Genomic DNA, 81284 nt, shown 5'->3' on the forward strand with positions numbered 1-81284 from the left:
ATCATGACGACACCCACCTACTATTTATTAAATCAATTATAAATTAAAAAAGAGAAAGATAGGAATAAAAACCTAAGTTTCTCTTTTATGAGGACTTTTTCAGTGGCCTCACTTCGCTCCTGTGGGGTCTCACTTTTGGTCACGTATCCCACGGGAGTCTCCGCGTATTCAGTCTGCTAGTAGTGTTGACCAATTACAAGTTTTATTTTAAAAATGAGAAAGCTATTTCTACATTTTTTAAAAACTTGTCCGTTTTTCAATTTTTTTATAGTAAAAATTAGTGTTAAAATAGATAATGGTATTCGAGTACATAAGTATTCATCACAAAGGAGGAAGTCACAGTGCCAAAAGTACGTACGAAGGATCTACTTGAAAAGTTTGAAATGGAATTAGTGAGTGGTGAAGAAGGGATTAACCGCCCGATCACGACAAGTGATATTTCCAGACCAGGAATCGAAATGGCAGGTTACTTTACATATTATCCAGCTGACCGCATTCAGCTATTAGGGAAAACAGAACTCACATTTATCGAAAAGCTACAGCCGGATGAAATCAAATCACGATTGGAGCAATTGTGTACAGATATTACTCCTTGTATTATCGTGTCTCGTGACATGGAGGTTCCACAGGACTTAATTGATGCTTGTGAGCGTGAATCTGTTCCTTTATTACGTTCAAATGAAAAAACAACGCGTTTATCAAGTCGAATTACAAACTTTCTTGAAAGCAAGTTAGCTCCATCTACGGCGATTCACGGGGTACTTGTTGATATATATGGAGTGGGTGTATTAATTACTGGTAAGAGTGGTGTTGGTAAAAGTGAAACCGCATTAGAGCTTGTCAAAAGAGGGCACCGTCTAGTAGCTGATGATTGTGTTGAGATTAGACAGGAAGACAAGGATACCTTAATTGGGAACTCACCTGAGTTGATTGAACATTTATTAGAGATTCGTGGGCTAGGAATTATCAATGTCATGACTCTTTTTGGAGCAGGGGCAGTAAGAAGCTTTAAGCGAATTACGCTAGTTATGAATCTTGAACTATGGGATCAAAACAAACAATACGATCGTCTAGGTCTTGAGGAAGAAAAAATGAGAATCATCGACACAGATGTGACTAAATTAACAGTTCCAGTACGACCAGGTCGTAACTTAGCGGTTATTATTGAAGTGGCTGCGATGAACTTCCGATTAAAGCGTATGGGTGTTAATGCAGCGGAACAATTCTCTGCACGCTTAACTGGCGTGATTGAAGACCATGAGCATGAAGATTGATTGATTTATCCATTTCATAAATAATGGAATTAGAATAGGGGGAAGGTGACGTATGGAAAGTGGAATTCAACCGTTAAATCCGGTGTTTTTAGAGCTAGGTCCAATAGCGATACATTGGTATGGCCTAATTATTGGTGTTGGGGCCATGTTGGGACTTTATATTGCCGTAAGAGAATCGGTACGACGTGGTTTACATAAAGATACATTTGTGGATTTAGTCTTATTTGCAATACCAATTGCTATCATATCTGCACGTGCATACTATGTGATTTTTAAATGGGATTATTACTCACAACATCCTGGCCAAATTATTCAAATTTGGGAGGGTGGCTTAGCGATTCATGGGGGATTAATTGGAGCCATACTTACAGCTGTTGTCTTTGCAAAAAAGAAGGGCTTAAGCTTTTGGAAATTGGCTGATATTGCTGCACCAAGTATTATTCTTGGACAAGCAATCGGTCGCTGGGGTAATTTCATGAACCAGGAAGCTCATGGAGGAGAAGTGACTAGAGCATTTCTTGAAAATCTATTCTTACCTGAATGGATTATTAACCAAATGTATATTAATGGTGTGTATTATCACCCAACATTCTTATATGAATCGATTTGGAACTTTGTTGGGTTTGTCATTCTAATGCTATTACGAAAAGTGAATTTAAGACGTGGCGAGCTGTTTTTAAGCTATGTGATTTGGTATTCTATCGGACGCTATTTTGTCGAAGGACTTCGTACAGATAGCTTAATGCTAACAGAGATGCTAAGAATTGCTCAGGTGATTTCAATTGTGCTTGTTGTTTTTGCAGTAGCAATGATTGTTTATCGAAGAGTTACAGGTCAGGCTAAAGAGAGATATTTAGAAAGTTAGTTAGGAGAGAGAGTAGTGCTTGAAACCAGCAAGAGAGGTTTAATCAATGGATTAAACACAACATGGACTTTGGGGAAGGTTATTTTTCCGATTACGTTAATCGTCACTCTATTGAAGTATACGCCGATTTTGGATTGGGTGATTCGTGCAATTGCTCCTATTATGGGATTGCTAGGGCTATCTGGAGAAGCAGCAATCCCGTTAGTCATTGGGAACTTTTTGAATTTATATGCAGGAATTGGGGCGATTCTCACTCTAGATTTAACAGTGAAAGAAGTCTTTATTCTAGCAACAATGCTATCGTTCTCACATAATCTACTTATTGAATCCTCAGTAGCTGCAAAGGTTGGACTTAAGGTGTGGGTGATTCTCTCAGTTAGAATTGGACTAGCGTTGATTTCTGCGATAATCATTAATTTAGTGTGGAATGGTGGTGGGGAGCTAGCCAAATATGGTCTCCTTCAAGCATCAGAGGAGAAGGCGGTTGGTTGGTTTGCTATTTTACTAGAGGGGGTTGAGAAGGCCTCATTTGGTATTCTTCAATTAGCGCTGATTATTATCCCATTAATGATTGCGATTCAGTTCTTAAAGGAACTAGGATGGTTAGCCTCTTTTTCAAAGTGGATGGCACCATTCACGAGAGTTCTTGGGATGAAAGAGAATACATCAACTACATTGGCAGCGGGATTATTAATTGGTTTAGCCTATGGAGCAGGTGTCATGATACAAGCGGTAAAAGAGGACGGAGTGTCCAAAAAGGACTTAACACTCGCATTCATCTTTCTCGTCTCTTGTCACGCGGTGATTGAGGACACGCTCATCTTCATCCCATTAGGAATACCAGTTTTACCATTATTACTGATCCGAGTCGTCACAGCAGTGCTCTTAACCATTGTGGTCGCTTATATTTGGAAACGTACGGAGCAGAACATACGGGAGGAAGCTTCTTATGAAAATTAATACATTACTTTTTGATTTAGATGGAACATTAATCGATACAAATGAACTCATTATTTCTTCATTTCTACATACGCTAGAGCAATATTATCCAAGTCAGTATCGGAGAGAGGATGTTCTTGCGTTTATCGGACCTTCTTTGCATGATACATTCGTACAGATGGACGAAACTCGTGTCGGGGAAATGATTGAAACTTATCGTGAATACAATCATGCTAATCATGATGTTCTAGTGAAAGAATACGATGGTGTATATGACACGATTAAACAGCTTCATGAAAAAGGGTATAAGCTCGGAATTGTGACAACGAAGGTAAGAAGTACGGTTAATATGGGACTTAAGCTTACAGGCTTAGATCAATTCTTCGATGTCATTGTTACGTTAGACGATGTGAAAAATGCGAAGCCAGACCCTGAACCAGTTCAGCTTGCTCTCTCACAGTTAGATTCTAAAGCTAGTGAAGCAATCATGGTAGGTGATAATTATCATGATGTTTTAGCGGGAAAAAATGCTGGAACGTTAACAGCAGGAGTTGCTTGGACGATTAAAGGGAAAGAGTATTTAGCATCGTTCGAGCCAGATCATATGCTAGAACATATGAGTGATCTCTTCACAATTATTGGGGCTGAGTAAGCGTTGAGAAAGACGACGAGGTACCCTGTTGAAGGTGCAAATTCACTTTGGCATGTCTATAAAACAGTTCCATTTTGGAAGGTTGTCAAAAATTTCATCGTGATTCAATTGGCGAGATATACGCCAATGCTTGCGGTGAAAAATTGGTTATACCGAACGTTTTTGCGAATGAAGGTTGGAGATCAAACCTCATTTGGTCTTATGGTGATGGTAGATATTATGTTTCCTGAGAAAATTAGTGTGGGTCGCAATAGTGTAATTGGTTACAATACGACGATCCTTGCTCATGAATATTTAATTAAAGAATATCGACTTGGGGATGTCGTGATTGGTGATGAAGTGATGATCGGAGCCAACACAACCATTTTACCAGGGGTAACCATCGGTGACCATGCTGTTGTTTCAGCTGGCACCTTAGTAAATAAGGATGTTCCAGCAGGAGCTTTTGTTGGTGGAAATCCAATGAGAGTGATCTATACAAAAGAGGAATTTGAAAAAAGAATGATGGAAGAAGAAAGTCATAATTAGTGATTACCTAATTATGGCTTTTTTGTGTCATTGGATTCAAAGGGATGTGAGAAAATTAACGAATTTTGTCGAAACTATGTAAACTTTTTACTACTTAAAACCGATACTACTCTTATAAAGAGAAGAGGAGAAAAACAGATGGCAAAAGAAAAGTCAAAAAGAAGTTTTAAATTGCGTTTTATCAATCAATCAGTACAACAACAGATCCTTCTTCCGTTTCTGATTATTATAGTTATCGCTGGTGCGATTATATCGATTGTAAGCTATCAATTTAGTCAAAAAATGGTCACAGATGAGCTAGTTAGTAATACGGAAGCTCAAATGGTCAGTGTGAATGATGCGTTCAATATGTTTTTAAGAAATACAGAAAATATTGTTGCTCGTTTCTCAACTAAACCGGAGGTACTTAATCCTCTTGAAGAAAAGGATGACGCGATTCAATCGTTTTTAGAAATAAAAGCTTCGAATAGTGAAATCCTAGATATTTATATTGGTTTAGAAGATAATGGTGGAATGATTATGGATCCATCAGAAGTAGTTCCGGAGGACTATGATGCAAGAACAAGACCATGGTATCAAGAAGCCATCGAGAAAAAAGGTCAAATAATTTGGACAGACCCTTATGTGGATGCAAGCTCGGATGAATTAACAGTTAGTGCGGCAAAAGCTATTGAGAGCAATGGCAAATTGGTTGGTGTACTTTCTGTTGATATTTTACTTGATACGCTTGTTGAATTAGTAGAAAATATTCAAATTGCAGATACAGGTTATGCAGCATTACTAGATGAGAATGGAAGCTATATTGTTCATCCAAATCGTGAACATATTGGTGAAAATATTTCAGATCAACCTTATTATGAAAAAATAAAAGAAGGCTCTATTCAAGGAATTGCTCATTATGAAGAAGATGGTGATTCTCGCGCGATGGGATATGCGAGAAATGAAATAACGAATTGGGTAGTTATTGGAACAGTTTCAAAAGCCGAATTTGAAAGCAAAGCAAGAGGTATTATCTTACCAATTGCTGTGTCACTTCTATTTGTTATCGCTTTTGCAGTAGTATCTTCATATTTTATTGCTAGAAGAATCGTGAATCCAATCCGTACACTTCAACAAGCGATGAAGGCAGTTGAGGATGGTGATCTTTCTGTTAACGTTAATATCGCTCGTAAAGATGAAATTGGACAACTTTCATCAGGATTTACAGCGATGCTTTCACAAATGAGAGGGATGTTAGAGAAGGTTGCGAAGGTGTCTAATCAGGTGACTGATGCTTCTCAAACGCTTGTTGCTAGTGCTGAAGAAAATACAGCAGCTTCTAATGAGGTAGCTACAACGATGGAGCAAATTGCTTCTGGAGCAAGCAGGCAATCAGATTTATCAGAAGAGAGTAATCAAGTAGTCCAATCTCTATCACAGAATATCCAGCAGGTGGAAGAGCAGGTTCTGCAAATATTAGAGGAATCAACAACAATGTATACAACCTCTGAGAGTGGTATGGAGAAGGTTCAACTACTTCAAGGTCAATTTGATCGTACGAACAAAATGATTGATGAAATGGTTGGAGCAATTAATAGTCTTGATCAACGTTCAAATAATATCAATGAGATTGTTAGCACGATCACAGCAATCGCTAGTCAAACGAATTTGCTAGCACTTAATGCAGCGATCGAAGCAGCAAGAGCAGGTGAGCACGGTAGAGGATTTGCCGTTGTTGCTGATGAGGTTCGAAAATTAGCAGAGCAGTCTGAAAGTGCCCTACAGCAAATTGCAGAAATCGTGAAGCAAATGCAAGGTGAAACGAAGGAAACCGTAAGATTGATTCATGAAACAAGTGAAGTCATGGTTGATCAAGGGGTGGCAGTAAATGATACGAAACAGGCCTTTGATTTAATTAAAGGTAGAGTGGAAGCGAATAGCGCGATGATTATGCAAATTTCTCAATCCATTAACCAAATGGTTGAACAAAGAAGAATGATTGTGGAGCATGCAAATGATATTTCTGGTATCAGTCAGGACACTGCAGCTGGTACCCAACAAGTATCTGCTTCAATTGAAGAAACAACAGCATCAATGGAACAGCTTAATCAACTAGCCTTTGAATTAGAAGGCTATTCTAGAGAATTACTAGATGAATTAAAGAAATTCACGCTAGAACAGAAATAGTTTAAAGAGGGAAACCGCAATCTAAAAGCTGATTGCGGTTTTTTTATCCATTTTTAAATAAATCGAAAAATGACAATAGTTAGTTTATAATGAATGAAGGTTAAGTTAATATGCAATTTTCTAAAAACGAAGGTTGACGGATACTGGATAGAGTTGTAAACTAACTAATAACTTCAACTTATTAGCGAACTAAAGTGTCGGCGGTGCCAGTCACTACTCAAATTTTGTCGAACTAACAACAGATGGTGGTGTGATACATGTTATTTATGTTTGAAAAACCATTAGGTATGCGTGATACCTTACCTTCATTATATGAGAAGAAGCAAAGCGTTCGCTCTGCAATGGCAAATGAAATTAATAGCTGGGGTTTTCAATTTATAGAAACCCCTACGTTAGAATATTACGAGACAATCGGTGAAGCATCGGCGATACTCGATCAGCAATTATTTAAATTATTGGACCAACAAGGTCATTCCTTAGTATTACGTCCAGACATGACGGCACCGATTGCAAGGGTTGCTGCTTCAAGGCTATATCAGGATGGCTATCCATTAAGATTAGCGTATTCAGCCAATGTGTTCCGTGCGCAGCAACGTGAGGGAGGACGCCCAGCGGAGTTTGAGCAAATTGGTGTCGAATGCATTGGTGATCAAACGATTAGCTGTGATGCTGAAGCGATTTCTCTAATGGTGTCTTCACTAAAAAAAGCGGGATTGACTCAATTTACAGTAGCGATAGGTCATATTGGCTATGTGAATGCCCTTTTCTTAGAAATACTAGGAAATGAAGATCGAGCAAATGTGTTAAGACGATTTTTATATGAGAAAAACTATGTAGGATATAGAGAGCATGTGAAGAATTTATCGTTATCATCAATTGATAAACAAAGGCTGTTAAACTTGCTGAAGCTAAGAGGGAATGAAACGAAAATTGCTGATGCGAAGGATAATATTGAGAGTGCAAATGGACGAGAAACGGTAGAGGAGCTTGACCAGCTATGGACACAGCTTGAAGCACATGGAGTGACAGATCATATCAAAATTGATTTCAATCTAGTCAGTCATATGAGTTATTATACAGGTATTTTATTTGAGGTATATGCTGAAAATGTCGGGTTCTTGATTGGAAATGGGGGACGTTATGATCAGCTTTTTGAGAAATTTGGACGTCAAGCTCCAGCTACTGGATTTGGAATCCATATCGATCGGTTAATTGAAGCACTTGATTATACAGATGAGCCAGTGGAAATTCATTGTGTAATTTTTAGCTCTGAGCAACGCAAAGCCGCAATCGATTTTGCGACAGCCGAGCGTGGACAAGGAAAAAGAGTCATTTTACAGGATATTAGTGGCATTAATGATGTTGATGCATGTGCAAATGCATTTTCTGAAGTGACTTACTTCATCGGCAAAGGGAAAAGGGGGGCAGAGTGATGCGCGATGTATTAACGATAGCAATGCCGAAGGGACGAATCTTTGATGAAGCAGCTGACCTATTACGAAAAGCAGGTTATCAACTTCCCCCAGAATTTGATGATTCACGTAAACTAATTATTGATGTTCCTGAAGAGTCTTTTCGATTTATCCTAGCCAAACCAATGGATGTAGCAACCTATGTTGAACATGGTGTGGCTGATATCGGGATTGCGGGAAAAGATGTCATGCTAGAAGAAGAACGAGATGTATATGAAGTGCTAGACCTCAAAATTAGCGCTTGTCATCTCGCTGTTGCCGGGTTGCCAGGAACCAAAATGAGCGATGTGGCACCAAAGGTAGCAACAAAATATCCAAACGTTGCCTCAAGCTATTTCCGTGAACAGGGGCAGCAGGTGGAAATTATTAAGTTAAATGGTTCAATCGAATTAGCCCCAATGATTGGTTTGGCTGATCGAATTGTTGATATTGTGTCGACTGGTAGAACGCTAGAGGAAAATGGTCTCGTTCAGCTTGAACATATCGTCGATATCACATCAAGGCTAATCGTCAATCCTGTTAGCTATCGTCTAAAGGATCAAAAAATCGATGACTTAGTCGAGCGGCTTTCAACTGTAATTTAAGGCTATATTAGATTCTAGCAGTCTGAATACACGGAGACTCCCGCGGGATGCGTGGCCAAAGTGAGACCCCACAGGAGCACAAGCGACGAGGAGGCTCACCAGACACCCCGCAGGACGCGGAGTGTATTCAGACTGCGGCATTTAAAGCAACACTTTATATAAAAGAGAACTAACTTTTGCAAAACAACCTTATTTAAAATACAGAGCAGCGGGCTAATTATAGAGATTTATATATCACTTCAAGAGGTGAAAAAAGTGAAAATTGAACGGGTTACAAATGCAGTCTCACTTAAACGAACAATCGACCAAGGGACTGAGGAACAACGCAAAGCAGTGCTTGCCATTATCAATGATGTAGTTAAAGAAGGCGACCAAGCACTGATGAGATATACAGAAACATTTGATGGCGTCCTCTTAAAACACTTAAAAGTTACAAAAGAAGAAATAGACGCTGCTTATACGGAGCTAGAGGCAGAAATGGTAGCGATTATCAAAGAAGCTGCAGCTAATATCGAAGATTACCATAGTCGCCAAGTAAGACAATCATGGATCACGATGCAGGAAAACGGAACAATGCTTGGTCAGAAAATCACCCCACTTGATGCAGTTGGTGTCTATGTGCCAGGAGGTAAGGCAGCTTATCCTTCATCTGTCTTAATGAATGTGATTCCTGCGAAGGTAGCAGGTGTAAAACGAATAGTCATGGTTACTCCGCCAAATAAGGATGGGAGTCTCCCAGCTGGTGTTCTCGTGGCTGCCAATGAATTAGGAGTTAACGAGATTTATAAAGTGGGAGGAGCACAAGCGATTGCAGCTCTTGCTTATGGTACAGATACCGTCAAAGCTGTTGATAAAATCGTTGGTCCAGGTAATATTTACGTGGCACTTGCTAAACGAGAGGTGTTCGGCAGTGTTGATATCGATATGATTGCAGGTCCAAGTGAAATTGTGGTGTTGGCAGATGAATCAGGAAGAGCGAATGAAATTGCCGCAGATTTATTGTCTCAAGCAGAGCATGATGAAAGGGCATCGAGCATTCTTGTAACGGATTCGATGCCACTTGCTGAAGCGGTTGCGATTGAAGTTGATCGTCAACTAGCTGAGCTTCCTCGGAAGGAAATTGCCGAGGCTTCTATCAGAGATTTCGGAGCAATATATGTCACTAATACTATCGAAGAAGCGATTGAAGTTGTTAATGATTTAGCGCCTGAGCATTTAGAAATTATTACTGTGGACCCGATGGCTGTCATGAGTAAAATCCGTCACGCAGGTGCGATTTTCTTAGGACGTTACAGTTCAGAACCAATTGGTGATTATTTTGCCGGTCCGAATCACGTCCTTCCAACAAACGGTACCGCACGTTTTTCAAGTCCATTAAGTGTTGATGATTTTGTGAAAAAATCAAGTATCATTTCATACAGTGAACAGGCGGTTAAAGAAAACGGGGCGAAAATTGCTGCCTTTGCGAGATTAGAAGGCCTAGAAGCACACGCAAGAGCCGTTGAAGAACGATTGGAAAAATAATCCGCAGCCTGAATACACTCCGCGTCCAGCGGGTGTCCGGTGAGCCTCCTCGTCGCGTTGCTCCTGCGGGGTCTCACTATGGGCCACTGATCCCGCAGGAGTCTCTGTGTATTCAGACTGCTAGGATATAAACTATTCACATAGGCAACATTCATAAAAAGTAATCGGAAGTTTTCCATACTATGTTTCAAAAGGGAATATTCATACAACGGAGGTAAGGTTATGTCAAGACAATCGGTAGTTGAGCGAAAGACGAATGAAACAGATATCAAATTAAGCTTTGAGGTAGATGGTGAAGGTCAAGCCACTCTTGATACAGGGGTACCGTTCCTGACTCATATGCTTGATTTATTTACAAAGCATGGTCAATTTAATTTAACAGTTAATGCGAACGGAGATACGGAAATCGACGATCATCATACAACCGAGGATATTGGGATATGCCTAGGCCAAGCATTAAGAGAAGCTTTAGGTGACAAAAAAGGAATCAAGCGCTATGGAAATGCATTTGTCCCAATGGATGAAGCATTAGCACAAGTCGTCATTGATCTAAGTAATCGACCTCATTTTGAATTAAAAGGAGAGTTTCCAAGCTCAAGAGTTGGAACTTTTGATACAGAATTAGTGCATGAATTTCTCTGGAAGCTTGCCCTTGAAGCACGAATGAATCTTCATGTCATCGTTCATTATGGAACAAATACACATCATATGATCGAGGCAGTTTTCAAAGCATTAGGACGAGCACTTGATGAAGCAACCATTGTTGACCCACGAGTGAAGGGAGTCCCTTCCACGAAAGGAATGTTATAGATGATTGGAATCATAGATTATGGAATGGGGAATTTACATAGCGTGAGTAAAGCACTGGAACGTATGAACTATGACTATGTGATTTCAGATTCACCAGAAGTGTTGGATCAAGCAAAAGGACTGATTTTACCAGGTGTGGGTTCATTTAAGGACGCGATGTCGATTTTAAATGAAACAGGATTGACTACCTATATTAAGGAAAGTGTTGCCTCTGGCCGACCATTGCTAGGGATTTGTCTTGGGATGCAATTATTGTTTGAACATAGTGAAGAGAACGGTCTGACTGAAGGACTAGGCTTCCTTAAAGGAGAAGTGATCCGTTTTCCTGGTAAAACAACAACTGGGGAAGCCTACAAAGTCCCTCATATGGGCTGGAACAATCTCAATATTCAAATGAAATCACCACTTTTGGCAACATTAGACGAAGGCCATGTCTACTTTGTCCATTCCTATTATGTGAATACAAATGATCCTAAAGTGGTCTTAGCGAGTAGCACATACGATGTGGAAGTGCCGGCAGTTGTTGGAAACGGACATGTATTTGGAACCCAATTTCACCCTGAAAAAAGCAGTGATGTTGGTTTAACCATTTTAAAAAATTATGCTGCTATTGTGGAAGGAAGGTAACGACAATGAGTTTTATCATATATCCAGCGATTGATATGCGTGGTGGGAAATGTGTTCGCTTAATTCAAGGCGATTATAATCAAGAAACGATCTATGGAGATTCTCCTTTTGAGATGGCAAAGCGCTTTGCTGATGAAGGGGCGGAATGGATTCATATGGTAGACCTTGACGGAGCAAAAGCAGGGAGGCCTGTGAATGATAAATATGTTATTCAAGTCGCAAAAGAGCTAGAGGCAAAGGTGCAAATTGGTGGAGGAATCCGTACCGAGGAAGACATTGCTTACTACATCAACAATGGTGTCTCACGCGTGATTCTGGGCAGTGCTGCGATATCCAATCCGCAGTTTGTCAAAGAAATGCTTAAAAAATACGGATCAAAAATTGCAATTGGCATTGACGCAAAGGACGGCTATGTGGCAACAGAGGGCTGGTTGAATACCTCATCTATTAAAGCGACGGACCTTGGGAGAGAACTTGCGAACGCAGGCGCAGAGGTGTTTATTTTCACAGATATTGCAACAGATGGAATGCTCTCTGGACCGAATGTTGAAGCTGTTGTTGAAATGGCTAAAGCAACTGGAAAAGAAGTGATTGCTTCTGGTGGAGTAAGCTCAATCAAGGATTTGCAAAGCCTTAGTGAATACACAAAAAATGGTGTAGGTGGGGCGATTGTTGGAAAAGCACTTTATACGAACCAATTTACCGTGGCTGAGGCAATAAATGAGGTGAGGATGAAATGATTACAAAGCGTATTATCCCATGCCTTGATGTAAAAGATGGCCGAGTGGTAAAAGGGATTCAGTTTGTTGGACTTCGTGATGCTGGTGACCCGGTTGACTTGGCCAAATTTTACGATGAAGAAGGGGCAGATGAGCTTGTGTTTCTAGACATTTCTGCTTCCCACGAAGGACGTAAAACGATGGTTGAGGTCGTGGAGCAGGTTGCTTCACAGTTAGCGATCCCATTTACAGTTGGTGGGGGGATTAACTCCCTTGAAGATATGAAGAAAATTCTACGAGCAGGTGCTGATAAAGTGTCACTCAACACAGCAGCTTTAGGAAACCCAGCCTTGATTACGGAAGGTTCGAATTTCTTTGGCGCACAATGCATCGTTGTTGCAATTGATGCTAAATATGATGCTGAATTAGGTTCATGGCGCGTCTATACTCATGGTGGAAGAAATGCAACGGACTGGGAGGTTGTTGCCTGGGCAAAGGAAGCAGTAAAACGTGGTGCAGGTGAAATTCTGCTAACGAGTATGGATCGTGATGGTGAAAAGGATGGATTTAATCTGCATTTAACAAGTGCGGTTAGTGCTGCTGTATCAGTGCCAGTCATTGCTTCAGGTGGTGCTGGTCATGCAGAGCATTTCTTAGAGGCATTTGAGTCAGGATTAGCGGATGCAGCACTTGCGGCAAGTATCTTCCATTATAAAGAAACATCAGTCAAAGAAGTGAAATCATTTTTAAAAGAGAAAGGGGTTAATATTCGATGAGTATCCCTGCAGAACTTAAGTTTGATGAAAAAGGACTAATTCCTGCCATCGTTCAGGATGTAACGAGTAAAGAAATCCTTACATTAGCTTATATGAATGAAGAATCACTAACAAAGTCAATCGAAACAAAGCAAACCTGGTTCTATAGCCGCTCAAGACAGGAGCTATGGCATAAGGGGGCGACTTCAGGGAACACACAAACAATTGTTGATATCCGCTTTGATTGTGATCAGGATGCATTACTTGTTTTAGTGAAGCCAGAAGGACCTGCATGTCATAAAGGAAACTATAGTTGTTTCCCAGACAGTCTAGTGTCTGAGGTGAAAGTTGAGCCACAAAGTGATCGTTTTGCGATCATTAATGAGCTTGAACAAATTATTGCTCAAAGAGAGACAGAACGTCCTGAAGGATCATACACTACCTATTTATTTGAAAAAGGCGTCGATAAGATCCTTAAGAAGGTTGGGGAAGAAGCAGCTGAAGTAATCATTGCTGCCAAAAATAGAGAACCTGAGGAATTGAAATGGGAAACAGCTGACTTACTTTTCCATCTCCTCGTTTTATTAAGAGAACAGAAGCTTCCATTAGATGAGGTTCTGAGTGCCCTAAAAAAAAGAAGATAAAAGAGTGAAAGCCAGCTCCGCTTAGTTGATTGAGATTAACCGGGGGTGGCTTTTTTTGATTCTTCCTTTTTTAGGGCGGTGGCTCTACTTTCTTCTTATACAATGTGTTATACTTTCTTCGGTAAAGATATTTAATTTGGAGGTTTCGATGGGAGATAATACAATGAACGACCGACAACATCAAATTGCAAAAATCATTCCGTTTGTTCAGACGGGAGAGTATTACTTCAAAAAGGGATTAAAAGCCTATCGGAAACGTGATATATATAAAGCAAAAAAACATTTACAACGAGCGATTCAACTACAACCAGAGGATTCTATGTTTCTTTGCCAATTAGCGGTCGTCTTAACTGAGCTTGGGGAATATACTCAGTCCAATCGAATTCTCTTATCTATTATTGAAGAAGTAGATGCAGAAATGACAGAGTGTTTTTATTTTATGGCAAATAATTATGCTCATCTTGGTTTGTTTCAAGAAGCATACAAATATGCCAATCTTTATGTAGAAGTTGAGCCTGATGGCGAATTTATAGATGATACAGAGGACTTATTAGATTTATTAAGCATTGAATCAGAGATTGAAGAAGAACCATTTGAACTACAGGATGAACTCATCGTCAAGCAGGAAAAAGCAAGAGAATATCTGGAAAATGGTGAGTTAGAAAAGGCAACTCAGTTGCTTCAGGAAATCATCAGTTTATATCCGGATTTCTGGTCTGCCTACAATAATCTCGCACTTGCTTACTTTTACACAGGGGAAGTAGAGAAGGCGGCAAGTACTTTAGAAGAAGTGCTTGAGAAAAACCCTGGGAATCTGCATGCGTTATGTAATATGTTGGTGTTTTTATATTATCAGCGTAAAACGAAAAAGGTAAAAGAACTGATCGGGCGTCTAGAGTGCATTCATCCGATTCTAGTAGAGCATCGTTATAAGCTTGGAGCAACGTTTGGTCTTGTAGGAAGATATGATTTAGCGTACAAATGGTTACGTAATCTTCAAAAGCAGGGGTTCCAAGGCGATGAAACCTTTTATTATTGGTTAAGTCATTCAGCTTATTTTACCAATCGATTGGATGTAGCGAAGAATGCTTGGGAGAAAGTGCTGGCAGAAAATCCAGAGAAAAAGGGCTCAGAGCCTTGGGCAGATGGTAAAACAAAGAACTTCAATGATATCCTTGATCGTTGGCTTAAAGGAGATTATATAGAAGAAAGGTTATATGGCTTGTATCTTCTTAGTAAGACGAATAAGTCGATTACACTAAAGGATATGGAGGGGCTTGATTTACATGCGACCCTTGAACAGGAATTTGCTGAGCATATTTGCAGGTTAGCAAAATCAAGGAAAAGGGAGTTATCTCCTGACCATATTATCCACGGGTATCAAGTAGCTGATTTATTATTTATCAATAATAAAGATTATCGTACGTCAACAGAAGGCTTGTACTTAACCTGGTTTATGATATTTGATCAAGCAGTAAGTCGTGATTACCATGTAAATAATGGTTCTGCATGGGCAGCTGCAACTGAATATATGTGGAGAAAACATCAGTTATCTCCAGTGAGTCAAAAGGAAATGGCAAGCAAATATAGCATATCTCAAGCAACAATTGCCAAATATGTGAAATTGGTGAAAGAACTCCTTCAATGAGCAAATAAATGGACGTTTAATCTGTTGTTTTATAGGATGTAAGTATGGAAAGAATACTAATGTTATGGCTGTTTTAGATATATTTAAATTGAAAATGAAATTCTAGCAGCCTAAATACACGTAAACTCCCGTGGGATGCGTGAACCCCCACAGGACGCGGAGTGTATTCAGGGTGCGGTGTGAAAAGCAACAATTATACGGAGACAGCCAGTGTAAAACAAAGATAAAGAACATCTGAATGGTTAGGGAGTGAGTACATGTCTGAAGAAAAAATATATGATGTGATCATTGCTGGTGCAGGTCCTGCGGGATTAACTGCTGCAGTGTACACATCAAGAGCAAACTTATCTACATTAATGATCGAACGAGGAATTCCTGGTGGACAAATGGCCAATACAGAGGATGTTGAGAACTATCCTGGATTTGACCATATCCTAGGACCAGACCTTTCAAATAAAATGTTTGAGCATGCAAAGAAATTTGGTGCTGAATACGCATACGGTGACATCAAGGAAATTATTGATGGTGAAGAATACAAAACAATCGTTGCAGGAAGCAAGCAATACAAAGCACGCTCAATCATCATCTCAACAGGTGCAGAATACAAGAAGATTGGTGTACCAGGAGAGAAAGAACTTGGTGGACGTGGAGTATCTTACTGTGCAGTATGTGACGGCGCATTCTTCAAAGGAAAAGAACTAGTTGTTGTCGGTGGTGGAGATTCAGCTGTAGAAGAGGGAGTATACCTGACTCGCTTTGCTACAAAGGTAACTATCGTACACCGTCGTGAGGAGCTACGTGCTCAGAAGATCCTTCAACAACGCGCCTTTGATAATGAGAAAATTGATTTCATCTGGAACGCAACAGTGAAGGAAATCAATGACTCTGAAGGAAAAGTAGGTAGTGTTACTTTAGTTGATACGCAAACTGGTGAAGAGAAAGAATTCCCAGCAGAAGGTGTATTCATCTACATTGGGATGGTTCCACTTTCAAAGCCATTTGAGAACCTTGGAATTACAAATGAAAATGGCTATATTGAGACGAATGAACGAATGGAAACAAGCGTGCCTGGTATTTTCGCTGCTGGAGATATTCGTGAAAAAACATTACGTCAAATTGTCACAGCAACAGGTGACGGAAGTATCGCAGCACAAAGTGCTCAACATTTTGTGGAAGAGCTACTTGAAAAAATAAAAGCCTAAGCGTAATTACTATTTAACTCTGCTGTAACATGTATGAAATAATTATCTAGTATGATAAGGGTAGTAATTGACCCCCTTTTATAAAATAGATACATTTTGGCACAGGCATCGAAAAAGCCTGTGTCCTTTTTTTGTCTTTTTTATGGCTGTTTTCTCAAAGTTTGTTGTTTTTTGAGATGAATTAATTGAAAATAGATTTCTAGCAGCCTGAATACACGGGGGACTCCCGTGTATTCAGGCTGCGACTTTAAAAACAATCATAACTATAGTTCCCAGCAAGAGAGGCCAATAATATAATAAAAAACATAATCAAACAAAAAAATGTTAGAAAAATACAAAAATAAACAAATTAACAAATCATGTTCATTGTTACGTGTATGCAGAAATAGTATAATGAAATAAATTAGGTAAATTAATAAACATCTATGATGTTAACTGTGATTTGAGGTGAAAGACGTGCAACGAGTAACAAATTGCGTCTTAATTAAAGATAACAATGTATTACTACTCCAAAAACCACGCCGTGGCTGGTGGGTAGCCCCTGGTGGGAAAATGGAGCAGGGCGAATCTGTCAGAGATTCGTGTATACGTGAATATAGAGAAGAAACGGGCATTTATATTAAAAACCCGATGATCAAAGGGATTTTTACCATTCTAATCAAAGAGGGAGACCAGATCGTTTCTGAGTGGATGATGTTTACCTTTCTCGCAACTGATTATGATGGAGAAAACGTAGATGAATGTGAAGAAGGTATCCTTGGTTGGCATCCTCTTCAAGATGTATCCAAACTACCAATGGCACCAGGCGACTACCATATCATTGACTATGTAGCCAAAGGAACAGGAGTCATCTATGGTACATTCACCTACACACCTGACTTTGAACTACTCTCATATAGACTAGATCCAAGTTAAGAAAAGTATAAAATCTAATCTATCCTGACAGGAGGCGAAACAAAATAATGAGTGAAGAATCCACAACAAATGATCTTAGATTAGTCATTATCACAGGGATGTCTGGTGCAGGAAAAACTGTCGCAATCCAAAGCTTCGAGGACTTAGGCTACTTCTGTGTAGACAATCTACCTCCTAGCCTATTACCAAAATTCCTTGAACTTATGAAGGAATCAGGAAGCAAAATGAATAAGGTTGCACTAGTCATGGATTTACGAGGAGGAGAATTCTTCGTTAGCCTATTCGAAGCATTAGACGACTTAATCGAAAAGTCTTGGATTACTCCCCAAATCCTATTTCTAGATGCCAAAAACTCTACACTAGTCAGTCGTTACAAGGAAACAAGACGGTCACATCCATTAGCACCAACTGACTCTCCGTTAACTGGAATCGAGCAAGAGCGAGAAATGCTTGAAGAAATCAAAGGGAGATCACAAATCATCTATGACACTTCCGAATTAAAGCCAAGAGAGCTACGTGAGAAGATTCTGTATCATTTTTCAGAACATACAACACAGCCATTTACTGTGAATATCCAATCGTTTGGATTCAAATATGGACTGCCAATTGATGCAGATTTAGTCTTTGACGTACGCTTCCTTCCAAATCCCTATTATGTTGAAACGATGAGGCCGAAAACAGGATTAGATGAAGAAGTTTCATCGTATGTATTGAAATGGAGTGAAACTCAAAAGTTTATTGAAAAGCTTGGTGATTTACTCGCATTTATGATCCCACAGTACAAACGGGAAGGTAAGAGCCAATTAGTCATTGCGATCGGGTGTACAGGAGGACAACATCGTTCGGTGACCTTAGCGGAATATTTCACGGCTTATTTTGCCAAGGACTTTGATACACGTGTCACACACCGAGATATTGAGAGGAGAAAAGAACCTCGATGATCGAAACAACACAACCTAAAATTGTCATCATTGGTGGAGGGACTGGACTATCTGTTTTAGTAAGAGGGTTGAAGTTTCTCCCCGTTGATATTACAGCGATTGTCACGGTCGCAGATGATGGTGGGAGCTCAGGACGTCTTCGAGATGAAATGGATATCCCACCTCCTGGTGATATCCGTAATGTGCTTGCTGCTTTATCTGATGTGGAGCCTTTAGTAGAAGATTTGTTTCAGCATCGCTTTCAGAATGGAAACGGTTTATCAGGTCATTCGTTAGGAAACTTACTCCTAGCAGCAATGACGACAATCACTGGTGACTTTGTTCATGCGATAAGCGAAATGAGTAAAGTGCTAAATGTTCGCGGAAGAGTATTACCAGCAGCGAACCAAAGCGTGATTTTAAATGCGGAATTTGAGGATGGCTCTATTGTATCAGGAGAATCAAAAATTCCTTACTCAGGAAAAAAAATAAGAAGAGTCTTTCTTAATCCAGAAGAGATTGAGCCTTTACAAGAAACACTACATGTCATTGAACAGGCTGACTTAATCATTCTAGGGCCAGGTAGTTTGTACACAAGTATTCTACCGAACCTTCTTGTTCCTAAAATAGGAAGAGAAGTCGTCTACTCAAAAGCGAAAAAAGTATATATGTGCAATGTTATGACCCAAGCGGGAGAGACATTGGATTACACGGCAAGTGACCATATTATGGCATTGTATGATCATATGGGGACAGATTTCATTGATACGATTATTGTGAACGAGGGCGAGATTCCATCAGAAATTAAGCAAAGATATGAGAAGGAATTAGCAAAGCCTGTCATTTATGATCGTGAGAAATTAGAAGCACTCGGATTAGAAATTATCCATGATCGCATTGTGAGTTATGAAGATGGTGTCATTCGCCATGATACAAAAAAGATCGCATCGATTTTATATGGTATGATAGACTCAAATGGCTTAGAGCCAAGACCAAACATTCACAAGCATTGAACGAACAACAAATTGTAGATGAACAACTAGAGCGAGTAAATGAAGTGATTGTCACTGTTTTACCGGAAAATGAGGTGATTGTTTTGTCATTTGCATCAGAAACAAAGAAAGAATTAACGAATTTAGAAATAAAGGATTGTTGTATAAAAGCAGAGCTTGCTGCTTTAATCCGGATGAATGGGATGTTATCGTTTTCAAATCGGAAAATGGTCGTTGATATTCAAACGGAAAATGCGGCAATCGCAAGAAGGATCTACATCCTCGTGAAAAAGCGCTATGAAGTGAATGTAGAGCTTCTTGTGCGAAAAAAAATGAAATTAAAGAAAAACAATGTGTACATCGTACGACTTGTTGAAAAAGCAAAAGAAATTATAGAGGATTTGCGAATTGTTGAAAATGGATTTTCAACGGTGAAGCATATATCCAAAGAAATCATTCAAAAGAAGTGCTGCAAGCGTTCCTATTTACGAGGTTCATTTTTAGCTGGTGGGTCTGTAAATAATCCTGAAACATCATCTTATCATCTAGAGGTGTTTTCACAATATCAAGAGCATAATGAAGCGCTTTGTGAATTGATGAATTCGTTTGGTTTAAATAGTAAGACATTAGAACGAAAAAAAGGATTTATTACCTATTTAAAGGAAGCAGAAAAAATAGCTGAGTACTTAACGATAATAGGAGCTCATAAAGCCTTACTCCGTTTTGAAGACGTACGAATTGTTCGAGATATGAGGAATTCAGTCAATCGTCTAGTTAACTGTGAAACTGCTAATTTAAACAAAACAATTGGAGCTGCGATTCGCCAGGTTGAAAATATTCGTTATATCGATGAAACGGTCGGGCTAAGTGTACTCCCAGATAAATTACGGGAAATTGCAGAATTGAGAGTAACCTATCAGGATGTTACCTTAAAAGAACTTGGTGAAATGGTTTCAACTGGCCAAATCAGCAAGTCCGGCATCAATCATCGTTTACGTAAAATAGATGAAATTGCTGAGAAGTTAAGAGGCGGGCAAACCATATAAAATGATGAAACACTGAAACTCTGTCAGTAACTATGGACAGACCTTTCTTATAGATAAACGAATTAGACAAAATAGAGAATAATGAGGAGGAACTAGGATTATGGCGCAAAAGCAAGTGGAAGTATTATTGAAAACTGGATTACAAGCAAGACCGGCAGCATTATTTGTACAAGAAGCAAACCGCTTTAGCTCAGATGTATTCATCGAAAAAGATGGTAAAAAGGTGAATGCGAAAAGTATCATGGGTCTAATGAGCTTAGCTGTAAGCTCAGGCGCTAAGATTACCCTTATCACTGAAGGGAATGACGAGCAAGAAGCGTTAGAAGCATTAATTAAATTTGTAGAGCAAGAAGGATAAAAAAAGAGAGAGGTTGTCATTTTGACAACTCTCTCTTTGTTATTACTTAGCCAAATCTGGATTACCTGAAATGACTTTGTCAACTAAACCATATTCAAGGGCACGTTCAGCAGTCATGAAGTTGTCACGCTCTGTATCGCGTTCAATCACATCAAGTGGTTGACCAGTGCGTTCAGATAAAATCGTGTTTAACTTATCACGAAGGAATAGAATTCTCTTAGCCGCAATTTCAATTTCAGTTGCTTGACCTTGAGCACCACCTAATGGCTGATGAATCATTACTTCACTATTAGGTAAGCAGAAGCGTTTGCCTTTCTCACCAGCAGCTAAAAGGAATGCTCCCATTGATGCTGCCATACCAATACAAATCGTAGAAACTTGAGGCTTGATAAAGTTCATCGTATCATAAATCGCCATACCAGCAGTGATAGACCCACCAGGACTATTGATATATAATGAAATATCTTTCTCAGGATCTTCAGCAGCTAAGAACAATAATTGAGAAACAATTGAGTTTGCTACATTGTCGTCAATAGCGCTACCTAGCATGATAATGCGGTCTTTTAATAAGCGAGAGTAAATGTCATATGCGCGCTCTCCGCGATTCGTTTGTTCAATAACTGTAGGAATTAAGTTCATTGATATTTCCTCCTTTTATAAGTAAATGGTCAAAGACTGAAAGTGCCTTTGAAGGTTATGTACTACTTGATAATATCATACAACTAAGGTCAATAAAGGTCAAACGAAAGCTCCTACCAAAACCATCTTATTCATAAATGAAGTCAATCATGTCTGTGTGTGATTAATTTTGTATGTATGAGACCATATTAACAATAAATACCTTTAATAAGGATACCCGTTTTTGGGTATTTTAAACATTTAATACTCTTGCATTGTTTTCTAATACCTACTATAATAATGGAGCGGAATTATATGCCCTCGTAGTGTAGTGGATAGCACGAGAGATTCCGGTTCTCTTAGGGTGGGTTCAAATCCTGTCGAGGGCGCTAGATAGCAAGAAAAAAGAAGCGATGATGGAGTGCTCAGCACTCTGTCTCGCTTCTTTTTTTGTATGGATTTAGTCTTTAACTACGCAGTCGGAATACACTCCGCGTCCGGCGGGGTATCCGGTGAGCCTCCTCGTGCCTGCGGGGTCTCACTTTAGGCTACGCATCCCGCAGGAGTCTCCGTGTATTCCGCCTGCTAATATTTGCGAAACCACCTAATTAATTTTCTTTGTATCCAATAATGCCGTCGTATTCTCCTGTATCAACAGGATTTACCTCCCACATTTGTTGGATGGGGATGTATTGTTGACCGAATTCTACTTGTTCACTCTCGTCTTTTTCTTCCAACTGCTCTCCAATTGTTCCGGTTAATGAACTGGTGTAGATTATCTGCTTTTTTTCCATCACAATCTCCCTTATCAATGATAAAATATAGATACGAGGAATGATCACAGTGGTATCTATTCTTACTAGCATTAGACAATATGAAATGTTCATACCTGACATTTTATTGTATTTTTGATAGGAGGCGATTTAGATGGATCTAACAGCAGGTTTATTTCAACAGCAATCGCAAAAGCTTGTATTAACAAAAGAACTTACTCAAGCGATCACATTATTGCAATATTCCACGGTAGAGCTCCATGATTTCCTTCATCAACAATCACTAGAAAATCCACTTATAGAAATAAAAGACACGAGACATCGTTCAATGAAGGTAAGGGGAAATCAGATTCAAGCAACGAAAAATCCAATTGACTATCTTGCTCACCACCATGTCAGCTTGTCAGAACATCTTTGTGGACAATTGGTGAATTTCCATTTAAGTAAAAAGGAAATCCATCAAGTTGAATATATCATTAACTCGCTAGATGTTAACGGTTATTTGCGATATGATGAAAAGGAAATCGCAGCTGATCTTGGAATTGAAATAGAAGAAGTACAAAAAGCAATATCAATTGTTCAACAATTAGAGCCTGCCGGTGTTGCTGCGCGCAATTTACAGGAATGCCTTTTGCTCCAGCTTAAGCGATTGCCCATTCATCATTCGCTTGCGAGACCTGTCTTAACAGACCATTTTGAGCTATTTGCTACAAAGTCGTGGAAGAAGCTCGCTTCGACTCTGAAAGTCCAATTAAAAGAGATTCAAGCACTTTACGATGCTATTCAACTCTTAGATCCTCGTCCTGGGAGTCAATATTCTACTATGACAACTAACTACATAAGACCAGATTTAAAGGTTGAATTCATTCAAGGGGATCTTGTTGTCTCTTTAATAGAGGAGAATAGCCCAAAGCTTTCAATCAATAAACAATATTATCAACTGAAGGAAACCAACCCTGAAGCGAAATCTTATCTAGAATCAAAATATGATCAATATCTTTGGATTCAAAAAAGCATTGAACAAAGGAAAAGAACTATTTCTAATGTAATGGCTGAAATCACAAAGCGACAGTCATCTTTTTTCCTAAAAGGTCCGCTGTATTTAGAACCATTAACAATGAGTGATATCGCCGAAGCATTAGAGATTCATGAATCAACAGTTAGCCGTGCTTCAAAAGGGAAATATGTGCAGACTCCTCATGGAACCTATGAAATCAGGTCTTTCTTTAGTAATCAGGTGAATGATAAATCAACTACTGAGGTATCATCTGCTCATGTTAAGCATTTAGTAAAAGAACTTATCGAACAAGAAAATAAACAAAAACCATTATCTGATCAACAGATTGTAAGTTCACTTGAAGTGAACCATCAAATCTCTGTGTCTCGAAGAACCATTGCTAAATACCGTGACCAGCTAGGGATACTCGGTTCATCAAAACGAAAACGATTTTAACAAAGAAGGGTAAGTTAAAATGAAACCAATCAAAATAAAAATGTACTCAAAGGTAGATTGTCCATTGTGTGTAAAAGGGAAAAAAGTATTAGAGGAGCTTATCACTGAATTCTCATTAGAAATTGAAGAAATTGATATTTATAAGAATGAGGAGTTATTAGAGAAATATCAGCTAATGATTCCTGTAGTTGAAATAGACGAAGAAGAAGTAGAGTATGGGATAATTCACAAAGATGTAATAAGAAAGCGTTTACTACAAAAAAATAAAGTCAAGATTGTTGAATAACCATTTTAGTCCTGTTAGAATATACATGTAGCAAGCAATTAATAATTTTAAAAACGTGGGAATAGCGTTTTTTTTTACTGTAACCGGGACATAATATGTCACACCGGGACAAAAAATGTCCCGTATAGTAAAAAGGGGATCAAAAAAACATGCGATCATTAGTAGATGTACAACGAAGATTATTACCCGATATTCTCCCAGTTATGCAAAGGCGTTACGAAATTCTAAAGTACATACGACTGATGCAGCCAATAGGACGAAGAAATCTTTCAAGCAGCCTTGGACAAAGCGAACGTGTTTTGCGTGCGGAGGTTCAATTTCTGAAAGAGCAGAACCTAATTGATGCAGGACTAGCAGGAATGACCTTAACAAAGGATGGCGCCTACGTATTAAACCAACTGGAAGATATCATCAAAGAAATCTCAGGTTTAAAAGTGTTAGAAACAAAGCTGAAAGAAAAGCTACAAATCAAAGATGTTATCGTGGTTGCTGGTGATAGTGATCAATTCCCATGGGTGAAAAAAGAATTAGGAAGAGCTTGTGTTTCACGAATAAAAACCATTCTTTCTGGAAAAAATATCGTCGCTGTTACTGGTGGAACCACACTAGTCGACATCGCTGAAATGATGACTCCAGATATGAAAAGCAAAGAGTTTTTATTTGTACCAGCAAGAGGCGGACTTGGAGAACAGGTGGAAAACCAGGCGAACACAATCTGTGCCAAAATGGCTGAGAAAACTTCTGGTAATTACCGTCTTCTTCACGTACCTGATGTGGTGAGTAGTGAAACGTATCAAACGATGATCAACGAACCATCCATACGAGAGGTTTTAGAATTGATTAAATCTTCAAGTATTGTCATCCATGGTATAGGAGACGCTATAACAATGGCGGAGCGCCGCAAAACTGCCCCAGAGGATGTTGAAAAAATCATCGCTGAACAAGCAGTGGCAGAAGCCTTTGGATATTACTTTAACGAAGATGGGAAAGTCGTTCACAAGGTTCAAACGATTGGTCTCCAGTTAGAGGACTTGCAAAATATCAAAAATGTGTTTGCAGTTGCTGGTGGTGCCTCAAAAGCAAAGGCGATCCAAGCATACTTAAAACAAGCGCAGGACACACTCTTAATCACTGATGAGGGTGCTGCGAAAGAGTTAATTCGGGGATAACTTTTTTAGTCAATAGTAATTCAATTTTGATTCACAGGTTTAACTTGTCGATTGATAGGGGAAATACTAAAGACATAGGAGTTAACCTCTAATATAAAATTATTTAGGTTTTAAACTTAAGGAGGAAAAAACAATGACTGTAAAAGTTGGTATTAATGGTTTTGGTCGTATCGGCCGTAACGTATTCCGTGCTGCACTAAATAATCCTGATGTAGAAGTGGTAGCTGTTAACGATTTAACAAATGCTGCAACTTTAGCTCACCTTTTAAAATACGATTCAGTACACGGTAAATTAGATGCTGAAGTATCTGTAGATGGTAACAACCTAGTTGTTGCTGGTAAAACAATCGAAGTTTCTGCTGAGCGTGACCCAGCTAAATTATCTTGGGGAACTCTAGGAGTAGACGTAGTTGTTGAATCAACTGGTTTCTTCACTAAGCGTTCTGACGCTGCAAAACACTTAGAAGCTGGAGCAAAGAAAGTAATCATCTCTGCACCTGCAACTGATGAAGATATCACAATCGTTATGGGTGTTAACCATGACAAGTATGATGCTGCTAACCATGATGTTATTTCTAATGCATCTTGTACTACAAACTGTTTAGCTCCATTTGCTAAAGTATTAAACGATAACTTTGGAATTAAGCGTGGTATGATGACAACTGTTCACTCATACACTAACGACCAACAAATCTTAGACTTACCTCACAAAGATTTACGTCGTGCTCGTGCAGCTGCTGAAAACATCATTCCTACATCAACTGGTGCTGCTAAAGCAGTTTCTCTAGTATTACCTGAATTAAAAGGTAAATTAAATGGTGGAGCAATGCGTGTTCCAACTCCAAACGTATCTTTAGTTGACTTAGTTGCTGAGCTTGACAAAGATGTAACTGTTGAAGAAGTAAATGCTGCATTAAAAGCTGCTTCTGAAAACGAACTAAAAGGAATCCTTAACTACAGCGAAGAGCCACTAGTATCTGGTGACTACAATGGTGACCCAGCTTCTTCTACTATTGATGCTCTTTCTACAATGGTTATGGAAGGAAGCATGGTTAAAGTTATTTCTTGGTATGACAACGAAAGTGGTTACTCTAACCGCGTAGTTGACCTTGTAAAATACATCGCTTCTAAAGGTCTTTAATCAATAGTTAAATATGTTGAAAAAGGGGAAGGGGTAAATTCCCCTTCCCTTTTTCTATGTTAATTTAGGTTTGTTCACTTAAGATCAAATAAGGAGGCCTTTTTTCGAATGAATAAAAAGTCTGTTAGAGATATTGATGTTAAAGGCAAAAAAGTATTCTGTCGAGTTGATTTCAACGTACCAATGAAAGATGGTGTCGTAACTGACGACACTCGTATCCGTGCTGCACTTCCAACGATTCAATACTTAAGCGAACAAGGTGCGAAAGTTATTCTTGCTAGCCATCTTGGTCGTCCAAAAGGTGAAGTTGTGGAAGAGTTACGTTTAACTCCAGTTGCAAAACGCCTAGGCGAACACTTAGGTAAAGAAGTTGTGAAAACAGACGAAGCTTTCGGTGACACTGTAAAGCAAGCAATTGCTGACCTACCTGAAGGTGGAGTATTACTTCTTGAAAATGTACGTTTCTATGCTGGAGAAGAAAAGAACGACGCTGAATTAGCAAAGAACTTTGCTGACCTAGCTGATGTCTATGTAAATGATGCATTTGGTGCTGCTCACCGTGCACATGCTTCTACAGAAGGAATTGCTAAGCATATTCCTGCAGTTGCTGGTTTCTTAATGGAAAAGGAGCTTGAAGTATTAGGAAAAGCACTTTCTAATCCAGAGCGTCCGTTCACAGCAATCGTTGGTGGAGCAAAGGTTAAAGATAAAATTGGTGTAATCGACAACCTACTTGATAAAGTTGATAACCTTATTATCGGTGGAGGTCTTGCTTACACATTTGTAAAGGCAAGAGGATTTGAAATTGGAAAGTCATTATTAGAAGAAGACAAAATGGATCTTGCAAGAGAGTTCATGGAAAAAGCTAAGAAAAACGGCGTCAACTTCTTAATGCCAGTTGATTTCATCGTAGCAGATGATTTCTCAAACGATGCAAATATCAAAGCTGTTGCAATTGATGAAATTCCAAGTGATTGGGAAGGTCTTGATATCGGACCAAAAACGAGAGAAATCTATGCAGATGCAATCAAAAGCTCTAAGCTAGTTATCTGGAATGGACCAATGGGTGTATTCGAATTAGATGCATTCTCAAATGGTACAAAAGCAGTCGGTCAAGCATTAGCAGACGCAAAAGATACATACTCAGTTATTGGTGGCGGTGACTCAGCAGCTGCAGTTGAAAAATTCGGTCTTGCTGATCAAATGAGCCATATCTCAACTGGTGGAGGAGCATCTCTTGAGTTTATGGAAGGTAAAGAATTACCTGGTGTAGTTGCTTTAAACGACAAGTAATATATTCTTTTAGGATGGTGTAAAAATGAGAAAACCTATTATCGCAGGAAACTGGAAAATGCATAAAGTACTTTCAGAAGCAACTAGCTTCGTAGATGAAGTAAAGGGTCGTGTTCCGGCTTCTGATAAAATAGATTCTGTTGTATGTGCACCTGCATTATTTTTAGAGCGCATTGTTTCAAGTGTTGAAGGAACAGATCTTAAAGTTGGTGCTCAAAACATGCACTTTGAGGAAAGTGGTGCATTCACAGGTGAAGTAAGTCCAGTAGCACTTGCTGACCTTGGTGTGAACTATGTGATCTTAGGTCACTCAGAGCGTCGTGAAATGTTTGCTGAAACTGACGAAACAGTTAACAAAAAGACATTAGCTGCATTCAAGCATGGATTAACTCCAATTGTTTGCTGTGGTGAAACAGACGAACAGCGTGAAGCTGGTCAAACAAATGAACTTGTAGCAGCTCAAGTACAAAAAGCATTAACTGGTCTTACTGCTGAACAAGCAAAAGCAACTGTTATTGCGTATGAGCCAATCTGGGCAATCGGTACAGGTAAATCATCTTCAGCAAGTGATGCTAACGAGGTATGTGCATACATCCGTAAAGTTGTTGCAGAACAATTCTCACCAGACGTGGCAGAGGCTGTTCGTATTCAATACGGCGGAAGTGTAAAACCAGGAAACATTGCTGAATATATGGCTCAACCTGATATTGATGGAGCTTTAGTTGGTGGTGCAAGCTTAGAGGCAGACTCTTTCTTACAGCTTTTGGAGGCAGGTTCGAATGAGTAAGAAGCCAGTAGCATTAATCATTTTAGATGGATTTGCATTACGTAATGAAACAAAAGGTAATGCTGTCGTTCAGGCTAAAAAACCAAACTTTGACCGGTTATGGAACCAATATCCGCATGCAACTTTAACTGCTAGTGGAGAAGCTGTTGGATTACCAGACGGACAAATGGGTAACTCAGAAGTAGGTCACTTAAACATTGGTGCAGGACGTATTGTTTACCAAAGCTTAACACGTGTAAATGTGGCAATTCGTGACGGTGAATTTGAACGTAACGAAACATTTGTTCAAGCCATCAACCACGCAAAAGAAAAGGGAACAGCTCTTCACCTATTTGGTCTTCTTTCTGACGGTGGCGTTCACAGTCATATCAATCATTTGTATGCATTAGTGAAGCTTGCTGCTGCTGAAGGTCTGAAGAAGGTATATATTCATGGCTTCCTTGATGGAAGAGATGTAGGTCCACAAACTGCCAAGGAATATATTACACAACTTAATCAAAAACTAGATGAGTATGGTGTTGGAGAAATTGCTACAATTTCTGGACGCTACTACTCAATGGATCGTGATAAGCGCTGGGATCGTGTTGAGAAGGCATACCGTGCAATGACATATGGAGAAGGTCCTTCATATAAAAGCGCGTTAGAGGTTGTTGAAGACTCATATTCAAATGGAATCTACGATGAATTCGTTCTTCCATCTGTCATCACAAAAGAAGATGGTTCTCCAGTTGGAACAATCAACAGTGATGATGCAGTGATTTTCTATAACTTCCGTCCAGACCGTGCAATCCAGATCTCAAATGTTTTTACTAATGATGATTTCCGTGCATTTGATCGTGGAGAGAAGCATCCAACGAATTTATTCTTTGTTTGCTTAACTCACTTCAGTGAAACGGTTAAAGGTTATGTGGCGTTCAAGCCAACAAACCTTGATAACACATTGGGTGAAGTTCTTTCACAAAATGGACTCACTCAATTAAGAATTGCCGAAACAGAAAAATACCCACACGTAACATTCTTTATGAGTGGTGGACGTGAAGCAACATTCCCTGGTGAAGAACGAATTCTAATCGATTCGCCTAAAGTAGCTACATATGATCTACAACCAGAAATGAGTGCTTATGAGGTAACAGAAGCATTGTTAAAAGAAATCGAAGCTGATAAGCATGATGCGATTATCTTAAACTTTGCAAATCCGGACATGGTAGGACACTCTGGAATGCTTGAACCAACCATCAAAGCAATTGAAACTGTAGACGAATGTCTTGGTAAAATTATTGATGCTCTTCAAGCAAAAGGTGGTACAGCAATTATCACTGCTGACCATGGGAATGCAGATGAAGTTATTACATTGGAAGGTACCCCAATGACAGCTCATACGACAAACCCAGTTCCTGTTATTGTCACAAAAGACGGTGTCACTCTTCGTGAAGATGGAATTCTAGGAGATTTAGCACCAACTGTATTAGACTTATTAAATGTCAATAAACCAGCTGAAATGACTGGTAACACATTAATTAAATAATTGTTTTTCAAAACTAGGTTGAGTTTCAAAGTTGTTGTTTTAAAAATAGAAAGTAATTTCTAGCAGACTGAATACACGGAGAATCCCGTGGGATGCGTGGCCAGAGTGAGACCCCGCAGGAGCGTAAGCGACGAGGAGGCTCACCGGTCACCCCACAGGACGCGGAGTGTATTTAGGCTGCGGAATGAAAAGCAACAATCAATACGAAAATAGTCAAAAAACTAAACTATATGATTAAAAAAGGAGAGATTATTAATGTCAATTATCGTTGATGTTTACGCTCGTGAAGTATTAGATTCTCGTGGAAATCCAACAGTTGAGGTAGAAGTATACACTGAGTCAGGTGCATTTGGTCGCGCATTAGTTCCAAGTGGTGCATCTACTGGTGAATATGAAGCAGTAGAACTACGTGATGGTGACAAAAGCCGTTACTTAGGTAAAGGTGTATTAAACGCAGTTAATAACGTAAATGAACTAATCGCACCAGAAATCATCGGTTTCGATGTTACTGACCAAGTTGCAATTGACCAAGCGTTAATCGAGCTTGACGGAACTGAAAACAAAGGTAAATTAGGTGCTAACGCAATCCTTGGTGTTTCTATGGCAGCAGCTCGTGCAGCAGCAGACTTCTTAGAATTACCATTATACCAATACCTTGGAGGATTCAACTCTAAGACTCTTCCAACTCCAATGATGAACATCATCAATGGTGGTGAGCACGCGGATAACAACGTTGATATCCAAGAATTCATGGTTATGCCAGTAGGTGCAGAAAACTTCAAAGAAGCTTTACGTATGGGTGCAGAAATTTTCCACAGCCTACGTTCAGTATTACAAGCTAAAGGTCTTAACACAGCTGTAGGTGATGAAGGTGGATTCGCTCCAAACCTTGGTTCAAACGAAGAAGCTCTTCAAACAATCATCGAAGCGATCGAAAAAGCTGGTTACAAGCCAGGTGAGCAAGTGAAGCTTGCAATGGACGTTGCATCTTCTGAGCTATTCAACAAAGAAGACGGTAAGTACCACCTAAAAGGTGAAGGAAAAGTATTCACTTCTGAAGAAATGGTTTCTTACTACGAAGATCTTGTTTCTAAATACCCAATCATCTCAATTGAAGATGGATTAGACGAAAACGACTGGGATGGTCACAAGCTTCTTACTGAGCGTCTTGGTAAGAAAGTACAACTTGTTGGTGATGATTTATTTGTTACTAACACGAAGAAGCTTTCAGAAGGTATTGAAAAAGGTATCTCTAACTCAATCCTTATCAAAGTTAACCAAATCGGTACACTTACTGAAACTTTTGATGCTATCGAAATGGCGAAGCGCGCTGGTTACACAGCAGTTATCTCTCACCGTTCTGGTGAAACAGAAGACAGCACAATCGCTGACATCGCTGTTGCAACAAACGCTGGACAAATCAAAACAGGTGCTCCATCACGTACAGACCGTGTAGCTAAATACAACCAATTACTTCGTATCGAAGATCAATTAGTTGATATGGCTCAATACGCTGGTGCGAAAGCATTCTATAACCTAAGAGGTTAATCTCTTTTATCAGAACTCAGCAGGAGGATCACTCCTGCTGAGTTTTTTGTGTTATTAGCTAATTTGCTTGCTTGTTGAACTTCATAGAGGACATTTTACTGGGGCTAGATGTGTGTTATGCCCAATTGGAGTGTGTAACAGGACACTTTGCCGGAGAAAGGTAATCCTACTGTCCAATAGAAGCACGCAACAGGGCACTTTTCCAGTCGAAGGTGAGCATAATGTCCAATTGGGGCATGCAACAGGACACTAAGCCAGAGATAGGTGAATGGAAATGTCTAAATGAAGCATGTAACAGGACACTTTTCCAGTTGAAGGTGAGTATAATGTCCAGTTGGGGCAAGCAACGGGACACTAAGCCAGAGATAGGAGAATGAACTGTCCAATAGAAGCACGCAACAGGACACTTCGCCGAGGGAAGAAGTGAGAAATGTCCAATAGGAGCAAGCAACCGGACACATCGCCTGAGAAAGGCGATCTCAATCTCCAATTGAAGCACGCAACAGGACACTTCGCCAGTCGAAGATGATCCCAATGTCCTATTGCCCCGCCCCTAACAGGAAACCAACGTCTTTTTGCCTTACTCAATAGCTCTCCCAATGGTGTTATGTCCTAAACAATCATAAGCAAAACCAATGGAAAACAATAGCAAGCTCTACCCCTTATAAAAACGCTTAAGGCTATTGTCCCTGCTTGTCTTTTATGGTACATTTAGAATAACGTCATTTGCGTTTTTATCAGGAGGTGTCTTACATGCATGCACTACTTATTACTTTATTAGTTTTAGTGAGTATTGGTTTAATCGTGGTTGTTCTTTTACAATCTGGAAAGAGTGCTGGACTTTCAGGTGCGATTTCAGGTGGAGCTGAGCAATTATTTGGTAAGCAAAAAGCTCGTGGTTTGGATGCAGTTTTACAAAAAGCGACAATCGTATTAGCGGTACTGTTCTTTATCCTAACAATTGCGATTGCTTATACTGGACTATAATCCATATAAAAAGGGTTAGACAACAATTACGCTGTCTAGCTCTTTTTTTGTGCTTCAAGCTAGATTTTTGCTAATTAAAGATTCGTTTGTTTAAATTAAAAGATAGTAGATAGTGCAAACTATTTTTATAAGGGAATTGGAAAGTAGGGAGACGAACAAATGAAAAAGTTAGTACCAAAGCCGTTCACATTTGAAGCAGGAGAACGTGCGGTTCTTTTATTACATGGATTTACAGGGAATTCAGCAGATAATCGCATGCTGGCACGATTCTTAGAGAAGAAAGGCTACACATGTCATGCGCCTCAATACAAAGGACATGGAGTTCCACCAGAAGAATTGGTTCATACGGGACCTGACGATTGGTGGGAGGATGTAATGGAAGGCTACAACTTCTTGAAGAACCGAGGTCATAAGAGCATTGCTGCCGTTGGATTATCTCTTGGCGGGGTATTTTCATTAAAATTGGGATACACTGTACCTATAAAGGGAATTGTCCCTATGTGTGCACCTATGTATATAAAAAGTGAAGAGGTCATGTACAAGGGCATTCTTGAGTACGCTCGGGAATATAAAAAACATGAGGGTAAATCACCCGAACAAATCGAACAAGAAATGATTGAATTTGCAAAAACACCAATGAATACATTAAAAGCCCTTCAAAACTTGATTGCAGATGTAAGAAATAATGTTGACATGATTTATTCACCGACCTTTGTCGTACAGGCACGACATGACCATATGATTAATACAGACAGTGCGAATATCATTTATAACGAAGTTGAGTCAGATTTAAAGAAAATTAAATGGTATGAGGAATCAGGGCATGTCATTACTCTTGATAAAGAGCGAGATCAATTACACGAAGATGTGTATGAATTCCTAGAGCAATTAGATTGGTAAGAAACATTGATTTTAAAAAGGAGGTTATTTTTTAATGGAAGAGGAGATTAAAAACCATATTGATAAGCTTCTAACCTTTATGAAGGATGAAGCATACAAGCCATTAACAGTGCAGGAGCTTGAAGAAGCTTTTGGGATACAAGATTCTGAGACATTTAAAGAGTTTGTCAAAGCCCTTGTTGTAATGGAAGACAAAGGCTTGGTTGTTCGAACCAGAAGCAACCGCTACGGCTTACCTGAAAAAATGAATCTTGTTCGTGGAAAGCTGACTGGTCATTCGAAGGGGTTTGCTTTCGTCATACCAGAGGAAAAAGGGTTGGATGATGTATTTATCCCGCCAAATGAACTGAAGAATGCAATGCACGGAGATATTGTTCTAGTCCGCTTAAGCTCTGAATCACAAGGGCAACGGAAAGAAGGGACGATCGTTCGAATCATTGAACGTGGTGTGAAAGAAATTGTTGGTACATATACGGAAAGTAAGAGCTTCGGATTTGTGATTCCAGATGACAAAAAGATTGCCAATGATATCTTTATCCCGAAGAATGCTACAAATGGAGCTGTTGAAGGACATAAAGTTGTTGTTAAATTGGTGACATATCCTGAGGGGCGAATGAGTGCTGAAGGAGAAGTTATTCAAATTCTAGGTCATAAAAATGATCCAGGTGTTGATATATTATCGGTCATTCATAAGCATGGATTACCACAAGATTTCCCGAAAGAAGCACTCGACCAAGCTAATAGTGTACCTGAAACGATTTCAGAGGGAGATCTGAAGAATCGTAGGGACCTTCGTGATCAAGTTATTGTGACCATTGATGGAGCAGATGCAAAGGACTTGGATGATGCGGTTACTGTAACGAAGCTAGATAATGGTCATTATAATCTTGGGGTTCATATTGCTGATGTAACAAACTATGTTACTGAAAATTCACCGATTGATAAGGAAGCAGCAGATCGTGCGACGAGTATTTATTTGGTCGATCGAGTGATTCCGATGATTCCACATCGATTATCAAACGGAATTTGTTCATTGAATCCAAAGGTGGATCGTTTGACGCTTTCCTGTGAAATGGAAATCGACAGTGAAGGTGTCGTGGTGAAGCATGAGATTTTCCAAAGTGTGATAAAAACAACGGAACGAATGACGTACTCAGATGTTAACAGTATTCTTGTTGATCAAGATGAGGAAATCAGTAAGAAATATGAATCACTTGTTCCAATGTTTCAAGAAATGGAAAAGCTAGCGCAAATCCTTCGTGAAAAACGAATGAAGCGTGGAGCTATCGATTTCGATTTCAAAGAAGCGAAAGTACTTGTTGATGAAGATGGTGCTCCAAAGGATGTTGTTCTTCGTGAACGTTCTGTTGCAGAGCGCTTGATTGAAGAATTCATGCTATTGGCAAATGAAACTGTTGCTGAACATTTCCACTGGATGAACGTACCATTCATTTATCGTATCCATGAGGATCCAAATGAAGAAAAGCTAAGACGATTCTTAGAATTCATCACGAACTTTGGATATGTTGTAAAAGGAAGTGGAAACTCCATTCATCCTCGAGCGCTCCAAGAAATTGTTGAAGCTGTTCAAGGAAAGCCAGAGGAAATGGTAGTATCAACAGTGATGCTAAGATCGATGAAACAGGCAAAATATGATCCTGAAAGCATCGGACACTTTGGTTTATCAACGGATTTCTATACTCACTTTACTTCACCCATTCGTCGTTACCCAGATTTAATTGTTCATCGTTTGATTCGTACGTATTTAATCGAAGGTCAGATAGACAATCAGACACAGAAGAAATGGAAAGAAATGCTTGGTGATATTGCTGACCATTCTTCAAATATGGAGCGTCGCGCGGTAGAAGCAGAACGTGAAACCGACAGCATGAAAAAAGCGGAGTACATGGCAGACAAGATTGGTGAAGAATACGATGGAATCATCAGTTCTGTCACGAACTTTGGATTGTTTGTTGAGCTTCCAAATACCATTGAAGGTCTTGTGCATGTTAGCTATTTAACCGATGATTATTATCGTTATGACGATCGTCACTATGCGATGATTGGAGAACGTACAGGTAATGTTTATCGAATCGGTGATGAAATTACTGTTCGTGTCGTCAATGTAAACAAAGATGAGCGTTCGATTGATTTTGAAGTTGTTGGAATGAAGGGCACAAGACGCACATTTTCTAAGGAAGAACCAAAAATCATTAAAGCAAGCCAAGGAAAATCTCGTCGTAAAGACTCAGACTCCTCAAAATCAAAAGATGGAGAATGGTCAACAAAAAAACCTGGTACTGGAAAGAAAAAGAAAAAACACTACGAAAACGTACCAAAACAAAAGAAAAAGAAACGACGCGGCAGATAGGGGACGGTTCTCACGCTTCCTTCCATACGGAAAGGAAGCATGAGAACCGTTGTTTTAATTAAAACTGATTTATCTCTTAAATAATGTGATTAGCTCTACACAGTACAATTGACACTTCTTAGCACCTGAATACACGTAGACTCCTGCGGAATCAGTGGCCCAAAGTGAGACCTCGCAGGAGTTTGCGACGAGGAGGCTCGCCGGTTACCCGCCGGACGCGGAGTGGATTCAGGCTGCGTTTTTTTAGTCAACACCTTAAACTCCGATCTTTTTGTAAAAAATGTAATTGAAGTTATGCCCAAGCATAAAATATATAGTACAATTTGATAAAAGGAGGGGGCAATCATGGGGAAGTTAAAGAAGCTATGTGTCTTTTGTGGATCAAGTCTAGGAGTATCAGAAACATACAAAACAAAAGCGATTGAATTAGGAAAGCTCATTGCTGAAAAAGACATTGAACTCATTTATGGTGGTGGAAATGCTGGTATTATGGGCGAACTCTCAAGAGCCGTTTTAGCACATGGCGGCAAAGTGACTGGAGTCATTCCAAAAGTTATCTATGAAAATGTAAATCATGTGGAATTAACCGAACTCATCATTGTAGATAATATGCATGAGCGTAAAGCGAAAATGTATGACCTAGCTGACGGTTTCATTGCCTTACCAGGAGGAATAGGAACGCTTGAAGAACTAGCGGAGATCTTGACCTGGTATCAAATTGGTTACCATGCAAAGCCAATCGGGATTTATAATGTGAATGGCTTTTATAACAGCTTACACTCCTTCCTCAATCATACAATTTCCGAAGGATTCCTAAAGCAAGAATACATACATCACATCATTACAGAGGATGAACCGACGATTCTTTTGGAAAAAATGGACCATCAAGAAATGAAATTGATTAGTAAATGGTCATAGCTGGTGAGAAGTTGAGAGTTTGTATGGCTTTTGGTATAATATACTGTACCGCTGTAAGGGGGAAGTCCAATGCCAAAAGGTACAGGTAAGGTTATCGCACAAAATAAAAAAGCAAATCATGATTATTTTATTGAAGAAACATATGAGACTGGGATGGTCCTTCAAGGAACTGAGATCAAATCACTTCGAAATGGTCGAGCAAACCTAAAAGACTCATTCGCACGTGTTCAAAAAGGCGAAGTATTTTTACATAACCTACACATTAGTCCATATGAACAGGGCAACCGCTACAATCATGATCCACTAAGAACAAGAAAGCTGCTTTTACATAAGCGTGAAATTGATAAATTAATTGGATTAACGAAAGAAGAAGGATATGCGTTAGTCCCACTTAAGATTTATCTGAAAAATGGTTATGCAAAGCTTTTACTTGGATTAGGTCGAGGGAAAAAGAAATATGATAAGCGTGAAGACCTGAAGAAGAAGGAAGCAAAGCGTGAAATTGAACGTGCCTTCCGTGATCGCCAAAAGGTGTAACTGGAAGAACTAACAGATACTTACAATTGCAAAGTTGTACAGGGATTGTTATAATAACATTTGTAAGGAACAACTTAGCTCATTGAAGCTATTCTCCGAGCTCCCAGATAAGGTGCTTTGAATTTCACCATCTAAGATAACAAGCAGGTGGGAAATGTAAAAGCAAGAGGTCAATAAAGCGCAGGACACTGACGCCGAGATTTACCACTTATCATTCATATGGGGACGTTACGGATTCGACAGGGGTAGTTTGAGCTTAGGTTGCGAGTCGAGGGGATCGGCCTCGTTAAAACGTCAACGCCTATAACTGGCAAAGAAAACAATAACTTCGCTTTAGCTGCTTAATAACAGACTAATGCGGTTCCTCCCTCCATCGTCCATGTGGTAGGGTAAGGGACTCACTCTTAGTGGACTACGCCGGAGCTCACCGTCTGAGGGCAAAGGAAGAGAGTAATCAGACTAGCTGCTCATGAAGCCTGTCGATAGGCCGAGGAGTCAGCGAAATGCCAATATATCGACTATACTCGTAGACGCTTAAGTGGCAATGCTTTTGGACGTGGGTTCGACTCCCACCGTCTCCACCAAATACATATATTGGTGGATAAATACCACATTTAAACGTAAAGCATAAAATTTCCGTTTGGAAACTTTATGCTTTATTTTTTTGCAATTTTAAGGTTCAATCATGGAGTTTATTCTTTTAGTTCATGCTCACTATTTATTTATTATTTTCTCTGCATAGAATGTGAGGATGTTCAACAGACTATATAAAAACTAAAAGGATGATCAAAAATGCTAAGAGTCGGGGTTAAAGTGGCAGTGTTTTTAGTTTCTTGGCTTTCTGTTGTGTTTCTACCTGATAAGAAAAAAATGTTCGTTAAATATCTCCCCGTTAGTTTGTTTTCTTCAATGCTCCTTATGTGTGAGATTTTTTATTTTACCACACATAAATTGTGGAAGGTTCCTGGGGGGCAAAAGAATATGACTCATACCGCCTATTTGCTTTTGTTTGGACCGTACATAATAATGTCTGTATGGGTATTTCATTTATCAAGAGGAAAATTTTCATTGTATGCTCTGATCAATTTAATTGCTGATTTAATCTATGCGTATCCGATAAAAGCTTTATTAAAAAAGTTTAATCTATTTCATCTTAAAGTAAAATCCATTCATTTCTTTCTGTTGATTTTTGCAGATGCCATGTTAAACTTCGTCTTCCAGAAATTTATTGAGAAAATCTATCCACAAACTAGAATGAATGAGCTTGAATAGAATGGAAGGTAAAATTTAGTAAAACCACTAAAATCTGTTATAATTTAGATAGAAGGTAGGGGGTGTTAGTGGTGGAGTTTTGGATTATAACTGCTGGAGGCATATTGGCATTCGGAGCTTGGATTTGGTACTACGCATCTTTAGGAAGAAGAATATCGGCAGAAGAAAAGGAAGCTAGAAGAGATTTAACATATGAAATAAATGCATTTACTGGTTCTGCAAAAAATACAGGAAATAAATAAGGAGACCAAAATCACTCTATCATTATTTCTCATTGATAAAGCAATGGATCTAGTTTCTAAATAAGGTGAATTCTCTAAAAAACAGCGAGAGCCCTAACTAGTGCCCTCGCCATTCAACCCAATGTATAAACTATACCTCTAAACCATTAAAGTCTCATAAGTAGATGAGATAATAATGCGGCTCTCTTTGGTAATTCGTCGATAATAATATGTTCATACTCAGCATGTGGACCTTCGCCTAAACAGCCTAAACCATCAAGTGTTGGGACACCAATATAGGCAGTGAAGTTTCCGTCACTACCGCCACCAGCGGCAGCTTCATCCAACGCAAAGCCGATTTCTTGTGCGGCTTCTTTTGCTTTTGAAAATAACGCAACAATTTCTTCAGTACGCTCCATTGGTGGGCGATTTAACTCACCAACAACCTCTAATTCAATTCCTTCAATGATAGGGGAAAGGTTTTCTAATATACTAACCATGCGATCGGCTTCCTCTGCTGTTTCCACACGGAAGTCGATTTGAGCTTCAGCTTCATCTGGAACGACATTTGATCTTGTTCCGCCTTGAACAACCCCAACATTCACCGTTGTTCCAAGCTCGTAATTTGTTAATTCCTCTAGCTTGATAATTTGATGAGCAAGCTCTTTGATTGCACTAATTCCAGCTTGATGGTGGTTTCCGGCATGCGAACTTACACCCTTAGCTTTCACTTGGTAGATGCCGACCCCTTTACGAGCAGTTTTCAATGCACCTGTTTTTGCAACTGGAGGCTCTGTAACCAATACAAGATTACTTTTTTTCGCTTCTTCTTCAATCAACGCTCTGGATGTTTGACTTCCTACCTCTTCATCGGTTGTGCAAAGAAAAGCGATCTCTGCATTTAATTCATATCCTAGCTCAAGATAGGCTTTCACAGCCCAAATCGATTGAATAATTCCACTCTTCATATCAAGAACTCCTGGACCATAGAATTTCCCGTCTTCGAAGCGAATCGGAAGGCGACCTTTGTCCCAGACTGTATCAAAATGTCCTGCAATAAGAATGCGAGTAGCACCTGTCCCTACTGTGAAAAGAAGGTGATCTCCACGTTCTTCTTGTGGAAAACGAACAGCCTCCACACCTAAACGCTCTTTAAAAATCTCCTCTAACACTTGACCACAAGAATCTACTAATTTCTTATCCAATGATGGAGATTCAGCTTCTACAAATCTCGTTAAATCAGCTAACATCAGTTCCTTATTCTCGGTTAAGTATTCTACTATTTTCGACATAACTCCACTCCTAAAATAAATTTAATCATTAAAAAATAGATGAATTAGTTTCTAGCAGCCTGAATACAAATAGACACTCACTGGACGAGGAATGTATTCAGATTGCGGATTATTGTCTGTATTTGAGTAATTTTAATATAATTTTTCATGAAATTCAATTTATTTCGAAAAGAGAAATATTTTTATATTTACACAATTGACAAAATAATCAAACATAATTAATATAAGAAATAAGAATTTTTGGAATAATTAAGGAATATTTCCTAAAACTCTAGGAGGGATACATATGCAGGATGTTTTTCAATATATTGAGGATAACAAAGAGACGTATATCCAGTGGCTTAAAGAAATTTGCCAGATTCCTAGTGTTGCAGCACAAAACCGAGGAATGAAGGAAGCGGCTGAAAAGGTGTTGAGCTATATCGACGAGGTTGGTGGAGAAGGAAAGTTAGTGTCTACGTCAGGATTTCCGGTTGTTTACGGAAAGATTAACGGAACATCAGATAAGACATTGTCCTTTTATAACCATTATGATGTCCAGCCTGAGGACCCAGTTGAACTTTGGGACTATCCACCTTTTGATGGAGTGATTGAGGATGGAAAGATGTATGCACGTGGAGTAGCTGATAACAAAGGGAATTTAATTGCCCGAATCGCAGCTGTTCATGCGTACCAGCAAGTGAAAAAGCAGCTCCCACTTAATGTGAAATTCATCGTTGAAGGGGAAGAAGAAATTGGAAGTATTCACTTAGGTGAATTCAGTGACAAGCATCCAGACCTAATTGCAGCAGACGGCTGTATTTGGGAATTTGGATACCGCAATGCAGATGGCAGACAGCAAGTTAGCCTTGGGGTAAAAGGAATGACTTATGTTGAGCTAGTATGTAGAGGCGCTAATGCAGATATGCACTCAGCCAATGCGGCAGTCATAGAAAATCCGGCTTGGCGCTTACTATGGGCATTAAACACCATCAAGGATCAATATGAACAGGTGAAAATAGAAGGCTTTTACGATGATGTCCTTGAGCTAACAGAGGACGAAAAAGTAGCGATTCAAGAGCTTATCTATAGTGAAAAAGAAATGCTATCCAAATTAGAGCTCGATTCCTTTTTACTAGGATTAGAGGGAGACAAGCTGAAGGAACGATTGATTTTTAGCCCAACATGTAACATTTGTGGTATTACTTCAGGCTATACAGGTGAAGGTGCGAAAACAGTCTTACCATCTGAGGCTCGGGTGAAAATTGATTTCCGTTTGGTACCAAATCAAGATCCACATAAAATTGCTGATCTACTTAGAGCACATCTAGATAAGCATGGGTATCAGGATATTGAAATCATCAAAATGGGCTTAGAAAAACCAGCGAAGACACCACTTAAGAATCCACTTGCAGAAAGTGTCATCACATCGACTGAACAATTAACGCAGAAGAAACCAACGGTGATGCCAATGTCACCTGGAACAGGTCCAATGTATGAAATCTGTCAAAAGTTCGGAATTCCATCAGTTTCAGTTGGGGTTGGAAACTTTCAATCTAACAATCATGCACCAAATGAAAACATTAATGTAGATGATTTCATTGATGGGATTAAATTAATCGCAGCCGTGATGGAGGATTACGCACAAAGATAGGAGGACTTCAATTGAGTGTACAGGTAAATCACCCAATTTTAGAAGAAGCGAAAAGACTTGAGTCAGAATTAGTAGAGATTAGACGAGACTTCCATCAGCATCCGGAATTGGGGTTTGAGGAAGAGAGAACATCTTCAATAGTTGCCGATTATTTAGAAGGCTTAGGTCTCGAGGTGAAGCGCAATGTTGGAAAAACAGGAGTGATTGGTCTCCTACGTGGAAAGAATCCCGGTCCCACCTTCGCCTTAAGAGCTGATATGGATGCACTGCCAATTCTCGATGAAAAAGAGGTGGAGTATCGCTCTACACATGAAGGGAAAATGCACGCTTGTGGACATGACGCTCACACGACAATCTTATTGGGAGCAGCAAAGCTTCTCACTAAGCAGGGACTTGAAAAAGGGAACATTAAATTTGTTTTTCAACCAGCTGAAGAAGGTCAAGGTGGAGCTAGCGCAATGATTGAAGCTGGTGTTCTTGATGAAGTAGAAGCCATCGCAGGTCTTCATGTTAACACAGGAATAGACACAGGAAAGATTACGGTTTCAAGTGAAAGAGTAGGCTGTGGAGCAGCAGACTTCTTCCGATTAGAAATCATCGGAAGTGGTGGACATGCCGCTCATCCACATATGACGGTTGATTCAATTGCTGTGGCAGGACAAGTACTTACTGCCTTGCAGAATATTTCAAGTCGACAGGTTGATCCAACAGATCCAATCGTTGTAACAGTTGGTTCAATCCATGGTGGAAGTGCTAGTAATGTCATTGCACCTAAGGTTGAAATGATTGGCACTGTTCGAACCCTGAACCCAGAGCTTAGAAAGAAAGTTCCAGGCATGATGGAAAGCATTATTAAAGGAGTTACCGAAGCCTTTCATGCAACCTATGATTTTGATTTCCAATTTAAGTTCCCGTCAATTTTAAATGATGAGAAGTTAACCGAGTTAGTGGAACAAACGGCAGAGGAAGTGCTAGGTGCTGGTCATTCAGCAAGAGTAAAGCCAGGATTAGGTGGAGAGGATTTCGCATTCTACACAGAGCATGTTCCAGCAGTGTTCTTCCGACTTGGTGTTGGGAATGATGACATGGTTCGATACCCTGGTCACCATCCAAAATTTGATATCGATGAAAAAGCACTGCCATATGGCTCTGCAATGCTAGCAACAGTAGCTCTAAACTATTTAAATAAATAGTCTATCTAGTTTCTAGCAGCCTGAATACACGGAGACTCCGGCGGGAACAGTGGCCTAAGTGAGACCCCGCAGGAGCCGAAGCGACGAGGAGGCTCACTGGTCACCCGCAGGACGCGGAGTGTATTCAGGCTGCGGCTTTAAAAGCGACAAACCATATGAATACAGCAAATAAAAAAGACAAATCAAGGGGGAAGACAGATGAAAAAAGCATTATCCTTTCTAGCGATGGCAGTACTAATGTTTACACTTGTGGCATGTAACTCTGATTCAACATCAACAGAAGGTTCTTCTTCAAATGGGGGAGACACAGCAGCGAAAGACGATAAGACACTTGTCATTGGTATGGGTTCTGACATGACAACGTTTGACATCCATGATCACAACAATACATCAACAGAAGCTATTCATATCAATATGTTTAACTATCTTGTGAAAACAGGTGAAAACGGGGATTTCCTTCCTGACCTAGCAGAGTCATGGGAAAACGTTGATGAAACGACTTGGAGCTTCAAGCTACGTGAAGGGGTTAAGTTCCATAATGGTGAAGATTTCACTGCAGAAGATGTGAAATTTACATTAGAGCGTGTGGCAAATGACAACACTGTTTTAGAGCATGGAAACTATAAGCAAATTAAAGAAGTGAAAATTGTCAGTGATTACGAGATTGAGATTATTACTTATGGTGCAGAGCCGGCAATGTTAAATCGTCTATCTCGTCTTGGTTCAGGGATGTTACCTTCTGAGTATATTGAAACAGAAGGATGGGAGACATTTTTAGCAAATCCAATAGGGACAGGTCCTTACAAGTTTGTTGAATGGAAGAAAGATGACCGAGTTGTATTAGAGGCAAATCCTGATTACTTCGGCGTAAAAGCGAAGTGGGAAGAGTTAGTATTCCGTGCAATTCCTGAAGATTCGACTCGTGTGTCTGAATTCTTAACAGGTGGCGTTGATATTGCTGTTAATATCCCACCAACAGATTGGAGCCGAATTGAAGAAAATGAAGGGACGTCTCTAGCAGAAAGTCCAACACAACGTGTCATGATGTTAGTTCTTCGTACAGCTGGGGATTTCCCAACAGCGGATCCAAAGGTACGTGAAGCAATCGATTTAGCGATTGATAAGCAAGCAATTCTTGATAGTTTAATGGAAGGTTCAGGTACAGTTACTAGAACTCGTGTAACACCTGGTAATACAGGCGCAAATGAAGATCTATATGGTACAAGCCTTTATGATCCTGAAAAAGCAAAAGAACTATTAAAAGAAGCTGGATATGAAAGTGGCTTAGAGCTGACTTTAAGTGCTCCAAATGGTCGTTATTTAAAAGACAAGGAATCAGTAGAATTGATGCAAGCAATGCTGTCTGAAGTAGGAATTAACGTAAAGCTAGACTTATTAGAATGGAGCTCATTCTCTGAAAAGTATGCTAGCAAAAGCTTCAGTGATATGTTCTTAATTGGTTATGGAAATTCAATGTTCGACGCTGCACTTGCACTAGAGCGTCTTCGTGAAGAGCAAGCTGCAGGTGAAACGGACTATTCTAATCCAAAAGTAGAAGAACTTCTAACAGCTGCAATGACAAATATGAATCCAGAAGAAAGAATTGAACAATACAAAGAAGCTCAAGCGATTATTGCAGAAGATCGTCCACAAATTTATCTGTATCAATTAGATTCGATCTATGGTGTAAGTGATAGCATCTCATTCCAACCACGCCTAGATGAAATGATTCCAGCAGATGAAATCACATTGAAGTAGGCTGTTTCTGAAAATATATTGGTCTAGACAATTATAATGAAAAAGACTCTAGCTGCCTGAATACACGTAGACTCCCGTGGGATGCGTGGCCAAAGTGAGACCCCGCAGGAGCAAAGCGACGAGGAGGCTCACCGGTCACCCCACAGGACGCGGAGTGTATTCAGGCTGCGGGTTTAAAAGCAAGAATTTGATCTTTGGAATGATAAAAGAGGAACTGACAGGCACTTATTCGTCAGTTCCTCTTGTCCTTAATAAGGGAGGGATTTGTACATGAAGTTTTTACTAACCAATATTCTTCGAATTATTCCCGTGCTATTTATTATCACAATCATTGTATTCGTTTTAGTACGAGTAACGGGTGACCCTGTAGCCTTAATGTTACCTGAAACAGCAACAGACGAAGACAGAGTGGCATTGCAGGAAGCATTGGGATTAAACGAACCACTATACAAGCAGTATTTATTTTTCCTAGGTGATTTAGTACAGGGGGATTTCGGAGATTCATTTCGTTATAATCAGCCAGCTTTAGCTATAGTTCTTGAACGCTTGCCTGCAAGCTTTAGTTTGGCGATTGCCTCGATGATTATTGCAACCCTCATCTCCGTACCACTAGGGATACTTTCAGCAATAAAGCGAAATACCTTTATCGACTTATTCATTACAAGTTCTTCTGTTCTCGGGAAGGCGATGCCTAACTTCTGGTTAGGGATTATGCTCATCCTTTTATTAGCGGTTAATTTCACCATTTTCCCGGTTTCAGGAACAGGTTCGATGATGCATCTTGTTTTACCTGCCATCACATTAGGAACAGGAATAGCAGCCGAAATGACGAGATTAATTAGATCAAGCATGCTCGAAATACTTGGTCAGGATTACATCAGAACTGCACGAAGTAAGGGATTAATAGAGTTCGTTGTTGTAAATAAGCATGCTTTCCGTAACGCACTTATTCCAGTTGTAACGATTATGGCACTGCAGACAGCTACCTTGATTGGTGGAACGCTTATTACTGAAACGATTTTTTCATGGCCGGGTATGGGGCAATTATTAGTACAAGCCGTTAATTTACGTGACATGGCAGTTGTTCAAGCAGCCACATTTGTCATTGCGATCCTAGTAATCTTGAGTAATTTATTTGCGGACTTAGCTTACCGTTATCTAGATCCAAGAATTAAATATGACTAAAGGGAGGGGTGACTAACGATGCAAACAAAAGTTGAAACACCGAATGAAGTTTCGATTAATACTCAACATGTGAAATCCAAACGTAAGTCTGCTAGATGGTTGAAAATGTTATTTAAAAGTAAAACAGGAACAGTTGGACTTGTGATTGTCCTTTTAATGATTCTAATGGCCCTATTTGCTGACGTCATTGCTCCATATGATCCTGCTAAAACAAATGTAACAGATCGCTTGTTGCCTCCAGCGTGGTCAGAGGGTGGAAGTTCAGATTATCTATTAGGGACAGATAATCTAGGAAGAGATATATTAAGCCGTATTATTGTAGGTTCTAGAGTCTCTTTATTGGTTGGAATTAGTGCTGTTATTGTGGCTGGTGCGATTGGTTTAGCGATGGGGTTAATTTCTGGCTATTATGGAGGGTTTATTGACCGATTGATCATGCGACTTGTTGATGCCTTCTTAGCGATACCAAATATCTTGTTTATGCTAATTATCCTAGCGGTAGTAGGGCCAAGCTTATCGACTTTAATTATCGTTCTCGGTGTCACCACCTGGGTTGTGTATGCGAGGATGGTACGTGGAGAAACGTTGAGTATTAAGGAACGTGATTATGTCCAGTCCGCTAAAGCAATTGGTGCGAAGGATTTCCGAATCATTACTGTCTACATCTTACCTAATATTATTTCATCATTTATTGTTATCGCTACTCTAAATGTAGCAACAACAATCATTTTAGAATCATCCTTAAGTTTCCTTGGATTAGGAATTCAGTCACCAGATGTGTCGTGGGGATTGATGCTTAGTGATGGACGAGAGTATTTAGCAACAAGCTGGTGGGTAGCAACCTTCCCAGGAATTGCAATTACCATAACTGTTCTTGGAATTATTTTCTTAGGTGACTGGTTACGTGATGTGTTAGATCCAAAGATGAAAGCAAATTAGTCAGCAGGAGGGGGGCTTTTTCGATGGCAAATGCACTGTTAGAAGTAGAAGATTTGAAGGTACGATTTAAAACAGATGATGGCTACGTATCAACCGTGAATGGTGTATCCTTTACCGTTAATGAGGGAGAAACTGTAGCTGTTGTAGGAGAATCAGGTTGTGGGAAAAGTGTCACATCGCTTTCCATCCTCGGATTAACTCCTGGTGAAATCTATAATGGCGAAATTAAATTTAATGGAAGAAATCTAGCAACCATGAAGAAGAAGGAACTAAGGAAGCTTCGTGGGAAGGACATTTCAATGATTTTTCAGGAGCCAATGACTTCGTTAAATCCAGTCTTTACGATCGCTAATCAATTGAGCGAAGTACTCATGGTTCATAAAGGATTAAATAAGAAGCAAGCATTTGATAAATCGGTTGAAATGCTTGAGGTTGTCGGGATTCCAGATGCAGAAAAAGTAGCGAAGAGATTTCCACATCAGCTCTCAGGTGGTATGCGCCAAAGAGTCATGATAGCGATGGCATTATCTTGTAATCCGAAGCTATTAATCGCAGACGAGCCAACAACAGCATTAGACGTAACGATACAGGCTCAAATCTTAGAGTTAATCAAAAAATTAAAAGCGGAATATAACACAGGTATTATCATGATTACACATGACCTTGGTGTTGTGGCCGAGGTCGCTGACCGAGTTGTCGTGATGTATGCAGGTGAAGTGGTAGAGGAAGCGCCGGTCTTTGAATTGTTCAAAAACCCAACACATCCTTATACAAAAGGATTGTTAAGCTCGATTCCACAGGTGGACCATGTAGTAGAAGAGCTAGGGTCAATTATGGGGTCAGTGCCGATTCCAAGTGAAATGCCAGTAGGATGTAAGTTCCATCCACGCTGTCCATTAGCCACAGACCTATGCCGAACAAGCCATCCATCATTAGAAGTAATTGGTTCAGATCATAAGAAGCGTTGTTTTCATGTGTAAAGGAGTGATGAGTCGTGCCGAAAACAGTAACTAAATCGAAGACCTTGTTAAAGGCAGAGGGTTTGAAAAAACACTTTCCAATGAAAAAAGGCTTTATCAAAAAAGAAATCACCTATACAAAGGCAGTAGACGGAGTCAATCTAGAGGTATTTGAAGGAGAGACACTTGGCATTGTGGGGGAGTCAGGTTGCGGGAAGTCCACTACTGGTCAAATGCTCCTAGGACTCCTTCCTCCAACAGAAGGAAAAGTTTGGTTTAATGATCTAGACATGACATCACTTTCAAAGGAAGAGCTACGAAAGCTTAGAAAAGACATTCAAGTAATTTTCCAAGATCCATTCTCTTCATTGAATCCTAGGATGACGATCGAACAACTAATCTCAGAGCCTTTAAAAATCCATGGTGGAAAAAGTAAGTCCGAGATTAAAGCTGAAGTCATCGAGTTAATAAAAGTAGTGGGATTAAATGAATATCATTTGGATCGTTATCCTCATGAATTTAGTGGAGGACAACGTCAAAGAATCGGGATTGCAAGAGCATTAGCCTTAAAGCCAAAGTTAATTATCTGTGATGAACCTGTTTCCGCACTAGATGTATCGATTCAGGCACAAATCCTGAATTTGTTAAAGAAGCTACAAAAAGAGTTTCAGTTAACGTATATTTTCATCGCACATGGCTTACCAGCCGTCCGTCATATTAGTGATCGAATTGCAGTCATGTACTTAGGAAAAGTAGTTGAGATTGCTGATCGTGATTCATTGTTTGAGCACCCAACCCATCCGTATACTGAAGCATTATTATCAGCGATTCCGATTGCTGATCCTACGAAACGAAAAGAACATAAGCTGCTAGAAGGTGATTTGCCTAATCCGAGTAATCCACCATCAGGCTGCCATTTCCATACAAGATGTCCTTATGCACAAGAGATTTGTAGCCAGAAGGCGCCGGAATTGGTTGAATATCGTGAAGGTCACTCTGCTGCTTGTCATTTCCCTTTAGATGTAGCGGAGGTTAAATGATTGTTGGAACTAGAGTTAGTCACTCATCACCAGGATGAGTGACTTTAATATTTATATAGAAGAAACTTGTTTTTTGAACATATTACCAACATTATTTTACTTCGCAGAATTTGACTTCTGTATATAATTCGGGTATGATAGGAAATGTAGTTAACAGCAATTAATTGATCATACATCCAGAGAGAATCGCGCAGATTTCCTATCTGTGAGGAAAGTCCGTGCTCGCACAGGCTGAGATGTCTGTAGTGTTCGTGCCTAGCGAAACCGTAAGCTAGGGCAATCTGGCGTAAGCTGGGTTGACGGCAGGGAAAGTCACCTAAGTCTAGGTCAAGCGTAAGCACTAGATATGGGACGAATACCTTGAAAGTGCCACAGTGACGGAGCTTCAAAGGAAACTTTGAAGGTGGAACGAGGTAAACCCCACGAGCGAGAAACCCAAATTTGGTAGGGGAAGTGTCTAGCGGGAATGGAACCAACAGACACCATGAATCTATTCATGAGATAGATGATTCTCCATGTTGTGCGAGGTCATTTGGCCGAATGCAGCACATCATGAACAAAACACGGCTTATGCGGTATGTATGGTTGAGCGTTAACTTATTAAGAAAGTCATGGGGTTACTTTAGTAGGCAAGAGGTGTAGACCCATTGCGTTGGTGCAACTCCAGCTAATCCAATAAAAAGTCCAATGAGTAATCGTGAAATGAGTCAGGGCAGGAATGCAGCAGCTCTAAACGATGATCTCTTGTGGGCTTTTTTTGTATTTTATATCGTTATTATGTGAAATATAGTAATTAGTACTTAGAACCTAATCTTATTTTAATTATGACAACATTACGTATGACAAAATACCCTTTACTTTAAATTGAAAACGCTTTTAACAAGACTTATTATTAAGTTGTAAGAAAGAGCTATTCATAAAGATTATTTTTTCATACTGAGAGGAGAATATATATGTCAAAAACAACAGAGGGATCCAAGCCAGATTTTCGCGTGAAAATCCAAAGGTTTGGTAGTTATTTAAGCGGCATGATTATGCCGAACATCGGTGCATTTATTGCATGGGGACTTATTACTGCTTTATTCATTCCAACTGGTTGGCTTCCAAATGAAGATTTAGCTCAACTAGTAGGACCAATGATTACCTATTTACTACCATTATTAATTGGTTACACAGGTGGTAAGATGATTTATGGTGACCGAGGAGGAGTCGTTGGTGCGACTGCAACAATGGGGGTTATCGTAGGATCAGATATTCCAATGTTCCTTGGAGCAATGATTATGGGACCTCTAGCAGGTTACTTAATCAAGAAGGTTGATGCAGTGATTCAACCAAGAGTACGTCAAGGCTTCGAGATGTTAGTAAATAACTTCTCAGCAGGTATTTTAGCAGGGATTTTAACACTTCTTGCATTCTGGACAATTGGACCAGTTGTAGAGGGGTTAAACAATGTATTAGCAGCAGGTGTTGAAGTCATTGTTAATGCAGGTTTACTTCCATTAGCAAGTATTTTCATTGAACCAGCAAAAGTATTATTCTTAAATAATGCAATTAACCACGGGATTTTAAGCCCACTTGGTGCAAAAGAAGCAGCAGATGCTGGTAAGTCAATTCTATTCTTACTTGAAGCAAACCCAGGACCTGGTTTAGGGATCCTATTAGCGTTCATGGTATTCGGAAAAGGTACAGCAAGACAAACATCACCAGGTGCAGCAGTTATTCACTTCTTTGGTGGTATTCACGAAATTTACTTCCCGTATATCTTAATGAAACCAATGTTACTATTAGCAGCAATCGCAGGTGGAATCAGTGGAGTATTCACATTCTCACTATTTAATGTTGGGCTAGTTGCACCACCATCACCAGGTAGTATCTTTGCTCTTATGGCAATGACTCCAAAAGGGGGAGGACATCTAGGCGTATTACTAGGTGTACTTGTAGCAGCAGCTGTATCATTTGCAGTAGCAGCGTTAATTCTAAAAACTGGTAAGCAAGAAGAAGAAACAGATATTGCAGATGCAGCAGCAAAAATGGAAGCAATGAAAGGGAAGAAGAGCTCAGTTTCAGGTACTTTCGAAACGAAAAAAGCAGAATTCGATCCTAAAAACGTAAACAAAATCATCTTTGCTTGTGACGCTGGAATGGGCTCAAGTGCGATGGGTGCTTCCATTCTTAAAAACAAAGCAAAAAAAGCAGGTCTAGTAGATATCGAAATCACAAACAAAGCGATCAATGACATCCCAAGTGATGCTGATATCGTCATTACACACAAAGACCTAACATCACGTGCAAAAGAAAAGCTACCAACAGCTCATCATATCTCAGTTGAGAACTTCTTAAACAGTCCGAAATATGACGAACTAATCGACAGCTTAAAATAATTATTCATCTAAGGCTGGCTCTAATCCAAGAGTCAGCCTTGTTTTAATAAGTAGGAAGATTAAGGCTGGAGTAGGATGAAATGTCCTATTAAGGAAGCCAAAAGGACAAAACAGAGCAGATAGCCAGTTGAAATGTCCAATAGAGGCAGTCAAAAGGACAAAACAGAGCAGAAGGCCCGTTGAACTGTCCAATAGAGACAGCCAAAAGGACAAAACAGGGAGGATGCCCCGTTGAAGTGTCCAATAGAGACAGCCAAAAGGACAAAACAGAGCATATGGCCCGTTGAAGTGTCCAATAGAGACAGTCAAAAGGACAAAACAGAGCAGATAGCCCGTTGAAGTGTCCAATGGGGACAGCCAAAAGGACAAAACAGAGCAGAAGGCCCGTTGAACTGTCCAATAGAGGCAGCCAAAAGGACAAAACAGAGCAGAAGGCCCGTTGAAGTGTCCAATAGAGACCGCTAAAAGGACAAAACAGAGCAGAAGGCCCGTTGAAGTGTCCAATGGAGACATCCAAAAGGACAAAAAAGATGAAATGCCTCGTTGAAGTGTCCAATAGAGACAGCCAAAAGGACAAAATAGAGCAGAAGGCCCGTTGAACTGTCCAATGGAGACAGTCAAAAGGACAAAATAGAGCAGATAGCCCGTTGAACTGTCCAATGGAGACAGCCAAAAGGACAAACCAGGGAGGATGTTCCGTTGAAGTGTCCAATGGAGACAGCCAAAAGGACAAAACAGGGAGGATGCCCCGTTGAACTGTCCAATGGAGATATTCAAAAGGACAAAATAGAGCAGATAGCCCATCAAATTGTCCAATAGACATATTCAAAAAGACAATAAACAGATAATCATCAGTCGATTTGTCCTTTAAGACAAAAAAGCAGTACATGAAAGAGAATAATCAAATTATGGCAACAACGATGATGACGAAAATGTAACTTTCTTTTGTTGAGATAGCTTGTCAAAGGGGTTATCATTATACACAAAAGAAAGAACATTTCATATTTGTCATCATCTTTGCTCATAATATGACTTGATATAGAGCCATAAAAAGTGGAGTGGATGCTATGTATATTTCTGCCAGGGAACGGAAGATTTTAGAGCTTTTACTAGCGAGAAATGAAGAAACAACAGTGAAGGATCTAGCTAATGAGCTTCAAGTAAGTTCCCGCACCGTCCACCGTGATCTAAAAGGGGTGGAGGAAATCCTAAAGGAATACGATCTTGGACTTAACAAAAAGTCTGGAATCGGAATCCAAATGATAGGTGATGATGAGACGAAGGAAAAGCTAAAGCTATTCTTATTTAATTTATCTCATTCTGAATATACACCTGAGGAACGTCAAACCATTATTCTATCAGAACTACTCGATTCAACTGAGCCAGTGAAATTAATGTCATTAGCGAATGATCTCAATGTCACGATTGCTACAATCAGTAATGACCTTAATAAAGTGGAAGAGCGACTAGCTGCATTCCAGCTCCATCTGTTAAGAAAAAGAGGATATGGTGTTGAAATAACAGGTTCAGAATCTGCGAAAAGAAAAGCAATGAGCAAGCACATCATCGAAAATATTGACGAGTATGAATTAATTTCAATGATCAAAGAAACAATTCAAAAGAAGTCGTCACAGGCAATCGATACGATTACTGATCGATTACTTGGTTTGGTTGATAAGAAGAAGCTACTGATTATAGAAAGACAAATTGATCAGATTAAGGATGATCTCCCTTATTCCATTGCAGATAGTGCCTACATTGGGCTTGTCGTTCATTTGGCGCTTGCACTTGAACGCATTCAACAAGGCGAAGACATTAATTTTGATTCGGATTATTTACAAAGCCTAAAGGATACTAAAGAGTACAAGGTTGCAGAAAAGATTGTTGTGGGCTTAGAAGATATCTTTCGGATCAACATTTCACATGGAGAGATTGGGTATATCACGATGCATTTAATGGGAGCAAAACACCGTAATGATCATGAAGACCTATTAGAGGATACAAGCCTTCATGTTGGAATGCTCGCACAGAAATTAATTCGTTTTGTCAGTGATGAAATTGAAACCGATTTAACGAAGAATATTTCACTGTTCCAAGGACTAGTTGCCCATCTAAGACCAGCGCTATATCGGTTAAAACAAAATATGGGAATCTCTAATCCCCTACTGACTAGAATTGAGCAGGACTATCATGACATATTTTCAGTTTTGGAAAAAGGGGTACAAGAAATTTTTCCGGATTTACATGTACCGAAAGAAGAAATTGGCTATTTGGTCATGCACTTTGCATCAGCCCTTTTAAACAAAGACCAGCATCAAGAGTTAAAAACCCTTGTTGTTTGTTCAAGCGGAATTGGTACATCAAAGATCCTTTCTACGAAGCTTCAGCAGCAAATCGCTGGGTTACAAACAGTGAACGCATCTTTATTTGATTTAGATGACATCGATATCAATGAATTTGATGCCATCATTTCAACGATCCCACTTAAGGACTTCACAGAGGATTACTTAGTTGTAAGTCCTTTATTGTCTGCTGATGAGGTTGATAAAGTTAAACGATTTTTATTAGGGAAAAATAAGCCTATACGTAAAAGTAATCAACAAGAAACAATGGCTAAGTTACCTGGTAAAACTGGAGATTTTCTTCAACATATTCGCAAAATGAAAAATGTATCAACCGCGATCTATCAAATTTTAAATGGTTTTTCTTTTACTAGAATCGAGGAATCGCAATCCGTAGAGTCGATTTTAACGAGCTCATGTGAAGAGTTACTTGCTAATGGCATCATCAGTGGTGATGCACGAGAGGTTCTCTCTGATTTGCTGCAAAGAGAAGAGATTGGCGGTTTGGGGATTCCAGGTACTTCACTTGCCTTGTATCATACAAAAAGCAGGAAAGTACTTGAGCCAAGCTTTACCATCACAAGACTTAAGAATCCAATTGAGGTAAAGGCAATGGATGGTTCTCAAGTAGATATGAACACAGTCCTATTGATGCTTTCACCAGTGGAAAATCAAGAGGAAACCTTAGAAATACTAAGTGCCATCAGCTCCCTCATCATCCGAGATGAACAGTCGATTAAACAGTTCGAATCTGGGGAAGAACAAGAGATAGTCAATCTTTTAACAACAGAATTAAAGTCCATCTATGAACAAACATTAACCCATTAAGGAGTGTCTAACAATGACAAAGGAAATTTTAACAACAAATAATATCGTATTAAATGCTAGCTTTTCAAACAAAGAGGAAGCGATCAGAAGTACTGGCCAAATTCTAGTAGAAAAAGGCTATGTTGCAGCTGGTTATATTGAGAAAATGTTAGAACGTGAAGAGCTAACTTCTACATATATGGGGAACTACGTAGCGATCCCACATGGTACTGAGGATGCGAAGAAAGAGGTACTATCTTCAGGGCTTTCAATCATCCAAGTACCTGGTGGAGTTGATTTCGGTAACGGGAATATTGTGAAGGTATTAATCGGAATCGCTGGGAAAGACGGAGAGCACTTAGATATCCTGTCACAAATTGCGATTGTATGCTCAGAGGAAGAAAATATTGAGAAAATTGTTTCAGCAACATCAGCAGAAGAGATCATTAGTCTTTTTGATGAGGTGAACTAAATGTTAGCTGTCCATTTTGGAGCGGGGAATATTGGAAGAGGCTTTATCGGTAGTCTATTATCAAAAGCGGGCTATGAAGTATGCTTTGTTGATGTAAATGAGGAAATCGTCAATTTATTAAATGAAAAGCATGAATATCGCGTGGTTCTTGCTGATGAAAATAGTCAGGAAGAAATCGTAACAAATGTAAGAGGAATTAACAGTATTCAAAACCCAGAAGAAGTAGTGAACGCGATTGCGACTGCTGATCTAGTAACAACAGCAGTTGGACCGAACATTCTTGCCATCATTTCAGGCTCGATTGCTAAAGGACTAAAAAAGAGAATCGAACAAACTGACAAACCCTTAAATGTGATTGCTTGTGAAAATATGATTGGTGGAAGTGCATTTCTGAAGGAGAAGGTATACGAACAACTGACTGACACAGAAAAGCAGCAGTTTGATAATCAATTTGCTTTCCCTAATGCAGCGGTTGACCGAATTGTTCCAAACCAAACAAACGAAGACAAGCTGATGGTATCTGTTGAACCGTTTTTTGAATGGGTCGTAGATCGTTCAAAAATGATTGGTGATGTTCCAGTGATTGATGGAGTCACATTTGTTGAAGACTTAGCTCCATTTATCGAAAGAAAGCTATTTACGGTAAATACAGGTCACGCAGCAGCAGCTTATTTAGGCTATCAAGCTGGCTTAGAAACCATTAAGGATGCGATGGAGCGTCCTGAAGTGTTACAGGCGGTTAAGGACACGTTAAAGGAAACAGGAACGGTTCTCGTCAATAAATATGACTTTAATTATGATGAGCATATGAAGTATGTGGCAAAAATTGTTGGTAGATTTACAAATCCATTCATCAACGATGAAATCCCTCGTGTAGCCAGAGGTCCACTACGTAAGCTAGGACCAAATGATCGTTTAATCAGTCCGGCTACTCAATTTTATGCGCATGTTGAAGGTCAGCCTGTTCATTTAGCGAAAGTTATTGCAGCTGCGCTAAAATATGATTTCCCACAGGATGAGGAAGCCGTTGCACTACAAGCAAAAGTGAAAGAACTAGGTTATGAAAAAGCAATTTATGACGTATGTGGACTTGAACAAGGGCATCCACTTGTTAAACTTATTTTAGAGGAATTAAATAAATAGCTAGTAGAAGAAGACTTGCCAAGAGTGGTAAGTCTTTTTTTATTGCAATCAAGGAAGGGAAATTGGTAGAGGATACAGAATAAGTATGAATCGACAAAATTTTTAGAAAAAGGGGAATGAGACATGAAGGAAGAGTACAAAAAGGATACAATGGTCCTGCATGCGGATCATGAATGGGGTGTGAAAGACGGTACGGTAGCACCTGCGATTTACTATACCTCGACGTTTCCTGCAAATGACGCTGCAGAGTTTGCCGATATGGCAAGTAGACCTCTTCATCCACAATACTATACTCGTTACGGGAATCCAGTCCATGAAAGAGTGAAGGCTATTATGGCCGAGCTAGAAGGAACAGAAACGGCATTGGTTACTGGGTCTGGAATGGGGGCGATTGCGACAACCCTTTTGTCATTAGTGTCAGCGGGTGATCATGTCATAGCCCAAACAAGACATTATATGAGCACAACGAAAATCATGGACGATATGCTCCCACGATTTGGGGTAGAGGTAACGATTGTAGAACAAACAGATTTGGCTGCATTTGAGCAAGCGATAAAGCCAAACACAAAGCTAATCATGCTTGAAACACCAGCAAACCCAACATTAGTGTTGACAGATTTGGAAGCTGTTGCGACGTTAGCTAAATCACATGGGATCGTTCTCGTGGCAGATAACACGTTTGCGTCACCGCTAAATCAACGTCCTCATGACCTAGGAGTGGATGTGGTTGTACACAGTGCTACGAAATATTTAGGGGGGCATAGTGATATTACAGCGGGTGTAATTTGTACAAGTCATGAGTTGGCAGAGAGGATTTGGGACACCCACACATCGATAGGATCTGTCCTGTCTCCCATGGATGCTTGGTTATTATTACGTGGCTTACGAACCTTACCAGTAAGAATAGAACGAATTAATTCGAATGCGTTAGCTTTGGCAGAATTTCTTGAGAATCAACCTGAGATTGAACAAGTGTTTTACCCTGGGTTAGTGAGTCACCCTCAGCATGAACTGGCTCTCAAGCAGATGAAAGGCTTCGGTGCAGTCATCGCATTTGCGATTAAAGGGGATTACGCAGCGACTCAGAGATTTGTGAGTGCCTTGAATCTCTCAATCAATGCAGTAAGTCTAGGTGGGGTAGAGTCCTTAGTCATCCATACTGCCGCGATGTGGGAGGGGGCTTTAAATGAAGAGCAAATGAAGACGGCTGGAATTCCGGCTAACTTTGTGCGTTACTCAGTAGGACTAGAGCATATTGAAGATTTGAAGGCCGATGTGTTACAGGCGTTGAAGGAGATATAAACTCGAGTTGCTGGATCAACAATCGAACGAATAAAAAGGCATGCCACTACTCCTAGTGACATGCCAAATGGAGTCTTATTTTTTAGGTGAAAGTCCATGCATTAAAAAGTGTACCGTTCGTTCGATTTCCTCTTCATCGTTCCACTGTGCCTCTGGAACAATAATGTATCTTGCGATGATGTAACCGAACACAGTCGAACCGGTAAAACGAATGACACTATACGGAGGCATTTCAATGATTTGACCCTTTACTTGATAATGCTTAACTAATTGTTCGAGCTTCGCAAATACTTTTAGAGCGACATGCTCTTTGAATTGTTCACGTAATTCAGGTTGAAAGGGAATTTCCTGAATTAAGATTCGAAAGAGTGGCATGTTTTGTTGAAGGAACTTCATACGATTTACAATCATCGCTCGGATAAAATCCTCGAAGCTTTCATATTCTTGATTTAATACTTTATTAAGATCTTTAATGACAAAGGGAGCGATAAATTTAGCCATGACTGGAGCCACAATAGATAAGAGCAGCTCTTTTTTTGTTTTATAATGTCTAAAGATCGTCCCCTCTGCCACACCAGCTTTTCTAGCAATCTCACTAGTTGAGGTCGAAGCATAGCCTTTCTCAGCAAAAAAACCAACAGCAGCTGCAAGAATTTTCTTTTGTTTATCTGTTAATTCATCGTCCTGATCAAATAAGTCGTCAATTATTTTCTCATCCTCTAGCATGATATACTCCTTTTACCCATTATTAACCCGTAGTTTATAGTAAAAAGTAGACTATGTCGATGTTATATTTTTCGGTATCTTCGTAAGGCAACGACATTCAACACCATGAATAGAAGGGAAAAACCTAACAAAATAAGTAGATTCAAGTAAATCTCACCGAAGCCATATCCTCTCACCATTACATCTCGTAACGCATCAGCTGCGTAGTAAAGGGGAGTAAATGGCGCAATCCAGCTTAACCATTCCGAAATGGTATCCAAATTAAATAACCCAGAGAAGAAAATTTGTGGCACGACAACAATCGGGATAAATTGAATCATTTGAAGCTCATTATTTGCAAAGGCTGATAGTAAAATGCCTAATGTCAGCGCACATAGAGATAGAAATAGAGTGATTAACAATACATACCCAAACATACCCTCCATCAGCATGCCAAGGACATAAATGGCATAGGCGGCAATAATGGTCGCTTGAACCATCGTGAATAATCCGAAGCCGAGAACATATCCAATAACAATTTCCCATTTGCGTAAAGGACTAGCTAGCAATCTCTCAAGTGTTCCAGTCGTTCGTTCACGTAAAAATGAAACCCCTGCAATTAAAAACACAAAGAAGAATACAAAGAAGCCAAGGAGCACGGGTCCGAAATAATCAAACTGACCCATTTCACTAGAACCATGCAAGTATTGAATCGGGAAATCTATGGCAATACCGTCATTTTGCAAGGCTGACAAGGACGTTTTTATCCATCCTGCAGTTACGCCATTGACACTTGGATCACTACCTTCAAGATAGATACTTGGTGGCATCTGTGCAAAATCAATATAGCCATCGAGGAAGGCAGCTGCTAATTGCTCTAGTGCTTCATCAGAATGTGAAAACTCAATCAATTCGACTTGATCGTTATCAAGTTGATTTAAAACAGACTCTGGTGCTTGAACAATCCCAATAGTAGGAATATAGTCATCGCCGTTAAATACTAAGTGAAGCATTGTTATAACAAGAATGGGTGCAAAAATCAGCAATCCCATCGTCCGTTTGTCACGAATAATTTGTCGTAAGATCCGAATCGCTAATGCTTTAATTCGCATGATGAGCACCTCCGTAGAATAGAAAGACATCTTCAATGGAGGCTGTTTCTGTTTGTTGCTTTAACTCATCAGGGGTACCTACTGCAATCAATGAGCCAACACGAATAAGCCCTAATCGATCACATTTTTCAGCCTCATCCATGACATGGGTTGTAATAATAATCGTTGTTCCCTTCTTTTTTAAATCGTAAAATGCCTCCCAAATGCTTTTCCGTAAAACAGGGTCAATCCCAACAGTAGGTTCGTCAAGAATTAATAATTCAGGCTGATGAAGAAGGGAAATCGCTAATGAAAGCCTTCGCTTCATTCCGCCTGAATAGGAGGAAACAAGCTTATTCACATGCTCTGACAGTTGAACCATCTGCATGACTTCATCTATTCGTTGTTTCTGTTTCTTTCCGTGAAGACCATAGAGTAATGCAAAAAACTCGAGGTTTTCCTTTGCAGTCAATTCACCGTAAAGGGCATCAGATTGCGCCATATAGCCGATGCGTTCGATTAATTGTAATGAAGGCAATTTCTCGTGAAAGAGATAGGCCGCACCTTTTGAAGGAATGTCTAATCCTACTAGGTTTTTAACTAAGGTTGTTTTTCCAGCACCAGATGGACCGAGTAGGCCAAAAATTTCACCTTCATAAATTTCAAGCTCAACCTCTTTTAAAACATGTTGTTTCCCAAATGATTTTGAAACATTTTCAATGGAGACAAGTGCTTTGCTCGTATTCAAGAATCTCAACTCCTAAATATGATATTTTAAAAGTGAGTAATCACTCACTACTTATTTCGATTATACATTAAACAAAGTGAGTAATCACTCATTTTTTTGAAAAATAAGCAATCACCTACCCTACAATTCAACGACATTTATAGTAAAATAATCATTATTGATCAGTAGAAAGGAGCCGGTTGAAATGAACAAAATCTATTTAGATTACAACGCAAGTACACCCATTGCTGAAGAAGTGATTGATGCGATGCTTCCATATTTAAAGAGTGGCTACGGAAATCCTTCATCAACTCATTGGGCAGGGCAAGAGACGAAAGAAGCGATTGTGAAAGCACGACATCAAGTAGCGGATCTTTTGTCATGTGATCCCGAGGAAGTGATTTTTACAAGTGGTGGAAGTGAAGCGAACAATCACGCATTAAAGGGTGTGTTCTTCGCCAAAAGAAATAAAGGAAATCATATTATTACAACAAAAGTTGAGCACCCTGCGATCCTTAATCCATGTAAGTTTCTTGAAACATTAGGAGCAGAGATTACATATGTGGATGTTGATCAATTTGGGAAGGTCAACCCAGAGGATATTGAATGCGCGATTAACGACAAGACCATCTTAATTAGTGTCATGCATGCAAACAATGAGGTTGGAACCATTCAACCAATCAAAGAAATTGCCAAGATTGCCAAGAAATATAACATTACCTTCCACACGGATGCTTCTCAATCAATTGGAAAGATACCGACGAAAGTCGATGAGTTAGGTGTAGACCTTCTAACGATTGCTGGACATAAACTGTATGCACCTAAAGGAGTCGGTGCATTATATATACGAAAAGGAACAAGCATCGATCCGTTCATTCATGGTGCCGGTCATGAGGATGGAAGAAGAGCGGGGACCGAGAATATCCTACAAATCGTTGGTTTAGGTAAGGCATGTGAGCTGGCGATGAATAGTCATAACGATATTTTCACGCTTCGAAATTATTTCTGGGAGGAGCTCCAAAGTCACTTCGGAGACAATGTTATTCTTAACGGAAACATTGATGAGATTTTACCCAATACGCTAAATGTTAGTTTTCTTGGTAAAATTGGACAGGAGCTGTTAGCGCAAACGCCAGAAATTGCCGCATCGACCGGTTCAGCATGTCACTCGGGTAGTGTTCAACTATCGCCTGTGCTAGAAGCTATGCAGGTGAATGAAACAATAGGCAAAGGAACTATTCGCTTCAGTCTAGGCCGCTATACAACAAAAGAAGAAATCGACACAGCTGTTGCGTTGCTTAAAAAAACTATGTAAAAGTATTAAGACCTTAGCAGACTGAATACACGGAGACTCCCGTGGGATAAGTGACCAAAGTGAGACCCCGCAGGAGCTTTTGCGACGAGGAGGCTCACTGGGCATCCCACAGGACGCGGAGTGTATTCAGGCTGCGGGTTTCTACGCTACAATAAAACACATCCATTCCCCTTAAGCAAAAAATGTGACAAATTGAAATAGTTTCATGATAATTGATGCAGACTTATAGTAGGAAGAAACCTTTTTAAGTCCAAATATATGTATTTAAAAGGATGGAATAAATGAAGGTCGTATTAGCAACACCAAATTTTCACCAACCAAGAGGAAACACTGTGACGGTGCAGAGAATCGCTGATAGCCTTGAAGCAAAAGGTATCCAAACCGAGATTGTCTCGATGACTGAAGATTCCTCAGTGACTGCACTTCCGGAGGCAGATCTCATTCATGGGTTCCATGCCTATAAATTCTACACATTTAAAGAAAAGCTTACTCAAAAAATAGATTCGTATATCGTTTCAATTACAGGTACTGACCTTAATCATGATCTATTTAACAAAGATCGCCGTGATGATGTGATTCGTTCATTAACAGAGGCAAAGGCCATCCATGTGTTTAATGAGAAAGCCAAACAAATCTTATGTCATGAGGTCCCAGGAATTGAGGATAAGATTTTCATCATAGCTCAAGGAACGACTGAGTTTCCTACTGTTGAAATCAACGTAAAGAAAGAACCTGGAACATTATTGTTTCTATTACCAGCAGGGATTCGAGTCGTGAAGAATATCCCATTTGCTATCCATATGTTAAAAAATATCTATCAACAGAACCCCTCGATTCGACTCTGGATTATTGGTCCAATCATCGAAGAAGTAGAAGGCAAGCTCGTTCAAGAGTTAGTAGAGGAAAACAAAGAATGGGTGCAATACGTTGGTCCATTTCCACATTCAAGTATGGGAGCCATCTACAGCCAAGGGGATATTGCCTTAAATACGTCTCATTCTGAAGGCCAGCCAGCCGCCATTCTTGAAGCAATGGAGCATCAGCTTCCAGTGCTTGTTTCGAATAATCAAGGGAACTTGAGTATTGTCACGCATGAGGAAACAGGTCTTGTGTATAGCAATGAAAGTGAATTTCTTGATTTTGCTGAACGACTAGTGAATAATAACGAATTAAGGGCGAAAATTGGTAAGCGTGCAAAAGACTATATTATGAACCATCATTCTGGAACATATGAGGTAGATGCATTTATCGATATTTATAAAAACGTTCTTAAATGAGTCAATAAGGAGTGAACATTATGTCAAAAGAAGAAATCATTAAATTAACTTCTTTATCGTCAAAAGGTGGCTGAGGATGCAAAATTGGTCCTGAGGACCTGGCGCAGGTGCTGCGTCATTTACCTAAATCTGTCCCTGATCCAAACTTACTTGTAGGTTTAGATACTTCTGATGATGCAGGAGTATATAAAATAAATGAAGAAACTGCACTTGTTCAAACATTGGACTTCTTTACACCGATTGTGGATGATCCATATATGTTTGGTCAAATTGCAGCAGCGAATTCACTTAGTGATGTCTATGCCATGGGAGGCAAACCAATTACGGTTATGAACATTGTTGGGTTCCCAATTAACACACTTGATAAGAGTGTATTAGCTGATATACTTCGTGGTGGTGCAGACAAAGTAAGAGAGTCTGGTGCCGTATTAGTTGGTGGTCATTCAATTGATGATAATGAACCAAAGTTCGGTCTTTCTGTTACTGGTCTTGTTCATCCTGAGCGAGTACGTGCCAATGTTGGTGCTAAGCCTGGTGACCGACTTATTTTAACAAAACCAATTGGTGTAGGGATTCTGACTACAGCGATTAAGCGTGACCTGCTATCAAAAGAAAGCATAGATGAGGTCATGACTGTAATGGCAACACTAAACAAATATGCAGCTGAAGCGATGGAAGAGTTTGATGTGACGGCGTGTACAGATATTACTGGCTTTGGCTTACTTGGTCATACATTAGAAATGGCTGAAGGAAGCAATGTTGGAATTACTGTGAACAGCAAGGATGTGCCGATTTTAGCAGGAACGAGAGAGCTTGCTGAACAAGGGATTATTCCTGGTGGAACGAAGAAGAATCACAAATGGATTGCTGATCGCGTTGACTATGATCAACATGTCGATGCAGTCGATCAAATGATTCTTTGTGATGCAGTAACTTCTGGCGGACTCCTCATTTCTGTTTCTGAAGCAGATGCTGAACGTTTCCAACAAGCACTTCTTGAGAAGGATGTAACATCTTCGATCATTGGTGTTGTAACAAATGAATCACCTGGTCGAATCAAAGTTATCTAAAAGGGCTCGAGTTTGAGTCCTTTTTAAAATAGGAGGTCATACTAATGAAAAAATACTTAATGTTACTACTAGCAAGTTGTTTTCTTTTCGTTTTAGCTGCATGTGGAGCATCTGATGATGGTAATCAGTCAGAAGGTGCAAATGAACAAGCAGAAGAATTTACGATTGGGGTTATCCCTTCTCAAACAGAAGGTTCAATGGAAGCAGCAATGGAAGAGCTGCAAGCGATTTTAACAGAAGAATTAGATCGTCCTGTCAAAGTAGATGTGTATCCTGATTACAATGGGGTCGTGGAAGCCATGAATTATGACAAAATCGATATGGCTTATTTTGGACCATTAACATATGTCGTTGCACACGCTAACAGTGGAGCAAAAGCGATTATTACACAATTAATTAATGGCGAGCCATTTTACCATTCATATATTATTACTCATGTCGATAGTCCATGGAATTCAATTGAAGAGTTATTAGCGGATTCTAAAGATGTTGATTTTGCATTCGGTGATATCAATTCCACTTCTGGTTCATTAATTCCTTCCATTGAATTACAGGACCGTGGGGTATTTGTATCAGAGGATGAGCATGAATTTAAAACAGTACGTTATACAGGTTCTCATGATGCAACAGCGCTAGCAATTCAAAACAAACAAGTAACTGCTGGTGCGATTGATAGTGCGATTTACAATCAATTAGTTGAATCAGGAAAAGTAGATGGTGAACAAATCAAAACGATTTGGGAGTCAGAGCCATTGTTCCAATATCCTTGGGCGGTTCATGCTGACACAGATAATGAAACAATCGAAAAGCTACAAGCAGCATTTATAGCAATCAAAGATCCAGTTGTTCTTGATGCATTTGGAGCATCTGGCTTTACGGAAGCGACTGATGAGGATTATGAAAGTATCCGAGATGCAGCAATTAAAGAAGGTATTATCAACGAATAGAGCTGATGATGGTGTGGTTTAAAAAGCGTCAAATTTTCACAGTTATACTTTTAGTTATTTTTATAGCTTATAGCATGAAGTTAACTGAATTTGATTTAACAAAGTTTAGAGACTATCGAAATATGCTTGATTTTCTCACTCATTGGTTCCCGATGAACACCGAAAATCTCCCACGAATCATTCAAGCAAGTATTGAGACATTAGCGATGGCGTTTTTAGGAAGCTTCTTGGGCTTGATTATTGGTATACCGATTAGTTTTATTGCCGCGCGAAATACGGCTCCTTCGGGGATCTTGTATCATGTTTCAAGAACGCTTCTAAGCTTTGTTAGATCGATTCCAGAAATTGTCTTTGGTCTTATTTTATTAACAGCACTTGGTCTTGGTCCTTTCCCAGCAGTGCTTGCGATAATGTTTCATAATATTGGTGTACTAGGAAAGCTCATTTCAGAGTTGATTGAGGCAGCAGATCCTGGACCTCAAGAGGCAATGAAGGCGGTCGGTTCCAAAAAATGGTTCGGTGCGATTTTTAGCATCATTCCACAAATTTGGCCAAATGTACTTTCAAGCTATTTTTATCGATTTGAGGTTGCGATTAGAACCTCACTAATTCTTGGTTTTATCGGTGGCGGAGGGATTGGTCAAAGGCTATTCAATGATTTCAAGACCTTCCACTACTCCTCGGTTTCTCTTGATGTACTGGTTATTATGATTATGGTTATCCTAGTAGACTTATTAGGAAGCTATATTAGAAACAGAGTCATATAATGATTAGAACCCTAGCAGACTGAATACACGGAGACTCCTGCGGGATCAGTGGCCCAAAGTGAGACCCCGCAGGAGCTAGCGACGAGGAGGCTCGCCGGGACGCCCCGCCGGACGCGGAGTGTATTCAGGCTGCGGAATTTAAAGCCACTAACGTATATATTATTATTATCATTTCTTCTAAGAAAATCTAGAAGGAGGTGACAGAGATGCTTGAAATTAAGGATTTATCGGTTCGATATAAGGACAGTAAAACCAATGCATTGACATCAGTTAACCTGACATTTAAAAAAGAAGAATTTATTTGTATTCTTGGAAAAAGTGGTGCTGGGAAATCAACGTTAATTCGTTGTATCAATGGTCTGCAAAAACCAACGAATGGTGAAATCTTCTGGAAAGGTGAACCATTGTCAACAAAAAATGAAGAACAACTAAGACTCGTTCGAAGAGAAATGGGCATGATTTTTCAGCATTTCAATCTAATTCCGCGCCTTACTGTCATCCAAAATGTCTTAACCGGTCTGTTTGGTTATCGGAATTCATTCAAAAACCTGATTGGATGGTATAGCAGTGATGAAATAAAGGAAGCCAAACAAGTCATGTCAGATGTTGGTTTAGCGGAATTTATGGATCGCCGTGTTGAGCACTTAAGTGGAGGTCAGAAGCAAAGAGTAGGAATTGCGCGAGCGATTGTTCAACATCCGAAAGTATTGCTTGGTGATGAGCCAGTAGCAAGTCTCGATCCTGGAACATCTAATCATGTGTTTACATTGATAAAAGAAATGCATCTTCGTCACCAGCTCTTAACAATCATTAATGTTCACGATGTGGCACTAGCAAAACGTTATGCGACAAGGATTATTGCATTAAAGGATGGCAAAGTGCTGTTTGATGGCAAGCCAGAAGCATTTACAGATAAAGAATATCACGAGGTGTATGAAGCTCAGATGGATAAAAGTCTGACATACATCACATAAGGGACAGGAGTGCATGTTCATGATTAAATCTCCATGAGTGTGTGGCCAAACACAGGTCGTGTACGACTCTGACGATAAAAATGTTTTAACAACAGTCAAAAAAGACAGTGGTAAAACGGTCTATTTAACGATCGATGATGGTCCAAGTCGAATTCTACCACAAATGCTAGATGTGTTACGGGATGAGAACGTACCAGCGCTATTTTTCTGGCAATCACGATTATTATATGAAAAGCGTCCATGGAAACGGGTGCTAGACGAAGGGCATATGATCGGAAGCCACTCAACGAAGCATCTCAATTTAGCGAATCTTTCATATGAGCAGCAATTTCACGATATTCAACATAGTGTGAAGAAAATTGAGCAAGTAACAGGGACAAAGGTGAAATATTTCCGTCCTCCATTTGGGCAATATAATCAGGATACGATTGCTGTGACGAATGAATTACAGCTTACCCCTGTGATGTGGAGAATTGCTTCTGTCGATTGGGAGCATAAGAATGACCCACATGAAATTATTAATCACGTGACTAGTCATTTAGAAGATGGGGCTATTATTCTTATTCATGAATTACATCAAACACTCGAAATCCTTCCTGATCTTATTAAGGAAGTGAGAGCGAGGGGCTACAATTTTTCGAAGCTTTTTTAACGTTTTTTTCATGTCTGCTAAAAATCTCATGTTCAATTCGATCAAATAAAATAAATACAAACAACTAAGATGCTTAGTATCACTTGATGAATCTTTATTTTTTCGAACATGCTTCGACTAAATAGTGTAGAAGTGATCCTAGGCATTTTTTGTTTCAAGCTAGACGTAAACATCAGGAGGGACAAGATGAAATTAAGTGTGTTAGATCAATCTGTTATTCGTATGGGCAGTACTGCTACCGATGCTTTTCGTGATACCGTTCAATTGGCAAAAAGGACAGAAGAGCTTGGATATACGAGGTTTTGGGTAGCAGAGCATCATAATACAAATGGGATTGCAGGTTCATCACCTGAGGTGCTCATTTCACATATTGCATCACATACTAAAAGCATTCGAGTTGGCTCAGGAGGAGTACTGCTTCCGCAATACAGTCCATTTAAAGTTGCCGAAAATTTCAGGGTGCTTGAAGCGATTTTCCCCAATCGGATTGATTTAGGTGTTGGACGATCACCTGGAGGTTCACCGATGACAAGATTGGCATTAACAGATGGTGTCACAAAAAGCTTGAATGAATTTCCAAGGCAAATACAGAAGCTTAATCGCTATCTATATGAGGTTGACGCTAGTGATGAAGTGAAAGCAACTCCAATCATTGATTCAAATCCAGAGCTATGGATAGTAGGAATCACACATCGCGGAGCAAGAGTAGCAGCTGAGAATGGAACGGCTTTTACTTATGGACATTTCATCACTCCTGAAAATGGTCAGAGGTCATTAGAAGATTATCGAGCGCTTTTTCAACCATCAGCAGCTTTAAAGAAACCTAAGACAAATGTGTGTATTTTTGTTGTCTGTGCACCTACACAGGAGCAGGCGGAGGAAATAGCACTTAGCCAAGACCTTTGGCTTCTTTCCGTTGGAGGAAATCGGATTGATTTACGAATTCCATCGATTGAAGAAGCAAAAAAAAGGTTCTTATCAAAGGAAGAACAAGCTATAATCAAAGAAAATAGAAAGCGAATGGTGATTGGGACGCCTGATAGGGTGAGGGATGAGTTACTTCGACTAAGTGAACTTTATCAAAATGATGAGTTTATGGTCATTACGAATATTTATGACTTCGAAGACAAAGTGCGATCCTATGAGCTTTTAGCAGACATGTTTTTATAAGTGAGGAAGGTGAGAGTTTTTGACGCTACATATAAAGGGACTATCGATTGGGGAGGGTGCGCCTAAAATCTGTGTGCCACTGGTTGGGCGTACAAGCGAAGAATTAATTGAGGAAGCTATTGAATTACAGAACCTTGACTTTGACCTTGTTGAATGGCGAGTAGATTTCTTTCAACATGTAGATGATGTCGACCGAGTGACCTCAGCACTTCACGAAATCCGTAAGATTCTAATAGACAAGCCACTTGTTTTTACCTTTCGAAGTGCAAAAGAGGGAGGAGAAAGGGAAATTAGTGCCCGTTCCTATTTCGAGTTAAACAAAGCAATCGCTGAAACCAAATTGGTAGATATGATCGATGTAGAGTTGTTTACTGAAGAGGCGATGGTGAAGGAATTAGTTGAAATCGCACACGTAAACAATGTCTATGTCATTATTTCAAATCATGATTTTCAACAAACACCATCCAAAGAAGAGATTATTTCAAGACTGCGAAAAGCGCAGGACATAGGTGGGGATGTACCGAAGATTGCCGTCATGCCACAAACAGAGCGAGATGTTTTGACCTTACTTGATGCAACCTTAACGATGAAAGAACAATATGCAGACCGACCAATTATTACAATGTCCATGGCTGGCAAAGGAGTCATTAGCCGCCTGTCAGGAGAAATCTTTGGATCTGCCGTCACATTTGGAGCAGCCAAGAAACCCTCTGCTCCAGGACAAGTAGAAGTGTCTGAGTTACGAAATGTCTTAACTCTATTACATAAAAGTTTATAGAAAATAATTGAAAGGAGCCAAATGGGTTCCTTTTTTATTTGGGCTGATTTCACAAAGAGTGTTTCAGGCAAAAAATATTGAAAGTGATGTAACTAGCAGCTTGAATACACGTAGACTCCCGTGGGATGCGTGACTAAAGTGAGACCCCACGGAGCATTGCGACGAGGAGGCTCACCAGTCACCCCACAGGACGCGGAGTGTATTCAGGCTGCGGCTTTTAAAGCAACAATTAGATACGAAATCAAACTTGTATTACAAAGAGTTACAATTTTTGCGCTTGTTTAACATACATACAAACTTTTTTAAGATACTAAAAAAGAAGACTCGAGTCTATCAAGTAGGTTATTATAAAACCTAGATGTAAAATTTGAATAATATTTGAACTTATTCCTAATATGACATTTTGTATTATAACTGTAATATTTCGATAACAATTTTGTCTTATTATGATGATATACTACTAATTGTGGAAAAACTTAGATTATTTTCGGAAAATATGCAATAATAGACAAGGAAACGGATTCATAGATTAATAGATGTTTTGATAGATTACATAAAAAGACCAATAAATGAAAAAAGAAATTGACATAATACTAGGGAAAGTAGGGGGAAGTGTGTTCAAGAAGAAATTGATCGTACTAAACACAGTAATCGTTCTCGGTTTAAGTTCATTTACAATCCCAGCAGTCTATGCAGAAACTGCTACAGAAATTAAGGAAGAGCGGAAGGCGATTCAGGCTGAGCTTAATGAAGCTGTTAAAGAACTAACAAAGATTCAAGTGGAATTAGATCAGCTAAATGAGCAATTTCAAAAAGTAGAGAAAGCAATCGCAGATAATAACAAAATGATCTCGGATACTAAGAAAGAGATTAAAGCAGCTGAGCTTGAAATCAAAGAATTAGAAGAAGAAATGGCAATTCTTCAAGAAAACATCGATCAACGTTTCAATATTCTAAAGGAACGTGCAGTGACACTTCAGCAATCTGGAGGAAGTGTTAGTTACCTAGAAGTATTAGCTGGATCAACTAGCTTCAATGATTTCATTGATCGTGTCTTCGCAGTTGTAACCATTGCTCAGTCAGATGCTGATCTTTTGAATCAACAAAAAGCAGATCAAGAGGAGCTGCAAGAAAAACAGACCGTGGTCGAGAAAAAGCTTGGAGATTTAACGAACAAAAAAGTTGAACTAGAAGGAATGCAGGAGCAGATTCTAGAACAGAAAAAGAATAATGATAAGCTAAAGAAGGATCTTAAAGCAAAAGAAAAAGAGAGCCAAAGCTTCATGGCTGAGTTACAGGCAAAGGATCGTGAGCTTGCAAACAAAGCACTAAGCATTCAACAAAGTCAAAGAAATGTGGCTAATAGTACAGCACAGGTGTCTGGTGGGTCAGCAAATGACCAGAATACTAGCTCATCTAAAGTAACGAATGTGACAACGAGTGAAAAAGTAAATGGTGTTTTCTCAAATAGTAGCTCTAGTGGAAATAAGAGCTTAAACGAAGCGATTGCAGATTCATATAAGTACATAGGAAACTCTGTGTATGTCTTTGCTGGTGGAAGAAATGCATATGATATTGCGAATGGTCGCTTTGATTGCTCAGGATTTGTCTCTTATGTATTTTCTCAAGCAGGAATCAGAGTTGGAGGAAGTACGGATTCATTGAAGTATGCAGGCAAACAGGTATCTACAAGTGATATGCGATATGGAGATCTTGTCTTTTTTGATACATATAAAAGAGATGGTCATGTAGGTATTTATGTAGGTAACGGGAAGTTTATCGGCTCCCAAAACTCAACAGGAGTTGCGATTGCTGATATGACTTCTGGCTATTGGAAACAAAAATTTAACGGACGAGTAGTTCGTGTTCAGTAATAGAAAGTGTCCCATGGAAATGGGGCATTTTTTTATGAGGTTTTCAGCATGTTTTTCATTGAGTTAATTGATCTAAGAGTGGAAAGAAATATCTAGCAGCCTGAATGCACGTAGACTCCTGCGGGATACGTGACCAAAAGTGAGACCCCGCAGGAACGCAGTGACGAGGAGGCTCACCTGGCACCCGCCGGACGCGGAGTGTATTTAGGCTGCGGAATTAAATGTAATATAATAATAAGGCAAAAGCTAATTAATATAGTGCAAGCAAATAACTTTATTCTTTTTTGATTATGAAATATATTTAAAGTTATGTTTCATAATAAAGAGGTAACAATGTAGTATGTTGTTTGAAGACAAGGGGGAGTATTAATGAATGCATCAGGTAGTGCTGTAGGGCAAATTGATGTAAAAAATATAAAGCGTGCACCGATCATGATTTCGTTAATCATTGGTGCGTTTTTTGCGATTTTAAATGAAACGTTATTAAATGTCGCATTCACTGATTTAATTAGCGAGTTTCAGGTTGAGGCTTCCACAATTCAATGGCTAGCAACTGGCTTTATGTTAGTTGTAGGTATTCTAGTACCGGTAACAGCCTTGCTTACGGGGTGGTTCACAACGAGACAAATGTTTATCGGTGCGATGGTCGTGTTTACAATTGGTACAATCATTTGTGGAATCGCACCAAACTTTTCAACATTACTGATTGGGCGTCTGATTCAAGCTGGTGGTACTGGCTTGTTAATGCCAGTCATGATGAATACAATCCTATTAATTTATCCACCACACAAACGTGGGGGAGCAATGGGAACGATCGGATTAGTTATTATGTTTGCACCAGCAATTGGGCCAACACTTTCAGGAGTTATTCTTGAAGCACTTAATTGGCGTTGGTTATTTTTCATTGTATTACCATTTGCTATCTTTTCAATCGTCTTTGCAAGTATTTATTTAAAGAACGTATCTGAGGTGACGAAGCCAAAGGTTGATTATATCTCAGTTATCTTATCAACATTAGGATTTGGTGGAATTGTCTTTGGTTTTAGTAGTGCGGGAGAGGGAAGTGCTGGATGGACTCACCCTGAAGTCTACATAGCGGTCATTGTCGGGATTGTTTCATTGATTCTATTTGTCATACGACAACTGAAATTAGAAGAACCAATGCTTGATGTTCGAGTATTTAAGTATCCGATGTTTGCGATAACGGCTGTTTTACTTATTATTACAATGATGGCATTATTCTCTACCATCATTCTCTTACCAATGCTATTGAGAAGTGGGTTAGCATTTACAGCCTTTATGACAGGGCTTGCGCTGCTACCTGGCGGACTGATTAATGGTTTAATATCTCCAATTACAGGTCGCCTTTTTGATAAATTTGGACCAAGAAAGCTTGTTATTCCGGGAACAATTATATTAGTCATTATTATGTGGTTCTTTTCGAATGTATCAAAAGATACGTCAATCTTCACATTTATCGTGTTACACACTTCCTTATCAATTGGAATTGCGATGATCATGATGCCAACTCAAACGAATGCGTTAAATGAGCTGACTAGAAAACACTATTCACATGGTACAGCCATTCTAAATACATTACAACAAGTCGCAGCTGCGATTGGAGTTGCTCTCTTTATTAGCATCATGTCTTCGGGGCAATCTAGATATTTAAGTGGTGTAAGTGACCCATCATCTGCTGATGAGGTAGCAAATTCAATGATTGCAGGTGTACAAACAGCCTTTACGGTTGGCTTAGTATTTGCCGTCATTGGCTTGATTCTAGCTCTCTTCATTAAGAGAACAGTCGCTCCAGATTATGAAGAAAGCGAACCAGTTCAGAAACCATTACATTAAGATGAAGATTCCCTATAAGGGGGTCTTTTTTTTGCGCATTTAATAGCTTAGACAAGTTTTGTTAATAGTTTGTTCATATTTACAGGGTAAGATTAAACGTATGTTAATGATAGAAGGGAAGTATATGATGCTAAAAGAGTTAAGGAAACGGAAAGTATATTTATCGATTATCACAGTGCTTGTAATTGGAATCATTGTGAGTGCATTTTTTATGAAAAGAGAGGTTGTAGCAAGCGTTGCTGGTTCTTCCATCACAAAGGCTGAACTATCAGCTGAATTGCTAGAGCAGTATGGGAGCACCGTTCTAGATACGATGATTACAACTAAATTAATTGAGCTTGAGGCAGAAAAACAAAAAATAACAGTGTCAAGTGATGAAATAGAAGAAGAAATGCAGACATTGATCAATTCATACGGTGGAGAAGAGGCATTTAACTCTGTATTAGCATCGAGTGGTGCTTCAATCGGTGCACTTAGACAAGACGTGAAATCCTATCTTCTTACAGAAAAGCTCTTAAAAGAAAGAATTACGATTACTGAGGAAGAAATGACAACATATTTTGAAGAAAACAAGGACAGCTATGCCCAGGAAGAACAAATTGAAGCGAGTCATATATTAGTCGATGATGAGGATACAGCAAACGAAGTACTGGCCAAGTTAAATGAAGGTGGAGACTTTGCAGAGTTAGCTGAAGAATATTCTACAGACGAGTCAAACGCTAGTATGGGTGGAGAGTTAGGCTATTTTGGGAAAGGTAAAATGGTTGAGGAATTTGAAAATGTCGCATTTGAATTAGAGATTGATACATTGAGTGAGCCAGTGAAGACAGAGTTTGGTTATCACATTATTAAAGTAACTGATAAGAAGGAAGCAAAAGAAGCTAATTTTGAGGATAGTAAAGAACTAGTAGAGCAGGCCATCTTAGAAGAAAGAATGAGTACTGAATATTCAAGTCTTTTAAGTGAATTAGAAGAGGCGTATACGATTGAAACATTTTTAGGCAATAATTAAGAAAATAAGTAATGAGGGGTTCGTTCAGTTGGCGGCCCCTCATTTTTAGTGTAGGAGTTGATGCTTCTTAATGATTTGTGCATTGACTCCTTGTTCCTTTAATTTCTTGACGATTTCAGTGATACTTGGTTTCTTTTTAGCTTTGTCAGTTTGTTTGGGAATGTCCTTATTCATGTCGATCCCTCGCTTTTTTGAAAAATGACTAACTGGTCATAATTAGTATACTGTTTTAATGACTACTAGGTCAATTGGACAAAAATAAAAACGCTCAAAATATGAACGTTTTGTGAAGGTTATATTTTAACATCATACAAAGCCGCAATTTCTTTTCGATAGTTGTCGAGTTGCGGGTGTGATGTGAAATTGGATAGCATTCCTTGTATGACCGGTAGTCTAGGAGATTCCTTATTAATTTCTGCTTCTAGCACCTCAAGTGATACGAGTAAATCATCATTTGCATCAATTGTGCCAATCTGCTTGCGTAATTGTGTAAGAAGCTTATCTATTGTAGGTTCTTCATTAAGAAGAGCGTTCTTTGTTTTTGCCATAATGGATTCAATACGCTCAGTAGACATTAAGGGTTTATCCGCTGTAATCCCCTGCGCGATATCATCTAATCGTTTAAGTATGAAATGAATAATTTCAGATGTTTGGAACTGACTTTGACCAAATAATAAAAGTCGGATATAAGAATGTAATAATCCATCAAGAATCATTGATAAATCCCATAAGTAACGCTCGATATTTTTCCCATAGATGGATTTAATTCGATCTTGATAAAAGTCATGTGATTCTTCATGCATTTTTAAAATAAAAGCCTTCACTGCATCATTAATTGGAATGGCTTGTTCTCTAGATTGCATAATAAAAAATTCCTTATGTTCAAGAAATGAATTTAACAATGCAATCAGTTCTTGTGCGAATTTTTCTTTAGGTTCTAAAGAAGAATCCTGATTCTTGAAAATAGAAGATTGTAGCTTTTCATAATAATATTCGAGAATAGCAAGCATTAATGCGTCTTTTGATTTGAAATGTAGATAGAAAGCGCCTTTTGAAATACCGCTTTCGGCTGCAATTTCTTGAATGGATGTAGTTGTATAGCCTTTTTGCGCAAATAATTTAATCGCAGTTTCAATGATGACTTTATCTTTTTCCTTCATGTTAGTCACCTCCTTAATTGGAGTAGTTATGACCGAGTGGTCATAAAAAGTATAGAGTTACTTACTCATTAAGTCAAATGGAAAGGGGCTGCATGTTAGAGTTCTCCACGTACAGCCCCACCTTTGTTATTCTTTTAAAATGATATCTTCTTTATACTTTCTTTGTAATCTTATAAGACGAACAACATGTAACACGACTGCTTTTAAGACGGCATAAGTAGGTACGGCAATAATCATTCCGATGATACCGCCAAAGCTTCCTGCTCCAATTAATAGTAAGATGATCGTTAGCGGATGTGTATTTAATCGTTTTCCAATAATTAATGGTGATAGGACATTTCCATCAAGCTGTTGAACAATCAATACAACAATAGCTGCAACAATTGCTTTTGTTGGTGAATCAAGTAAGCCTACGATAATGGCTGGTGCTGCGCCAATAAATGGCCCAACATATGGAATGATATTGGTCACTGCCACAATAATCCCAAGCACAAGTGCATACTTTAAATCAATGATCAAATAACCAATAAAACAGCCTGTCCCGACCACAAGGGAAACAATGACTTGACCTTGAATGTAGGTTGAAACAGTTTCATAAAGATCTTTTAAAATAACAAGTCCTTCACTACGTAATGACGTAGGAAAGAATTTAATAGCAGTGTCGGAAAAGCGATGACCGTCCTTTAACATATAAAATAGAATAAACGGTACAGTAATAATAATTAGCGTTATATTAGTGACGACACCTAATACCTGTCCTACACTTGCTGCAATATTATCTGGAATCGTTTGGACAAAGTTAAGAAAGCCCTGTTCAATTTGATTAATAGAAACATATTCCTGAGTCATTACCCAAGTAAACCAGGATTCAGTCGATAGGTCATTTGCAAATTCTTGGATGGCTCTTGCGTACCTTGGTGCATTTCGGATAAAGTCAGCAATCTGTTCAGACACAATTGGCCCAACAATGGATCCAAGTGAAATTAGTAGACTGATAAACAATAAATAAAGAATCAGAATGGCAACTGTTCGAGGTACTTTCCCTCTTTCTATCAATTTAACGATCGGGTTAAAAATGAAAAATAGAATACCAGCGATCATAATTGGCAAAAAGAGAGTAGAACTAAAAACAATAATGGGTTGAAACAAGAAAGACACCTTTGAACCTACATAAACAATAAGTAGGATAAATAAAAGTTGAAGTGTCCAAAAATGCAGCTTCGATTTGCTCAATTTCCTTCCTCCTAATAGTGGAAAATCTTCCATACATATTTATTCCCATTATACCGTTTATTAATCGTTATTTAATGATAATCTTTCAAAATCTTATAAAATATGAATTTTATTTTCTATGTATAATTCCTCGTATTCTTGTCTATTCTTGTTAAAGAGGTGAGGGGATATGAAACAATTCTTTTCAATAAGTCTGTCAATATCAATTCTATTTGGATTTTATCAGCATGTATTTGGAAATGAACAATACGAAACATTACATACATTAATGACAATGGCAGAGGACAATGCAGTCGAAGTAAATCAATGGACAATCTACAGTAGAGGTCATATTGAATATGTAGAAGGTCAAACAGAGATGAACATGTATTTTGAACAAATCATCAAAGATTATCCGGAATTTAGCTGGCAGCAGGAAGAAGAGAAAGTTGATCATCATTATGTCATCACTGGAATGAAGGAAAATGAAAAGATAGGAATAAAGGAGAAATTAATAATTACTGCCTATCCTTATCAAGGGCAATATGAAATCAATCGGTCAAATGAAATAACGGGAACAGCATGGACAGATGAGCAACAATCGTATGTAACTAATGAATATAGTGATTTGTTTTCAGGAAGCGAAATGTTCTATACGATTAGAGGAAAAGCGTTGAAAGATGACATTAAACTAGAAGAAAAGGCTAATCGACTTATCGAAAGCGTTGATGGAAAAATCATTGAAGGACTGTCTGAAAGGGAGTTTATCTCGATTTCTGCTTTTTCTAATAACATTGAGTCACAGACCATGACAAACGGCAAGGACGAAATGAACCTTCAATTAGGTATGAGAACAACTGAAGCATCATCAACGATTGAAGTAACAATCGGAACACCAATCATTACGACTGAATATTAAAAGGATGGGGGAGACCCATCCTTTTTTGTGGTAAATCAAGAGTCTGATGGAGTCTTCTCTGGATCCTCGTTTGACTGACGTAGTGGAATCTCTTTTAAGAAGATTGTTAAGATGATTCCAGCTGCCACGATTAATCCACCAATTAAGAATACTCCTGTTAAGGCGTAGCTTAAGGATTCTCTTAGCATCATAACAAGTTGATCAAACATCATTTGTAGTTGTTCTGGAAGGCTTGCTTGGATTTCGGCAAGTTGATCTGGATCCATCAATACTTGAGGATTTTGCAATCGCTCAAGGTTTGCAGCAACAGCAGGATCTACATTTGCCATTCCATCCATACTTACACCTGATTCACTAGCTAAATCCTCCATTTTGGTTTGCATTCGAGTTGCCATAATCGTTCCCATAATCGCAACACCAACTGTACCACCAATTTGGCGGAATAGCTGAGAAGAGGCAGTTGCGACACCCAGCAGCTTTTGCTCTACAGCATTTTGGATCGTTAAAGTAAACACTGGGAAGCTAATTCCTAATCCAGTACCAACAATAATCATATGAATGACGGCATTTAGGTTTGTTGAGTTCGTACCCATGAAGGTCATTGAAATCATCCCTGCAGCCATGATAATCAAACCAAGTAAGGCCATTTTTTTATATTTTCCAGTTTTAGTAATGATCGATCCACCAACTGCACTAGCAATCACCATGCTTAATGTCATTGGCATCATCACTAGCCCTGAAGCTGTAGCTGAGGTTCCGATGACACCTTGGACGAAGAAAGGCATATACATAATCGCTCCAAACATTCCGGCTCCTTGTAGGAATCCAATACTGTTTGAGAGGGTGAAAATACTATTATTAAATAAATGAAGTGGTAAGACAGGACTCTTTGCTTTTCGCTCCACAAAAATAAAAATGAGTAGTGCGACTATTGTTCCTACAAATAATCCGATGATTTCTAGTGAAGCCCACGCATATTGTGAACCTCCCCATGAAAAGGCAAGCAGTAATGGAATAATCGTTAAGGTTAAAAATAATGACCCCATATAGTCAACCGGTTCTCGTTCCCTTCGATCAGATGCTGGAAACATCATTAGAATCATGATAAAGGCAATGACTCCGACAGGAAGGAACACCCAGAAAATCCAGTGCCAGTCTGCATTATCTACAATCCAACCACCTAAGGTTGGACCAAAAACACTCGCTAGACCAAAAACTCCACTCATGATTCCTTGCCAACGACCACGTTCACGTGGCGCAAATAAATCACCAACAGCAGTAAATGCGGTAGACATAATCATCCCACCACCAAGACCTTGAATCGCACGATATGCAATAAGCTGCCCAATCGTGTCAGACATCCCTGCTAAAAACGAACCGACACTAAATACCCCAATCCCAATTAAGATAAAAGGCTTTCGTCCATAAATATCAGAAAGCTTTCCAACAAGAATGGCAGTTATACTTGATGCCAGCATGTAAATAGTGAACACCCAGCTGAAATACTCCATTCCACCTAGTTCAGCGATAATCCTTGGTAATGCTGTTCCGACAATCGTTTGATTCAATGCTGCAAAAAGCATGGCAGCCATAATAGCAATCATAATAATGACTTTTTTCTTTTGATCTAAATGTTCCATAGTATCCTCCTATCTTTCATTCATGAAACGATGTAGCTTACTCGCTTATTGCTGATATCCTTTTAAATAAAGTAATTAATTGCTGAAGCTCTTCATCTGATAACTGATTAAATCTAGTGTGTAGAAATTCGCGTTTGCGTTCCTCTAATCGATTCACTAAGTCAATTCCTGTTTCAGTGATAATGATTTGAACGACACGGCGGTCAGTAAGTGAACGTTCACGTGAAATGAGCTGTTTCTTGACCAAGTTATCGGTCACATTTGTGATATGACTAGCGGAAACATGGAATTCTTTAGAAATACTTGATGCAATCTGTGGACCAGACTGTGCTAGAAATTTAAGAATCGCAAATTCATTACTTGTGATTTCATTCTTAAATAATTCATTGATCTCCTGTCTCATTTTTCTAATAGAAAAACGAAATTGTTTCTCCACTTCATCGATTAATTCATTCCTGGAAAGCATGAAGTATATCCTCCTATTTTACCTTTGATACGAAAAATGAAATATTTATATAGATAATAGTTAACTAAGTTAACTAAATGGATTATAATGAATCATCTTCTCATAAGTCAAGACATCGGCTTCATGCGAGAATGTGAAAAAATCCAACTATCTATTATAATTGTCATAATCGAGGTTGTAATTCTCATTATTTTTTGTTGGAGGGAACGAATGCAAGAGAGTGTGATTGAATTTTTGCTTTTATATGAACAAGTGGCTATTGCGATTAGTATTTGTATAAATCTGTTGATTAGTATTTTTGGTGTGATTCCTAGTTTTTTTCTCACGGCTGCTAATCTAATTGTGTTCGGGTTTTGGGAAGGAATGCTAGTCTCCTTTATAGGTGAATCCCTTGGTGCTGGTCTTTCTTTTTGGATTTACCGTAAAGGCTTGAAGAGAGTTGTTGTCCAGAAGATTGAACGCTACAAATGGGTGTCAAAGCTATTAAAGCTTCGTGGGAAGGATGCTTTTGGTACAATTATGATGTTAAGGCTGCTTCCATTTGTTCCCTCAGGTGTAATCACATTTGCTGCAGCAATGGGAGAAGTGAGTGGAATGATCTTCTTTATGGCAAGCTCGATTGGGAAAATTCCTGCACTAGTGATCGAAGCGTATTCAGTGTATCATGTCACTAAGTGGACAACTGAAGGGAAGTTCATTCTCACTGTAATAGCTTGTTTTGGACTTATTCTTATGATCGTTTCAAGAAAGAAATCTAGACAGACTTTTTAATGAAAGATGATAAAAAAGGGGTATGGAAAGATGGATGTAAACGAGAAAACAATCAAAGTTGCTGTAAATGCAGGTATAGGATTTGGGGCTAAATTAACAGCACCTCAGCTTATTACTCTGGCTAAGTATATTAAAGAAGACAGTGAAGTCGAATTAACAACTTTCCAACAGTTATATATTGAAGTTCTAGAGAGTCAACTTGAACATGTCAAAGCTGAATTTGAAAAAGTGGGATTGGTGACGTACCCAGTTGGTCCCTATGTGAAAAGTCTTCGTACCTGTGGTTTTTGCAAAGGTGCAGAAGAAGAAGGAATGCCTGTTGCGATAGAGCTTAATAAACGAATTGCGGGGAGAGTTGTGCCTTGGCCACTTCGTCCAGCTTATACCGGCTGTCGAAATGCTTGTGGAGAACCGCTTATCAATGATATTGGTGTCATCAAAGTGCAGAATCATTATGATGTATATATAGGTGGGAAAGCTACTGGAGAGAACGCAAGAACCGCGATGAAATTTAGAGAAAGCCTTAGTCCAGAAGAGCTATTCGAAACAGTTGATCGACTTCTAGACGTATACAAGGAACACGGAAAACGCCGTGAAGCCTTTTGGAAATTCATTAACCGATTTGGCATTGAGAATCTACAAAACGAGATAGGTGCTTAATAATTATAGCGATTCCTCTTTGGAGAGGGTCGTTTTTTTTTATCGAATAGATTTCACTATTTGAAAAATAAATTTTTGTATAATACAATTAAATTAATCAAAAAAAATAGATATAACGAAATGGTGGTGACGGAGTTGAATACACGTCCAATTATCGAAGAATCTAACCTTTCACTTGAAGCTACATTTGAGAAATATGAATTGAAATTTAAAGCATTAGCAGATAAAAAAAGGCTTAAAATCATGAATGAGATTGTGAACAAAGGAAATGTTTGTGTTTGTGATCTATCCGAAATCATGGAGATGCCACAATCAAAGCTATCCTATCATTTGAAAATCCTCTTAGACGCAGGGCTAGTCAATAAAATGACTAAGGGTACCTGGAGTTATTACGAATTAAATCAAAAGGAAGTCAATCATCTCTTATCTGAAGAACTCTGCTGTCTGTTTCGCACAGATGAAGATCAAAAAGATGAATGTTGTTAAACTTCGGTCAATTTACTAGAGTTAGATATTTTTAATGAAATTTAAAATAAGCATGAATTGACGGAGACTTCTTTGGGATTGGTGGTAAGTGAGACGTGAGCTGGAGCAAGGAGAAAAGTAACCTCAGCTGTCACCGCACAGGACGCGGAGTGTATTAATGCTGCGGATTTATAAAAAACAATCTAGAGATAGAAAGTGAACATGTCTTTTTCTATCTCTTTTTTTGTTTGGAAAGAATAATTTGTAATAATTGTGACAACATAAACTAATGGCTTTACATACAGTAGGGGGGTATGGTAAATTGAATTTAATGAGAAGGGGGTTTGAAGATGAGTGAAGAGAATATTTTGAATGAAGAGCTTTCAGAAGATTGTTGTTCTCCCCATCATGAAAGAAAAAGTCACCACTCTGAAACGACAAAGAAGAACCTAGTGAGTCGATTAAATCGAATCGAAGGCCAGATTCGTGGGGTTAAAGGGCTCATTGAAAAGGATACGTATTGTGACGATGTCATTACACAAATTTCTGCGATCCAATCCGCTTTAAATAGTGTGAGCAAAATTTTACTCGAAGGCCACCTAAAAGGCTGTGTCTTAGATCGTATTCAAGAAGGCGATATGGAAGTCCTTGATGAAGTACTAGTTACAGTTCATAAATTAATGAAAAAATAAGGCTGCTTTCAAAGTTTTTTGTTTCTGGAAAGTGGCACCCCACCGGGCGCGGAGTGTATTCAGCCTGCGGAATTAAAAGTAATAACAATTTCACTAGTGTTGCATAAATAGTGTCATAATTTTCAGTTTACTCACCTTCCCTGTTTAGAGGCAAAAAAGTAAATACCCAATCAAAGGTGGCCCCATCCATTTGGAAATTTA

Annotated in this window: 76 protein-coding genes, 1 tRNA gene, 3 other RNA genes and 1 pseudogene; 70 read left to right on the plus strand and 11 right to left on the minus strand. The window is 39.2% G+C overall.

Features of this window, described 5'->3' with window-relative positions; all coding sequences use genetic code 11:
- Positions 1-341 precede the first annotated feature (341 nt).
- The 22 genes and pseudogenes from hprK to F7888_RS17815 all read left to right on the plus strand — a co-directional run bounded on the left by hprK (position 342) and on the right by F7888_RS17815 (position 20640).
- Positions 342-1274 (plus strand): HPr(Ser) kinase/phosphatase, encoded by a 933-nt coding sequence (gene hprK, locus F7888_RS17715; RefSeq protein WP_191781797.1) that lies wholly within the window; start codon positions 342-344, stop codon positions 1272-1274.
- 52 nt (positions 1275-1326) lie between these two features.
- On the plus strand, positions 1327-2139 hold the full coding sequence (gene lgt / locus F7888_RS17720; RefSeq protein WP_191781799.1) for a prolipoprotein diacylglyceryl transferase: 813 nt from the start codon (positions 1327-1329) through the stop codon (positions 2137-2139).
- A gap of 15 nt (positions 2140-2154) precedes the next feature.
- A complete protein-coding gene (locus tag F7888_RS17725) occupies positions 2155-3099 on the plus strand; it encodes a nucleoside recognition domain-containing protein (protein ID WP_191781801.1) in 945 nt (314 codons plus the stop codon).
- The gene (ppaX, locus tag F7888_RS17730) at positions 3089-3730 is read left to right on the plus strand and encodes a pyrophosphatase PpaX (RefSeq protein ID WP_191781803.1); all 642 of its coding nucleotides are present in this window, start codon (positions 3089-3091) and stop codon (positions 3728-3730) included. The genes F7888_RS17725 and ppaX overlap by 11 nt, the downstream gene beginning before the upstream one ends.
- Positions 3731-3733: 3 nt before the next feature.
- A complete protein-coding gene (locus F7888_RS17735; RefSeq protein WP_191781805.1) occupies positions 3734-4258 on the plus strand; it encodes an acyltransferase in 525 nt (174 codons plus the stop codon).
- 321 nt (positions 4259-4579) lie between these two features.
- Positions 4580-5473, plus strand: a pseudogene (locus tag F7888_RS23110) (cache domain-containing protein); the annotation flags it as partial.
- 123 nt (positions 5474-5596) lie between these two features.
- On the plus strand, positions 5597-6424 hold the full coding sequence (locus F7888_RS23115; protein ID WP_412096012.1) for a methyl-accepting chemotaxis protein: 828 nt from the start codon (positions 5597-5599) through the stop codon (positions 6422-6424).
- Positions 6425-6681: 257 nt separating this feature from the next.
- Positions 6682-7857 carry an ATP phosphoribosyltransferase regulatory subunit gene (locus F7888_RS17745; protein ID WP_191781809.1) on the plus strand — a complete coding sequence of 392 codons (1176 nt, stop codon included), beginning with the start codon at positions 6682-6684 and terminating at the stop codon, positions 7855-7857.
- Positions 7857-8480: an ATP phosphoribosyltransferase gene (gene hisG, locus F7888_RS17750; protein ID WP_191781812.1), complete on the plus strand. Its 624-nt coding sequence runs from the start codon at positions 7857-7859 to the stop codon at positions 8478-8480. The genes F7888_RS17745 and hisG overlap by 1 nt, the downstream gene beginning before the upstream one ends.
- Before the next feature lie 255 nt (positions 8481-8735).
- Complete coding sequence (gene hisD, locus F7888_RS17755; protein WP_191781813.1) at positions 8736-10004, plus strand: histidinol dehydrogenase; 1269 nt, start codon at positions 8736-8738, stop codon at positions 10002-10004.
- A gap of 222 nt (positions 10005-10226) precedes the next feature.
- Positions 10227-10814 carry an imidazoleglycerol-phosphate dehydratase HisB gene (gene hisB / locus F7888_RS17760; protein WP_191781815.1) on the plus strand — a complete coding sequence of 196 codons (588 nt, stop codon included), beginning with the start codon at positions 10227-10229 and terminating at the stop codon, positions 10812-10814.
- Entirely contained in the window at positions 10815-11441 is a 627-nt protein-coding gene (gene hisH, locus F7888_RS17765) for an imidazole glycerol phosphate synthase subunit HisH (RefSeq protein ID WP_191781817.1), read from the plus strand.
- 5 nt (positions 11442-11446) lie between these two features.
- Positions 11447-12181 (plus strand): 1-(5-phosphoribosyl)-5-[(5-phosphoribosylamino)methylideneamino]imidazole-4-carboxamide isomerase, encoded by a 735-nt coding sequence (gene hisA / locus F7888_RS17770; RefSeq protein WP_191781819.1) that lies wholly within the window; start codon positions 11447-11449, stop codon positions 12179-12181.
- Positions 12178-12936 carry an imidazole glycerol phosphate synthase subunit HisF gene (gene hisF / locus F7888_RS17775; protein WP_191781821.1) on the plus strand — a complete coding sequence of 253 codons (759 nt, stop codon included), beginning with the start codon at positions 12178-12180 and terminating at the stop codon, positions 12934-12936. The genes hisA and hisF overlap by 4 nt, the downstream gene beginning before the upstream one ends.
- On the plus strand, positions 12933-13559 hold the full coding sequence (gene hisIE / locus F7888_RS17780; protein WP_191781823.1) for a bifunctional phosphoribosyl-AMP cyclohydrolase/phosphoribosyl-ATP diphosphatase HisIE: 627 nt from the start codon (positions 12933-12935) through the stop codon (positions 13557-13559). The genes hisF and hisIE overlap by 4 nt, the downstream gene beginning before the upstream one ends.
- A 148-nt stretch (positions 13560-13707) precedes the next feature.
- The gene (locus tag F7888_RS17785; RefSeq protein ID WP_191781825.1) at positions 13708-15207 is read left to right on the plus strand and encodes a tetratricopeptide repeat protein; all 1500 of its coding nucleotides are present in this window, start codon (positions 13708-13710) and stop codon (positions 15205-15207) included.
- A gap of 257 nt (positions 15208-15464) precedes the next feature.
- Complete coding sequence (trxB, locus tag F7888_RS17790; RefSeq protein WP_191781827.1) at positions 15465-16409, plus strand: thioredoxin-disulfide reductase; 945 nt, start codon at positions 15465-15467, stop codon at positions 16407-16409.
- 456 nt (positions 16410-16865) lie between these two features.
- Positions 16866-17324 carry an NUDIX hydrolase gene (locus F7888_RS17795; RefSeq protein ID WP_191781829.1) on the plus strand — a complete coding sequence of 153 codons (459 nt, stop codon included), beginning with the start codon at positions 16866-16868 and terminating at the stop codon, positions 17322-17324.
- Between the two features lie 47 nt (positions 17325-17371).
- Positions 17372-18265, plus strand: a complete 894-nt coding sequence (rapZ, locus tag F7888_RS17800) for an RNase adapter RapZ (protein ID WP_191781831.1) — start codon at positions 17372-17374, stop codon at positions 18263-18265.
- Positions 18262-19257: a gluconeogenesis factor YvcK family protein gene (locus tag F7888_RS17805; RefSeq protein ID WP_191781833.1), complete on the plus strand. Its 996-nt coding sequence runs from the start codon at positions 18262-18264 to the stop codon at positions 19255-19257. Before rapZ ends, F7888_RS17805 begins: the two co-directional genes overlap by 4 nt.
- An 83-nt stretch (positions 19258-19340) precedes the next feature.
- Entirely contained in the window at positions 19341-20282 is a 942-nt protein-coding gene (whiA, locus tag F7888_RS17810) for a DNA-binding protein WhiA (protein WP_191781939.1), read from the plus strand.
- A gap of 100 nt (positions 20283-20382) precedes the next feature.
- Complete coding sequence (locus F7888_RS17815) at positions 20383-20640, plus strand: HPr family phosphocarrier protein (RefSeq protein WP_191781835.1); 258 nt, start codon at positions 20383-20385, stop codon at positions 20638-20640.
- A 42-nt stretch (positions 20641-20682) separates the two neighbouring features.
- Here the strand turns inward: F7888_RS17815 and clpP are convergent, their stop codons facing one another.
- Positions 20683-21279 carry an ATP-dependent Clp endopeptidase proteolytic subunit ClpP gene (clpP, locus tag F7888_RS17820; protein ID WP_191781837.1) on the minus strand — a complete coding sequence of 199 codons (597 nt, stop codon included), beginning with the start codon at positions 21277-21279 and terminating at the stop codon, positions 20683-20685.
- A 296-nt stretch (positions 21280-21575) separates the two neighbouring features.
- On the opposite strand from clpP, the gene F7888_RS17825 reads away from it, so the two are divergent.
- A tRNA-Arg gene (locus F7888_RS17825) sits at positions 21576-21647 on the plus strand.
- 219 nt (positions 21648-21866) lie between these two features.
- Here F7888_RS17825 and F7888_RS17830 read toward each other — a convergent pair.
- Positions 21867-22052 (minus strand): hypothetical protein, encoded by a 186-nt coding sequence (locus tag F7888_RS17830; protein ID WP_191781839.1) that lies wholly within the window; start codon positions 22050-22052, stop codon positions 21867-21869.
- Positions 22053-22185: 133 nt separating this feature from the next.
- Here F7888_RS17830 and rpoN point away from each other — a divergent pair, with 133 nt between their 5' ends.
- The 16 genes from rpoN (at position 22186) to F7888_RS17910 (ending at position 38460) form a co-directional block, all read left to right on the plus strand.
- Entirely contained in the window at positions 22186-23484 is a 1299-nt protein-coding gene (rpoN, locus tag F7888_RS17835) for an RNA polymerase factor sigma-54 (RefSeq protein ID WP_191781841.1), read from the plus strand.
- A 19-nt stretch (positions 23485-23503) separates the two neighbouring features.
- The gene (locus F7888_RS17840) at positions 23504-23770 is read left to right on the plus strand and encodes a glutaredoxin family protein (RefSeq protein ID WP_191781843.1); all 267 of its coding nucleotides are present in this window, start codon (positions 23504-23506) and stop codon (positions 23768-23770) included.
- Positions 23771-23919: 149 nt separating this feature from the next.
- Positions 23920-24939, plus strand: a complete 1020-nt coding sequence (locus F7888_RS17845; RefSeq protein WP_191781845.1) for a sugar-binding transcriptional regulator — start codon at positions 23920-23922, stop codon at positions 24937-24939.
- 133 nt (positions 24940-25072) lie between these two features.
- Complete coding sequence (gene gap, locus F7888_RS17850) at positions 25073-26080, plus strand: type I glyceraldehyde-3-phosphate dehydrogenase (protein ID WP_191781847.1); 1008 nt, start codon at positions 25073-25075, stop codon at positions 26078-26080.
- 108 nt (positions 26081-26188) lie between these two features.
- Positions 26189-27373, plus strand: coding sequence for a phosphoglycerate kinase (locus tag F7888_RS17855; RefSeq protein ID WP_191781849.1), 1185 nt, complete (start codon positions 26189-26191; stop codon positions 27371-27373).
- Between the two features lie 25 nt (positions 27374-27398).
- A complete protein-coding gene (gene tpiA, locus F7888_RS17860) occupies positions 27399-28160 on the plus strand; it encodes a triose-phosphate isomerase (RefSeq protein WP_191781851.1) in 762 nt (253 codons plus the stop codon).
- A complete protein-coding gene (gpmI, locus tag F7888_RS17865; protein ID WP_191781853.1) occupies positions 28153-29685 on the plus strand; it encodes a 2,3-bisphosphoglycerate-independent phosphoglycerate mutase in 1533 nt (510 codons plus the stop codon). The genes tpiA and gpmI overlap by 8 nt, the downstream gene beginning before the upstream one ends.
- Before the next feature lie 255 nt (positions 29686-29940).
- Positions 29941-31233: a phosphopyruvate hydratase gene (gene eno / locus F7888_RS17870; protein ID WP_191781855.1), complete on the plus strand. Its 1293-nt coding sequence runs from the start codon at positions 29941-29943 to the stop codon at positions 31231-31233.
- 753 nt (positions 31234-31986) lie between these two features.
- The gene (secG, locus tag F7888_RS17875; RefSeq protein ID WP_191781857.1) at positions 31987-32220 is read left to right on the plus strand and encodes a preprotein translocase subunit SecG; all 234 of its coding nucleotides are present in this window, start codon (positions 31987-31989) and stop codon (positions 32218-32220) included.
- A 159-nt stretch (positions 32221-32379) separates the two neighbouring features.
- On the plus strand, positions 32380-33120 hold the full coding sequence (locus tag F7888_RS17880; RefSeq protein WP_191781858.1) for an alpha/beta hydrolase: 741 nt from the start codon (positions 32380-32382) through the stop codon (positions 33118-33120).
- 34 nt (positions 33121-33154) lie between these two features.
- Positions 33155-35491, plus strand: coding sequence for a ribonuclease R (gene rnr / locus F7888_RS17885; RefSeq protein ID WP_191781860.1), 2337 nt, complete (start codon positions 33155-33157; stop codon positions 35489-35491).
- 345 nt (positions 35492-35836) lie between these two features.
- Positions 35837-36409 carry an LOG family protein gene (locus tag F7888_RS17890; RefSeq protein WP_191781862.1) on the plus strand — a complete coding sequence of 191 codons (573 nt, stop codon included), beginning with the start codon at positions 35837-35839 and terminating at the stop codon, positions 36407-36409.
- A 69-nt stretch (positions 36410-36478) separates the two neighbouring features.
- Positions 36479-36946: an SsrA-binding protein SmpB gene (gene smpB, locus F7888_RS17895; protein ID WP_191781865.1), complete on the plus strand. Its 468-nt coding sequence runs from the start codon at positions 36479-36481 to the stop codon at positions 36944-36946.
- A gap of 221 nt (positions 36947-37167) precedes the next feature.
- Positions 37168-37530, plus strand: a transfer-messenger RNA (tmRNA) gene (gene ssrA, locus F7888_RS17900).
- Between the two features lie 208 nt (positions 37531-37738).
- Positions 37739-38218: a hypothetical protein gene (locus F7888_RS17905; protein WP_191781867.1), complete on the plus strand. Its 480-nt coding sequence runs from the start codon at positions 37739-37741 to the stop codon at positions 38216-38218.
- A 71-nt stretch (positions 38219-38289) separates the two neighbouring features.
- Positions 38290-38460 carry a hypothetical protein gene (locus F7888_RS17910; RefSeq protein ID WP_191781869.1) on the plus strand — a complete coding sequence of 57 codons (171 nt, stop codon included), beginning with the start codon at positions 38290-38292 and terminating at the stop codon, positions 38458-38460.
- 146 nt (positions 38461-38606) lie between these two features.
- On the opposite strand, the gene F7888_RS17915 is transcribed toward F7888_RS17910, so the two are convergent.
- Positions 38607-39731, minus strand: a complete 1125-nt coding sequence (locus F7888_RS17915) for a M20 family metallopeptidase (RefSeq protein WP_191781871.1) — start codon at positions 39729-39731, stop codon at positions 38607-38609.
- 286 nt (positions 39732-40017) lie between these two features.
- On the opposite strand from F7888_RS17915, the gene F7888_RS17920 reads away from it, so the two are divergent.
- The 14 genes from F7888_RS17920 (at position 40018) to F7888_RS17985 (ending at position 56885) form a co-directional block, all read left to right on the plus strand.
- Complete coding sequence (locus tag F7888_RS17920) at positions 40018-41364, plus strand: M20/M25/M40 family metallo-hydrolase (protein WP_191781873.1); 1347 nt, start codon at positions 40018-40020, stop codon at positions 41362-41364.
- 11 nt (positions 41365-41375) lie between these two features.
- Positions 41376-42557, plus strand: coding sequence for a M20 metallopeptidase family protein (locus tag F7888_RS17925; protein ID WP_191781875.1), 1182 nt, complete (start codon positions 41376-41378; stop codon positions 42555-42557).
- Positions 42558-42755: 198 nt separating this feature from the next.
- The gene (locus F7888_RS17930) at positions 42756-44315 is read left to right on the plus strand and encodes an ABC transporter substrate-binding protein (RefSeq protein ID WP_191781877.1); all 1560 of its coding nucleotides are present in this window, start codon (positions 42756-42758) and stop codon (positions 44313-44315) included.
- A 270-nt stretch (positions 44316-44585) separates the two neighbouring features.
- On the plus strand, positions 44586-45500 hold the full coding sequence (locus F7888_RS17935; RefSeq protein WP_191781879.1) for an ABC transporter permease: 915 nt from the start codon (positions 44586-44588) through the stop codon (positions 45498-45500).
- 18 nt (positions 45501-45518) lie between these two features.
- On the plus strand, positions 45519-46439 hold the full coding sequence (locus tag F7888_RS17940; protein WP_191781881.1) for an ABC transporter permease: 921 nt from the start codon (positions 45519-45521) through the stop codon (positions 46437-46439).
- Between the two features lie 23 nt (positions 46440-46462).
- Positions 46463-47419: an ABC transporter ATP-binding protein gene (locus F7888_RS17945; protein WP_191781883.1), complete on the plus strand. Its 957-nt coding sequence runs from the start codon at positions 46463-46465 to the stop codon at positions 47417-47419.
- Positions 47420-47433: 14 nt separating this feature from the next.
- Complete coding sequence (locus F7888_RS17950; RefSeq protein ID WP_191781886.1) at positions 47434-48438, plus strand: ABC transporter ATP-binding protein; 1005 nt, start codon at positions 47434-47436, stop codon at positions 48436-48438.
- Between the two features lie 174 nt (positions 48439-48612).
- An RNA gene (gene rnpB, locus F7888_RS17955) (RNase P RNA component class B) lies at positions 48613-49014 on the plus strand.
- 100 nt (positions 49015-49114) lie between these two features.
- Positions 49115-49199: signal recognition particle sRNA small type (ffs, locus tag F7888_RS17960), an RNA gene on the plus strand.
- 192 nt (positions 49200-49391) lie between these two features.
- Positions 49392-50819, plus strand: a complete 1428-nt coding sequence (locus F7888_RS17965; protein WP_191781888.1) for a PTS mannitol transporter subunit IICB — start codon at positions 49392-49394, stop codon at positions 50817-50819.
- 1067 nt (positions 50820-51886) lie between these two features.
- Positions 51887-53989, plus strand: a complete 2103-nt coding sequence (locus tag F7888_RS17970; protein WP_191781890.1) for a BglG family transcription antiterminator — start codon at positions 51887-51889, stop codon at positions 53987-53989.
- Between the two features lie 13 nt (positions 53990-54002).
- Entirely contained in the window at positions 54003-54440 is a 438-nt protein-coding gene (locus F7888_RS17975) for a PTS sugar transporter subunit IIA (protein WP_191781892.1), read from the plus strand.
- A complete protein-coding gene (locus tag F7888_RS17980) occupies positions 54441-55583 on the plus strand; it encodes a mannitol-1-phosphate 5-dehydrogenase (RefSeq protein WP_191781894.1) in 1143 nt (380 codons plus the stop codon).
- Positions 55584-55706: 123 nt separating this feature from the next.
- Positions 55707-56885, plus strand: coding sequence for a trans-sulfuration enzyme family protein (locus F7888_RS17985; RefSeq protein ID WP_191781896.1), 1179 nt, complete (start codon positions 55707-55709; stop codon positions 56883-56885).
- Between the two features lie 75 nt (positions 56886-56960).
- Here F7888_RS17985 and F7888_RS17990 read toward each other — a convergent pair whose 3' ends face one another.
- The 3 genes from F7888_RS17990 to F7888_RS18000 form a co-directional block, all read right to left on the minus strand.
- A complete protein-coding gene (locus tag F7888_RS17990) occupies positions 56961-57611 on the minus strand; it encodes a TetR/AcrR family transcriptional regulator (RefSeq protein WP_191781898.1) in 651 nt (216 codons plus the stop codon).
- A gap of 62 nt (positions 57612-57673) precedes the next feature.
- Positions 57674-58702, minus strand: a complete 1029-nt coding sequence (locus tag F7888_RS17995) for an ABC transporter permease (RefSeq protein ID WP_191781900.1) — start codon at positions 58700-58702, stop codon at positions 57674-57676.
- A complete protein-coding gene (locus F7888_RS18000) occupies positions 58692-59429 on the minus strand; it encodes an ABC transporter ATP-binding protein (RefSeq protein WP_191781902.1) in 738 nt (245 codons plus the stop codon). Before F7888_RS18000 ends, F7888_RS17995 begins: the two co-directional genes overlap by 11 nt.
- Positions 59430-59613: 184 nt before the next feature.
- On the opposite strand from F7888_RS18000, the gene F7888_RS18005 reads away from it, so the two are divergent.
- From F7888_RS18005 to F7888_RS18060, 12 genes are all read left to right on the plus strand, one after another.
- Entirely contained in the window at positions 59614-60723 is a 1110-nt protein-coding gene (locus F7888_RS18005) for a cysteine desulfurase family protein (RefSeq protein ID WP_191781904.1), read from the plus strand.
- 281 nt (positions 60724-61004) lie between these two features.
- The gene (locus F7888_RS18010; protein WP_191781906.1) at positions 61005-62000 is read left to right on the plus strand and encodes a glycosyltransferase family 4 protein; all 996 of its coding nucleotides are present in this window, start codon (positions 61005-61007) and stop codon (positions 61998-62000) included.
- A 20-nt stretch (positions 62001-62020) separates the two neighbouring features.
- A complete protein-coding gene (gene selD / locus F7888_RS18015; RefSeq protein WP_191781908.1) occupies positions 62021-63070 on the plus strand; it encodes a selenide, water dikinase SelD in 1050 nt (349 codons plus the stop codon).
- 44 nt (positions 63071-63114) lie between these two features.
- On the plus strand, positions 63115-64017 hold the full coding sequence (gene phnD, locus F7888_RS18020) for a phosphate/phosphite/phosphonate ABC transporter substrate-binding protein (protein WP_191781910.1): 903 nt from the start codon (positions 63115-63117) through the stop codon (positions 64015-64017).
- An 11-nt stretch (positions 64018-64028) separates the two neighbouring features.
- Positions 64029-64784, plus strand: a complete 756-nt coding sequence (phnE, locus tag F7888_RS18025; protein WP_318246320.1) for a phosphonate ABC transporter, permease protein PhnE — start codon at positions 64029-64031, stop codon at positions 64782-64784.
- A gap of 206 nt (positions 64785-64990) precedes the next feature.
- Entirely contained in the window at positions 64991-65758 is a 768-nt protein-coding gene (gene phnC, locus F7888_RS18030; RefSeq protein ID WP_191781914.1) for a phosphonate ABC transporter ATP-binding protein, read from the plus strand.
- Between the two features lie 58 nt (positions 65759-65816).
- Positions 65817-66410 carry a polysaccharide deacetylase family protein gene (locus F7888_RS18035; protein WP_318246317.1) on the plus strand — a complete coding sequence of 198 codons (594 nt, stop codon included), beginning with the start codon at positions 65817-65819 and terminating at the stop codon, positions 66408-66410.
- Between the two features lie 186 nt (positions 66411-66596).
- Positions 66597-67580 (plus strand): LLM class flavin-dependent oxidoreductase, encoded by a 984-nt coding sequence (locus F7888_RS18040; protein ID WP_191781917.1) that lies wholly within the window; start codon positions 66597-66599, stop codon positions 67578-67580.
- Positions 67581-67599: 19 nt separating this feature from the next.
- The gene (gene aroD / locus F7888_RS18045) at positions 67600-68358 is read left to right on the plus strand and encodes a type I 3-dehydroquinate dehydratase (RefSeq protein ID WP_191781919.1); all 759 of its coding nucleotides are present in this window, start codon (positions 67600-67602) and stop codon (positions 68356-68358) included.
- Between the two features lie 614 nt (positions 68359-68972).
- Positions 68973-70232: a coiled-coil domain-containing protein gene (locus F7888_RS18050; protein ID WP_318246318.1), complete on the plus strand. Its 1260-nt coding sequence runs from the start codon at positions 68973-68975 to the stop codon at positions 70230-70232.
- Positions 70233-70601: 369 nt separating this feature from the next.
- Entirely contained in the window at positions 70602-72086 is a 1485-nt protein-coding gene (locus F7888_RS18055; protein WP_191781923.1) for a DHA2 family efflux MFS transporter permease subunit, read from the plus strand.
- Positions 72087-72210: 124 nt separating this feature from the next.
- Positions 72211-73098 carry a foldase protein PrsA gene (locus F7888_RS18060; protein ID WP_225228875.1) on the plus strand — a complete coding sequence of 296 codons (888 nt, stop codon included), beginning with the start codon at positions 72211-72213 and terminating at the stop codon, positions 73096-73098.
- A gap of 45 nt (positions 73099-73143) precedes the next feature.
- On the opposite strand, the gene F7888_RS22865 is transcribed toward F7888_RS18060, so the two are convergent.
- The 3 genes from F7888_RS22865 to F7888_RS18070 form a co-directional block, all read right to left on the minus strand.
- A complete protein-coding gene (locus F7888_RS22865; protein ID WP_263601214.1) occupies positions 73144-73272 on the minus strand; it encodes a hypothetical protein in 129 nt (42 codons plus the stop codon).
- Positions 73273-73391: 119 nt separating this feature from the next.
- Positions 73392-74258: a TetR/AcrR family transcriptional regulator gene (locus F7888_RS18065; protein WP_191781925.1), complete on the minus strand. Its 867-nt coding sequence runs from the start codon at positions 74256-74258 to the stop codon at positions 73392-73394.
- Positions 74259-74384: 126 nt separating this feature from the next.
- A complete protein-coding gene (locus tag F7888_RS18070; RefSeq protein WP_191781927.1) occupies positions 74385-75491 on the minus strand; it encodes an AI-2E family transporter in 1107 nt (368 codons plus the stop codon).
- A 169-nt stretch (positions 75492-75660) separates the two neighbouring features.
- On the opposite strand from F7888_RS18070, the gene F7888_RS18075 reads away from it, so the two are divergent.
- Positions 75661-76389, plus strand: coding sequence for a YwmB family TATA-box binding protein (locus F7888_RS18075; protein WP_191781929.1), 729 nt, complete (start codon positions 75661-75663; stop codon positions 76387-76389).
- Between the two features lie 35 nt (positions 76390-76424).
- Here F7888_RS18075 and F7888_RS18080 read toward each other — a convergent pair whose 3' ends face one another.
- Complete coding sequence (locus tag F7888_RS18080; RefSeq protein ID WP_191781930.1) at positions 76425-78029, minus strand: MDR family MFS transporter; 1605 nt, start codon at positions 78027-78029, stop codon at positions 76425-76427.
- A 37-nt stretch (positions 78030-78066) separates the two neighbouring features.
- Positions 78067-78495 carry a MarR family winged helix-turn-helix transcriptional regulator gene (locus tag F7888_RS18085; protein WP_191781932.1) on the minus strand — a complete coding sequence of 143 codons (429 nt, stop codon included), beginning with the start codon at positions 78493-78495 and terminating at the stop codon, positions 78067-78069.
- A gap of 210 nt (positions 78496-78705) precedes the next feature.
- On the opposite strand from F7888_RS18085, the gene F7888_RS18090 reads away from it, so the two are divergent.
- From F7888_RS18090 to F7888_RS18105, 4 genes are all read left to right on the plus strand, one after another.
- On the plus strand, positions 78706-79266 hold the full coding sequence (locus F7888_RS18090; protein WP_191781934.1) for a TVP38/TMEM64 family protein: 561 nt from the start codon (positions 78706-78708) through the stop codon (positions 79264-79266).
- 30 nt (positions 79267-79296) lie between these two features.
- On the plus strand, positions 79297-79926 hold the full coding sequence (locus tag F7888_RS18095; protein WP_191781936.1) for an NAD(P)/FAD-dependent oxidoreductase: 630 nt from the start codon (positions 79297-79299) through the stop codon (positions 79924-79926).
- 135 nt (positions 79927-80061) lie between these two features.
- Complete coding sequence (locus F7888_RS18100) at positions 80062-80412, plus strand: ArsR/SmtB family transcription factor (protein ID WP_225228876.1); 351 nt, start codon at positions 80062-80064, stop codon at positions 80410-80412.
- Positions 80413-80741: 329 nt separating this feature from the next.
- Positions 80742-81083, plus strand: coding sequence for a metal-sensitive transcriptional regulator (locus F7888_RS18105; RefSeq protein WP_191781938.1), 342 nt, complete (start codon positions 80742-80744; stop codon positions 81081-81083).
- Positions 81084-81284 lie beyond the last annotated feature (201 nt).

It is taken from the genome of Litchfieldia stipae, assembly GCF_014837155.1.
Classification (GTDB): domain Bacteria; phylum Bacillota; class Bacilli; order Bacillales; family Bacillaceae_L; genus Litchfieldia.

Excerpts from the sequence above, each read along its gene's own strand:
- lgt (WP_191781799.1), top strand. The coding sequence starts at position 1,327 with ATGGAAAGTGGAATTCAACCGTTAAATCCGGTGTTTTTAGAGCTAGGT.
- ppaX (WP_191781803.1), top strand. The coding sequence starts at position 3,089 with ATGAAAATTAATACATTACTTTTTGATTTAGATGGAACATTAATCGAT.
- F7888_RS23115 (WP_412096012.1), top strand. The coding sequence starts at position 5,597 with ATGGAGCAAATTGCTTCTGGAGCAAGCAGGCAATCAGATTTATCAGAA.
- F7888_RS17745 (WP_191781809.1), top strand. The coding sequence starts at position 6,682 with ATGTTATTTATGTTTGAAAAACCATTAGGTATGCGTGATACCTTACCT.
- hisG (WP_191781812.1), top strand. The coding sequence starts at position 7,857 with ATGCGCGATGTATTAACGATAGCAATGCCGAAGGGACGAATCTTTGAT.
- hisB (WP_191781815.1), top strand. The coding sequence starts at position 10,227 with ATGTCAAGACAATCGGTAGTTGAGCGAAAGACGAATGAAACAGATATC.
- hisH (WP_191781817.1), top strand. The coding sequence starts at position 10,815 with ATGATTGGAATCATAGATTATGGAATGGGGAATTTACATAGCGTGAGT.
- hisA (WP_191781819.1), top strand. The coding sequence starts at position 11,447 with ATGAGTTTTATCATATATCCAGCGATTGATATGCGTGGTGGGAAATGT.
- hisF (WP_191781821.1), top strand. The coding sequence starts at position 12,178 with ATGATTACAAAGCGTATTATCCCATGCCTTGATGTAAAAGATGGCCGA.
- hisIE (WP_191781823.1), top strand. The coding sequence starts at position 12,933 with ATGAGTATCCCTGCAGAACTTAAGTTTGATGAAAAAGGACTAATTCCT.
- F7888_RS17785 (WP_191781825.1), top strand. The coding sequence starts at position 13,708 with ATGGGAGATAATACAATGAACGACCGACAACATCAAATTGCAAAAATC.
- trxB (WP_191781827.1), top strand. The coding sequence starts at position 15,465 with ATGTCTGAAGAAAAAATATATGATGTGATCATTGCTGGTGCAGGTCCT.
- rapZ (WP_191781831.1), top strand. The coding sequence starts at position 17,372 with ATGAGTGAAGAATCCACAACAAATGATCTTAGATTAGTCATTATCACA.
- F7888_RS17805 (WP_191781833.1), top strand. The coding sequence starts at position 18,262 with ATGATCGAAACAACACAACCTAAAATTGTCATCATTGGTGGAGGGACT.
- F7888_RS17815 (WP_191781835.1), top strand. The coding sequence starts at position 20,383 with ATGGCGCAAAAGCAAGTGGAAGTATTATTGAAAACTGGATTACAAGCA.
- clpP (WP_191781837.1), bottom strand. The coding sequence starts at position 21,279 with ATGAACTTAATTCCTACAGTTATTGAACAAACGAATCGCGGAGAGCGC.
- F7888_RS17830 (WP_191781839.1), bottom strand. The coding sequence starts at position 22,052 with ATGGAAAAAAAGCAGATAATCTACACCAGTTCATTAACCGGAACAATT.
- rpoN (WP_191781841.1), top strand. The coding sequence starts at position 22,186 with ATGGATCTAACAGCAGGTTTATTTCAACAGCAATCGCAAAAGCTTGTA.
- F7888_RS17840 (WP_191781843.1), top strand. The coding sequence starts at position 23,504 with ATGAAACCAATCAAAATAAAAATGTACTCAAAGGTAGATTGTCCATTG.
- F7888_RS17845 (WP_191781845.1), top strand. The coding sequence starts at position 23,920 with ATGCGATCATTAGTAGATGTACAACGAAGATTATTACCCGATATTCTC.
- gap (WP_191781847.1), top strand. The coding sequence starts at position 25,073 with ATGACTGTAAAAGTTGGTATTAATGGTTTTGGTCGTATCGGCCGTAAC.
- F7888_RS17855 (WP_191781849.1), top strand. The coding sequence starts at position 26,189 with ATGAATAAAAAGTCTGTTAGAGATATTGATGTTAAAGGCAAAAAAGTA.
- tpiA (WP_191781851.1), top strand. The coding sequence starts at position 27,399 with ATGAGAAAACCTATTATCGCAGGAAACTGGAAAATGCATAAAGTACTT.
- gpmI (WP_191781853.1), top strand. The coding sequence starts at position 28,153 with ATGAGTAAGAAGCCAGTAGCATTAATCATTTTAGATGGATTTGCATTA.
- eno (WP_191781855.1), top strand. The coding sequence starts at position 29,941 with ATGTCAATTATCGTTGATGTTTACGCTCGTGAAGTATTAGATTCTCGT.
- secG (WP_191781857.1), top strand. The coding sequence starts at position 31,987 with ATGCATGCACTACTTATTACTTTATTAGTTTTAGTGAGTATTGGTTTA.
- F7888_RS17880 (WP_191781858.1), top strand. The coding sequence starts at position 32,380 with ATGAAAAAGTTAGTACCAAAGCCGTTCACATTTGAAGCAGGAGAACGT.
- rnr (WP_191781860.1), top strand. The coding sequence starts at position 33,155 with ATGGAAGAGGAGATTAAAAACCATATTGATAAGCTTCTAACCTTTATG.
- F7888_RS17890 (WP_191781862.1), top strand. The coding sequence starts at position 35,837 with ATGGGGAAGTTAAAGAAGCTATGTGTCTTTTGTGGATCAAGTCTAGGA.
- smpB (WP_191781865.1), top strand. The coding sequence starts at position 36,479 with ATGCCAAAAGGTACAGGTAAGGTTATCGCACAAAATAAAAAAGCAAAT.
- F7888_RS17905 (WP_191781867.1), top strand. The coding sequence starts at position 37,739 with ATGCTAAGAGTCGGGGTTAAAGTGGCAGTGTTTTTAGTTTCTTGGCTT.
- F7888_RS17915 (WP_191781871.1), bottom strand. The coding sequence starts at position 39,731 with ATGTCGAAAATAGTAGAATACTTAACCGAGAATAAGGAACTGATGTTA.
- F7888_RS17920 (WP_191781873.1), top strand. The coding sequence starts at position 40,018 with ATGCAGGATGTTTTTCAATATATTGAGGATAACAAAGAGACGTATATC.
- F7888_RS17930 (WP_191781877.1), top strand. The coding sequence starts at position 42,756 with ATGAAAAAAGCATTATCCTTTCTAGCGATGGCAGTACTAATGTTTACA.
- F7888_RS17935 (WP_191781879.1), top strand. The coding sequence starts at position 44,586 with ATGAAGTTTTTACTAACCAATATTCTTCGAATTATTCCCGTGCTATTT.
- F7888_RS17940 (WP_191781881.1), top strand. The coding sequence starts at position 45,519 with ATGCAAACAAAAGTTGAAACACCGAATGAAGTTTCGATTAATACTCAA.
- F7888_RS17945 (WP_191781883.1), top strand. The coding sequence starts at position 46,463 with ATGGCAAATGCACTGTTAGAAGTAGAAGATTTGAAGGTACGATTTAAA.
- F7888_RS17965 (WP_191781888.1), top strand. The coding sequence starts at position 49,392 with ATGTCAAAAACAACAGAGGGATCCAAGCCAGATTTTCGCGTGAAAATC.
- F7888_RS17970 (WP_191781890.1), top strand. The coding sequence starts at position 51,887 with ATGTATATTTCTGCCAGGGAACGGAAGATTTTAGAGCTTTTACTAGCG.
- F7888_RS17975 (WP_191781892.1), top strand. The coding sequence starts at position 54,003 with ATGACAAAGGAAATTTTAACAACAAATAATATCGTATTAAATGCTAGC.
- F7888_RS17980 (WP_191781894.1), top strand. The coding sequence starts at position 54,441 with ATGTTAGCTGTCCATTTTGGAGCGGGGAATATTGGAAGAGGCTTTATC.
- F7888_RS17985 (WP_191781896.1), top strand. The coding sequence starts at position 55,707 with ATGAAGGAAGAGTACAAAAAGGATACAATGGTCCTGCATGCGGATCAT.
- F7888_RS17990 (WP_191781898.1), bottom strand. The coding sequence starts at position 57,611 with ATGCTAGAGGATGAGAAAATAATTGACGACTTATTTGATCAGGACGAT.
- F7888_RS17995 (WP_191781900.1), bottom strand. The coding sequence starts at position 58,702 with ATGCGAATTAAAGCATTAGCGATTCGGATCTTACGACAAATTATTCGT.
- F7888_RS18005 (WP_191781904.1), top strand. The coding sequence starts at position 59,614 with ATGAACAAAATCTATTTAGATTACAACGCAAGTACACCCATTGCTGAA.
- F7888_RS18010 (WP_191781906.1), top strand. The coding sequence starts at position 61,005 with ATGAAGGTCGTATTAGCAACACCAAATTTTCACCAACCAAGAGGAAAC.
- phnD (WP_191781910.1), top strand. The coding sequence starts at position 63,115 with ATGAAAAAATACTTAATGTTACTACTAGCAAGTTGTTTTCTTTTCGTT.
- phnC (WP_191781914.1), top strand. The coding sequence starts at position 64,991 with ATGCTTGAAATTAAGGATTTATCGGTTCGATATAAGGACAGTAAAACC.
- F7888_RS18040 (WP_191781917.1), top strand. The coding sequence starts at position 66,597 with ATGAAATTAAGTGTGTTAGATCAATCTGTTATTCGTATGGGCAGTACT.
- F7888_RS18055 (WP_191781923.1), top strand. The coding sequence starts at position 70,602 with ATGAATGCATCAGGTAGTGCTGTAGGGCAAATTGATGTAAAAAATATA.
- F7888_RS18060 (WP_225228875.1), top strand. The coding sequence starts at position 72,211 with ATGATGCTAAAAGAGTTAAGGAAACGGAAAGTATATTTATCGATTATC.
- F7888_RS22865 (WP_263601214.1), bottom strand. The coding sequence starts at position 73,272 with ATGAATAAGGACATTCCCAAACAAACTGACAAAGCTAAAAAGAAACCA.
- F7888_RS18065 (WP_191781925.1), bottom strand. The coding sequence starts at position 74,258 with ATGAAGGAAAAAGATAAAGTCATCATTGAAACTGCGATTAAATTATTT.
- F7888_RS18075 (WP_191781929.1), top strand. The coding sequence starts at position 75,661 with ATGAAACAATTCTTTTCAATAAGTCTGTCAATATCAATTCTATTTGGA.
- F7888_RS18080 (WP_191781930.1), bottom strand. The coding sequence starts at position 78,029 with ATGGAACATTTAGATCAAAAGAAAAAAGTCATTATTATGATTGCTATT.
- F7888_RS18085 (WP_191781932.1), bottom strand. The coding sequence starts at position 78,495 with ATGCTTTCCAGGAATGAATTAATCGATGAAGTGGAGAAACAATTTCGT.
- F7888_RS18090 (WP_191781934.1), top strand. The coding sequence starts at position 78,706 with ATGCAAGAGAGTGTGATTGAATTTTTGCTTTTATATGAACAAGTGGCT.
- F7888_RS18095 (WP_191781936.1), top strand. The coding sequence starts at position 79,297 with ATGGATGTAAACGAGAAAACAATCAAAGTTGCTGTAAATGCAGGTATA.
- F7888_RS18105 (WP_191781938.1), top strand. The coding sequence starts at position 80,742 with ATGAGTGAAGAGAATATTTTGAATGAAGAGCTTTCAGAAGATTGTTGT.